The organism is Azospirillum sp. 11R-A (genome assembly GCF_049472615.1).
In the GTDB taxonomy this organism is placed as follows: Bacteria; Pseudomonadota; Alphaproteobacteria; order Azospirillales; family Azospirillaceae; genus Azospirillum; species Azospirillum palustre.
In genome coordinates this window covers 1-115,343 of sequence record NZ_JBCEBL010000009.1, presented here as the reverse complement: position 1 = coordinate 115,343, position 115,343 = coordinate 1, and the positions used below count along the sequence as shown (strand labels likewise).

General features: G+C 68.1%; 92 protein-coding genes and 1 pseudogene (1 of these 93 running past the window's edge). 39 read left to right on the top strand and 54 right to left on the bottom strand.

The features are described from left to right. Nucleotides 1–488, bottom strand: partial view of an ABC transporter substrate-binding protein gene (locus VH569_RS14885; RefSeq protein WP_423316045.1) — the beginning only. 2,845 nt of this gene lie to the left of the window's left edge; 488 of the gene's 3,333 nt are visible here — the first part of the coding sequence; it begins with the start codon at nt 486–488; its stop codon lies off the left edge, out of view. A 606-nt stretch (nt 489–1,094) separates the two neighbouring features. Here VH569_RS14885 and VH569_RS14880 point away from each other — a divergent pair. Both VH569_RS14880 and VH569_RS14875 read left to right on the top strand, forming a co-directional pair. Then, nucleotides 1,095–1,526, top strand: a complete 432-nt coding sequence (locus VH569_RS14880) for a hypothetical protein (RefSeq protein WP_109050753.1) — start codon at nt 1,095–1,097, stop codon at nt 1,524–1,526. Nucleotides 1,527–1,589: 63 nt separating this feature from the next. After that, the gene (locus tag VH569_RS14875) at nt 1,590–2,327 is read left to right on the top strand and encodes a hypothetical protein (protein WP_423316044.1); all 738 of its coding nucleotides are present in this window, start codon (nt 1,590–1,592) and stop codon (nt 2,325–2,327) included. On the opposite strand, the gene VH569_RS14870 is transcribed toward VH569_RS14875, so the two are convergent. Both VH569_RS14870 and VH569_RS14865 read right to left on the bottom strand, forming a co-directional pair. Then, nucleotides 2,278–2,682, bottom strand: a complete 405-nt coding sequence (locus tag VH569_RS14870; RefSeq protein WP_423316043.1) for a DUF6524 family protein — start codon at nt 2,680–2,682, stop codon at nt 2,278–2,280. The two genes, VH569_RS14875 and VH569_RS14870, sit on opposite strands and share 50 nt — an antisense overlap. 16 nt (nt 2,683–2,698) lie before the next feature. Beyond that, nucleotides 2,699–3,103: a DUF6524 family protein gene (locus VH569_RS14865; RefSeq protein ID WP_423316042.1), complete on the bottom strand. Its 405-nt coding sequence runs from the start codon at nt 3,101–3,103 to the stop codon at nt 2,699–2,701. A 155-nt stretch (nt 3,104–3,258) separates the two neighbouring features. Here VH569_RS14865 and VH569_RS14860 point away from each other — a divergent pair, with 155 nt between their 5' ends. The 4 genes from VH569_RS14860 to VH569_RS14845 all read left to right on the top strand — a co-directional run bounded on the left by VH569_RS14860 (nt 3,259) and on the right by VH569_RS14845 (nt 8,044). Continuing rightward, nucleotides 3,259–4,413, top strand: coding sequence for a hypothetical protein (locus VH569_RS14860; RefSeq protein ID WP_423316041.1), 1,155 nt, complete (start codon nt 3,259–3,261; stop codon nt 4,411–4,413). Beyond that, on the top strand, nt 4,410–5,960 hold the full coding sequence (locus VH569_RS14855) for an ATP-binding cassette domain-containing protein (RefSeq protein ID WP_423316040.1): 1,551 nt from the start codon (nt 4,410–4,412) through the stop codon (nt 5,958–5,960). Before VH569_RS14860 ends, VH569_RS14855 begins: the two co-directional genes overlap by 4 nt. Before the next feature lie 92 nt (nt 5,961–6,052). Next, on the top strand, nt 6,053–6,979 hold the full coding sequence (locus tag VH569_RS14850; protein ID WP_423316039.1) for a COG4223 family protein: 927 nt from the start codon (nt 6,053–6,055) through the stop codon (nt 6,977–6,979). Between the two features lie 102 nt (nt 6,980–7,081). Beyond that, nucleotides 7,082–8,044: an MlaA family lipoprotein gene (locus VH569_RS14845; protein ID WP_423316038.1), complete on the top strand. Its 963-nt coding sequence runs from the start codon at nt 7,082–7,084 to the stop codon at nt 8,042–8,044. Nucleotides 8,045–8,461: 417 nt separating this feature from the next. Here VH569_RS14845 and VH569_RS14840 read toward each other — a convergent pair whose 3' ends face one another. Next, nucleotides 8,462–8,821 carry a hypothetical protein gene (locus VH569_RS14840; RefSeq protein WP_423316037.1) on the bottom strand — a complete coding sequence of 120 codons (360 nt, stop codon included), beginning with the start codon at nt 8,819–8,821 and terminating at the stop codon, nt 8,462–8,464. Between VH569_RS14840 and VH569_RS14835 the strand changes: the two genes are divergently transcribed. The 15 genes from VH569_RS14835 to VH569_RS14765 all read left to right on the top strand — a co-directional run bounded on the left by VH569_RS14835 (nt 8,820) and on the right by VH569_RS14765 (nt 27,341). Next, a complete protein-coding gene (locus VH569_RS14835; protein ID WP_423316036.1) occupies nt 8,820–9,674 on the top strand; it encodes a hypothetical protein in 855 nt (284 codons plus the stop codon). The two genes, VH569_RS14840 and VH569_RS14835, sit on opposite strands and share 2 nt — an antisense overlap. 19 nt (nt 9,675–9,693) lie before the next feature. Continuing rightward, complete coding sequence (locus VH569_RS14830) at nt 9,694–11,070, top strand: chemotaxis protein CheW (RefSeq protein WP_423316035.1); 1,377 nt, start codon at nt 9,694–9,696, stop codon at nt 11,068–11,070. A gap of 28 nt (nt 11,071–11,098) precedes the next feature. Then, nucleotides 11,099–13,048 carry a HAMP domain-containing methyl-accepting chemotaxis protein gene (locus VH569_RS14825; RefSeq protein ID WP_423316034.1) on the top strand — a complete coding sequence of 650 codons (1,950 nt, stop codon included), beginning with the start codon at nt 11,099–11,101 and terminating at the stop codon, nt 13,046–13,048. A gap of 36 nt (nt 13,049–13,084) precedes the next feature. Further along, complete coding sequence (locus VH569_RS14820) at nt 13,085–14,572, top strand: mechanosensitive ion channel family protein (protein WP_423316033.1); 1,488 nt, start codon at nt 13,085–13,087, stop codon at nt 14,570–14,572. Nucleotides 14,573–14,634: 62 nt separating this feature from the next. Continuing rightward, nucleotides 14,635–15,816 carry a tetratricopeptide repeat protein gene (locus tag VH569_RS14815; RefSeq protein ID WP_423316032.1) on the top strand — a complete coding sequence of 394 codons (1,182 nt, stop codon included), beginning with the start codon at nt 14,635–14,637 and terminating at the stop codon, nt 15,814–15,816. Nucleotides 15,817–16,121: 305 nt separating this feature from the next. After that, a complete protein-coding gene (locus tag VH569_RS14810; protein WP_423316031.1) occupies nt 16,122–17,351 on the top strand; it encodes a glycosyltransferase 87 family protein in 1,230 nt (409 codons plus the stop codon). A gap of 39 nt (nt 17,352–17,390) precedes the next feature. Beyond that, nucleotides 17,391–18,206: an IclR family transcriptional regulator gene (locus VH569_RS14805; protein WP_423316030.1), complete on the top strand. Its 816-nt coding sequence runs from the start codon at nt 17,391–17,393 to the stop codon at nt 18,204–18,206. Nucleotides 18,207–18,353: 147 nt separating this feature from the next. Next, nucleotides 18,354–19,097: an SDR family oxidoreductase gene (locus VH569_RS14800; RefSeq protein WP_423316029.1), complete on the top strand. Its 744-nt coding sequence runs from the start codon at nt 18,354–18,356 to the stop codon at nt 19,095–19,097. A gap of 92 nt (nt 19,098–19,189) precedes the next feature. Continuing rightward, on the top strand, nt 19,190–20,035 hold the full coding sequence (locus tag VH569_RS14795) for a fumarylacetoacetate hydrolase family protein (protein ID WP_423316028.1): 846 nt from the start codon (nt 19,190–19,192) through the stop codon (nt 20,033–20,035). A 115-nt stretch (nt 20,036–20,150) separates the two neighbouring features. Further along, nucleotides 20,151–21,725, top strand: a complete 1,575-nt coding sequence (locus VH569_RS14790) for a sugar ABC transporter ATP-binding protein (protein WP_423316027.1) — start codon at nt 20,151–20,153, stop codon at nt 21,723–21,725. Next, nucleotides 21,722–22,813: an ABC transporter permease gene (locus VH569_RS14785; protein WP_423316026.1), complete on the top strand. Its 1,092-nt coding sequence runs from the start codon at nt 21,722–21,724 to the stop codon at nt 22,811–22,813. The genes VH569_RS14790 and VH569_RS14785 overlap by 4 nt, the downstream gene beginning before the upstream one ends. A gap of 47 nt (nt 22,814–22,860) precedes the next feature. Further along, nucleotides 22,861–23,805, top strand: coding sequence for an ABC transporter substrate-binding protein (locus tag VH569_RS14780; protein ID WP_423316025.1), 945 nt, complete (start codon nt 22,861–22,863; stop codon nt 23,803–23,805). A 121-nt stretch (nt 23,806–23,926) separates the two neighbouring features. Next, nucleotides 23,927–24,952 (top strand): aldo/keto reductase, encoded by a 1,026-nt coding sequence (locus VH569_RS14775; RefSeq protein ID WP_423316024.1) that lies wholly within the window; start codon nt 23,927–23,929, stop codon nt 24,950–24,952. 4 nt (nt 24,953–24,956) lie between these two features. Beyond that, on the top strand, nt 24,957–25,772 hold the full coding sequence (locus tag VH569_RS14770) for an amidohydrolase family protein (RefSeq protein WP_423316023.1): 816 nt from the start codon (nt 24,957–24,959) through the stop codon (nt 25,770–25,772). 42 nt (nt 25,773–25,814) lie between these two features. Then, complete coding sequence (locus VH569_RS14765) at nt 25,815–27,341, top strand: UxaA family hydrolase (protein ID WP_423316022.1); 1,527 nt, start codon at nt 25,815–25,817, stop codon at nt 27,339–27,341. Between the two features lie 24 nt (nt 27,342–27,365). On the opposite strand, the gene VH569_RS14760 is transcribed toward VH569_RS14765, so the two are convergent. Genes VH569_RS14760 through VH569_RS14730 form a run of 7 tightly spaced genes read right to left on the bottom strand, consistent with a single transcriptional unit; the run spans nt 27,366 to nt 34,298 of the window. Next, nucleotides 27,366–28,547 (bottom strand): fumarylacetoacetate hydrolase family protein, encoded by a 1,182-nt coding sequence (locus VH569_RS14760; protein ID WP_423316021.1) that lies wholly within the window; start codon nt 28,545–28,547, stop codon nt 27,366–27,368. Between the two features lie 31 nt (nt 28,548–28,578). Next, nucleotides 28,579–29,034: an RbsD/FucU family protein gene (locus VH569_RS14755; RefSeq protein WP_423316020.1), complete on the bottom strand. Its 456-nt coding sequence runs from the start codon at nt 29,032–29,034 to the stop codon at nt 28,579–28,581. A gap of 19 nt (nt 29,035–29,053) precedes the next feature. Next, entirely contained in the window at nt 29,054–30,082 is a 1,029-nt protein-coding gene (locus tag VH569_RS14750) for an aldo/keto reductase (protein ID WP_423316019.1), read from the bottom strand. Further along, nucleotides 30,082–31,164, bottom strand: a complete 1,083-nt coding sequence (locus tag VH569_RS14745) for an ABC transporter ATP-binding protein (protein ID WP_395456308.1) — start codon at nt 31,162–31,164, stop codon at nt 30,082–30,084. Before VH569_RS14745 ends, VH569_RS14750 begins: the two co-directional genes overlap by 1 nt. Before the next feature lie 25 nt (nt 31,165–31,189). Continuing rightward, entirely contained in the window at nt 31,190–32,020 is an 831-nt protein-coding gene (locus VH569_RS14740; RefSeq protein WP_423316018.1) for a carbohydrate ABC transporter permease, read from the bottom strand. Then, nucleotides 32,017–32,949 carry a carbohydrate ABC transporter permease gene (locus VH569_RS14735; RefSeq protein ID WP_423316017.1) on the bottom strand — a complete coding sequence of 311 codons (933 nt, stop codon included), beginning with the start codon at nt 32,947–32,949 and terminating at the stop codon, nt 32,017–32,019. Before VH569_RS14735 ends, VH569_RS14740 begins: the two co-directional genes overlap by 4 nt. Further along, entirely contained in the window at nt 32,946–34,298 is a 1,353-nt protein-coding gene (locus VH569_RS14730; RefSeq protein ID WP_423316016.1) for an ABC transporter substrate-binding protein, read from the bottom strand. The genes VH569_RS14735 and VH569_RS14730 overlap by 4 nt, the downstream gene beginning before the upstream one ends. Before the next feature lie 227 nt (nt 34,299–34,525). Here VH569_RS14730 and VH569_RS14725 point away from each other — a divergent pair, with 227 nt between their 5' ends. Both VH569_RS14725 and VH569_RS14720 read left to right on the top strand, forming a co-directional pair. Further along, a complete protein-coding gene (locus VH569_RS14725; RefSeq protein ID WP_423316015.1) occupies nt 34,526–35,425 on the top strand; it encodes a dihydrodipicolinate synthase family protein in 900 nt (299 codons plus the stop codon). Between the two features lie 29 nt (nt 35,426–35,454). Then, nucleotides 35,455–36,186, top strand: a complete 732-nt coding sequence (locus VH569_RS14720) for a GntR family transcriptional regulator (protein ID WP_423316014.1) — start codon at nt 35,455–35,457, stop codon at nt 36,184–36,186. Nucleotides 36,187–36,197: 11 nt separating this feature from the next. Here VH569_RS14720 and VH569_RS14715 read toward each other — a convergent pair whose 3' ends face one another. Together VH569_RS14715 and VH569_RS14710 are read right to left on the bottom strand one after the other, a co-directional pair. After that, nucleotides 36,198–36,911 (bottom strand): aspartate/glutamate racemase family protein, encoded by a 714-nt coding sequence (locus VH569_RS14715; protein WP_423316013.1) that lies wholly within the window; start codon nt 36,909–36,911, stop codon nt 36,198–36,200. Further along, nucleotides 36,908–37,852, bottom strand: coding sequence for a 3-hydroxyacyl-CoA dehydrogenase NAD-binding domain-containing protein (locus tag VH569_RS14710; protein WP_423316012.1), 945 nt, complete (start codon nt 37,850–37,852; stop codon nt 36,908–36,910). Before VH569_RS14710 ends, VH569_RS14715 begins: the two co-directional genes overlap by 4 nt. A gap of 142 nt (nt 37,853–37,994) precedes the next feature. On the opposite strand from VH569_RS14710, the gene VH569_RS14705 reads away from it, so the two are divergent. The 3 genes from VH569_RS14705 (at nt 37,995) to VH569_RS14695 (ending at nt 41,149) form a co-directional block, all read left to right on the top strand. Then, nucleotides 37,995–38,702, top strand: a complete 708-nt coding sequence (locus VH569_RS14705) for a GntR family transcriptional regulator (protein WP_423316011.1) — start codon at nt 37,995–37,997, stop codon at nt 38,700–38,702. An 86-nt stretch (nt 38,703–38,788) separates the two neighbouring features. Beyond that, entirely contained in the window at nt 38,789–39,826 is a 1,038-nt protein-coding gene (locus VH569_RS14700) for a phosphotransferase (RefSeq protein ID WP_423316010.1), read from the top strand. Nucleotides 39,827–39,832: 6 nt separating this feature from the next. Next, the gene (locus tag VH569_RS14695) at nt 39,833–41,149 is read left to right on the top strand and encodes an aspartate aminotransferase family protein (RefSeq protein WP_423316009.1); all 1,317 of its coding nucleotides are present in this window, start codon (nt 39,833–39,835) and stop codon (nt 41,147–41,149) included. Nucleotides 41,150–41,192: 43 nt separating this feature from the next. Here the strand turns inward: VH569_RS14695 and VH569_RS14690 are convergent, their stop codons facing one another. The 3 genes from VH569_RS14690 to VH569_RS14680 form a co-directional block, all read right to left on the bottom strand. Next, nucleotides 41,193–41,738, bottom strand: coding sequence for a carboxymuconolactone decarboxylase family protein (locus VH569_RS14690; protein WP_423316008.1), 546 nt, complete (start codon nt 41,736–41,738; stop codon nt 41,193–41,195). 114 nt (nt 41,739–41,852) lie between these two features. After that, on the bottom strand, nt 41,853–42,581 hold the full coding sequence (locus VH569_RS14685) for a hypothetical protein (RefSeq protein WP_423316007.1): 729 nt from the start codon (nt 42,579–42,581) through the stop codon (nt 41,853–41,855). 41 nt (nt 42,582–42,622) lie between these two features. Then, nucleotides 42,623–43,267: a MarR family winged helix-turn-helix transcriptional regulator gene (locus tag VH569_RS14680; RefSeq protein WP_423316006.1), complete on the bottom strand. Its 645-nt coding sequence runs from the start codon at nt 43,265–43,267 to the stop codon at nt 42,623–42,625. Between the two features lie 580 nt (nt 43,268–43,847). Here VH569_RS14680 and VH569_RS14675 point away from each other — a divergent pair. Continuing rightward, a complete protein-coding gene (locus VH569_RS14675) occupies nt 43,848–44,699 on the top strand; it encodes an alpha/beta fold hydrolase (protein ID WP_098738749.1) in 852 nt (283 codons plus the stop codon). Nucleotides 44,700–44,831: 132 nt separating this feature from the next. Here VH569_RS14675 and VH569_RS14670 read toward each other — a convergent pair whose 3' ends face one another. Genes VH569_RS14670 through VH569_RS14660 form a run of 3 tightly spaced genes read right to left on the bottom strand, consistent with a single transcriptional unit; the run spans nt 44,832 to nt 48,776 of the window. After that, nucleotides 44,832–45,941, bottom strand: a complete 1,110-nt coding sequence (locus VH569_RS14670; protein ID WP_423316005.1) for an ABC transporter ATP-binding protein — start codon at nt 45,939–45,941, stop codon at nt 44,832–44,834. A gap of 17 nt (nt 45,942–45,958) precedes the next feature. Further along, nucleotides 45,959–47,386, bottom strand: coding sequence for an amidase (locus tag VH569_RS14665; protein WP_423316004.1), 1,428 nt, complete (start codon nt 47,384–47,386; stop codon nt 45,959–45,961). A 10-nt stretch (nt 47,387–47,396) separates the two neighbouring features. Next, the gene (locus VH569_RS14660; protein WP_423316003.1) at nt 47,397–48,776 is read right to left on the bottom strand and encodes an aminotransferase; all 1,380 of its coding nucleotides are present in this window, start codon (nt 48,774–48,776) and stop codon (nt 47,397–47,399) included. Nucleotides 48,777–48,988: 212 nt separating this feature from the next. On the opposite strand from VH569_RS14660, the gene VH569_RS14655 reads away from it, so the two are divergent. The 4 genes from VH569_RS14655 to VH569_RS14640 all read left to right on the top strand — a co-directional run bounded on the left by VH569_RS14655 (nt 48,989) and on the right by VH569_RS14640 (nt 53,143). Beyond that, on the top strand, nt 48,989–49,957 hold the full coding sequence (locus VH569_RS14655; protein ID WP_423316002.1) for a transketolase: 969 nt from the start codon (nt 48,989–48,991) through the stop codon (nt 49,955–49,957). Beyond that, nucleotides 49,954–50,985, top strand: coding sequence for a transketolase family protein (locus tag VH569_RS14650; RefSeq protein WP_423316001.1), 1,032 nt, complete (start codon nt 49,954–49,956; stop codon nt 50,983–50,985). Before VH569_RS14655 ends, VH569_RS14650 begins: the two co-directional genes overlap by 4 nt. Before the next feature lie 59 nt (nt 50,986–51,044). Next, entirely contained in the window at nt 51,045–52,358 is a 1,314-nt protein-coding gene (locus VH569_RS14645; protein WP_423316000.1) for an aspartate aminotransferase family protein, read from the top strand. Between the two features lie 107 nt (nt 52,359–52,465). Then, on the top strand, nt 52,466–53,143 hold the full coding sequence (locus tag VH569_RS14640; protein ID WP_423316114.1) for a GntR family transcriptional regulator: 678 nt from the start codon (nt 52,466–52,468) through the stop codon (nt 53,141–53,143). A gap of 39 nt (nt 53,144–53,182) precedes the next feature. Here the strand turns inward: VH569_RS14640 and VH569_RS14635 are convergent, their stop codons facing one another. The 7 genes from VH569_RS14635 to VH569_RS14605 form a co-directional block, all read right to left on the bottom strand. Beyond that, a complete protein-coding gene (locus VH569_RS14635; RefSeq protein WP_423315999.1) occupies nt 53,183–53,929 on the bottom strand; it encodes an SDR family NAD(P)-dependent oxidoreductase in 747 nt (248 codons plus the stop codon). Further along, nucleotides 53,926–54,729: an ABC transporter permease gene (locus VH569_RS14630; RefSeq protein WP_423315998.1), complete on the bottom strand. Its 804-nt coding sequence runs from the start codon at nt 54,727–54,729 to the stop codon at nt 53,926–53,928. The genes VH569_RS14635 and VH569_RS14630 overlap by 4 nt, the downstream gene beginning before the upstream one ends. Before the next feature lie 41 nt (nt 54,730–54,770). Beyond that, nucleotides 54,771–56,021 (bottom strand): ABC transporter permease, encoded by a 1,251-nt coding sequence (locus VH569_RS14625; RefSeq protein ID WP_423315997.1) that lies wholly within the window; start codon nt 56,019–56,021, stop codon nt 54,771–54,773. 25 nt (nt 56,022–56,046) lie between these two features. Beyond that, nucleotides 56,047–57,105 carry an ABC transporter substrate-binding protein gene (locus VH569_RS14620; protein WP_423315996.1) on the bottom strand — a complete coding sequence of 353 codons (1,059 nt, stop codon included), beginning with the start codon at nt 57,103–57,105 and terminating at the stop codon, nt 56,047–56,049. A gap of 79 nt (nt 57,106–57,184) precedes the next feature. Continuing rightward, nucleotides 57,185–58,228 (bottom strand): polyamine ABC transporter substrate-binding protein, encoded by a 1,044-nt coding sequence (locus VH569_RS14615; protein WP_423315995.1) that lies wholly within the window; start codon nt 58,226–58,228, stop codon nt 57,185–57,187. Between the two features lie 128 nt (nt 58,229–58,356). Next, entirely contained in the window at nt 58,357–58,797 is a 441-nt protein-coding gene (locus VH569_RS14610) for a hypothetical protein (RefSeq protein ID WP_423315994.1), read from the bottom strand. A 160-nt stretch (nt 58,798–58,957) separates the two neighbouring features. Beyond that, nucleotides 58,958–59,899 carry a LysR substrate-binding domain-containing protein gene (locus VH569_RS14605; RefSeq protein WP_423315993.1) on the bottom strand — a complete coding sequence of 314 codons (942 nt, stop codon included), beginning with the start codon at nt 59,897–59,899 and terminating at the stop codon, nt 58,958–58,960. A 159-nt stretch (nt 59,900–60,058) separates the two neighbouring features. Between VH569_RS14605 and VH569_RS14600 the strand changes: the two genes are divergently transcribed. Continuing rightward, nucleotides 60,059–61,054, top strand: coding sequence for an MBL fold metallo-hydrolase (locus VH569_RS14600; protein WP_423315992.1), 996 nt, complete (start codon nt 60,059–60,061; stop codon nt 61,052–61,054). A gap of 193 nt (nt 61,055–61,247) precedes the next feature. Here VH569_RS14600 and VH569_RS14595 read toward each other — a convergent pair whose 3' ends face one another. From VH569_RS14595 to VH569_RS14575, 5 genes are all read right to left on the bottom strand, one after another. Beyond that, on the bottom strand, nt 61,248–63,602 hold the full coding sequence (locus VH569_RS14595; RefSeq protein ID WP_423315991.1) for a TIM-barrel domain-containing protein: 2,355 nt from the start codon (nt 63,600–63,602) through the stop codon (nt 61,248–61,250). Further along, entirely contained in the window at nt 63,599–64,642 is a 1,044-nt protein-coding gene (locus VH569_RS14590) for an ABC transporter ATP-binding protein (protein WP_423315990.1), read from the bottom strand. Before VH569_RS14590 ends, VH569_RS14595 begins: the two co-directional genes overlap by 4 nt. 14 nt (nt 64,643–64,656) lie before the next feature. Further along, nucleotides 64,657–65,712, bottom strand: a complete 1,056-nt coding sequence (locus VH569_RS14585) for a carbohydrate ABC transporter permease (RefSeq protein WP_423315989.1) — start codon at nt 65,710–65,712, stop codon at nt 64,657–64,659. Further along, a complete protein-coding gene (locus tag VH569_RS14580) occupies nt 65,709–66,740 on the bottom strand; it encodes a carbohydrate ABC transporter permease (RefSeq protein ID WP_199235314.1) in 1,032 nt (343 codons plus the stop codon). The genes VH569_RS14585 and VH569_RS14580 overlap by 4 nt, the downstream gene beginning before the upstream one ends. Before the next feature lie 63 nt (nt 66,741–66,803). Further along, nucleotides 66,804–68,087, bottom strand: a complete 1,284-nt coding sequence (locus VH569_RS14575; protein ID WP_423315988.1) for an ABC transporter substrate-binding protein — start codon at nt 68,085–68,087, stop codon at nt 66,804–66,806. Nucleotides 68,088–68,269: 182 nt separating this feature from the next. Here VH569_RS14575 and VH569_RS14570 point away from each other — a divergent pair, with 182 nt between their 5' ends. After that, nucleotides 68,270–69,331 (top strand): LacI family DNA-binding transcriptional regulator, encoded by a 1,062-nt coding sequence (locus VH569_RS14570; RefSeq protein ID WP_423315987.1) that lies wholly within the window; start codon nt 68,270–68,272, stop codon nt 69,329–69,331. Between the two features lie 18 nt (nt 69,332–69,349). Here VH569_RS14570 and VH569_RS14565 read toward each other — a convergent pair whose 3' ends face one another. From VH569_RS14565 to VH569_RS14545, 5 genes are all read right to left on the bottom strand, one after another. Continuing rightward, nucleotides 69,350–70,702 (bottom strand): histidine-type phosphatase, encoded by a 1,353-nt coding sequence (locus VH569_RS14565; protein ID WP_423315986.1) that lies wholly within the window; start codon nt 70,700–70,702, stop codon nt 69,350–69,352. Between the two features lie 47 nt (nt 70,703–70,749). Further along, nucleotides 70,750–71,526, bottom strand: a complete 777-nt coding sequence (locus tag VH569_RS14560) for an inositol monophosphatase family protein (RefSeq protein ID WP_423315985.1) — start codon at nt 71,524–71,526, stop codon at nt 70,750–70,752. 75 nt (nt 71,527–71,601) lie between these two features. After that, nucleotides 71,602–72,774 carry an ABC transporter ATP-binding protein gene (locus VH569_RS14555; RefSeq protein WP_423315984.1) on the bottom strand — a complete coding sequence of 391 codons (1,173 nt, stop codon included), beginning with the start codon at nt 72,772–72,774 and terminating at the stop codon, nt 71,602–71,604. Further along, nucleotides 72,771–74,948, bottom strand: coding sequence for an ABC transporter permease (locus VH569_RS14550; protein WP_423315983.1), 2,178 nt, complete (start codon nt 74,946–74,948; stop codon nt 72,771–72,773). The genes VH569_RS14555 and VH569_RS14550 overlap by 4 nt, the downstream gene beginning before the upstream one ends. An 11-nt stretch (nt 74,949–74,959) precedes the next feature. Continuing rightward, nucleotides 74,960–76,036: an ABC transporter substrate-binding protein gene (locus VH569_RS14545; protein WP_423315982.1), complete on the bottom strand. Its 1,077-nt coding sequence runs from the start codon at nt 76,034–76,036 to the stop codon at nt 74,960–74,962. A 443-nt stretch (nt 76,037–76,479) separates the two neighbouring features. On the opposite strand from VH569_RS14545, the gene VH569_RS14540 reads away from it, so the two are divergent. Further along, on the top strand, nt 76,480–77,463 hold the full coding sequence (locus VH569_RS14540) for a substrate-binding domain-containing protein (protein ID WP_423316113.1): 984 nt from the start codon (nt 76,480–76,482) through the stop codon (nt 77,461–77,463). A 185-nt stretch (nt 77,464–77,648) separates the two neighbouring features. On the opposite strand, the gene VH569_RS14535 is transcribed toward VH569_RS14540, so the two are convergent. The 11 genes from VH569_RS14535 to folB form a co-directional block, all read right to left on the bottom strand. After that, complete coding sequence (locus tag VH569_RS14535) at nt 77,649–78,647, bottom strand: 4-hydroxyproline epimerase (protein WP_423315981.1); 999 nt, start codon at nt 78,645–78,647, stop codon at nt 77,649–77,651. Nucleotides 78,648–78,720: 73 nt separating this feature from the next. Then, nucleotides 78,721–79,773: a GlxA family transcriptional regulator gene (locus tag VH569_RS14530; RefSeq protein WP_423315980.1), complete on the bottom strand. Its 1,053-nt coding sequence runs from the start codon at nt 79,771–79,773 to the stop codon at nt 78,721–78,723. A 31-nt stretch (nt 79,774–79,804) separates the two neighbouring features. Further along, nucleotides 79,805–80,653 carry an ABC transporter permease gene (locus VH569_RS14525; protein ID WP_423315979.1) on the bottom strand — a complete coding sequence of 283 codons (849 nt, stop codon included), beginning with the start codon at nt 80,651–80,653 and terminating at the stop codon, nt 79,805–79,807. Next, nucleotides 80,650–81,522 carry an ABC transporter permease gene (locus VH569_RS14520; RefSeq protein ID WP_423315978.1) on the bottom strand — a complete coding sequence of 291 codons (873 nt, stop codon included), beginning with the start codon at nt 81,520–81,522 and terminating at the stop codon, nt 80,650–80,652. Before VH569_RS14520 ends, VH569_RS14525 begins: the two co-directional genes overlap by 4 nt. A 40-nt stretch (nt 81,523–81,562) precedes the next feature. Further along, entirely contained in the window at nt 81,563–82,648 is a 1,086-nt protein-coding gene (locus VH569_RS14515; protein WP_423315977.1) for a quaternary amine ABC transporter ATP-binding protein, read from the bottom strand. 108 nt (nt 82,649–82,756) lie between these two features. Continuing rightward, entirely contained in the window at nt 82,757–83,608 is an 852-nt protein-coding gene (locus VH569_RS14510) for a glycine betaine ABC transporter substrate-binding protein (protein ID WP_109105814.1), read from the bottom strand. Nucleotides 83,609–83,696: 88 nt separating this feature from the next. After that, nucleotides 83,697–85,058, bottom strand: a complete 1,362-nt coding sequence (locus tag VH569_RS14505; protein ID WP_423315976.1) for an NAD(P)/FAD-dependent oxidoreductase — start codon at nt 85,056–85,058, stop codon at nt 83,697–83,699. After that, complete coding sequence (locus VH569_RS14500) at nt 85,055–86,572, bottom strand: aldehyde dehydrogenase (protein WP_423315975.1); 1,518 nt, start codon at nt 86,570–86,572, stop codon at nt 85,055–85,057. Before VH569_RS14500 ends, VH569_RS14505 begins: the two co-directional genes overlap by 4 nt. Next, the gene (locus tag VH569_RS14495) at nt 86,565–87,476 is read right to left on the bottom strand and encodes a dihydrodipicolinate synthase family protein (RefSeq protein ID WP_423315974.1); all 912 of its coding nucleotides are present in this window, start codon (nt 87,474–87,476) and stop codon (nt 86,565–86,567) included. Before VH569_RS14495 ends, VH569_RS14500 begins: the two co-directional genes overlap by 8 nt. Nucleotides 87,477–87,478: 2 nt before the next feature. Beyond that, the gene (locus tag VH569_RS14490; protein ID WP_377806066.1) at nt 87,479–88,186 is read right to left on the bottom strand and encodes a GntR family transcriptional regulator; all 708 of its coding nucleotides are present in this window, start codon (nt 88,184–88,186) and stop codon (nt 87,479–87,481) included. Nucleotides 88,187–88,454: 268 nt separating this feature from the next. Beyond that, a complete protein-coding gene (gene folB, locus VH569_RS14485) occupies nt 88,455–88,922 on the bottom strand; it encodes a dihydroneopterin aldolase (RefSeq protein ID WP_423315973.1) in 468 nt (155 codons plus the stop codon). Between the two features lie 266 nt (nt 88,923–89,188). Between folB and VH569_RS14480 the strand changes: the two genes are divergently transcribed. The 3 genes from VH569_RS14480 to VH569_RS14470 all read left to right on the top strand — a co-directional run bounded on the left by VH569_RS14480 (nt 89,189) and on the right by VH569_RS14470 (nt 92,684). Continuing rightward, a complete protein-coding gene (locus VH569_RS14480) occupies nt 89,189–90,115 on the top strand; it encodes a LysR substrate-binding domain-containing protein (RefSeq protein WP_423315972.1) in 927 nt (308 codons plus the stop codon). A 241-nt stretch (nt 90,116–90,356) separates the two neighbouring features. Continuing rightward, nucleotides 90,357–91,592, top strand: a complete 1,236-nt coding sequence (locus tag VH569_RS14475) for an aromatic ring-hydroxylating oxygenase subunit alpha (protein WP_423315971.1) — start codon at nt 90,357–90,359, stop codon at nt 91,590–91,592. Nucleotides 91,593–91,598: 6 nt separating this feature from the next. Next, complete coding sequence (locus VH569_RS14470; RefSeq protein WP_423315970.1) at nt 91,599–92,684, top strand: 2Fe-2S iron-sulfur cluster-binding protein; 1,086 nt, start codon at nt 91,599–91,601, stop codon at nt 92,682–92,684. Between the two features lie 88 nt (nt 92,685–92,772). Here VH569_RS14470 and VH569_RS14465 read toward each other — a convergent pair whose 3' ends face one another. After that, nucleotides 92,773–93,306: an RNA polymerase factor sigma-70 gene (locus VH569_RS14465; RefSeq protein ID WP_423315969.1), complete on the bottom strand. Its 534-nt coding sequence runs from the start codon at nt 93,304–93,306 to the stop codon at nt 92,773–92,775. Nucleotides 93,307–93,460: 154 nt separating this feature from the next. Here VH569_RS14465 and VH569_RS14460 point away from each other — a divergent pair, with 154 nt between their 5' ends. Next, nucleotides 93,461–95,995, top strand: a complete 2,535-nt coding sequence (locus VH569_RS14460) for a TonB-dependent siderophore receptor (RefSeq protein WP_423315968.1) — start codon at nt 93,461–93,463, stop codon at nt 95,993–95,995. A gap of 6 nt (nt 95,996–96,001) precedes the next feature. On the opposite strand, the gene VH569_RS14455 is transcribed toward VH569_RS14460, so the two are convergent. From VH569_RS14455 to VH569_RS14445, 3 genes are all read right to left on the bottom strand, one after another. Beyond that, complete coding sequence (locus VH569_RS14455) at nt 96,002–96,976, bottom strand: alpha/beta hydrolase (RefSeq protein ID WP_423315967.1); 975 nt, start codon at nt 96,974–96,976, stop codon at nt 96,002–96,004. A gap of 31 nt (nt 96,977–97,007) precedes the next feature. Continuing rightward, the gene (locus tag VH569_RS14450; RefSeq protein WP_423315966.1) at nt 97,008–101,225 is read right to left on the bottom strand and encodes an amino acid adenylation domain-containing protein; all 4,218 of its coding nucleotides are present in this window, start codon (nt 101,223–101,225) and stop codon (nt 97,008–97,010) included. A 204-nt stretch (nt 101,226–101,429) separates the two neighbouring features. After that, nucleotides 101,430–102,410: a FecR family protein gene (locus VH569_RS14445; RefSeq protein ID WP_423315965.1), complete on the bottom strand. Its 981-nt coding sequence runs from the start codon at nt 102,408–102,410 to the stop codon at nt 101,430–101,432. Nucleotides 102,411–102,811: 401 nt separating this feature from the next. On the opposite strand from VH569_RS14445, the gene VH569_RS14440 reads away from it, so the two are divergent. Then, nucleotides 102,812–104,467 carry a cyclic peptide export ABC transporter gene (locus VH569_RS14440; RefSeq protein ID WP_423315964.1) on the top strand — a complete coding sequence of 552 codons (1,656 nt, stop codon included), beginning with the start codon at nt 102,812–102,814 and terminating at the stop codon, nt 104,465–104,467. 82 nt (nt 104,468–104,549) lie between these two features. On the opposite strand, the gene VH569_RS14435 is transcribed toward VH569_RS14440, so the two are convergent. The 3 genes and pseudogenes from VH569_RS14435 to VH569_RS14425 form a co-directional block, all read right to left on the bottom strand. After that, complete coding sequence (locus VH569_RS14435) at nt 104,550–108,863, bottom strand: amino acid adenylation domain-containing protein (RefSeq protein WP_423315963.1); 4,314 nt, start codon at nt 108,861–108,863, stop codon at nt 104,550–104,552. Between the two features lie 7 nt (nt 108,864–108,870). After that, nucleotides 108,871–112,596 (bottom strand): annotated as a pseudogene (locus tag VH569_RS14430) (amino acid adenylation domain-containing protein); the annotation flags it as partial. Beyond that, nucleotides 112,593–115,343: amino acid adenylation domain-containing protein (locus VH569_RS14425; RefSeq protein ID WP_423315962.1), on the bottom strand; the 2,751-nt coding region annotated here is incomplete at its 5' end. The pseudogene VH569_RS14430 and the gene VH569_RS14425, both read right to left, overlap by 4 nt.

The window sequence follows — 115,343 nt, the reverse complement described above, 5'->3', positions numbered from 1 at the left end:
CGCTCCGTGACCGTCTGCGGCGTGCGCAGCAGCGCCACCGAATCGGCAAGCAGTCCGAGCCGGACGTAATCGGCCATGAAGGCGGCTTCCCGCTCGTCCGAATGCCCGATGCGGAAATACCAGGCATTGTTCCGCGTCAGGCTGGTCTCGCTCGCCATCGGTGACAGGGCGGGAATGCCGGCGGCGGCATAGATCGGCGCGGCCGCAAGGGAGGTGGCGGAACTGTCGTGGCCGATCACCGCCAGGATGCTGTCGTCCTCCACGATCTCCGCCGCGGCCTTGCGGGCGCTGGGAGAAACGCCGTGATCGTCGAACGGTACGAACTGAAGCTGCAACCCGTCGATCCCGCCGGTGGCGTTGATGCCGTCCGCCAGAAGCCCCAGCGCCCTGACGATGTCCTGGCCGCCTTCCGACAGGTTTCCGGCATAGGCGATGCGAACCGTACCGGCACTGTCCCGAATCGCGGATCGCGATGTCAGCGATGGCACCGCCAATCCTCCGGCCAGCAATGCCGCCAAAAACAGGAGAATGGCGATCAAGCGCATCGGTAGGGCAACCCCAGGACTCCACTTCGGCGGGAAGGCGGCAGGAAGGCGGCGCTCAGGCGCCGGACAACGGCGAGTTACGCAGGTCCAGTAGGCCCGACGGCCCGGCGAGGATCAAGCCTTACGCGCGGTGCGCGCGGTCAAGTCCGGGAAATCTCCGATTATCCCGGCTTCCTCACCTTTAAGTGTTAGAGTCTTACTGAATGCCGCAACCTTTCTTTGAAACAAATCAAAAAGTCTGGAATCTAAACATTTCACCGATTCGGTAATTTGTTATTGGCAGGGATAACATAAACCAACCCTTTTCCAGACAAGGCGCGGCTGAAACCAGTAGGAGTGTTCCCGATGGATATAGCGTGTCTATTGTGGAAAGAATCAGACGGTGAGACTATGTTGCACGTGCTTTCCTGAAGAGGTACGCAAAAATTGCCGCCCGATGCGCTCTCTGCGCAGGGCGGGAAGGCTGGATGAGGCCGTGGGGACAGGCGGACGCTCTATTCGTTCGCAGGGTGCGATGTAGACTTGGCAACGCAATGGGTTGGATTTCAAATGACCGAAGCAGTCGAGGATTGCCGCCGTAAATTCGCCGATCTGGTCAAGCTGAATGGGATTTCAAGCAAGTATATCGAGCGCGACACCGAGCGGCGGATCCTGGAGGATGGGGTTGTCCGTTGCGGCCTGACGCTGGAGGAAGCACGCGGCGTCATGCGTTGTGTCGCCGACGATTACGATCTCGTTTTCGAAAGCGAAACCGATCGTCGGATCCGGCAGGTGCTGGACAAGCACGCCGGGAAGAAGGGAAAGATCGGCAAGAAGCAGTTCAACCAGACTGCTTCGATCCTGCGCGATTTCTCCAACGACAGCATCAGCGAGGAAGAGGCGCGGCGCCACATCAAGCGCATCATGACCGACAACGGATGGCAGCCGAAGCGGGCCGGGCTGATCCCGACCAAGCGCTGGTATCGCAAGATCGAAACCTGACACCTGCCCTGACACCTGCCCTGACACTTGAAAGGCTGAGGCCCGCGACGGGGAGCGACGCCCATGGATATCCTAGAGCTGTTCGCGTCGGGAACCGTCATCCTTATCGGGACACTTCTGATCGCGGCACCGCTGATCGTCTACCGGGCGCTGTTCGACACCGCACGGCACTGGCATGCGTACGGCGCCGGCCGCGCCGGCATCGTCGAACTGTGCGGGTTCCTGATCGGCATCTGCTTCATCCTGACCACGCCGCTTCCCGGCGGCGGCCTGAACGCCGATCTGCTGTTCGGCGTCGGCGGCCCCTGGGATCTCGATCCTCCGGCGTTCGAGGCCCTGGTCCTCGACACGCTGGCCGAGGCTCCGGACCGGCTGGCGGCGTGGCTGGCCGAGCGGGACGACCGCCTCAACCTGACCCTGGTCGTCGGTTTCGCCTTTGCCTTGCTGGCCGGACGGGGAGCCTGGGGCTTCTACCGGACCCACTGGCGCGTCGCCATGCTGACCCTGGCGATGGATCTGACGCTGGCGGCGCTTGCGTCGGTGGCGACGCTCTACGCCACGCTTCTCGGCCTCTGGCTGCTCAACCGCCTGAATTTCTGGGCTTTGGCGGTCGCGGTGCTGGTCATGCAGGAGTACCGCTACAACACGCTGGGCCTGTTCCAGAAGCAGCGCCATTTCCGCGCACCGAAATCGATGCTCCCGCTGGGCGCACCGGTCAGCAGCGGGAGCGACAGCAGCCGGCGGAAACGGGTCAGGGCGGAGGGGTCAGGACGTGCGACTGGCCGGAAATTCGGCGTTTGAAATGCGACCAGCACACACCGGACGCCAGCACCAGCCCCGCCAGCACCAGCGCCAGGTAGCTGCTCCACAACGGTGCGTCGGCATCGAGCGCGCCGAGGTGCCGCAGCGACAGATAGCCGCTGTAGAGGATCGTCACCGCGGTGAGAATCCCCGGCAGGCGCAGCGCGACCCAGGCGATCCGCAGATAGGCGGCATAAAGGGCGAGCAGCAGCAGGCCGACGGCGATCTTCACCGACAGGCGGCTGCCGTCGTCGGTTCCGAGCCAGGCGGCATAGGAATAGCCGGTCGGGTTCCAGGTGGCGAACAGCAGGAGGAAGCAGGTTACGGTGCGGATCAGATAGCCGAAGCTCTTCATGGCGTCATCCGGCCGGTCAGGCGATCAGGTTCTGCGAATCGACCTGACCGCTCAGGCGATAGCGCACGAGCGACCAGGATTGCCCGGCCCCCAGCACGATGGCGACGGTGCTCAGCAGGCCAAGCGAACGGGTGGTGGGATCGGTCAGATCGATCACGCCGAAATCCCACAGGACCCAGCCGAACGACGACACGACCGAAAGCACCAGCAGAATGCCGATCAGCTTCATCGAACGCCACGTGGCCTGCGCATGGATGAAAAGCAGGAAGGCCAGCACCGACGCGCCGAACAGCTTGACCGTCCAGTGCCCCTGATCGCCGACGAGCCAGTCGTAATAGGAATAGCCGGACGGGTTGTAGATGCCGAAGACCAGCAGGACCGCGAAGATGATCCGGACGATGAAACCCGCTGTCGTCATCATGGCGGCGGCTCTGCACAAATTTTCGGTTTTTCCCGTCCGGAAACCGTACGCCGCCCCAATTGCCCGGTCAATGTCGGGAAGATCCCGCAATTGCCGCACCGTTTTCCCATCCCGCTCCCTGTGCCGGAATGACGCATCGCGATGGATCGGCTGACATGACGCCCGTGAACGCCCTTTTCGGCAAGCCCGCCGCCATCGCCGCAAGCCTGGCTCTCGGCGCCCTCTTCCTGTCGGCGGGCTGGACGACGCTGCCGACCCGCCATGCCGCCGCAACCGTCAGCTATCAGCTTGCCGCCCCGATGGACGGCACGCCGGCAGCCTCCGCCGCTGCGCCAGCCGCGGCGCCCATTCCGGTGCCGGTCTTCCTGATGCAGCCCGACCACGCGACCATGCGCAGCGGCACCGGCCTGCTGCAGCCGGACGGGCGGGTGGACATCACGCTGTTCGATCCGTCCGACCCGCGGCTGATCCACGGCAGCGAGGCGCTGATGTTCAACACCGAGTTCCGCGTCCTCTGGCTGCTCGCCACCGACGAGGAGCGGGCCCGGCTGTGGCGCGGCATCGAGGAGGTGGGGCGCGGACTGCGCACCGCCATGGACGGCATTTTCGAATCGCCGGAATTCACCGGTGAATACCGCGACGCCTTGCAGGAGATCGGCCGGATGGCGATCGAGGAGGCCTGGCGGGCCCCGTCGACCCGCGCCACCTACGAGGAGTTCCTGCGCAGCGCCGAACCGATGCTGCACGACACCGTCGGCCGCGACCTGAAGGCCATCGCGACGAAGCAGGTCGAACCGCTGGTGTGGAACCTGATCGGCGCCAATGTCGGCATGGCGCTCGATCCGTTCCGCAGCCAGTCCTGGGATCTCGCCCCCGTCGATCAGGCCATCGACACCATCCTGCGCGAAGCGCGGGAGGCCGGGCTGGTCAACCGCGCGGCACGGCAGCTTGCCGACAGCTGGCAGGCGAAGGCCTTCCTGAAGACCTTCGCCGGAAATGTCGTCGATGCGCTGGCCCATCAGCAGCGCCTGCGCGACGTCGCCGGCCGGATGGTGAACGATCCCCGGCTGGGCGCCTATCTGAAGCCGGTTTCCGGCCCGGCCGGCGATCTGGCCCGGCTCGCCCCCGACCTGCTGTTCGGCGTCCAGGCCGGCGCCGATCTCAACGCGCTGGCCGCCCACACCTTCCAAGGCTTCCTGACCGGCCGCGGCGGTCCGCTGATCGTCATGATGAGCGCCCGCCAGCGCGAGGACATCCTCACGCTCGACCGCTATTCGCCCCGCATCCTCCTGCATGCCGTGCCGCAATGACCCAGACCTCCCATGCCCTCGTCATCGATGGCTTGACCATCGACCGGCCGAACGGCCAGCCTCTGCTGCGCCACACCAGCTTCGCCATCGACCCCGCGGAGGTGGTGCTGCTGGTCGGGCCGAGCGGGTCCGGCAAATCCACCATCGTCAAGCTGCTCGGCGGTCTTCTGGAGAACGGCCCCGGGGAATGGCGGGTGTCCGGACGCCTGCATTGCGGCGGACAGCCGATGGATCTGGCGACGGAGCGCAGCCCGGTCGGCGGCATCGTCTTCCAGGACCATGCGCTGTTCAACGATCTGAGCGCCGTCGAGAATCTGCGCATCGCCGCCGACCATGCGGCGCACCCGCCGGATTCCGTGCTGATCGCCGACGCCACCGCCCTGCTGGACGGCATCGAGCCGACGCAGACCGTCAGCTCCTGCAGCGGCGGGCAGCGCCAGCGTCTGGCCATCGCCCGCACCCTGCTGGCCGACCGGCCGGTCCTGCTGTTCGACGAACCGAACTCTGGTCTGGACGTCGCGATGGCGCGGCGGCTGGGTGAGCTGATCCGCGATCTGTGCCGGACGATGAACAAGCCGGCGCTGGTGGTCGCCCACCACGTCAAGGATCTGCTTCCGGTGGCCGACCGCGTGCTGCTGTTCGACACGCGCAACCACCGTCTGGTCGAGGTACCGCGCGATGCCGAAGCCATCGAGGCTGCCCTGCTGGCCTTGGACGAAAGCGCTCTTCCCCATGACAGACAGGCAGGGCTTACAGAAGCCGGCTTGGCCGAAAGCGGAATTCTGCGGGGCGCCGGCAAGGGTCGGGACTGGCGGAAGGAGGTCGGCCACCGCTCCCGCTTCCACTGGTTCCTGCGCTATCTCGCCGAATATTTCTGGGAGCTGTGCGTCTCGCCGCTGATGCTGATCTATATGGGAGCCGGCGCCCTGATCATGGGCTTCGTGTCGATGTGGTTCGGCTTCCACTACAACTCCTTCGGCGGCTACCTGAAATCCCTTCTGCACGACGAGACGCTGGTCGGGCTGGGGCTGGTCCAGGGCACCGTGGCGGTTCCGCTGATCAGCAGCATCCTGTTCGTGGCGCGCAACAACGCCATCATCGCCGCCGACATCGGAAACCGGGTCCTGTCGTCGCAGTTCAGCGCCATGCAGAACCTGCGCATCACCGCGCGCGGCTACATCTTTTCGGCCATCCTCATCAACATGGTGGTGGGATCGCTGATCCTGCTGGTCATCTCGCTGGGAATGGCGAGCTGGGCGTCGATGCAGACCTGGCACATCCAGTTTCCGATGCAGAGCTTCGAGCTGTGGCGCAGCCATTTCTTCCGCAAGCTGCTGCCCGACGGCCTGCATCCCTCCTTCAGCATGGTCTGGGTTCTTTTGAAGGTGGCGCTCAGTTCACTGCTTGCCGGCGGCGCCGCGATTGTTATCGGCTGCGGAAAGAAAGAATCGGTTCTCGAAATAAACGCAGCGATTGCGCGTTCGATCATTGTCGGGGTGACTCTGACCCTGCTGGTCCACGCCATCATTTCAATTCTGACACTCTGACACACCTCCCCTTCGGATATTTCCCGATAGCGCGGGAACTCTTTTGGGGTAACATTGCGGTGAATGGACGCCGTGAAACGGGGAAGCGGATCATGATCACGGATGCGGACATCGAACAGCGGGCCGCGGCGCAGGATGCCAAGGCCGCGGGAAGCCAACCGGAACCCTGGCAATCCGCCGGTCAGGCGATTCCGCCGTCGCCCCCGCCCGACCTGCCGCCTTTGAAGGCGCCGGCTTCGGATGCGCGAAATCCGTCGCTGCCGCTGATCCTGTCCATCGCGGCGCTGGTCGCCACGGTGTCCGCCCCCTACTGGTCGCCGCCGCTCTACCGGCTTCTCCGGCTTCAGCCGGCCGGACTGGAATGGCAGGCGCGGCAGGAGGTCGAAACCGGCCGTCTCGCCCGGTCCGTCGCCGAGCTGGACCGCAAGGTCAGCGATCTGTCGGCGACACTGGTCAGGACCACCGAACAGGGCCTGTCGGCCAATGCGGTGCTTGCCAATTCAGATGCCAGAATCCGGATGGTGGCGCTTCTGCAGCTGCGCGCGACCTTACGCCGGCCGGTTCCCTTCGATGCGGAGCTGAAGGCCGTCCGCGCCCTGGGCGGCAAGATGGAGGAGTTGGAGCCGCTGCTGGCCGCGGTGGAGGCCTATGCCGCAAACGGCATTCCGGTGGAAAGCCAGCTCCGGCAGGATTTCGCGGCGGTCACCGAGGCTGCGGGGCGCACCGATCCCCGGCCGACGCCGATCAGGTGGCTGTCCAACGTCACGGGCTGGACACCGGTCGCGGTCGAACCTGAGGCGATCCGGCCGGTGGCGATTGCCGAACAGGCGCAGGCGCTGCTGGCCGAAGGCAATCTGCCGGCCGCCATGGCGCAGCTGAGCGCCATCGACCTCGGCTCCACGTCTCCGGCCCGCGCCTGGATGGAGGATGCACGGGCACGGATCGCGGCGAACCAGGCAATCGACCGCATCGCCGAGATGGTGGTGACGGCGGCTGGCCGGATGTCTCCGAAATCCTGACAGGACTGGGTCGGGGTCCATGCGGGCCCCATGCACGGGCGGCGGTTTCACGCTCCGCCCGTTGGCGTCCAATTGGCAATATGGCTGGCAAGGTATGGCTGGATGAGTTGCGACCTTCTCGTGTCTCGCCTGCTCGGCTCGGTGATCGCCGCGTCGCTCTGGACCGCTTCGGCCGCCTGCGCCAGCCCTCCAACGGCAGCATCGCCCCAGGGCACCGCCGCGCCGGCCACGGCGGCTCCGGCCGCCACGGCAAAGGATGCTGCTGAACAAGGTGGCTGGCTCGACAGCTACAGCCGCGCCGTCTTCGATTTCAATCGGCATCTTTACGACGGCTTCGACGCGGTGGGCGGCTGGATGCGGGGCGGGGCACCGGCCGCACCGCCGGATCCGGCGGCCGGAAGCGTGCAGAACGTGGTCACCAATCTGGTGAACGAGCCGCTGACCGCCGTCACCAGCACGATGATCGGCGAGTTCGGCAACGCATGGCGGTCGGTGGAGCGCTTCGGCATCAACAGCACGGTGGGCGTTCTCGGCTATTACGACACCGCGAGCCAATGGGGATTCACCCCGACCCACACCGACCTCGGTCTCAGCCTCTGCCGCTCCGGCGTGGGTGAGATGGGGTATGTGGTCCTGCCGTTCATCGGTCCGCGCACCGGTCGCGACGCAATCGCCGACATCGTTCTGATGAACGCCGTGCTTTGGACCTTCGCCGGGGTGGCGGCGGGCACCGGCGCCAGCTTGCAGACCATCGTCATCGCCGAATCGGTCGAGGTGGTGGCGGACATCACGGCGACCCGGCAATTCGACATCGAAGCGAAGAACATCCGCCTGCCGGACTACGATGCCACGCGCACGGCCTACCTGAAGCAGCGGCGGGAACGCTGCGCCCACCCGATCGAGACACCGCCCGCCAAGGGGCCGGTTTCCGCTCCCCCGTCGCTCGACCGGACGCCACCGGGCCGGGGGCGCTCTTCGCCCGAGATGGCCTTCCCGGAAGACGACCGCCCAGGCCCACGCAAAGGACTTTCCGTGCAGCGGACGTACGCGGTCGCCGTCCGATAAGCGGCTGCGCGTGTCGAAGAGCAACCGCCCACCGCTCTTTCGCCTCCCTCCCGACAAGTTGCTCCGGTTTTCAAGGCTGCAAGGTCGATCAAATCCTGAAAGACCTTTCCACCAGCCCCGAAGATTTTACTCAAGACTTTACACACCTATATTCGACAGCCGTTGCCGTCATCGCCGAATAGCCACATCGCTATTTTGGAAGACGGCTTCTCTTCACCTTTTTAAAATGCTCAATTATGAAATTGAGTTTTATGAATAATTTAAAACTGAAGATTGGAAGCCTGATAGGGGTTGTCCGAATTGACTCAACCTCTCTTTTATAAATAAAATTTACCCAATAGTCGTTTAAGCACTTAAGCAATTTTTGCGTAGATAAATGAAGACCCTATAGGATTTTTATTTCTACTGAAGATTATCTCATTCATTTCGCAATTTGTTATTGACGATCTCATTCAAAAATTTCTCCGCACGCTGAAGAAAGATGCCCTGAGGGAGGGGACGCGCTGTGACAGAGCCAACAATGACGGAATCGGGTCGGAACGATCGATGCCGCGACCGCAGAAGCGGTGAGGCATGCGGCCGGCGGAACGGACTGGCCGGTGCGATTCTGACGGCGCTGCTGATCGTTGCCCTTGCCCAGTTCGCCTTGCCGTCCTGGGCGGCGACGGAAGCACCTCCGGCCGGAACCGGCGCCCCGCCACCAGCCACCGATGGCGCTTCGCCGCCTTCCGCCGCACCGGCACGACCGGACGGACCGACGGAGGTGAAGGTGGGCATGTACCTGACCCAGCTGCTCGATTTCGACATGTCGAAGCGGTCCTACTACGCGTCGTTCTGGCTTTGGTACCTGCACGACAATCCCGAATACGATCCGCATGCGACGGTCGAAGTCGCGAACGCGAAGTCGGACAGCGTGAAATTCGCCTCGCTCGACACCAGCAAGGGAGTCCGCTGGCATCAGGAAAAGCACGGCGCGGTGCTGGCGGAGGATTGGGAAATCACCCGTTTCCCGTTCGACCGGCAGAAGCTGGTCATCATGGTCGAGGACGGCCAATCCGACACCGGCCGCATCCGCTTCGTCGCCGACGGCAAGAACAGCCGCATCGATCCGGCCGCGACCGTGCCGGGCTGGACCATCGAGGGCTTCGACCTCTCGGCCCAGGACGTGACCTACAACACCTCCTACGGCGATCCCACCCTGTCGGAGGACAGCGTCTATTCGCGGGTGGTCGCGACCATCACGGTAAAGCGCCAGGGCGTCCGCCTGCTGTGCAGCCTGTTCGTCGGCTTCGGCGTCGCGTTCCTGCTGGCCCTGCTCACCTTCTTCCTCGATTTCGAGTCGATGGCGGGATCGCGGATCGGCCTGTGCGCCGCGGCGGTGTTCGCCGCGGTCGGCAACAAATACGCGCTGGACGGCTATCTGCCGCCCGCCTCCACCTTCACGCTCGCCGATGTGATCGTCAGCACGACCTTCGCCTCCATCCTGCTGGCGGCGCTCGCCGTCGTCCTGATGCAGCTGACGCACAAGCGTGCGCCACGCTTCGCCCGCGTCGCCAACCTATTGCTGTGTCTGGCGACCTTAGCCGGATACATCGGCATCAACGGCTATGCCGTCGCCTCGGCCGCCTGACGGAACGGTGGAGACGACGATGACCGCCCCGCTCCCGATCGACGGCCCGACGGCGCTGCGGCCAGCCGCCCGGACGGCGACGGTGACCGTTCTCGTCGCCGAGCGGCACTTCGCAATTCCGGCGAGCCAGGTGGCGGCCATCGATCTGGCGGTCCCCGCCGCACCGGTGCCGTTCGCTCCGCCCGGCTACGAAGGCGTGGTCTTCAGCCACGGCGTGGCCGCCGCGCAGATCGATCTGGGGACCCGGAACGTCGGGCGACCGGGTGCCGGGCGATGGAGCCTGCAACTGGACCACGCGGCAGGGCCGCTGTCGCTGCGGGTCGATGAGGTGAAAGCCGCCGACGGGAACATGGCGGAGCCGGCCTCCGGCCCTGCCCTTTCCATCGATCCGGACGATCTGCTCGGCGGTCTCGCCCCCTGCGGGCCGCAGCCGGCACAACCGGCACCCGACCATATGGACCGGGCGTCCGAAGAGCTGGACGTGCTGTTGGTCGCCGGTGGCGGACAGCGTGTCGCCATCCCCGCGACGCTGGTCGACAGTGTCGGCCGTCCGGACGGCCTTCTGACCGCGCATGGCATCGCCCCCCGTCAGGTGGTGATGCTGGACGGCGACCTGCTGCCGGCCCACTCCCTTGCCTCCTGGATCGGGGCCGGGTCGCCGGAGGACGACAGCTGGGCCTTGCGCCTGCGCACGCCCGACGGGACCATCGCCCTGACGGTCGCCGAACTGTTCGGCCTGCACAGCCTGCCACGCCGGGATCTGGTGGCCGTCGATGCCGACGGCGAAACCTCGCTGTGGTGGCGGGACGATGCGGGCAACCGCCCGATCCAGGTGGTTCATCCGGGGCCGGGCAGGTTCCTGCCGATAGACCGGCCGGCGGCGCACGAAGCGGTCTGCACGGCCGTCCGGTCCCTGCCCGCGCCTTCGTCGGGCCACAGCCATGTCGCGATGGCGGCCGGCCCCGTGATCCTGACCGCACCGGCCGCCATGGTGCGGGAGATGCGGGGGATACCCTGCCCCGGCGACTTCCACCGGTCGCGCCGCTCCGGATCGATCCCCGCCTTCGACATCGACGCGGCGTTCGGGGGCACGGCCGGGCCGGCCGGCTGCGTGGTGCTGAAGCGCGACGGCCGGCGTCCCATCGCCCTGCTGACGGGACGGATCGAAGCGGTGGATGGCGGCTTCGGCTGGCATGCGCCACCGCCGCTGCCCCATGCGATGGCCGTTCTGGCCGAGGCGGTCCGCCCGGCGCCCGGAAAGCCGTCGGACGGCAAGCCGGTCCTGGAATGTCTGGTGCGGCCCGACGCCTTCCGCCGCCCGTGGCGTGCGGACCCCGGAGATGTCGTGCGGATGGCCATGCGGGCGTCATTCGCCGGCTGGCTTTCGAATTGGTGAGCGGACCCTGCAGGAGTGCCCTGGCGCAATGTTCAAGAACCTGAAAATCGGCAAGAAGCTGGCGGTCCTGGTGGTCGTCCTCAATGCCTTCACCGCCATCATCGGCCTCATCGCCCTGCATGGCATGAAGATGGGAAACGACGCGCTCGACACGGTTTACAATGACCGGGTGGTGCCGCTGCGCGATCTGAAGGTGATCGCTGACCTCTATGCGGTCAACATCGTCGATATGGCGCACAAGGCCCGCAACGGGAATATGCCCACCGAGGCCGCGCTTGCCGCCATCGACGCCGCCCGCACCGGAATCCGCGAAAAATGGCGTGGCTATCTGGCAACCTATCTGGTCGACGAGGAAAAGGCGCTGGTGGCGAAAGCCGAACCGCTGATGGCCGACGCCGACCGCGCGGCCGACCGGTTGCGCGGGATCCTCGCTGCCGGCCGTTCCGAACGGCTCGACCGCTTCGTCATCGACGAGCTGTATCCGGCAATCGAACCGGTGTCCGATGCGATGTCGGCACTGATCGAGTTGCAGCTGACGGTCGCCAAATCGGTCTACCAGCAGAACGACGCCCTGTACGACCTCACGGTCCGCCGGACCATCGGGCTGCTGATCGGTGCCGTGCTGGTCGGGGTGGCGCTCGGGGTGGCGATCATCCGCTCGATCACCGTGCCGCTCGGCCAGGCCCGCGATGTGATCGACCGCATGGCGCGGGGCGACCTGAACGTCACCGTCGCCGACGACGGCCGCCGGGACGAGATCGGCCATATGCTGCGTGCCACCGCAGGCATCGCCGCGACGCTGAAGGCGGTGGCCGGCGACCTGCGCGACCTGATCGAGGCGGCCCGCGGCGGCGCCCTGTCCGTGCGGGTGGAGCCTGAACGCCATGCCGGTGAATTCGCCGTTCTGGTGCGCGGCGCCAACGAACTGGTGGAGGTGCTGACCACGCCGCTGTTCGAGGTAGCATCGGTGATGGCGCGGCTGTCCTCCGGCGACATCCGCGGCCGCATGACCGGTTCCTATGAAGGCGACCTGCGGGCGCTGAAGGGCAACGTCAACCGCAGCATCGACGCGCTGGCCCTGCTGCTCGACGAGATCTCGGGCTTCGCCGGGGCGCTGGCCCAGGGCGATGTGACCCGGACCGTCGACGGCGCGCACCAGGGCGACTTCGCGGCCATCAAGAACAACCTGAACCGCGCGGTCGAGCAGCTCGCCGCTGTGCTGCGCGCGGTGAACGGCTCCACCGAGCAGGTCGCCACGTCGGCGACGGAGACGGCGGCGGCGGCCATCGACGTGTCGCGCCAGGCGGCCGGCCAGATGATGACGCTGGCCGACGTGTCGGGCGCCATCGAGCAGACCGCCGGCGCCATCGGCGAGATCGCCCGCAACGCCGAACGCGGCAGCACCCTGGCGCGCGGCACGGCCGACCTTGCCGAGGATGGGCAGCGGACGCTGATCTCGCTCACCCGGGCGGTCGACGGCATCGCCGAACGGACCGCGGGGATCGAACGGATCAGCGCGCTCATCGCCGGGATCGCCGACAAGACCTATGTGCTGGCGCTCAACGCCGGGCTGGAAGCGGTCCGGGCGGGGGAGAGCGGCCGCGGCTTCGGCCTGATCGCCGCCAAGATCTCGTCGCTGGCCGAGGACGTCACCGCTGCCACCCGCGACATCGGCACGCTGGTGCGCGAAGCGTCGGCGGGCGTGGAAACCGGCGTGCAGGCCGCCGGCGAGGCGGCGGAAGCGATTGGACGCATCGTCGAGGCGTCGCGCGACAGCGGCTCCACCGCCCAGTCCATCGCCGCCGCCATCGACGAGCAGAACGCCATGGCCAGCCTGCTGAAGGACCGGGTCGAGCAGCTTTCCATGACCGGGCAGGCGACGGCCGGCGCTGCGGAGGAGATCTCCGCCACCATGGCCTCGCTGACCGACATGGCGCAGCGCCTGAAGGCGGAAACCGCCCGCATCCGCACCGCCTGACCACAGCCGCACCGGAGAGGAGGCAACGGGAACGCCATGAAGGAAGGGTTGCGCCGCGCGGCCGGCAAACTGACCGCGCCGTTCGTCATCACGCTGGTGGTGCTGTTCGGCTTCTATCTCGGGGGCGACAGCTTCCAGGGGTTCGGGCTGGCCGCGATGGACAGCACGCGCCGCGTGCTGAAATACGTGCTCGGCGTTGCCGCCTTCCTGTCGCTGGCCGTGCTGGTGCAGCGGATCGTCCAGTATGTGATCTTCGACGGCATCGTCGCGTCCGCCACCGGGTCGCCGGTGCCGAAGCTGCTGAGCCAGATGTCCGGTCTGGTGATCTTCGGCATCGCCGTGTCCGCCTGCGCCGGCATTGTGTTCGAACAGGATCTGACGGTGCTGTGGGCGGCGTCCGGCGTGGCCGGCCTCGTGCTCGGCATGGCCCTGCGCGAGCTGCTGCAGGACGTGTTCGCCGGCATCGCGCTCAACATCGACCGCGCGATCCGCATCGGCGAATACATCCAGATCCACCGGTCGGGCGACAGCAAGATCAGCGGTCAGGTGCTGGAGATCAGCTGGCGCACCACCCGCGTGCGCGACTTCATGGGCGATCTAGTGATCTTCCCCAACAGCAAGTTCAGCGCCTTCACCATCACCAACTTCAGCCAGCCGGAGGCCAACAGCTTCCGCTTCGTGACCCTGACGCTCGACGCCCGCGTGCCGCTCGCCCGCGCCACCCGCATCCTCCAGGCGGCGGCGCTGGAGGCGATGACCGGACTTGCCGGCCCCGACACGCCGGTCCCCTGGGTCGAGGTCAAGGCGATCCGCCTGGAGGGCGTCGAATACGCCATCTTCTACAAGGCGGAATGGCGCCATCTGGGCAACGCCTCGCCGACGATCCTTCAGACGGTGCTGACCCATCTCGCCTTCGCCGGGCTGGAGACCGCGACAGTCCTGACGGACGGCCCGTCCGCTGCGGATGGTGCGTTCCGGCAGGCCGGGGGCGCCGGCCCCGATACCGCCGCCTTGACCGCCCTGCTGCGCGCCACCGCCCTCTTCCGCGGGGTGGGGGATGCGCCGCTGCGCCTGCTGGCCTCCCACGCGGCGATGCGGGAGCTGCCGGCCGGTCAGGTGGCGATCCAGGCGGGAGAGGCCGGGACCTCGCTCTATCTCGTGCTGGAGGGGCTGTTGTCGGCGGATGCCGGGCGCAGGTCGGTCCGCGATCCGCTGCCGGCGACGCTGCGCCCCGGCGACCTGTTCGATCCCGCCATCCTGCGCGGCGAAGCCCATGGCAGCACCGTGCGCTGCCGCACAGCGGTCCTGCTGTGCGAATTCGGCCCCGACGCCCTGCAATCCCTGTTCGGCGCCGGTGCCGGCACGATGGAGCGCGTGGCCCGCAACCTCGTCGCCGGCTCTGCCAGCCGTTCCGACGAGGACGAGGAGCGGGTCGCCGACACCCTGCGGCAGATGAGGCACCTATTTCCCGCCCCTGTCGGGCGGCAAGGCCCAGGCATCGGCCCGGTCGCCAACACGGGCTGAAACCACCGGGCAACCGGCCCCGCCGGACACGTTCAACGATAACGCCAAAGAGAGGTGACACCATGGATCCCATTTCGCTCGCGGTCGCCTTCATGGCCGCCTTCGGCATCATCTCGACCGATGCCGTCCTGCATGCCGACAGCGTCGCCGTCAGCCTGTACATGTCCGACGATTTGTCCAAGGGAACCGCCCGGGGCGACGTGATGGAGGACATGTTCATCGCCAAGATGCAGGAGATCGGCGACACCAAGTCCTATTTCGGCAGCCCGAGCGTGCGCTCGACCAAGGCCAAGACCATGGGGGCGGTCCTGGCCAAGACGCTGAAGCTGGAGGATATGACCGCCGCCGTTCAGCACACCTTCGGCATGAAGACGGCGACGGTGAACGGCAGCTTCGCCAAGGACGAGAAGGAGGGCAAGCTCCAGCTCGTCGCCATGGTGCGCGATCCGGACGAGCCGCCCTTCCCGGTGATCGTCAAGCGCAAGGACGGCGAATCGCTGCCCGACATGATGGGGCGCGCGGCACAGGAGGTGATGGAGCATCTCGCCCCCTACGTGACGGTGGTCTATACGCTCCAGAACGCCGACCGCCAGCACGACTACACCGAGGTCGAAGAACTGATCGCGCGCGAGCTGAAGACCTACGCCTCGAAGACCTACTACAGGGAACGGGCCAGCATTCTGAACATGGCGGGCATCGTCGCCCTTCACAAGCAGAAGCCCGACGAGGCCGCCCGCCTGTTCGAGGAAGCCGACCAGACCGATCCGGCCCTGCTGTTCCCCCGCCTGAACCGCGCCTTCGTCATGCTGCTGAAGGACGACGAGAAGTCGGTCGAAACCTATCTGAAGCCGGCGATGGAGACCGCCCGCTATCAGCGCGCCTACACGATCCTGGCCGCCGGGGATCTGCTGCGGGCCGGCGCCTTCATGGCAACGGGCCGCTACGATCAGGCGATCACGGCGCTCGACGATGCCGAATATTGGGATCCGACCAGCGCCCTGGTGCCGTCGCTGCGTGCCGAAATGTGCACGGAGCGGGGGGACGTGGTGTGCGCCCAGCGCAACCAGACGAAGGCCCGCGCGAACCTCGACAATTTCGAAACCTACCCGGAGGTCGCGAGCCTTTACTACCGCATCTCCTGGCGCAAGGGTGAACCGCTGAAGCCCAGCGATCTGCGCCAGGATCTGGGGAAACCTTCGGCGGCGCAGCCGACACCGGTCAAGGTGTCCACCACCGTCAAGTGAGGGAACGGAGCGCCTCGATCAATCAGGCGGGAGTCCATCGAGGCTCCCGCCGCTCTCGTGGCGACCGGTATGCCGGTCTGCACAGCAAGAAAATGTGGAGTTCTGACAGCTTGGAGTGTGATCGGTTCAAGCGGAATTGCTTAAATCGTGAATCACACGAAAAATCAAAAATTTAGAGTCTGTCTGGTGCTTCAGTAAGCATCAGACGCACGCTAAACCCCACTATGAATTGGTTTTAATTTTCCAGGATCCTCAAATCCCGCTAGATAACCGTGCCGGGTGTTGGCTTGGGGTCCGGAAATTTTATGAATTCGAATGGAATTCTTCTGTCGCGCGTTCTGCGCGGCGGAGACGCGCGGCATCGGGATGCCAGCGCGGTCGCGGTGGTGGTCTGGTGTCTGTTCGTGGTGGCGATGGCAGTGCTTGCCGTCGTCCGGCCGGAGCGGCCGATCACCCACATCTACCGCGACGCGGTGATCGACTGGTGGTCGTCGGTCCCCGTCTATACCCAGGGCATCCACGGCTTCCTCTATTTTCCGTCCAGCGCGGTTCTGCTGGGTCCGCTGGCGGCCCTGCCGCTCGGTCTCGGCGATCAGATCTGGCGGCTGGCGATGGTCGCCGTGTTTTCCGGCGCGGTGTACCGGGTGGCGCTGCTGCTGCATCCCAACATGGGGCGGACGCTGGCCGCCTGGGTGCTGGTGGCGGCCATTCCAACCGCGTCGATCAACGTCCTGCGCGGCCAGTGCGAACTGATGATGATGTCGGTGGTCCTGCATGCCGCGGTCGATCTGGCACACAGGCGGGATCGCCGGGGCGCAACGATGCTGGCGCTGGCCGTAGCGCTGAAGCCGCTGGCGCTGGTCCCCGCCCTGCTGTTCGCGGTGGTGCGGCCGGGCGTGCGCCGGCCGCTGGCGCTTGGATTGCTGATTGCCGCGGCTGCCCCCTTCCTGCACCCGGACCCGGGCTATGTCGCCGGGCAATATGCGGCGATGATCGCCAAGCTCGCCACCGCCGCCGCACCCGACAGCGGCCGCTGGTTCGACCTGACCCGCATGCTGGCCGAAGCCGGGGTGCAGCCGGCCTATGCGACCATGACGGCGCTGCGGCTGGCCGGCGCGCTGCTGGTGGTCGGCATCGTGTGGATGGCGGGGCGCCGGCTCGACCATGCCACCGGGATGATCGTCACGGCGATGCTGGGGGCCTGGTATCTGGTGCTGTTCAACCCAAGGACCGAAGAGGGCTCCTATCTCAGCATCGCGGTGCTGACCACCCTGGCGGCGCTGGTGGAGCATCGCCGGCCGCGGGCCGGAGCGGTGCCGATGCTGCTCGGTCTGGCCGTGGCCGGGTTGGGTCTGCATTTCTACGGGGGCTGGTTCTACCGACCGACACAGATGTGGCTCAAGCAATCGCTGACGCTCGCCCTGCTCGTTTATCCCGTCTGGCTGGTGGTGTCCCGACGAAGCCTGCTTGCACACTCCGTCCCGGCCGACGGCCAAGTCCTCCATTGTTTTTCCGGTGAAGTGGGAGAATCATAGGTAAAACGAAGCCGCACCGGCAAAAGAGGGAACGCCACCATGACCGGAACCGACGCCGACCCACCCGAATTGTCCGCCGATCTGCCGGACACACCGGACCGCGAGCGGCGATACTCCGCCCCGGCGCTGGAAAAGGGGTTGGACATCCTGGAATTCCTGTCCGAGTGCCGCGATCCCCAGTCGTTGCAGCAGATCGGCGACGGCGTGGGACGGACCAAGGGCGAGATCTTCCGCATGGTCTCGGTGCTGGCGCAGCGCGGCTATATCGAGCGGCTGGAGGGCGACGACCGCTTCCGCGTCACCGACCGGCTGTTCCGCCTGGGAATGAACCGGCCGGTCAACCGCTCGCTGATCGAAATCGCCCTGCCCTTCATGAATGCCTTCGCCGAGAAGACCGGCTATTCCTGCCATCTCGCCGTGATGTCGGGCACGCAGATCGCGGTGGTGGCGCGGGTGGAAAGCACCAGCCACATCGGCTTCACCGTCCGCATCGGCTACCGCCAGCCCCTGGTGCTGACCGGGTCCGGCCATTGCCTGATGGCCTTCATCGGCGCCCGCCGCCGCCACGGCCTGTATGAGGAGCTGCGGCAGGAGGATCCGTGGATCGACCTCGATGCGCTGGACCGCACGCTGGATGCCGTCCGCGCCGCCGGCCATGTCGCCCGCCCCAGCGGCATCACCGAAGCGGTGGTCGATCTCTCCTGTCCCGTGATCGACCGGCGGGAGGGCGGCGCCGTCGCCGCCCTGACCTGCCCCTATCTGCGCACCCGGCAGGTTCCGAAGGAACCGGCGGAGATCCTGACCGCCCTGGACGAAGCCAGCCGGCGTATCTCGGAAATCTTTTCGTTGGACTGACGGATCGATTTACAGGCGCAATGGCGATGTGTATATAAAACATGCGATCCGCGCTGCGGATTGTGGCAACAGCGATGCAACCGGCGGCTCCGCAACCGCACCCGACATCGCGCCTTAGGGAAAAACGCCTGGGGAGAACACACCGCCATGACCGCCAGATTGCAGGGCAAGACCGCCATCGTCACTGCCGCAGGCCAGGGAATGGGCCGCGCCGCCGCACTCGCCTTCGCGGAGGAAGGCGCCAGCGTGATCGCGACGGACATCAATGACGGGCTGCTGGCGGAGCTGTCGGGCATTCCCGGCATCGTCACCCGCCGCCTGGACGTCTGCGATCCGGCGGCGATCCGCGCCTTCGCCGCAGAAGTCCCGGCTCCGTCGGTTCTGTTCAACTGCGCCGGCTATGTCCATGCCGGCACGGTGCTGGAGTGCGACGAAGACGCCTTCGACTTCGCCGTCACGCTGAACGTCCGGTCGATGTACCGGATGATCCGCGCCTTCCTGCCGGGAATGCTGGAGGCCGGCGGCGGATCGATCGTCAACATGTCGTCCGTCGCCTCGTCGATCATCGGGGCGCCCAACCGCTTCATCTACGGCACCACCAAGGCCGCGGTGATCGGCCTGACCAAATCGGTCGCCGCCGACTACGTCACCCGCGGCATCCGCGTCAACGCCATCTGCCCCGGCACGGTGGACAGCCCGTCGCTGCACGACCGCATGCGGGCGCTCGGCGATTACGACACCGCGCGCGCCGCCTTTATCGCGCGCCAGCCGATGGGCCGTCTGGGCACGGCGGAGGAGGTGGCGAAGCTCGCCGTCTACCTCGCCTCCGACGAATCCTCCTTCATGACCGGACAGGCCATCGCCATCGACGGCGGCTGGACGAATACCTGACCGCCAGGAATCTGACCGGCAGCCACCAGACCAGCGGCCGGCCAGCGAAAACGACAAGAAACTCCTGAACGAGAAATCTGGGGAAACGCTCTATGAAGCTTCTGCGCCATGGCCCGCGGGGGGCCGAGAAGCCGGGATTGCTGGATGCCCAGGGGCGTATCCGCGACCTGTCCGCCCATGTCGGCGACATCGCCGGCCGCTGGCTGCTGCCCGAGGGGCTGGCGGAGATCGCGGCATTGCCGGTGGACAGCCTGCCGCTGGTCGATGCCTCGACCCGACTGGGTCCTTGCGTGGCCGGCACCGGCAAGTTCGTCTGCATCGGCCTCAACTATTCCGACCATGCGGCGGAAACCGGGGCGACGGTCCCGTCGGAGCCGGTGATCTTCATGAAGGCGACCTCCACCATCCAGGGTCCGGACGACCCGGTGGAAATCCCGCGCGGTTCGACCAAGACCGACTGGGAGGTCGAACTCGGCGTCGTCATCGGCAAGACGGCCAAATATGTGTCGGAGGCCGAGGCGCTGGACCATGTCGCCGGCTATTGCGTCGTCAACGACCTGTCGGAACGCGAATTCCAGATCGAACGCCAGGGCCAGTGGACCAAGGGCAAGAGCTGCGACACCTTCGGCCCCATCGGCCCCTGGCTGGTGACCAGGGACGAGGTTCCCGACCCGCAGGCGCTGGACATGTGGCTGGAGGTCAACGGCCACCGTTACCAGAACGGCTCGACCCGGACGATGGTCTATGGCGTCGCCCACGTCGTCTCATACCTGTCGCAATTCATGAGCCTGCATCCGGGCGACGTCATCTCCACCGGCACGCCGCCGGGCGTCGGACTGGGGCTGAAGCCGCCGACCTATCTGAAGCCCGGCGACCGGATCGAGCTTGAGATCCAGGGTCTCGGCCGCCAGCGCCAGCAGGTGTACGCGGCGGAGTGACGCCAGCCCGGCGGTATCCGAACGGATGGCGCGGCCAGCGGCACAAGCGGTTTGCTCGACAAAGCAGCCAGACGGCGCGGTCCAAACGACCGGACGCGCCGGATGGGGAGGTGCCATGCAGCAAGCGTCGCTCGACACGGCCCCCGGCCGGTTCCCCGCAGCAATTGCGGGGACCGAGCTGCTGCGGCTGGACAGCATCACCAAGCGGTTCCCCGGCGTGCTGGCGCTGGACGGCGTCGGTTTCGACCTGCGGCGCGGCGAGGTCCATGCGCTGTGCGGCGAGAACGGGGCCGGCAAATCGACGCTGATGAAGATCATCAGCGGCCAGTACCAGCCCGACGAGGGCAGCATCGCCTACAAGGGCGAGCTGCGGCGCTTCGCCTCCTCGCTCGATGCCGAGCGGGCCGGCATCGCCATCATCCACCAGGAACTGAACCTCGTCCCGCATCTGAGCGTGGCCGAGAACATCTTCCTGGCGCGGGAGCCGAAACGCGGCTGGTTCATCGACCGTGCGGCGCTGCGCCGGCAGGCCCAGGCCTGCCTCGACCGGCTCGGCGTCGACATCCGCCCCGACGCCCCGGTGAAGTCGCTGTCGGTCGCCCAGTGCCAGATGGTGGAGATCGCCAAGGCACTGTCGCTGAACGCCGAGATCGTCATCATGGACGAGCCGACCTCGTCCCTCACCGAATCCGAAACCGCCCTGCTGTTCCAGGTGATCCGGGAGTTGAAGGAACAGGGAGTCGGGATCGTCTACATCTCCCACCGGCTGGACGAGATGGCGCTGATCGTCGACCGGGTGACGGTTCTGCGCGACGGCCGCTTCGTCGACACCCGCGCCTTCGCCGACACCTGCGTCGATGAGATTGTCGCACTGATGGTCGGCCGCTCGCTGGACGACAAATTCCCGGAGCGCACCTCCGTTCCCACAGAAGCGGTATTGATGGAGGTGCGCGGCCTGACTCGCCGCGGCGTCTTCCACGATGTCGGCTTCGACCTCAGGCGCGGCGAGATCCTGGGCTTCGCCGGACTGATGGGCGCCGGCCGCACCGAGGTGGCGCGGGCGATCTTCGGCGCCGACCCGCTGGATGCCGGAACCATCCGGCTCGGCGGCGGCGAGATCGCGGTGAAGACCCCACGCGACGCCATCGCCCACGGCATCGCTTATCTGTCGGAAGACCGCAAGAGCCACGGGCTGGCGGTCAAGATGTCGGTCACCCAGAATTTGACGCTCGCCAACATGGCGGCGGTGTCCAACGTGCTGGGATTCATCGACCGCAAGGCGGAGGAGCAGGCGGCGTGGCGCTACATCCAGATGCTGTCAATCCGCACGCCGTCGCCGCATCAGGTGGCGCGCCTGCTGTCGGGCGGCAACCAGCAGAAGATCGTCATCGCCAAGTGGCTGTTCCGCCAGTCGCGCATCCTGTTCTTCGACGAACCGACGCGTGGCATCGATGTCGGCGCCAAATTCGCCATCTACCAGCTTCTCGACCGGCTGGCCGCCGAGGGGATCGGTGTCGTGCTGATCAGCTCCGAACTGCCGGAAATCCTCGGCCTGACCGACCGCGTCGCCGTCTTTCATGAAGGCCGGATCACCGCCGTTCTGAACACGCGCGCGACCAGCCAGGAAGAGATCATGCATTTCGCCTCGGGCCATGGCCGCCCGGCGGCGCCGGGAGCCGAAACGCCATGAGCAATCCCACCACCAAGACCCTCGACGCCGCGCCGTCCGCCACACCGCGCCAGCCGGTGAGCGACGGTCCCCAAACCATGAGCGGCCCCATAAGCGGTCGGGTGATGAATGACCGGCGCAAGGACCTGATCCAGAAATTCGCGGCGCTGGCCGGGCTGCTGGTGCTGGTCGCCGTCTTCTCCGCGACCAGCGACGCCTTCCTCAGCGTCGGCAACGGCATGACCATCGCGTTGCAGGTGACCTCCATCGCCTATCTCGGCATCGCCGCGACCTGCGTCATCATCACCGGCGGCATCGACCTGTCGGTCGGCTCCGTCCTGGCGCTGTCCGGCGTGGCGGCGGCGCTGGCGGTCAAGGCCGGCGCGCCGGTGCCGCTCGGCATGGGGTTGGGTATCCTGGTCGGCGCCTTCTGCGGCCTGCTGAACGGGCTGTGCGTGACGCGGCTGAAGCTGCCGCCCTTCATCGCCACGCTGGGCATGATGATGGTGGCGCGCGGCGTCGCCCTGCAGATCACCGGTGCGCGCGCCGTGTCGGGCCTCGGCGACTCCTTCGGCGAACTTGGCAACGGCGCCATGTTCCGCATCGTCCGCATCGGCGAGGATGGCTTCCCCGACGTGGTCTTCCCTGGCATCCCCTATCCGGTGGTGCTGATGGTGGTCATCGCCATCGCGGTGGCGATCATGCTGAGCCGCACCACGCTGGGCCGCCACATCTATGCCGTGGGATCGAACGCGGAGGCCGCCCGGCTGTCCGGCGTCAACGTCGTCGGCGTCACCCTGTTCACCTATGTGCTGTCCGGCACGCTGGCCGGGCTGACCGGCTGCGTCCTGATGTCCCGCCTCGTCACCGCCCAGCCGAACGAGGGCGTGATGTACGAGCTGGACGCCATCGCCAGCGCCGTCATCGGCGGAACCTCGCTGATCGGCGGGGTGGGGACGATCTCCGGCACCGCCATCGGCGCCTTCGTGATCGGCATCCTGCGCAACGGGCTGAACATGAACGGCGTGTCGGCCTTCACCCAGCAGATCATCATCGGTCTGGTCATCCTGCTGACCGTCTGGATCGACCAGATCCGCAACCGGCGCTGACCGGCGTTTTCGGCAAGCAAACAAACTAACCAACAGGGAGTGAAACCATGAAGCGCTTCGTTTCGGCCTGTCTGGCGTCCGCCGTCGCTCTCGCCGCCGGCAGTGCCCTTGCCGCCGACAAAGAGATTGCCGTGGTGGTGAAGACGGTGAACTCCACCTTCTGGCAGAATGTGCAGAAGGGGGCATCCACCGCCCAGAAGGAGGCGGACGGCTACACCATGACCTTCCAGGGTCCGGCGGCGGAATCGGCCATCGCCGATCAGGTCAACATGGTGGAGAACGCGGTGAACCGGAAGGTCGCCGGCATCGTGCTGGCTCCCTCCGACCCCGACGCGCTGGTCCCGGTGCTGAAGAAGGCCTGGGAGGCGAAGATCCCGGTTGTGCTGATCGACTCGCCGGTGTCGGACGCCGGCAAGCAGTATTATCAGGCCATGCTGTCCACCGACAACGTCAAGGCGGGCGAGCTGTGCGCCAAGGCGCTGATCGACAAGGTCGGCACCAGCGGCAAGATCGCCGTCATGTCCTATGTGGCCGGTGCGGGATCGGAGATCGGCCGGGTCGGCGGCTTCACCAAATACATCAAGGACCATTCGAAGCTGGAGATCGTCGGCCCCTTCTATTCCCAGTCGCAGATGGCGACGGCGCTGAACCAGACCACCGACGTGCTGGCCGCCAATCCCGACCTGAAGGGCATCTTCGGCGCCAACGAGCCGACCGCCATCGGCATGGGCCGCGCACTGGCCCAGAGCGGCAAGGCCGGCCACATCGCCGCGGTCGGCTTCGACGGCAACCAGGATCTCCAGGGCTTCGTCAAGGACGGCACGCTGGAGGCCATCGCCGTCCAGGGCTCCTACCAGATGGGCTATCTGGGGGTGCAGACGGCGGTCAAGCTGACCAAGCGCGAGAAGGTCGAAAAGGCACTGGACACCGGCGTGGTGCTGGTGACCAAGGCCAATCTGGCGACGCCGGAGGCGCAGAACGTCCTGTACTGAGCGGTTGCACAGCGTCTTCTCCCGGGCCCCTTCTCCTGGCCTTGGGCGTGCGCGGCGCCCGGTCCCTCGCCGCGCACGCCATTTTCTTCGCCATCCAGTTTCCGCAGTTGAGGCGTCCCGCATGAACCTCACCGACCGCCGCACCCTGCCACGCTCCGGCCTGTTGCTCCCGGTGATCGGGCTGGGCTGCGCGCAGCTCGGCGGTCTCTACCGCCCGACCGATCCGGCCGAGGCCGACCGCCTCGTCGCCGCGGCCTGGGAGGCCGGCATCCGCTATTTCGACACCGCCCCCTATTACGGCTATGGCCGGTCGGAGCGGCGGCTGGGCGCAGCATTGTGCGACCGGCCGCGCGACGGGTTCGTGCTGTCGACCAAGGTCGGCCGGCTGATCCGTCCGAATGCCGGTGGGGCGCGGACATCGGGCGTCGATGCCAGCGGCTGGGCCGATCCTCCGCCCTTCCACCCGGTCTATGATTACTCGCGCGACGGCATCCTGCGCTCGGTGGAGGATTCGCTCCAGCGCCTCGGCCTTGCCCGCATCGACATCCTCTATGTCCACGACATCGGCCGGGTCACCCATGGCGACGCCCATGCCCATCACTGGGACGCGCTGACCCGCGGCGGCGGTTTCCGCACGCTGGAGGAGTTGCGGCGCGATGGCGCGGTGTCGGCCATCGGCCTCGGCGTCAACGAATGGGAGGTGGCGCTGGACGCGATGGACGAGGTCGATCTCGACTGTACCATGCTGGCCGGCCGCTACACCCTGCTGGAACAGACCAGCCTGTCGCCCTTCCTGGAACGCTGCCTCGCCACCGGCACGCGGATCGTCGCCGCCGGCGTGTTCAATTCCGGCATCCTCGCCGGCAACGGCAAGTTCAACTACGCCGACGCCCCGCCGGAAACCGTCGCGCGGGTGGAAGCGCTCGCCGCCGCCTGCCGCGAGTTCGCTGTCGAGCTTCCCGCCGCAGCCTTGCAATTCCCGCTCGCCCATCCGGCGGTGGCCTCCTGCGTCACCGGGGTGCGCAACGCCGGCCAGCTGGCGACCAACCTCGCCTGGGCGCAGGCGTCGATCCCCACCGCCTTCTGGCAGGCATTGAAGTCACGCGGCCTGCTGGACGAGGCGGCCCCAATCCCGGCGGAGGCCTGACCCCATGCGCATCGACGCCCACCAGCATTTCTGGCTCATGGCCGCCCGCCAGGGCGAATGGCCGACACCGGAGCTTGGCCCGATTTACCGCGATTTCCTGCCGCCAGACCTGCTGCCTCTGCTGCTGGAGAGCGGCATCGACGGCACCGTCCTGGTGCAGACCCTGTCCAGCGAGGCGGACACCGCCTTCATGCTCGACCTCGCAGCAAAGCACAGCTTCATCCGCGGCGTGGTCGGCTGGACCGACCTGAAGGCGCCGGACGCCCCGCAGCGGGTTCAGGCGCTGGCATCCCATCCCAAGCTGAAGGGGCTGCGGCCGATGGTGCAGGCCGAAGCCGCCGACTGGCTGGACGATCCGGCCATCGATCCGGCCGCCGCCGCTATGGCCGAATGGGGGCTGAGCTTCGACGCGCTGGTCCTGCCGCCTCACCTGCCGTCGCTGCTGCGCTTCGCCCGCCGGCATCCGGCCCTGCCCATCGTCATCGATCACGCCGCCAAGCCGAACATCGCCGGCGGCGGCACTCCCGGCTGGGTGGAGGACATGGCCGCCCTCGCCACCCTGCCCAATGTCCGGTGCAAGCTGTCCGGCCTGCTGACCGAAGCGGGCGAGCGCACCGGGATCGACGACATCCGTCCCTATGTCGAGCGCCTGATCGCCCTGTTCGGCACCGACCGGCTGCTCTGGGGCAGCGACTGGCCGGTCCTGCGGCTGGCCGGCGACTATCCCGGCTGGCTGGAGATGTGCCGCCGGCTGGTCCCCGCAGCGGCGCATGACGCGGTGTTCGGCGGCAATGCCGCAACCTTCTACCGGCTGGGCTGATCCCACGTCCGCCGTCCAATTCCATCCTCAAGGACCAGACCGATGCCGTCTTCCGTTCCCGAACTTCTCCTGCTGAACCCGTCGGACAGCGTCGCGGTCGCCACCCGTGAGATCCCGGCGGGCAGCGCCGTCTCCGTCGGCAGCTTCGCCGGCACCGCCGCCGCCACCATCCCCAGCGGTCACAAGATCGCCATCCGCGCCGTGGCGCCGGGCGAGCCGGTGGTCAAGTACGGGCAGGTGATCGGCACCGCGACCCAACCGATCGAACCCGGCCAGCATGTCCACGTCCACAATCTCGGCATGGGCGAAGCCCGGCTGGACCACGGCTCCACCCGCATCGTCGAGGCCGAGCGCGGCGCGGAGGAGGCGACCTTCCTCGGCATCCGCCGGCCGTCCGGGCAAATCGCCACCCGCAACTACATCGGCGTCATCGCCAGCGTGAACTGCTCCGCCACCGTCTGCAAACGCATCGCCGATGCCTTCAACGGCAACGCGCTGGCCGATTACCCGAACGTCGACGGGGTGGTCGCCATCGTCCATGGCAGCGGCTGCGGCATGAACGGCACCGGCGAGGGCATGGCGATCCTGCGCCGCACTTTGCGCGGCTATGCCGACCATGCCAATTTCGCCGGGCTTCTGCTGATCGGGCTGGGCTGCGAGATGAACCAGATCGCACCCTTGGCCCAGACGCTGGCGCCGCGCCCGGACGGGCTGATCGCCACCCTGACCATTCAGGAGGAAGGCGGCACCCGCGAGACCATCGAGCGCGGCGTCGCCCTGGTCCGCGCCATGCTGCCCATCGCCAACGATGTCCGGCGCGAGCCGGTGCCAGCGAGCCATCTGACGGTCGGTCTGCAATGCGGCGGTTCCGACGGCTATTCCGGCATCACCGCCAACCCGGTGCTGGGCGCCGCGGTCGATCTGCTGGTCGCCCATGGCGGCACCGCCATCCTGTCCGAAACGCCGGAGATCTACGGCGCCGAGCATCTGCTCACCGCCCGCGCCGCCTCCCCCGCCGTCGCCGATAGGCTGATGGACCGCATCCGCTGGTGGGAGGACTACACCCGCCTGCACAAGGGCGACATGAACAACAACCCGTCGCCCGGCAACAAGGCCGGCGGCATCACCACCATCCTGGAGAAATCGCTGGGTGCGGTCGCCAAGGGCGGCGGCACCCGCCTGAACGCGGTGGTCGATTATGCCGAGCCGGTGACCGACCACGGCCTCGTCTTCATGGACACGCCCGGCTACGACCCGGTGTCGGCCACCGGACAGGTGGCGGGCGGCGCCAACCTGATCGCCTTCACCACCGGCCGCGGCTCGACCTACGGCTGCAAGCCGACGCCGTCGCTGAAGATCGCCACCAACAGCGCGCTCTATGCCCGCATGGGCGATGACATGGACTTCAACGGCGGCGCGGTGCTGGACGGCGGCACCAGCGTGGCGGAGGCGGGTGCCGCCCTGTTCCGCCTGATGCTGGACACCGCCTCGGGCCACCGCACCCGCAGCGAGGAGAACGGCATCGGCGACAACGAGTTCGTGCCCTGGCAGATCGGCGCCGTCATGTGACGACGCCGAAGCGGGGGGCGCCGCTCAGCCTTTCAGCGCCCCCCGCCGGACCAGCGAGCGCATCAGTTCGGCGATGCCGACGCTCCAGGGTTCGCAGGCGTCGCTCGGCCGCATGCGGTTGACCAGCGCGCCCAGCTTGGGCGCGGCGATGGTGACGATGTCGCCCTCCTTGTGGGTGAAGCCGCCGCCGGGGTTGTCGCGGTCCTGGGTCGGCGCGAACATGGTGCCGAGGAACAGGGCGAAGCCGTCGGGATACTGGTGGACCGGCCCAACGGTCTGGGCGACGAGATCCTCCGGATCGCGGCTGATCCGCGAGATGGAGGACAGGCCGGCCAGTTGGAAGCCCTCCGGCCCCTCGACCGTCAGGGCGACATCGGTGCTCCGCACATCGTCCAGCGTGAAGGTTCCATCGAAGAAGCGGATGAAGGGACCGATGGCGCAGGACGCGTTGTTGTCCTTCGCCTTCGACAGCAGCAGGGCGGAGCGGCCTTCGAAATCGCGCAGATTGACGTCGTTGCCCAGCGTCGCCCCGGTGATGCGGCCATCGGGGGCGACGATCAGCACCACCTCCGGCTCCGGGTTGTTCCAGGTCGATTTCGGGTGCAGCCCGGCATCCATCAGCGTGCCGACCGACGACAGGACGGGCGCCTTGGTGAAGACCTCCGCATCCGGGCCGATGCCGACCTCCAGATACTGGCTCCAGGCGCCCTGGGCGATTAGCACATCCTTGAGGCTCATTGCCGCCTCGGAGCCGGGCTTCAGCGCCGCCAGATCGTCGCCGACCAGCCGCTGCACCTCGGCGCGGATCGCCTCGGCGGCGTCGGGGTTGCCGCGGGCGCGTTCCTCGATCACCCGCTCCAGCATCGACACGGCGAAGGTGACGCCGGCCGCCTTCAGCACCTGCAGGTCGGTCGGCGCCAGCAGCCAGGGGGCATTGGCGTCACGGCTTTCCGGCGGCGTGTTGGCGAGGATGTCGGCCAGTGCGCCGATGCGCTCCCCCGCCGCAGCGGCAAGGCCCGCCGCCAGATCGGGCCGGGCGGCCAGTTCGCTCATCGTCGGGAAGGTCGCGGTCACGTCGTACACGCCGTCGGCGCGCACGGCCACCACCGACGGGCCGATGCCCGGCCGCCAGGCCCGCCCGGCCAGGGTGCCGGCATAGCCGTCGTTGGGAAGGGTGCGGGTCACATCCACGGGGAACTGGGTCATGTCGGAGTCCGAATCTTGAAATTGGGTCGGGTTACGGCACGTCGCCGGCGATGACGCCCTTGCGCAGCAGGAAACAGCCATAGGGCCGCGGATCGCCGACCTGCACGACGGCGAAGGCGCGGCGGGCGGCATCGTAGAAGGCGAACCGCTCGATCCCCTGCAAGGGCAACGGACGGCCCTCGGCGCGGTCGATCTCCGCCTGCACCTCGCCCTGGACGGCAGGAAGCGCGGCGGGGTCACCCACCACCTCCATCCGGCGCACCGGGTCGGGCACGAAGCCGTCGAGCGGGAAGACGCCGAGGATGCCGCGGGCGGCGCGCGCCATCGTCACCCCCGGCAACACGATCAGCCGGCCCGAGGTTGTGGCGCGGGCGATGGTCTCCGCCGGATGGTTGGCATCGACCAGCGCCAGATCGTCGCCATGCCCCATGGCGGCCAGCACCCACAGCAGGTCGGGGGACAGAAGCGGGTCCAGTCCTTTCAGCATGGCTCTTATCCTTGTTGGTTCAGGCCGGCACCGGCACATCCGCCGCCAGCAGCCCTTCGCTCTTCAGATCGGACCACAGCGCAGCCGGCATAACCGCTGCCATGGCGGCGAGGTTGCGGCCCACCTCTCCGGCCGTCACCGCCCCCAGCACCACCGACGACACCGCCGGATGCCCCAGGGCAAAATGCAGCGCCGCGGTGGCGAGCGGCACGCCATGGGCCCGGCAGACCGCCTCGATCCGTTCCACCCGCTCCAGCACATGGGCCGGCGCCGGGCCGTAATTGTACTTGGCGCCGGGAACGGCACCGCTGGCGAGGATGCCGGAATTGAAGACGCCGCCCAGCATCACGCCAATGCCCTTGGCCTGGGCCAGCGGCAGGAATTCCTCCAGCGCCGGCTGTTCCAGCAGCGAATAGCGCCCGGCCAGCAGCATGGCGTCGAAGTCGCCGGCCTTGGCGAAGCGGACGCACATCTCCGCCTCGTTGACGCCGACACCGATGGCCTTGACCGTGCCGTCGGCCCGCAGCCGGTCGAGCGCGCGATAGGCGCCGTCCATCGCCTCGGCGAAGCGGGCCTCGATGCGGTCGGCTCCGTGGGTCCAGACATCGACGTCATGGATCAGCAGCACGTCGATGCGGTCGGTGCCCAGCCGCAGCAGCGACTGTTCCACCGACCGCAGCGTGCCGTCGTAAGAATAGTCGATGACCGCCCGGTGCGGCAGTCCGCCAGCATAGCCCGACCCGTCCCCCCGTCCCTGCGTCGGGTCCATCCAACGCCCGACCTTGGTGCACAGCACGACGCCGTCGCGCCCGGCCTGGCGCAGCGCGGCACCGCAGCGCGCCTCCGCCAACCCATGGCCGTAGAGCGGCGAGGTGTCGAGCAGCGTCACGCCGGCCGACAGCGCGGCGACCGCGGCACCGACCGCGGCGGCCTCGTCGAGATGGCCGTACAGGTCGCCCAGCGGCGCGGCGCCGAAGCCGATCTCCGAGACGGCGATGCCGGTGCGGCCCAACGATCTGGTCGGTAAGGATTCGGCTGTCGGCGTCATCACAGGCGCAGCCCGGTGTCGGGGTTGAACAGATGGGCCAGCGCCGGGTCGGGCGCGATCCGCACCACCTCGCCGGGCTTGGCCCCGGTGCGCTCGCGCAGCACCCAGGTCAGTTCGCGCTTGCGATCCTCGCGGCCTGCTTTGCTGCCGAGCGGGCGCAGCACCATCTGGGTTTCCGACCCGGTCGGCTCGACCACCACCACTTCGGCGGCCATCCCTTCGTCGGCGAGGCGGAAATGCTCGGGCCGCACGCCATACACCGCCGGGCGCCCGTCGGACGCTGCCGGCACGCGCCCGCCCAGCGGCAGGCGGTCGCCGCCGTCGGTGGTAAAGCCGTCGCCGCCGATGCTGCCGGGGATGAAATTCATCGCCGGCGAACCGATGAAGCCGGCGACGAACATGTTGGCCGGGTTGTCGTAAAGGTCGAGCGGTGCGCCAATCTGCTCGATGATGCCGTCATGCATCACCACGATCTTGTCGGCCATGGTCATGGCTTCGATCTGGTCGTGGGTGACATAGACGGTGGTGGTCTTCAGCCGCTGGTGCATCTCCTTGATCTCGGTGCGCATCTGCACGCGCAGCTTGGCGTCGAGATTGGACAGCGGTTCGTCGAACAGGAAGACCTTGGGATCGCGGACGATGGCGCGCCCCATCGCCACGCGCTGGCGCTGGCCGCCGGAGAGCTGGCGCGGGAAGCGGCCGAGCAGCGGCCCGAGCCCGAGAATGCCGGCCGCCCGCTCCACCTTGGCCGTGATCTCGCTCTTGGCGGTGTTCTTCAGCCGCAGCGCGAAGCTCATGTTGTCGGCGATGGTCATGTGCGGGTAGAGCGCGTAGTTCTGGAACACCATCGCGATGTCGCGGTCCTTCGGCGGCACGTCGTTGACGACACGGTCGTCGATGGCGACGGTGCCGCCGCTGATCTCCTCCAGCCCGGCGATCATGCGCAGCAGGGTGGATTTGCCGCAGCCCGACGGGCCGACCAGGATGACGAACTCGCCGTCCTGGATGTCGATGGATACGCCCTTGATGATCTCGACCGTGCCGTAGGATTTGCGGACGTTCCTGATGCTGACGGAGGCCATGGGGTCGTCTCTTTCTTGGGATGGATCAGCCGCCCTTGACGGCGCCGGCGGTCAGGCCCGCCACGATCTGGCGCTGGGCGGCCACGGTCAGGATCAGCACCGGCAGCGTCACCACCAGGGCTGCGGCGGCCAGCGGTCCCCAGCTCACCTGCTCGAAGGACAGCATGTTGTAGACGGCGACCGGCAGGGTCCGCGTCTCGCGGCTGGCCAGCACGATGCCGAAGACGAAGTTATTCCAGGAGAAGATCACCGACAGGATGAAGGCGACAACGATGCCGGGCTTGGCGATCGGCAGTGCCACCTTGGCGAAGATCTGCCAGCGCGTCGCGCCATCGACCATTGCCGCCTCCTCCAGCTCCATCGGCGTCGTCTCGAAATAGCCGATCATGATCCAGATCACGATGGGCACGGTAACGACCAGATGGATGATGATCTGCGGCCACAGCGTGCCGAGCAGCCCCAGCCACTGGAACAGCAGGAACAGCGGGATCAGGAAGGACAGGCCGGGCGTCATGCGGGCGATCATGATGACCACCGCCGACTTGTGCGCCCGCATCCGGGCGATGCCGTAGCCGGCCGGCACGCCGACCAGCAGCGCGAACAGGGTGGCGGCGCCGGTGACGATCATGCTGTTCCAGAAATAGAGCAGGAAGCTGTTGCCCTCGAAGATCGTCGTATAATTCTTCCAGGCGAAGCGGTCCGGGATCAGGATCGGCGGATAGGCGCCGTTGTCGATCTCGAACTTCAGCGACAGCGACAGCATCCAGATGAAGAACAGCAGCGCCGGCGACACCAGCAGCAGGACGCAGACGGCCATGCCGGCCTTGTCCAGAAGCTTTCTCAGCGGCCGGCTCATTGCCCGTCTCCCGTATTCCAGGCGCTGCGCTGGCGCAGGTACAGCAGGATCAGCGACAGCAGGATGATCAGCACGAAGAACACCACCGCGATGGCCGAGCCGTAGCCGATGTCGTAGTAGGTGAAGGCGACGCTGTAGAGATACAGGTTGATCGTCTCCGACGCCGTGCCCGGCCCGCCCTGGGTGATGGTGTAGAGGATGTCGAAGCTCTTCAGCGCGTCGATGCTGCGGATGATGACCGCCACCATTAGGAAGGGCTTGATCATCGGCAGGGTCAGGTAGCGGAAGCGCTGCCAGGCGGTGGCGCCGTCGATCTGCGCACTCTCGTACGGCTCGGTCGGCAGCGCCGCCAGCCCGCCCAGCACGATCAGCATCACCAGCGGCGTCCACTGCCAGGTCTCCACCAGCACCAGCGACAGGATCACCGTGCTGGGGTGATAGACCCATTGCAGCGGCCCGATGCCGACCAGCGACAGCAGGTAGTTCAGCACGCCCAGCTGCGGGTGGAACATCATCGTCCACACCAGCGCAATGGCGACCGGGGTCGCCATCATCGGCATGACGAAGATGCCGCGCAGCAGGCCTCTCGCCGGCAGCTTGGTGTTGAAGGCCAGCGCCGCCGCGGTGCCGAGCACCAGCGGGACCAGGACCGACAGCGCGGTGTAAACCAGCGTGTGGACCATCGCCTCGAGGAAGCGCACGTCGGTGAACAGCCGGGCATAGTTCTGCAAACCGACGAAACGCTGTTCCTCGCCGATGCGCCATTCCATGGCGCTCATCCACAGGGTGAAGACCCAGGGAAAGACGATGACCCCGATGACGACGATCAGCGCCGGCACCACGAAGGGCCAGTAGGAGGGCCGGAGCCGCTTCGTCCTGCCGACGGAAGCGGCGCCGACCACGCGGTCAGACGAGGTCAGGATGCTCACGTCTTCTCGCTGCGCTCAAGGATCGGCTTGAAGTCGGCGGTGGCGCGCTTCAGCTCGGCCGCCGGATCGCTGCCGGAAATCATGTTGGTCAGCGCCCCGCCCAGCACGTCGCGGAACTCGGTGACCGGGATGATCACCGGCAGGGCGAGGCGGCTGATCTTCGCCGACTCGACCACGGCATCGACCCAGGCCGCCGGCATCTTGACGCCCTTGCGCACCTCGGCGTCCGCCAGGACGGAGTTGCGGAACGGCACGCCGGCCCCGGCCTGCAACAGGCGGGCGCCCATCAGCTTGCCGGTCGCCCACTGGCAGTAGAGATAGGCGGCCTCCTTGTTCTTCGACGCCGCGGTGACGCCGACGCCGTCGCCGGTGGTGGCTGCGGCATGCGCCTTCGGCCCCTTCGGCATCAGGCCGTAGCCGACCTTGCCGACGACGCGCGACTTCTCCGGATCCTCAAGCGGCGGGGCGAAGCCGACGCCGTCGAACCACATGCCGACGCGGCCCTGGAGGAAGGCCGACTGGCATTCGGCCCAGTTGAAGCCGGTGACGCCCGGCGGCGCCGACTTGGTCATCAGCGTCTGGTAGAGCTTCGCCGCCTCGATGGCTTCCGGCGTGTCGGTCAGCAGGTTGCGGTTGGCATCGACGCTGTACTGGTCGTAGCCGAGCAGCAGGCTGGTCCACACCGGCGTGTTGGCGTTCTTCATGCCGCGGGCGACGAAGCCGTAGGTCTGGCTCGACGGGTCGGTCAGCGCGGCGGCGGCGGCCACCATCTCGTCGAAGGTCTTGGGGAAGGACAGGTTCTTCTTCGCAAACAGGTCCTTGTTCCAATAGACGATCCAGTAATCGACCGAGAAGGGCAAGGCGCCGATCCCGCCCTCCGGATTACGGGCGAAGGTCACGCCGGCTTCGGAGAAATCGTCGAGGAAGCCGGCGTCGGTCAGCGCCGGGTCCTTGATGAAGGGCGTCAGGTCGGCCAGCCACTTGCCCTTTTCGAACTGGCGCTTCTGGACGTGATAGCTGATGTGCACGACGTCGAAGCTCGGCCGGCCGGAGGTCAGCTCGATCACCGCCTTCTGGCGCTGCTGCTGCTCCGGCGTCTGTTCCGACACCACGGTGATGCCGGTCAGCTCCTCGAATTCCTTCTGGTGCCTGGTCAGGGTGTCGCCGCGCGGGCTCTTGATCAGGTTCACCTCGATCTTGGTGCCGGCATATTTGCGCCAGTTGACCCCACTGGTCTGGGCGAAGGCGGGAAGCCCCGGAAGACCGAGAGCACCGCTGAAGCCCAGCGCACCGGCCGCGGCGCCCGACGCCAGAAGCCGGCGGCGCGACAAAGACATTCCGTTCGACATCGACATGCACTCCTCCCCGTTATCGCCTGGGCCTTTGATGCCCGGCCTTGTCCTGACCGGCGAACACTGTGAGCGACACGGATCCGCGCCGCCACCGATTTGATTGCTTGGTCAACGTATAAATCCAGCGCAGCCCCCTTGCAAACGAAAAACATCCTAGTAACATGTTAGTCGTAACGCGGTGGCCGTTCGGCCGGCCGTCCAGCCGCCCCTGGGAGAAATGCAAAGTGAATCAATCCACTGGCCGCTTCGGCCTGTCCTGCGCGCTGACCACGCCCTACCATGAGGACGGCAGCGTGGATCTGGCCCGCCTGACCCGGCATGTCGCCTGGTGCCTCGCCAGCGGCTGCGACTCGGTCACCCTGTTCGGCACCACGGGAGAGGGTCCGCTGCTCGGCCATGTGGCGCGCGAGCAGATGATCGGCGCGCTGAAGGGCGCCGGCATCGACTTCCGCAGCCATGTGGTCGGCGGCGTCATCGCCGCGTCGCTGCACGACGCGCTGGCCCAGGCCAACCAGCTGCTCGATGCCGACGCGCGGGCGCTGCTGGTCGCCCCGCCCTTCTACTTCAAGGGCGTGTCGGACGACGGGCTGTTCGCGTGGTTCTCCAGCTTCATCGCCAAGCTGGGCGACCGGGCGCGCGACATCATCCTGTACCACATCCCGTCGGTCACCGCGGTTCCGCTGTCCATCGAGCTGATCGGCCGGCTGAAGGCCGCCTTCCCCGACGCGATCACCGGAGTCAAGGATTCGGCCGGCGACTGGAACTACAGCCAGCAGCTTCTCGCCGCCCACCGCGACGATCTCGCCGTGCTGATCGGCGACGAGCGGGTGCTGGCCCAGGCGGTGCGCGACGGCGGCCAGGGCGCCATTTCCGGCATGGCCAATCTGGTGCCGGGCCGGCTGCGGACGGTGGTCCACCAGGGCCGCGACGACGCCGCATTGGTCGAGCTGGTGGACGCCGTGCTGCGCTACCCGGTCACCCCGGCGGTGAAGGCGCTGGTGTCGCACGCCACCGGCGACAGCGCATGGTTGACGGTGAGGGCGCCTTTGCTGCCTATGTCGGTGGCGGACACCGCGACGCTCGGCCATCTCTTCGACCGGGTGTTCGCGGATAGGGCCGCCTGACGGGGCCCTCCTGACGGGACAGCACACGGATGACGACCTCCGCCAAACGCGACTTGGCCAAACGCGACCCGGCCAAGCGAGACCGGGACTCGGTCAACCTGCGCAGCCGGGCTTACGAAAGCTTCACGCAGCGGCTGCTGGCGGACGAGATCCGCCCCGGGCAGTTCATCTCGCAGCGCGAGCTGGTCGAGCTGACCGAACTGCCGCTGGGGGCGATCCGCGAACTGATCCCCCGGCTGGAGGCCGAAGGGCTGGTGAAGACCGTGCCGCAGCGGGGGATGCAGGTCGCCCATGTCGACCTCAACCTCATCCGCGACGCCTTCCAGTTCCGCCTGTTCCTGGAACGCGAAGCGGTGGCGGTCTTCGCCCGGGAGGCGCCGGAGGCGACGGTCCGCGCGCTGCTGGACGATCACGAGCGCATCGTCGCCGCCTGCGCCGAAGCGGAAGCCGACGCCGGCACGGGCGGCGGCATCCAGCCCGCCCTGTTGCAGGAGGCGCAGGACATCGACTGGGCGCTGCACCTGACGATCGTCGACGCGCTGGGCAACGCCATCATTTCCGACGCCTACCGGGTCAACCAGATCAAGATCCGGCTGATCAAGCAGTCGAAGACAAAACTGAACACCGCCGTGCTGGTGCCGACGATGCGCGAGCATCTCGCCATCATCCACGCCATCCAGGCCCGCGACCCGGAGCGGGCCAAGGATGCCATCGGCACGCACATCCTCAGCGCCCGCGACCGCGCCATCGGCCTGCGCTGAGACCGTACCGGTTACGCGATGCCGCCCGCCGGCTGCGTCAGGCGGCGCAACGCCTCCACCGCCGCCGTGGGCGTGGTCAGCACCGGGACCGACAGCAGCGGCTGAAGCCTCGGCTGCGCCCGCGCCATCGAGAACTGGCCGAGAATGACGACATCGCAGCCGCGCAGCTGCTCCGCCGTCCCTGCGACGCGCTCGTCATGCCCCTCGCCGTCGCCGCTCTTGAGCGCCGCCAGCGCGCCGTCGGCAACCGCGACGGTGACCTCGATCCGGCGGCCGGCGGCGGCGGCCATTGCCAGCAGCTCGGTGCGCAGAGACAGGGCGGACGGGCCGAAGCTGACGACGATGCCGATCCGGTCGCCAACCGCCATCGCCGCCTCGAAGGCGGATTCGTTCGGCCGCAGCACCGGGATCGGCAGGTGCCGCTTGACCGCGTCGATGGCCGGGGCGAAGGCCGAACAGGTGAACAGGATGCCCGCCGTGCGCCCGCCCGCGCCCACCGTGCCGGCGGCATAATCGGCCAGCGTCCGGAACCGCCCCATCATCGCCTCGTCGAGCCGGCCGGCCTCCGCCAGATCGACGGCCAGCGAGGTATCGAGCAGGTCGAAAATCCGCGCTCGCGGCCAATGCGCCAGGAAAGCGGCCCGCGCCGGCGCCACCGATTCCTCCAGCGCGTGGATCAGTGCGATGCGCGGCCCCGGCATGGCGGCACCCGTTTCGGCGGTCATGCATCTTCTCCCTGCTTTGCGGTCTGTCGGGCGGCCAAGGCCAGCATCAGCCCGCGATCGCGTTCGGCCTCCAGCGCGGCGATGGAGCGGCCGGCGGCTTCCTCTGCGATTCCATCGACCAGCAGTCGGCGAACCTCCGGCGTCAGGCTCGGGCTGCCGAGCGTTGCCCAGCGCCGTTCCTGGCTCGGTCCGAGATGGTCGAGGTAATGGGCGATGCCGCCGGGGCCGCCGCCCAGATGATAGGCCATGTGGGCGCCGATCACCGACCAGCGCAGTCCCGGACCGTGCACCAGCGCCGCATCGACGTCGGCGACATCGGCAATGCCCTCCGCCACGATGTTGACCGCCTCGCGCCACAAGGCGGACGCCAGCCGGTTGGCGATGTGGCCCACCGCATCCTTCTTCAGCGCCACCGTCTCGCGCCCGAGGCCGCGATAGAAGGCCTCGGCCCGCGCCAGAACCTGCGGGTCGGCGGCGTACAGCTCGACCAGCGGCATCAGGTGCGGCGGATTGAAGGGGTGGGCGGTGATGAGGCGCTCGCGCCGCACCATGCCCGCCGCCAGATCGCTCCAGGTCAGCGAGGAGGTGCTGCTGGCGATTACCGCGTCCGGCATCGCCGCCGCCTCCACCTCGGCATAGAGGCTGTGCTTGACCGCGGTCTTTTCCGGCGCGTTCTCCTGAATCCAGCCGGCATCGCCGACGGCCGCCGCGACCGACTGCACGACGGACAATCGGCCGCGCCCGGCGGTACCGGTCCCGAGCGCCTCCAACTGGCCGAGCAGCCGTTCCACACGCTGCGGCAAGGCGGCCAGCACGGCACCGTCAGGGTCCCAGGCAACCACGTCCAGCCCGTGGGCGAGGAACAGGGCCGACCAGCTTTCGCCGATCAACCCGCAGCCAAGCACGGCAACGGGCGCGGTGGACGGCGGAGGTGGCGGCATTGCGGGAGCACTCCTGCTCAGAAGGGTCGAAAAGAGGGCCGGGCACGGATGTGCGCGGCAGGGACAGCTTGACCTTCATCCGCGACCGGGTCAATATGATGCATCATACACCGAAGCAAGATGGTCGGGTGACGGGCAGACGATGAGCAGGTTCGACCTCAGCCTTCTTGAACACGACAATCTCGGCAGCACGATTTACCAGAAATTGTGCGGGGCGCTGATGCGGGGCGTGTTCAAGCCGAATGACCGGCTCAAGATCCGCGATCTGGCCGAACGGTTGGGGACCAGCGTCACCCCGGTGCGCGATGCCATCCTGCGTCTGGTGCAGGACCAGGCGCTGGTGCTGCGCTCGCCGCGCGACATCCGCGTCCCGATGCTGACCCGCGCCGCCTATCTGGAAATCCGGGACATCCGCGTCAATCTGGAAGGGCTGGCCGCCGCCCGCGCCGCCGAGCGGGCGACACCGGCCCAGATCGAACAACTGGAAGCCCTGCTGACGCACAACGAGGAGGCGATGGCCGCCGGCAACACCGCGCTGGCGACCGAACTTAACCAGATCTTCCACTTCAAGCTGGCCGAAATCGCGGACATGCCGGTGCTGGGCGACATTCTGCGGCGGCTCTGGCTCCAGATGGGGCCGTTGATCGCCGACGTCTATGGCGGAGCCGGCCGCACGATGATCGACCATCACTACCCGCTGATGGATGCCATCCGCCGTCATGACGGCCCGGCCGCCGCCCGCGCCATCCAGGACGACATCCAACTGGCCAGCGGCCCGATCCTGGAGCGGATCGACGCCGAGGGCATCGAAGCACGACTGCAAACCCAACCGGAAACCCTGGTTTCCTGACCCCCTTCACCGGTGCCCGAAGCCGGGTCCCGCATGACGATGATGCATCAAACATTAAAGTTTCGAATGACGAGGAGAGTGCGGCCATGACACAGCGTGATGTACTGACCACCGTCGCGCCGCCGATCTCCGGGGACGAGGCCGGCGCCATGATGCTGCGGCATTTCGGGCTGACCGGCGGCGTCCGTGAACTGAGCAGCGAGCGCGACCGCAACTTCCACATCACCACGCCCGACGGGCACCGCTATGTGCTGAAGTTCACCAACCCGGCCGAACCGCAGCCGGTCACCGCCTTCCAGACCGGCGCCATGCAGCATGTGGCATCCCGCGACCCGGCCCTGCCGGTGCCGCGCGTCGTGCCGACCCGGGAGGGCGAAGCGCAGACGACGGTCCTGATCGACGGCCATCCGATGATCCTGCGGCTGCTGACCTATCTCGACGGCACGCCGCTCCATGCGGCACCGGCCTCACCGGGACTGATGCGGGCGCTGGGAACGACGCTGGCCCGGCTCGACCTCGCGCTGGCCGACTACGAGCATCCGGGCTCGCAGCGCGACCTGCTGTGGGACATCACGCGCACCGCCAGCGTCGCCGACAAGCTGCATTATCTGGCCGAAAATCCGCGCCGCCGGATGGTGGAGCGCTTCATCGCCCGTTTCGCCGACCGGGTCGCCCCGCGCCTGCCCGCCCTGCGCCATCAGGTGATCCACAACGACCTCAACCCGCACAATGCGGTGGTCGATCCGGCCGGGCATCAGGCGGTCACCGGCATCATCGATTTCGGCGACGCGCTGAAGGCGCCGCTGATCAACGATCTGGCGACGGCGCTCGCCTACCACGTCACCAGCGGCGAGACGCCCTTCGGCTCCATCGTCGAGATGACCCGCGCCTACAACGCCGTGCTGCCGCTGACGGCGGATGAGACGGAGTTGCTGCCCGACCTGATCGCGGCCCGCCTTGCCCTGACCATCTCGATCACCGGCTGGCGGGCGGCCGAATATCCCGAGAACGCCGCCTACATCCTGCGGAATGCCGAACGTGCCTTCGCCGGGCTGGAAAAGCTGACCGGCGACGAGGCCGCCACCGCACGCACTCTGCTCCACCTCGCCTGTCAGGAAGTGTGACCCGCCATGACCATGATCAACGCCTACGCCCCCGACGCCGCCGGTTCCCTGCCGGAGCGCGAGCGCGCCCTGATCGCCCGCCGCGAAAAGCTGCTCGGCCCGGCCTACCGCCTGTTCTACGCCGATCCGATCCATGTCGTGCGCGGCGAGGGTTCCTCCCTCTATGACGCCGACGGCAACCGCTATCTCGACGCCTACAACAACGTCGCCTCGGTCGGCCATTCGCGGCCCGAGGTGGTGGAGGCGATGGCGAAGCAGGCGGCGGTGCTGAACACCCACACGCGCTACCTCACCGACGGCATCCTCGATTTCGCCGAAGCCTTCCTGGCGGAATTCCCGGCGGACCTGTCGCACCTGATGCTGACCTGCACCGGCAGCGAGGCGAACGATCTGGCCCTGCGCGTCGCCCGCGTCCACACCGGCGGCACCGGCGTCGTCATCGCCCACAACGCCTATCACGGCGTCACCTCGGCGCTGGCGGAGATGTCGCCCTCGCTGGGCGCCGCGGTGAAGCTGGGCGACCATGTCCGCGTCGTGCCGTCGCCCGACAGCTACCGCATCCCGGACGCAGAGGTCGGCGCCGCCTTTGCCCGGTCCGTCGAGGAGGCCATCGCCGACCTGCGCGAGAAGGGCATCGCCCCGGCGGCGCTGCTGGTCGACACCATCTTCTCCAGCAGCGGCGTCTTCACCGATCCGGCCGGCTTCCTGGCCCCGGCGGTCGAGGTCATGCGCAAGGCCGGCGGCATCTTCATCGCCGACGAGGTACAGCCCGGCTTCGGCCGGCTCGGCACCCACATGTGGGGCTTCGCGCGCCACGGGCTGGTGCCCGACATCGTGACGGTCGGCAAGCCGATGGGCAACGGCCATCCGGTGGCCGGCGCCATCTTCCGCCCGGAGGTGATCGAGGCGTTCGGCCGCAACCAGCGCTATTTCAACACCTTCGGCGGCAACCCGGTGTCCTGCGCCGTGGCGCACGCCGTGCTGCGCGTCATCAAGACGGAGCGCCTGCAGGAGAACGCCCTGACCGTCGGCGCGCAGATGATCGACGGCATCCGCGCGCTCGCCGCCAAGCATGACCTGATCGGCGACGTGCGCGGCAGCGGCCTGTTCATCGGCGTCGAGATGGTGCGCGACCGCAAGGCGAAGACCCCGGCGCCGGAGGAAACCGCCCGGGTGGTCAACGGCATGCGCCGGCGCCGGGTGCTGATCAGCGCCACCGGCCAGGAGGGACACATCCTGAAGATCCGCCCGCCGCTGGTCTTCTCGTCCGACGACGCCAGCCTGTTCCTGAGCACGCTCGACGAGGTGCTGGCGGCGCTGTGACGGACGCGGCCGGAACGCCACCGTTCCGGCCGCACCCCCTCCGTCAGTTGCGGCGGGAGAGCTTCACTCCGGGAAAGTCGACCGGCACATCGAGGGCGACGTTCACGTAATTCGTAAACAGGTTCAGGGCGACATGCGCCAGGATTTCGACGATGGCCTCATCGTCGAATCCGGCCTCGCGCAGGGCGGCGACATCGGCGGCATCGACCGCCGCCCGCGTCTCCACCAGCTTCACCGCGAAGGCCAGTGCCGCCGCCGTCCGGGGATCGGCCGAACGGCCGTGCTGCGCCTCGGCCATCTCCGCTCCGCTCGCCCCGGCCTTCTGGCCGAGCAGGGTGTGGGCGGCGAGGCAATAGCCGCAGTCGTTGCGGTCGGCGACCGCCACCGCGATCTGCTCGCCCAGCTTCGCCCCCAGCTTGCCCTGGCCGAGCGCACCGAACGACCCCCACATGCTGGCGAGCGCCGCCGGCGAATTCGCGACGGCCTTGAACATGTTGGGGACGACGCCGAAGGCGCCCTCGATCCGGTCGAGCGTCGGCTTGACCGTCGCGGCAGACGAGGCTGGATCGACAAGATTGACGTGTGCCATGATGTTTTATCCTTCTCTGATGCTTGGAGGGGGGTATTCGGGCGGTCCGGCGATGGCAGTCGCCGGGCCGCTTTCACTTTTGCGCGTTGCTTGGCCGGAGATAATTTTCCGGCGTTACTTGGCCGGAACGACCTTGCCCGGCAGCGACAGGGTGCCGGAGGCGACCTTGTGGATGTTGGTGACGCACAGCAGCGGCGCGTGCAGGTTGGCATTGACGCGCAGCCCGGCGGTCACGCCGTCGAAGGACGCGGTGGCGAGCGCCCCGATCTTTTCGAGCGGGATGTGGACCTCGACCAGATCGGCCTTGAGATCGGTTCGGTAGTCCGGGCTATCGATCAGGATCGGCGCGCCGGGCCAGGTTTCCGGCAGCCTGGGCTTCGTGCCCTCCGGAATGTCCTTGACCTTCAGTCCGCCGGGACAGGCCTTGTCCTCGTTGAGGACGACCCAGTGGGAATGCCAGCGGTCGCGGTTCTTTCCGCCATAGGCGGCATCGTCGAAATCGGGGTGGAAGGTCACCGCGAGCGCGACGATGCCCTGGTCCTTCTCGAAGCCGACATCGGCGGAGTTGAGGGAGGTCGGCCAGACATAGGCGTAGACCTCCGAGCCTTCGAATTTGCCGGTGGCGGACGGCGTCGCCTTGCCGGCATCGGCGCGGACGCGGGTGCTGAAGACGGCATGGCCGTGATCGGTGACGATGCGCGTCTCGACGATGTCGAACGAGGCCATCACCGCCCGATCGGGCGCGGTCTCGATCCCATGCGCGGCGACTGTAGACAGGCCGGACGCGAGGCAGCCGAGCACCGTTGCCACGAGGCCGATGCCCCGTGGAGTTCTGAAGGTCATGATGATGTTTTTCCTTTCTGAAGGCTTGCTTGGAGGGATGGCTATCCTTCGGCAAAGGCCGTCCAGGTGGCAGCCTGGACGGCAGGATCAGCCTCTTCATGCTCGCCGCAATCGAGCCGGAGATCCCGGTCGCCGATGGCGGCGTTCACAAAAGCGCAGTGATGGGGGGCGGTCTCGCCCGGATGGGCGTTCGGCCGGAAATGACGGCAACTGACGCACAGGCGCTGGACCGGGATGGCCCCTGCCTGTTGCAGCGACCGGATGATCTTGATCTGCACCCGCAGCAGCCCGGCCTGCTCGGCGGCGGTCAGTTGCGCAAGCGCCGCCGCGATCTGGGAGGTGGAAGAGGCAAGGCTGCGGCCCAGCTCCAGTCCCTCGTCCGTCAGGCGGGCGATCTGCGCCCGCGCATCGCTGGGATCGGGCGTGCGCCGCAGCAGCGACTTGCGCTCCAGCGCCGCCAGCGTGTCGGCCATGCTGGCGGCGGAAACCGCCAGATGCGCGGCAATCTCCTTGGGGCGAAGGCCGGCGGGCCGGGCCGCCAGCAGGGCCAGCACCTGCGCCTGGGTGGGATTGAGCCCCGCCGTGCCGGCAGCCGACCAGAGATCGGCGCGCAGCACCAGCGCGATGCGCTCGAAGCCCTCCCGAAGGCGGTGCGGAACAGGGTCGGGGTGCGATGCGTGGTCCATGAATTTAACTTAGGACTCCTATTTAAATCTGTCAAGCGACCGATTTCCGACCGCGCCATGGGCGTTCTCCTTCGTCCCAAGGAGCCCGGATGCCTTCATGAGAATTCAGTCAATTAGACTTCACGAGCGAAGAGAGTCCGCACATTCGGACTATCGAACAGAGGGGGGAGACGTCCCAATTTGCAGCATTCCTGCAAATGAAGGCATGAACGACCCAGATAAACCCCTGTTCATTTGCGTATTTGTCCCGGGATGGTTTTTTAATACCTAGGGATAGCTTTGAAAGACGCACAGTTCCGGTACTCAATGCAGGCATCGGCGTACCGCGGCGGCAGGCGGCCGGATCCGGGCCGGCCGACCGCCAACGCAACCGACAGCCAACGCACTGACAGGGGACATCACGATGCCATCCGAAAAAGCCCTGGCGCCGGGCGCCACCCGCCGCAGCCTGCTCGTCGGCGCGGCCGCTGCCGGTGCTGCGGTCGCCGGCTCAACCGTGATCGGGGCCGCCGATGCCACCGCGGCCGAACGTCGCCATGCCGGAGACGCTACGGCCCACAAGAGCGAAGGGAAACGGACGATGACCAACGGCAAGACCGAAGACGGGTTCGTCACCGCCAAGGACGGCGCCTCGATCTATTACAAGGATTGGGGACCGCGCGATGCCCAGACCGTCATGTTCCACCATGGCTGGCCGCTCAGCGCCGACGACTGGGACGCCCAGATGCTGTTCTTCCTGAACCACGGCTACCGCGTCGTCGCCCATGACCGGCGCGGCCATGGCCGCTCGACCCAGACGGCGACCGGCAACGAGATGAACACTTACGCCGACGACGTGCTGGCCGTGGTTGCCGGGCTGGGGCTGAAGACCGTCTTCCATGTCGGCCATTCGACCGGCGGCGGCGAGGTCGCACGCTATCTGGGCCGTCACGGCACCTCGCGCGCCGGCAAGGCGGCGCTGCTGGGCGCCGTTCCCCCGATCATGGTCAAGACGGAGGCCAATCCCGGCGGCCTGCCGCTGGAGGTGTTCGACGGCTTCCGCGCGGCGCTCGCCGCCAACCGCGCCCAGTTCTTCCGCGACATCCCCTCCGGCCCCTTCTACGGCTTCAACCGAGACGGCGCCAAGGTCTCGCAGGGCGTCATCGATAACTGGTGGCGGCAGGGCATGATGGGCGGGACCAAGGCCCATTACGACTGCATCAAGGCCTTCTCCGAGACCGACTTCACCGAGGATCTGAAGAAGATCGACATTCCGGTCCTGGTGATGCACGGCGACGACGACCAGATCGTGCCGATCGCCGATTCCGCGCTGCTGTCGTCCAAGCTGCTGCCGAAGGGCACCCTGAAGGTCTACAAGGGCTTCCCGCACGGCATGGCGACCACCCATGCGGAAACGATCAACGCCGACCTGCTGGCCTTCTTCAAAGCCTGATTCCGCGCCTGCCCCCGCAGGGCCGGGACGGCGCTGCGGGGACAGCCTCGTGCGCAGCTATGAAGGCGCATCCTGCTCCGATGCCCATACTCCGATGCCTGTGCTTCGATGCCGGCCGAACCGTCGTTCCGGTCAGTGACCGACCGGCAGGGCGATGGCGTCGGCCGGTCCCCACTCCACCCCATAGCGGCCACCCGGACGGACATGCCGGTGGTCGGCGTTGTTGGGAATCTTCACGACCAGCCCGGCGGCCGGACCGTCCGCCAGATGCACGCGGATGTGATCGCCCAGATAGATCAGCTCGGAGACATGGCCGAACAGGCCCCGCCCCTCCCCATCCCCAGCCCCGCCGGCCGCCTCCGCCGGCACCAGCCGGACCCGCTCGGGCCGCAGGGACACGGTGACCGCCGCGCCCGCCTCCAGCCCGGCGGCGACACGGGTCCGCACCACCGGGCCGCCCTCCAGCCGGACGGTGCCGCTGTCGCCCTGCCGGTCGGCCAGCACGCCGGACAGCCGGTTGTTCTCGCCGATGAATCCGGCGACGAAGACGGTCGCCGGCTGCTCGTACAGCTCCGCCGGCGTCGCCAGCTGTTCCACCCGGCCGCGGTTGAAGACGGCGATGCGGTCGGACATGGTCAGCGCCTCCGCCTGGTCGTGGGTGACATAGACCATGGTCACGCCGAGACGTTCGTGCAGATGCTTGATCTCGAACTGCATGTGTTCCCGCAGATTCTTGTCCAGCGCCCCCAGCGGTTCGTCCATCAGCACAAGATCCGGTTCGAACACCAGCGCCCGCGCCAGCGCCGCCCGCTGCTGCTGTCCGCCCGAAAGCTGGGAGGGGCGGCGCTGCGCCAGCGCCCCCATCTGCACCATGTCGAGCGCACGGGCCACCCGCCCTTCCGTCTCCGCCCGCCCCATCCGGCGCACCTTCAGCGGATAGGCCAGATTCTCGGCAATGGTCATGTGGGGGAACAGCGCATAGTTCTGGAACACCATCCCGATGTTGCGGCGGTGCGGCGGCACATTCTGGATCGGCTTGCCGGCCACGCGGATTTCGCCGCGCGACGGCGCCTCGAACCCGGCCAGCATCATCAGGCTGGTGGTCTTGCCGGAACCGGACGGCCCCAGCATCGTCAGGAACTCCCCCTTCGGGATCGACAGGTCCAGCCCCTCGATCACCAGAGTGCGCCCGTCATAGCTTTTCTGGACGCCGGAAAACTCCACAAAGCCCTGTTGTTCCATGATCGTACCCTCCGGGATCAGGCGGCATGGACGAGCGGGCGGCGATGCCGCCACGGACGGGCAGCCTCCAGCTGGCCGGCGAGACGGAACAGCGTCGCCTCGTCCCCCACGCGCCCGGTGAACTGCGAGCCGACCGGCAGCCCTTCGGCGGTCCAGGACAGCGGAACGCTCATCGCCGGCAGGCCGGCCATGTTGGCGAAGGTGGTGAAGGCCAAGAACTGCATGAAGCGGTCCATCACAGCCTCCCCGCCCTGCAGCCCGGCATCGAAATGGCCGAGCTTCGGCGGCGGCGAGCCCAGCGTCGGCGTCAGCCAGACGTCGTAGCGCTCCAGGAAGCGCCCGAGGATGCGGGAGAAACCGTGGAACCAGCCGAGATCCGCCACGTAATCCGCCGCCAGGATGCGGCTGCCGCGTTCGAACAGATGGCGGTTGAAGGGCTCGACCTCGCCGGCCAGCTCCGCGGGGGAACGGTCGGTGGCGCGGCCGATGCTCCACAGGCTGCGCGTCGCCGTCATCGACCAGAAACGGCGATAGGCCGACTGGTACTGTTCCGCATCGAACACCGGCGCCGTGACTTCGACCTCATGCCCCAGCTCGGCGCAGAGACGCGCGGTGTCGCGCACCGCCGCCACGCACTCCGGATCGACATCGGTGCCCAGCAGCGACCGGTCGGTGACCGCGATGCGCAGCCGGCCCGGCTCACGGCCGACCTGCGACAGGAAACTCTCCCCAGGCGGTGCCGCGCTGTAGGGATCGCCGGCCATCGGCCCATGGGTGGCGTCGAGCAGGGCCGCGCTGTCGCGCACGGTCATCGTCACCACATGCTCGTTGACGATGCCGCCCAGGCTGTCGCCCAGGTCCGGGCCCATGGTGATGCGCCCCCGCGTCGGCTTCAGCCCGAACAGGCCGCAGCAGGAGGCCGGGATGCGGATGGAGCCGGCACCGTCGCCGCCATGGGCCGCCGGCACCATGCCGCCCGCCACCGCCGCCGCAGCGCCACCGCTCGACCCGCCGCTGGAGCGGGTGATGTCCCACGGGTTGCGGGTCGGGCCGAACAACGCCGGCTCCGTCGTGCCGAGCGTGCCGAATTCGCACAGGTTGGTCTTGCCGACCGGCAGCAGTCCGGCCCGGCGGTAGCGCGCCATCAGCTCGCTGTCATGGTCGACGATGGCCCCGGCCATCAGGCGGGAGGCGCCGGTGGTCGGCGTACCGCTGACATGGCAGTAGAGATCCTTGATCAGGAAGGGCACGCCGGCGAAGGGTCCGGACGACGCCTCCCCCGTCTCCAGCGCGGCGCGCGCCTGATCGTAGAGCGGCAGGATCACCGCGTTCAGCACCGGGTTCACCGCCTCGATGCGGGCGATGGTGGCGTCGAGCAGTTCGGCGGCGGAGATTTCGCCGTCGCGGATCAGGCGGGCCTGATCGAGAAGATCAAGATAGGTCATGACGGTCCCCTCAGGCGGCGAGGCTGTCGCGGGACAGCGCGTCGGCGACATCGTCCAGCGCGGCGCGCAGCCGCTCCACCAGCGCGTCGATCTGGTCGGGTTCGATGACGTAGGGCGGGCAGAGCGCGATGTTGTCGCCCATGTTGCGGACGATCGCGCCATGGGCAAGGCAGCGCCGCTCCACCTGCGCGCCGACCCGCAGGGCGGGATCGAAGTCGCGGCCGGTCGCCGGGTCGGCGGTCAGGCCGATGCCGGCGAGCAGGCCGACGCTGCGGATTTCACCGACCAGCGGATGCCCGGCCAGCGCCTCGTCCAGCGCGGCGCGCAGGTGGGCGCCCAGCCGGCGGGCGCGGCCGACCACGTCGATCTCGTGATAGATGCGGATCGCCTCCGCCGCGACCGCCGCCGACACCGGGTGGCCGGAATAGGTGAAGCCATGGCCGAAGACGCCGACCTCCGCGCTCTGGTCGGCGACCGCCCGATAGATGCGGTCGCTCAGCGCCACCGCGGCGATGGGGATGGCGCCCGACGACAGCCCCTTCGCCATCGACATCATGTCCGGCAGGAAGCCGAAGGTCTGGCTGCCGAACCAGTTGCCAGTGCGGCCGAAACCGCAGATCACCTCGTCAGCCAGCAGCAGGATGTCGTGGCGGGCCAGCACCGCCTGGATTTTGGGGAAATAGGTCTCCGGCGGCAGGATCACCCCGCCCGCCCCCATCACCGGTTCGGCGATCATCGCCGCGATGTTGCCGGCGCCCTCCGCCTGGATCAGGGCCTCCAGCTCGGCGGCGAGCCGTGTCGCGTAGTCCTCCTGGCTTTCGCCCGGCCCGGCATGGCGGGCATGGTTGGGGCAGGCGGTGAAGACCACGCCCTGGTCCGGCAGGTTGAAGGCACGGTGCATGTGCGGCAGGCCGCTGAGTGCCGCCCCCATCACCGTGCTGCCATGGAAGGCGCCGGTGCGGCTGATGATCTTGCGCTTCTCCGGCCGGCCGCGCGCGGCGTTGTAGTACCAGGCCAGCTTCACCATGGTGTCGTTGGCCTCCGACCCCGAATTGGCGAAGAAGATCCTGCCGCCCCTGATCGGCGAGATGGCCGAGATCGCCTCCGCCAGCGCCACGCAGGCGTCGTTCGTGCGGTGGTTGAAGGTGTGGTAGGTCGCCAGCGTCCGCATCTGGCGGGCGGCGGCATCGGCCAGCCGCGCCTCGTCGAAGCCGAGCGACGCGCACCACAGCCCGGCCATCCCCTCGATATAGCGGCGGCCGGAGTCGTCCACGACATGGACGCCGTCGCCCCGCACCAGGGCGAGCGGCCCGCGCTCCTCATGGGCGCGCGCGTTGGTTTGCGAATGCAGATGCAGGTCGATGTCCAAGGCACGAAGGGCGTTGGTCATGGGATCGGCTCTTCCTGATTGCGGGAATTGGGTGGGGGCGCCGACGGCGCTGCGGCCGCGGATCCGGCTGGAGACCGGGTCGGAAGGAGCGGCAACGTCGCGCTTGCCATTCCCGTCTTGTATCTTATAAGTTATAAGTTGTCGAGGGCAATTCGGCGCGCCTTCGCACCCTGCCGCTCACGTTCCAGCGCCGATCCGCTGACAGGAAAACCATGCCAACGACCGCCACCGCCGCACCGGCGCCCGATCCCATGGGCGCCGACCGGACCCTCACGCCTGAAATCTTGGGGCCTGCCCCTCTGACCCCCGAAACCATCGCCCATCTGGAGGAGCGTGCCCGCCATGTCCGGCTGGAGACGATCCGGCTGATCGCCATCGCCAAGATCGGCCACTATTCCTCGACCTTCTCCTGCGCGGAGCTGTTCGCGACGCTCTATTACGACGTCATGCGCCTGCGGCACGGCGAGCCGCGCTGGCCCGACCGCGACCGTTTCCTGATGGGCAAGGGCCATGCCGCGGTCGGGCTCTATCCGCTGCTGGCCGACTGGGGCTTCTTCCCGAAGGAGCTGCTGGACGGCTACACCCGGCTCGGCAATCCGCTGGGCGACCATCCGGACATGACCAAGGTGCCGGGGGTGGATTTCAGTTCCGGCTCCATCGGACACGCGCTGTCCGCCGGGCTCGGCATGGTGATGGGCGGCCGGATGACGGGCCGCCGCTTCGACGTCTATGTCATGCTCGGCGACGGCGAGATGCAGGAGGGGCAGGTGTGGGAAGCGGCGATGGCCGCCGCCCACCAGAAGGCCGGCAACCTGATCGCCATCGTCGACCGCAACGGCTACCAGCTCGACGGCGAGGTGGACGAGGTGCTGGGCATCGAGCCGCTGGCCGGCAAATGGCGCGCCTTCGGCTGGGAGGTGCATGAGGTGGACGGCCACGACGTCGCCGCCCTCGCCACCCTGTTCCGCCGCCTGAAGCAGGACAGCGCGCGCGAAAAACCCGCCTGCATCATCGCCAGGACATTGAAGGGCAAGGGCGTCGGCTACATGGAGCGGGAGGCCGGCTGGCACCTCGGATATCTGGCGCCGGAGGACGAGGCCGCCGCCATCGCCGAGATCATGGGCCGGCCCGCCAGACCCGCCTTCCCCCGCGAAGCCGCCGCCCAGGGAGACGCCCGATGACCGCCCCGATGACCGACGCCATGACCGACGCCATGACCACAGCCGACGCCCCCACCGGACCGGCCGATCCCGGCAGCTGGCAGTACCGGCAGCTCAACTCCCGCGCCCTCGGACTGTCCTACCTGTCGGACGCGCTGTCGGCGCTGGTGGCGGACGGCCATCCGGTGATGGCCGGGACCGCCGACCTGCAATATTCCAACGGCCTCGCCTGCTTCGCCGCCCGCCACCCCGACCGCTTCGTCCAGTTCGGCATTTCTGAACAGAACATGGTGTCAGCCGCGGCCGGCATCGCCACCACCGGGGTGATGCCCTTCGTGGCGACCTTCGCCTCCTTCCTCGGGCTGCTGTGCTGCGAGCAGATCCGCATGGATGTCGCCTACTCCGCCCTGCCGGTGCGGCTGATCGGCCATCATGCCGGCATCGCGCTCGGCTTCTACGGCACCTCGCACCATGCGACCGAGGATCTGGCGATCATGCGCTCCATCGCCGGGCTGACCGTGGTCAATCCGGCCGACGGACCGCAGCTGGCCGCCGCGATCCGGGCATCGGCCGACCACCCGGAGCCGATCTATTTCCGCATCGGCCGCGGGCAGGAACCGAACGTTTATGACGACCTCCCGGACTTCCGCTTCGGAAAGGCCATCGAGCACGAAACGGGCAGCGACCTGACCGTCATCGCCTGCGGCACCATGGTCCATCCCTGTCTTCAGGCGGTCCGGGCCCTGCGGGCCTCCGGCCTGTCGGTCGGGCTGATCGACATGCACACGATCAAGCCGCTGGACCGCGACGCGGTGCTGGCGGCGGCCGAACGCTCCCGCATCGTCCTGACGGTGGAGGAGCACAACATCCTCGGCGGCCTCGGCGGCGCCGTGGCGGAGGTGATGGCGGAGGCCGGCACGAAGGCGCTGCTGATCCGTCACGGCATCCGCGACGAATACAGCCTGATCGCCCCGCCGACCCATCTCTACCGCCACTACCAGCTCGACGCCGCCGGCATCGAGACGGTCGTCCGCGACATCCTGGCCTGACACCGCCGGCCGGGACGGGCGATTCCGGCTCTGTCCCGGCGGCACCACAAGGACCGACCATGCCCAACAAGACCGACAACGCCGCGCTGACCGCGCGGGCGCGGGCCGTCATGCCCGGCGGGCTGCTCAGCCCCAGCCGCCAGCTGGCCCACCCCTATGTCTTCGTGCGCGCCGCCGGGCCGTACCTGTACGATGCCGACGGCAACGAACATATCGACTATCACTGCGGCTTCGGCGCCAACATGCTGGGCCACTGCGCCGCCGCCGTGCGCGACCGCGTGACCGCGGTGTCCGGGCGCATCGACCTGATCGGCGCCGCGGCGCTGGACCTGGAGATCGAGGCGGCGGAAACGCTGGTCCGCCTGATCCCCTGCGCCGACCGGGTGGCCTTCTGCAGCAGCGGGTCGGAGGCGACCTACCATGCCCTGCGGCTGGCCCGCGCCGCCACCGGGCGGCGCACCGTCATCAAGTTCCAGGGCGGCTATCACGGCTGGCACGATTACGTCGCCATGAACGTGCAGTCGCCCGCCGACCGCATCGGGCGGTACGACCCGGTGTGCGACGGCATCCTGCTCGACGCCGCGCGGCATACCATGGTCCTGCCCTACAACGACGCCCAGGCGTTCGAGGATTACCTGACCGCCCATCCGGGCGAGGTCGCCGCGGTGATCGTCGAGCCGATCGCCCACAACATGGGATCGGTGATCGCCCACGACGCCTTCCTGCGCGACCTGCGCCGGCTGACCGCCGACCATGGCACCGTGCTGATCTTCGACGAGGTCATCACCGGCTTCCGCCACGCGCTGGGCGGCTACCAGTCCATCGCCGGGGTGACGCCCGACCTCGCCACCTTCGGCAAGGCGGTGGCCTCCGGCCATCCGGTCGGCATCCTGGCCGGCCGCGCCGATTTGATGGAGCGGCTGGCACGGACCGGCGAGGGGGCTGTCTTCATGGGCGGCACCTTCAACGGCACGCCGCCGTCGCTGGCGGCCCTGCTGGCGACCATCGGCGAACTGGAGCGGCCGGGCACCTACGAGCGGCTGTTCGCGCTCGGCGACCGCATGCGGAACGGCCTGTCCGCCATCGTGGAGCGGCTGGGGATCCCGGTGCAGCCGGCCGGCTACGGTTCGGTCTGGCTGCTCTATTTCTTCCAGGGCGCCTTCCAGCGCTACGAGGATCTGCTGCGCAACGACAACGCCGCCGACCTCGCCTTCCGCCGGCGTCTGGTGGAGCAGCGCTTCATCTTCCAGCCACTGCCGCTGAAGCGCCTCTACCTGTCGACCGCCCATGACGAGGCGCTGATCGACCGCACGCTGGACGCCATCGCCGAAACGCTGCAAGCGCTGCATCCGGCGATGCGGGTCGGCGCCTGACTTTCTGTGTTATAGCTTATAGGATGGCAGGGGGCATTGCCTGAGGCACCGCCCAGGAGCATCGCCTCCTGCCGTCCGTTCGTGTGTGAGGAGATGACGTCGTGCGAATGCAGCCGATCGAACCGGGAAACCTGTCGGCGCGGTCCTATGTGGCGGTGCGCGAAGCGCTGATCGCCGGGAGCTTCAAGCCGGGCCAGCGGCTGGTCATGCAGGATCTGGCGGACGAGCTGGGCACCAGCATCACGCCGGTGCGCGAAGCCTGCCTGCGGCTGGTCAGCGAACAGGGTCTGGAACTGCGGTCGGGCCGCTTCGTCTGCGTGCCGGGGCTCAGCCTGTCGCGCTATCTGGAAATCCGCACCATCCGCATCGCGCTGGAAGGTCTGGCGGCGGAGATCGGCGCCGCCCACGCGACGGCGGCGGACATCGCCCGGCTGACCGAGGCGCATGCCCGGTTCGACGCGGCGGAGCGCGCCCGCGATGTCGCGGCGGCACTACAGCACAACCGCGACTTCCATTTCACCGTCTATCGGCTGTCGGGGATGGAGATGCTGGTCGGCCAGATCGAGAGCCTGTGGGTGTCGATGGGACCGATCCTGAACGTGTTCTACAACGAGGTCGAACACGACGATTACGCCGGTGCCGACGAGCATCTGGCCCTGATCGCCGCACTCCGCGCCCAAGACGGCCCCGCCGCGCGGGCCGCCATCGAACGCGACATCGTCCGCGGCGGCGAGAGCCTGATCCCGTATCTGGAAAAGGTCGGCCAGCCCCTGCTGCCGGCCTGACCCTGACGCCGGCCCGACCGGCGCCAGGGAGCCGTTTCTTCAGTCTTCGTCCAGACCGCGCGGCGTACGCATGCCGGCGGTCTCGCCGCCGTCGATGGTGAGCACGGTGCCGTTGACGTAGCTCGACCGCTCCGACAGCAGCCAGGCGACCGCGTCGGCGACCTCCTCCGGCGCGCCGAAGCGGCCGGCGGGGATGCGCTGCTCCAGGCGGCGGCGCTTGATCGCCTGCGTCTTGATGCCCTGCATCATGCGGGTGTCGATCTGGCCGGGGCAGACGGCGTTGAAGCGGACCTCGTCGCCGAACTCCAGCGCCAGCGCCTGGGTCATGCCGATCACCGCCGCCTTCGACGCGCAGTAGATCGCCAGCCCCTCCTCCCCGATCTTGCCGGCGACCGAGGCGACATTGACCACCGCCCCGCGCGCCGCGCGCAGCCCCGGCAGGGCAAGGCGGGTGAACAGGAAGGCGCTGCGGGCGTTCACCGCCATCACCCGGTCCCAATCCTCCACCTGCGCTTCGGCAAAGGCGACGCGGCGCGACATGCCGGCATTGTTGACCAGCCCGTCGATGCGGCCGCCGCCAAGCTCCATGGCGCGCCCGACCGCCAGCGCGCAGTCGTCGGGCGAGGCGACGTCGCCCGGCTGGAAGACCGCCCCCGGACAGCGGCCGGCGAGGTCGGCGCCGGCCGCCTCGTCCCGGCCGGTGAAGAGGACGGTCCGCCCCTCGCCGGTCAGACGCTCCACACAGGCACGGCCGATGCCGTGCGTGCCGCCGGTCACGATGATCATGCGTTGCTCCCAGGCTTTGAACCAGTCCCCCGCCCCAGCCGGGCGAGGAGACCCATGAAGACGATGGTGACGCCGACCAGCAGGGTCGACATCGCCAGGATGGACGGGTCGATGGTGTCGCGGATGCCGTCGAACATCTGGCGCGGCAGGGTCCGCTGTTCCGGCCCGCCGATGAACAGCGCCACCACCACCTCGTCAAAGGAAAAGATGAAGGCAAACAGGCCGCCGGACAGCACGCCCGGCAGGATCAGCGGCAGCGTCACGGTCAGGAAGGCGCGCACCGGCGAGGCGCCCAGGCTGTAGGCCGCCCGCACCAGGGTGGTGTCGAAGTTGCGCAGCGTCGCCGTCACCGTGATGACGACAAAGGGCGCGCCCAGCACCGCATGCGCCAGGATCAGCCCGGCATAGGAAGCGGTCAGGCCGATCCGCGCGAACAGGAAATACATGGCGACACCGCTGATCACCACCGGCACCACCATCGGCGCGATCAGCAGGCCGAGCAGGAAGGAGCGTACCGGCAGGTCGTTGCGCGCCAGCCCCAGCGCCGCCAGCGTGCCCAGAACCGTGGCGAGCGCCATGGCGCCGGTGCCGACGATCAGGCTGTTGCGCAGCGCCGGCAGCCAGGGGCCGGAAGCCGCCAGCACCTTGTCGTACCATTGCAGCGACAGGCCGGGGATCGGGTAGGACAGGAAGCCGGCGGAGCTGAAGGAAATCGGGATGACCGCCAGGATCGGCCCCACCAGGAAGACCATCATCGCGCAGCAGAAGGCATAGTGGAGAACACGGGTAGGACTGGGCATGGGTCTGGACATGGGGGTTCGGCCTCTCGGAAGCGGGGACCTCATTGGATGCCGGCGATGCGGCCGACGCCGATCAGGCGTCCGACCGTCGCGTAGAGCAGCATGATGCAGAGGAGCAGGATCGCCCCCAGCGCCGACGACAGGCCCCAGTTGATGGTGGTGTTCGCGTAGTAGGCGATGAAATAGCTGGTCATCTGGTCGCGGGCGCCGCCGACCAGGCTGGGCGTGATGTAATAGCCGACGCCGATGATGAAGGTCATCAGGCAGCCCGCCCCGACGCCCGGCAGCGTCATCGGCAGATAGACCTTGAGAAAGCCGACCGCCGGATGGGCGCCCAGCGAGGCCGAGGCCCGCATGTAGGAGGGCGAAATGCCCTTCATCACGCTGAGGATCGGCAGGATCATGAAGGGCAGCAGGATGTGCACCATCGCGACATAAAGGCCGAATCGGTTGAACACCAGCTCCAGCGGCGCATCGACGATGCCGAGCCGGGTGAGCAGCCCGTTCAGCACGCCCTCCTTCTGCAACACCACGATCCAGGCGCTGGTCCGCACCAGCAGCGAGGTCCAGAAGGGCAGCAGAACGCAGACCATCAGGACCGACGCGAAGCCGCGCGGCAGGCTGACCAGCGCATGGGCGAGCGGGAAGCCCAGTACAAGGCACAGAAGCGTGGTGACGAAGCCGATCCACAGGGTGCGGCCCAGCGTGTCGATGTAGATGCGCTCCTCCGACGGAGCCCGCACGACGGACCCGCTATCGTCCATCCGCAGGTCGAGCGCCGTCAGCAGGTAATAGGGCGTCAGCGGCGGGCTGGCCCGGCGCAGCGCCGCCCAGGTGGCGGGCTCCCCCCAGCGCACATCGATGCCGGTCAGTTCCGCGGTCCAGCCCGCCTGCGGCCGGTCGATGGCCCGGACGGCGCGCGCGGTCTTGGCCAGCAGCGCGCGGTAGCCGGCGCGCTCGTAATTCAGGCGCCGGCTCGCCTCGCCCAGGCGGGGCTCGCCATAGGCGGCCTTCAGGTCGCGGGCCAGCGCGGCATAGGCGCTCTCCGGCGGCAGGCCCTCACCGGTCCAGCCACGCATTTCCGCGGCGACACCGGGCAGCGCCCCGCCCACCTCGCCATTCTCCACCGCATGGAACAGCATGCCGCCCAGCGGCAGCACGAAGACCAGGGTGAGGAACAGGACCAGCGGTGCGATCAGCAGCGCCGAGACCATCCGGGCCTTCGCGCGCGACGACAGGGACGGCGGCGCCAGCGCCGAAGTCCCATCCAGAGTTTCCGTGGTGCTTGCCATGCGCGTCATCGCTCCGTCCCGCCGGTCATCGGGATCGCCAGTTGGCGAAACGCGCTTCCAGCGCCTCGCCATGGTCGGCCCAGAAGGCGGTGTCGAGCGGGACCGCCAGCTGGAAATTCGCAGGATTCGTCGGCAGGTCGGCGGCCAGCGCCGGGTCGATGCCGAGGTTGGCCTTGCGGTTGGTCACACCATAGGCGATGTGGCTGGGAAAGCGGGCCTGCACCTCCGGCCGGCTGGCGAAGGCGATGAAGCGCTCCGCCGTGTCACGGTTCTTCGCCCCCTTCGGGATCGCCCAGTAATCGACGCCCAGCACCTGCCCGTTCCAGGCGAGCGCGAAGGTCCGTCCGCTCCGGTTGGCGGCCGTCACCCGTCCGTTGAAGGCGGCGGCCATCGCCACGTCGCCCGAGGCCAGCCGCTCGATCGGTTCGGCGCCGGAGGTCCACCACAGGATGTCCGGCTTGAGCCTGTCGAGCGATGCGAAGGCGCGGTCGACCCCGGCCGGCGTCGCCAGCAGCCGGTAAACCTCGCCGCGCGGCACGCCATCGGCCAGCAGGGCGATCTCCAGCGTCATCTTGGCGGTCTGGCGCAGGCCGCGTTTGCCCGGCCAGCGCTGCACGTTCCAGAAATCGGCCCAGCTTTTCGGACCGTCGGCGATGCGGGAGCGGTCGTAGGTCATCACCATCGACCAGACGAAGGCGCCGACGCCGCACTCGCTGTAGGCCTCGTCGATGAAATCCCGGCGGTCGCCGACCGCGGTCCAGTCGATCTTCTCGAACAGACCCTCCTCGCACCCGCTCAGCAGGCTGTTCTGTTCGACCTGCAACACGTCCCAGCTGACGCTGCCGGTGTCGACCATGGCGCGGACCTTCGCCATCTGGCCGGAATAGGAATCCTCGGTCAGCTGCACCTTGCCGGCATCGGCGAAGGGGCGGAAGAACACCGCGCGCTGGGCGTCCTGCAACACGCCGCCGGCGCCGACGACGGTCAATTGTCCGGTTTGTGCGGGAGATTGCGCCAGGGCCGGCGCGGACCAAAGTCCGGCCGCCAGCGCGCATCCGACGATGCGCGTTGCGTAAAGCGTCATGACTCTCACCTGTTCAGGAAATTGTTTGCGGCGGGTTCCGCACCCGGTCCGCCCTGCGCCCGGTCCGGTGAACCCGGATCTATTGGGCGACCCAGCGCTCGAAGCGCTGCTGCAACTCGTCTTCGTTGTTCACCCAGAAGGGCGTGTCGATCATCAGCGCACCCGCCATGTTCTGCGGAGCGGTCGGCAGATCCGGCTGGATTTTCGGGTCGATCAGGGCGGAGGCGCGGCTGTTGGTGACGCCGTAGGGGATCGTTTCGGCGAAGCGCTTCTGCGCGTCCGGGCTGGTCATGTAGGCGACGAGGTCCCTGGCCGCCGCCAGCTTGTCGGTGCCCTTGGGGATCGTCCAGTAATCGGCCGAGTAGAGCTGCTGCGACCACAGCATGGTGAAGGCCCGGCCGTCCTTGTTGGCGGCGGCGACCCGCCCGTTATAGGCCGACGTCATGACGACATTGCCGGCAGCCAGCCATTCCACCGGCTGCGCGCCGCTGACCCACCAGCGGATGTGCGGCTTGATCCGGTCCAGCTTGGCGAAGGCACGGTCCACCCCGGCCTTGGTGCCCAGCGTCTCATAGAGTTTGCCGGGGGCGACGCCGTCGGCCAGCAGGGCGATCTCCAGCGTCATCCGTGCCTGCTTGCGCAAGCCGCGTTCGCCCGGCCAGCGCTTGAGGTCCCAGAAATCGGCCCAGGACGTCACGCCGGGGGTCTTGGCCGGATCGAAGGCCAGCACCTTCGACCAGACGAAGGCGCCGACGCCGCAGGGCGCCTTGACCTGGGGCAGGATGTCGGCAGCGCCGGGCTGGCTTTTCCAGTCGAAGGGTTCGAGAAGCCCCTCGTCGCAGGCCAGCGTCATCTCGTTCTCGTCCATTTGCAGGACATCCCAGGTGACCGTCCGCGACTGGTTCATCGCCTTCAGCTTGGCGATGCCGCCGGTATAGGATTCCTCGATCAGCGGCGCGCCCGATTGTTTGGCAAAAGGCTCGAAATAGGCGGTGCGCATCGCGTCCTGCAACGACCCGCCGAAGCCCACGACGGTCAGGTCGCGCGCTTGCGACGACCCGGACGCAATCAGCATGGCGAACAGAATGGGCGCGCAAAGGCGCCCTGCCCGTCTCGTCGTCATCCGACCCTCCTCACTTGGATCCCGGAAATTGTGTGGAACCCGGAAGGCCGGCGGCATCGCGCCGCACCGGACCATCCGATGCGGCAATCTTATAAGTTATAAATTACCTGTCAAGGCAGGCAATTCGGTCAGTGCGTCGTTTGGTGGAATGCGGCACCGACCGCCAGCAGGCCGGCGATCAGCAGGAACTCGACTCCCTTGACCGACCCGGCCATCTCGGCCGGCAGTTGCAGGATCAGGCCATAGGCGGCGACCGGCATGAGGACCGCCAGCGCCACGGCACTCCCAAACCTGCGCAACGCCACCAGCACCGCACAGGCGATGGCGGCCAGAAGGGAACCGGCGGCCATCGGATGTGCCGGGCTCAGGTCCGGCGCGCTGTTGCCGAGTTGCCCGGCAATCGACAGCAGATGGTTGCCCAGCCAGCCGAGAAGGCGCTGGTTGCCCGAAGGCATCATCAGCAGGTCCAGCACCCCGCGGACGACGGAGCAGCCGGCGCTGTGCAGTTTGCAGGACAGGGTCGACAGGGTGTCGCCGGCGGTGGTGCAGAGGGAAGTGGACTGGCTCATGACCCGCGTCCTTGGATCCATGTGAGAGATCGGGATCAGGCCGGACGCGAACGGAATGCCGTGCCGGTCAATGCAAGGACGCTAACCGTTCTTTGGTGTGCGATAAATAAACTGGATTGAAGAAGACTGTTGTGCACTACGGAACGACGACACAGGCCGTTCACCCTTCCGCCGCACTCCATTGGCCGGCACCGTTCCCGAGATCGATGCGTGTCGCCAGGAAATCCAAGAAGGACCGCACCTTCGGCGGCTGAATCCGCCCACCGGGGAAAACCGCGTGCAGATCGACATCCGCCCCCTTCCAGCCGTCGAGCACCCGCTGCACCTGACCGGCCGACCGGTAGGATCGCATGGCGAAGTCGGTGGCGAGCACCAGCCCGCCGCCGGCCAGCAGCGTCGGGACCAGCATCTCCGGATCGTCGGCCGACATCACCGGGTCGATGACCGCATCCACCCCATCGCCGGGCTGGCCTCCATCGGTGCGGAACAGCCGCCAGCCGAAGCCCGAAGGACGGCGGGCGGTCATGTTCGCCAGCGTCAGATGACGGATCAGCGCGTCGGGATGGACCGGCAGCCCATGGGCGGCACAATAGGACGGTGCGGCATAGACGTGGCGGTGCAGGACGCCCAGCTTGCGGGCGGCCATGCTGGAGTCCTGCAACGCCCCCATCCGGATCGCCAGATCGATGTCCCGCGCCACCAGATCGAGGTTCTCGTGGCTCAGCACCAGATCGATGCGGACATCGGGATAACGGCTGCGGAAGTCGGGCAGCAGCGGTGCGATGACCGTCATTCCGAAGGATGGCGGGGTGGTGATCCGCAGCCAGCCGCGCGGCGCGTCGCGAAGCTGGGCAACGGCGCTTTCCGCCTGCTCCAGCTCTTCGGCGATCCGGCGGCAGCGCTCGAAATACACCGTTCCCGCCTCCGTCAGCCCGATGCGGCGGGTGGTCCGGTGCAAAAGCTGGATGCCGAGCCGCTGTTCGAGATCGCGCACCTTGCGGCTCAGCGTCGTCTTGGGCAGCCGCAACCGCCGGGCGGCCTTGGTGAAGCTGCCCTCCTCCACGACCTTGACGAAGGCGATGGTGTCGTTCAGGTCCTGCATCGGCTACCCGGCGATTGGATCGGTTTCCGGCACAATGTTGCCCGAGCTTGACGGGTAATCAAGCCCGCCGCCCGGTGCTAACTGGTGGGCATGCGCAGCGGCGGAAAACCTCCACCGCCGCAGCACCCGATATCCGGACCGTTCCCAAGGACAGGCAGAATGAAACCGCACACGCTCCTGCTGGCCGCCGGCCTGCTGTTCGCAGCCATTCCGACGGGCCATGCCGCCGACACGGCCACCGGCAAGCCCGCCGGTCAGAATACCTCCCAAGCCATTCCCCAATCGGCGGCCCAACCGTCCGAAGCCGGACTCTACCGCTTCACCGTCGGCGACCTCCGCATCACGGCACTCAGCGACGGCACCCTGCCGCTCGGCATCAAGCCGCTGGTCAAGGGACTGCCGCCGGACCGGATCGACGCGCTGCTGGCCGAGCGGTTCGAGCGCGATCCTCTGGAAACCTCCATCAACGCCTTCCTGATCGACACCGGCTCACGCGTGCTGCTGGTCGATACCGGCGCCGGCCAACTGTTCGGACCCTATGGCGGCAAGCTTCCGTTCAGCCTCGCCGCCGCCGGCTATCGGCCCGATCAGGTGACCGACATCCTTCTCACCCACATCCACACCGATCATTCCGGCGGGCTGACGCTGGACGGGCGGATGGTGTTCGCGAACGCCACCGTCCATGTCGGCCAGCCCGATCTCGATTTCTTCCTCAACCGCGACAACATCGCCAAGGGATTGCAGCCCCGCCTCCATGACGAGGCGGTCGCCACGGTCGGCCCCTACCTCAAGGCCGGCAAGGTGAAGCCCTTCACCGAAAAGTCGGAAATCCTGCCGGGAGTCACGGCGATCCCCACCCCCGGCCACACCCCCGGACATGCCTTCTACCGGGTGACGAGCCGGGGCGAGACCATCGAGTTCTGGGGCGACATCATCCATGTCGGGCCGGTACAGTTCCGGCATCCGGACGCCACCGTCGCCTTCGACATCGACCAGGATGCCGCCCGCGCCCAGCGCCGGGACCGCTTCGCCGAGGAGGCCGACAGCGGTCAGCTGACCGCCGCCGCCCACCTCAGCTTCCCGGGCCTCGGCCGGCTGCGGCGCGACGGCGACGCTTACCGCTGGGTGCCGGTGGAATACCGCAACCGGCAGTAATACTAGGGTCAGAAAGTTTTGACTTTTGACCCTGGTATCGGCCGCGACGGCAGCCGCGCGGGCACATGCCCGCGAAGCCAAGGCCCGCGGACGCGGGCCGCCCGGCGTCTGAGGGGCTGGAAAGTGCCGACCGCAGGTCGGAACTTTCCGGCACTGGTATAAGGCATCACCCCGCCCCCGGCGAAGCGAAGGCTCAGGCCTCCAGCGTCAGCGCGGCCCCCTCGACCGTGCCGGGCCGCAGCTGCGGTCCGCCCACGCTGCGCAGGCGCAGGCTGCGCCATGCCGGCTGGTAGCCGCCGGTCGCCTTGGCGGAGACCACCACGGCATCCCCTTCGCGCAGCGCGGTGATGCGGGTCACCAGCCCGGCGCCGTCGCGCCAGCCGGTGGTGTCGCCGTTGTCGTCATAGAGCAGGGCCGTGGCGCCCTGCACGTCGCCATAAGCAACCAGTTCGCGCTCCGTGTCCGTCGCCGGATCGACACGCAGTCCAGCGGCCCCCAGCGGCAGCAGGGCGCCGGACCGGACGAACAGCGGCGCACGGCCGAGCGGGGCCGCCACCGTCGCAACGGCTCCGCCCGGATGGTGCGTGCCGTCGTGGAAAGCATACCAGCCGCCGGGATTCTCCGGCAGCCGGACCGACCGGCTGTCCGCCCCCGGTTCCAGCACCGGCGCCACCAGCAGGTCGGGGCCGAGCATGAAGGCGTCCTCGGTCGCCGCGGCGCCGGGATCTTCGGGGAAATCGTAGAACAGCGGGCGCACCACCGGCTCGTCCGCCTCCGCCGCCCGCCACATCCGCGTGTAGAGATAGGGCATCAGGCGATAGCGCAGGCGGATCGCCTCGCGGATCGGGTCGATGACCTCCGGATGCATCCAGGGCAGCGTGGTGATGCCGTCGCTGTTCCAGCTGTTCATCATGAAGCGCGGCCAGAAGGAACAGAACTCGACGAAGCGGCAGAGCAGCTCCGGCCCGGGGCTCGGCCCATGGAAGCCGCCGGTGTCATGCCCGATGTCGAACATGCCGGACAGGCTCATGTTGAGCCCCTGGGTCAGGTTGAAGCGCAGCGTCTTCCAGGCGGTGGCGTTGTCGCCCGACCAGGTCTGGCCGTAACGCCACAGGCCGGCCGGGCCGCCGCGGGTGATGGTGTAGGGCCGCTTGTCCGGCGCCCAGGCGGCCTGCGTGTCGTAGGCCAGCTTGGTCATCAGCAGCGCCTGCGCCGGCCGCGCCAGCGTCTGCGGGAAGGGACGGCCGTCGCCGGCCGCCACGGCATCCTCGTCCCAGATCTCGTACTCGTTGTTGTCGTTCCACACCGACACCATGCCGGGGGCCAGCAGCGCCGTCTCGATCCCGTTGCGCCACCAGTCGCGGGCTTGTCGGTTGGTGAAGTCGAGATGGTAGCCGAGCCCATCCCAGAACTGCGCCACCGCCGGCTTGCCGGTCTCGCCGTCGGTCACCAGCCCGCCGACCCCGGTCACCTCCGACAGGCGGGGATGGTCGTCGAGCAGGCAGGGCTTCAGGTTGGCGACCGGGTGCAGCCCGGCGGCGTTCAGCTTACCCAGCGTCGCCGCCGGATCGGGGAACTTGTCGTGGTTCCAGTGGAAGGCGTAGCGCCGGCCGCCGATCATGGTGTAGCCGGAGCCGAAATGGAAACTGTCGCAGGGAATCGCGTGCTCGGCGCAGCGGTCTACGAAATCGGCGATGCGGGCGTCGGCATCGGCGGCGTCGGCGATGGCCATCGAGGTGGTGGCGAAGCCCAGCGTCCATTTCGGCCCGAAGGCATGGCCGCCGGTCAGGCGCGAGAAGGCGCGCACCACATCCGGAACGCCGGGGCCGGCGAAGACATAGGCGTCGAGGTCGCCGTCGTCGGCGCGATAGGAACGGAACAGCCCGTGGTAATTGTCGATGGTGGCGCCGACGTCGATCTCGGCCGTGGCGAGATTGTCGTAATAGACCCCGTGCGCCCCCGTCGGCCCGGCGACCATCAGGAACGGAATCATCTTGTAGAGCGGGTCGCTCAGCTCGGCGTCGAAGCCGCAGGGATCGACCGCATCGACGCGGAAGCGGCGGCCGGTGCGGTCCAGCGGACCGGCCTTGTCGCCCAGCCCGTAATGCCGCTCGTCCCCGCCGCGCTCGACGTAATGCGAGAAGGCATGGGTCTTGCGCGACACGAAATAGGCCTGGGTGCGGCGGTCCTGCAGGAAGGGCACCTCCTCCCCCGCCCGGTACCAGGCGACGCCGAAGGGCTCCAGCGTCACGACGGCGCGCAGCTTCGCCCCCCGCAGCGTGACCGTCCCCTCGCCCTCCTCGACATCGGCGGCCGGGCAGGCAAAGCCGCTCAGATCGTCGCGGTCCCGGCCCTCATAGGACGGATCGGCACCGCCGGGCGCCACCGACCAGCCGCGGTCGAGGCGATAGGCCCCGTCGCGCCGCATCAGGATGCGGCCGACATCGTCCTCGACGAAACCGATGCGCAGATCGACGCCATGGTCGAGTTCGAACACGGCATAGATGCCGTCGCGCCCAATGAAACGGGCTCGGGTCAGGGCCTTCATGAATGGCTCCGGGCGAGAAGGGGTTCGGGACGGCAGGCGAGGCCCGCGGCGTCGAAACGGTGGAGATGGTCGCGGCGCAGCCGCACCGGCAGCAGGTCGCCGCGGGCAAGGCGGCTCTGGCCGTCGCAGCGGATGGTCAGCGGGATGTCGTTGGGACCGGTGGTGTACAGGAAGGTCTCGCCGCCGAGCTGTTCGACGAGGTCGATCCGCACGGTCAGGTCGGCCTCGGCCTCCTGGCAGGGTTCGACATGCTCGGGCCGGATGCCGAGCGTCGCCACCGGACCGGCCGCCTCGCCCCGCACCAGTTCCGTCGGCAGCAGGTTCATCCGCGGCGAGCCGATGAAGCCGGCGACGAAGAGGTTGGCCGGGCGGTTGTAAAGCTCCAGCGGCGTGCCGATCTGCTCGATCCGCCCGCCGTTCAGGACGACGATGCGGTCGGCCAGCGTCATCGCCTCGACCTGATCGTGCGTGACATAGATCATCGTCCCGCCGATCTCGGCATGGAGCGCGGCCAGTTCCTTGCGCGTCGCCACCCGCAGTTCGGCGTCGAGATTGGACAGCGGCTCGTCGAACAGGAAGATCTTGGGATCGCGCACGATGGCGCGGCCAATGGCGACGCGCTGGCGCTGGCCGCCCGACAGGGCGGCGGGCCTGCGTTGCAGATAGTCGGTCAGCCGCAGCATGCGGGCGGCGCGGTCGACCCGTGCCGCGATCTCCGCCTTGGCGATCCCCATGTTCTCCAGCGCGAAGCTCATGTTCTGGTGGACGGTCATGTGCGGATAGAGCGCGTAGGATTGGAACACCATCGCCAGCCCGCGGTCCGACGCCGCGGTCCGCGTCACCTCCACCCCGTCGATGCTGATGTCGCCCGCCGTGACCGTCTCCAGCCCGGCGATGACGCGCAGCAGCGTCGATTTCCCGCAGCCCGACGGGCCGACGAAGACCACGAACTCGCCGTCGGCGATGCTGAGGTCGATGCCCTTCAGGACGGCGGTGCTGCCATAGTCCTTGCGGATGCCGCGAAGCTCCAGTCCGGCCATTTATTTCATCCCCCTCATTTCATGCCGGTGTTCGCGATGCCGCTGGTGATGAAGCGCTGCAGGAAGGCGAAGACGAGCGCCACCGGCAGCAGGGTCACCACGGTCATGGCGAGCAGATAATGCCACTGCGTCTGCAACTCGCCCTGGAAGGCGTTCAGCGCGATGGGCAGCGTGTGGACCTCGGTCTTGGTCAGGACGGCCAGCGGCCACAGGAACTCGTTCCAGCGCCACATGACCGAGAAGATCGCCAGGACCGCCAGCGCCGGCATCGACAGCGGCATGACGATGCGGGCGTAGATGCGCCATTCCGACGCCTTGTCCATCCGCGCCGCCTCGATCAGGTCGCGCGGGATGGTCAGCATGTACTGGCGCAGCAGGAAGACGCCGGTCGGGGTGGCGGCGCCGGGCAGGATCACCGCCCACAGCGAGTCGACGAAACCCAGCTTGGTGACCACCAGATAGACCGGCGCCAGGATGATGGTGATGGGGATCATCAGCGTGCCGATCACCCCCAGCATCGCCACCGACTTGCCGCGGAACTCGTAGACGGAGAGCGCGTAGGCCGCCATCGAGTTGATGATCAGCGTGATGACGGTCGCCACCACCGTCACCACCAGCGAGTTGCGCAGGAAGCGCAGGAAATCGAACTGGGTCAGCGGGTCGGTGTAGTTCTCGACCGCCAGCGCCATGTGGCGCACCGGCGTCCGGCGGTCGGCCGGCACCCGGATGGTCTGGCCGGGCGCTGCCGGATCGACCATCTGGGCGACGATGCCGACGCGGCGGACCTGCGCCAGCTCGCGGACCGAACCGTCCTCCATCGTCACCTGGAACAGCGGCAGCGCCTGCGGATAGCCCGGAACCGACACCTCGCTCTGCGCCATCGGCAGCAGCGACGGCGGGAATTCCAGCAGGGCCGCCGGCGTCTTGAAGGACGACAGCGCCAGCCAGAGCACCGGGCCGAACATCAGCAGCACGCCCAGCGCCAGATAGGCATAGCTGGCGACGTCGGTCCAATGCCAGGAGGCGCCACCACGCCGCGCCAGGAGCAGGCGGCGAAGTTTTCCGGTCATGATGCCCTCCGCCGGGTCAGGAAAAGCTGGATCAGGGTCAGGACGAACAGCACGGCGCCCAGCAGCACCGACGCCGCGCCGGCCAGACCGAAGTTCTGCACCTGGTTCGCGAAGGCGGTGGTGTAGATGTACTGGACGACCATCATCGTCGCCGTGCCGGGACCGCCGCCGGTCAGCACGAACACCTCGTCGAACACCTGCACCGAGCGGATCAGCACCAGCACCAGCACGACCAGCAGGTTGGGCCAGAGCAGCGGCAGCGTGATGCGGTGGAACACGCGCCAGGGGCGGGTGCCGTCCATCTCGGCGGCCTCGTAGACGTCGCGCGGGATGGCCTGGAGACCGGCCAGCAGGATCAGCGTGTAGAAGCCCATATGGGCCCACACCGAAACGAAGACCGCCCAGAACATCGCCCAGCCGGGATCGACGAAGAACAGGATCTTCTCGCCGCCCGCCGTGGTCAGCACGGCGTTGAGCAGGCCGTCACGCTGCAGGATCCATTTCCAGATCAGGGCGACGACGACCGGCGACAGCAGGACGGGGAAGAAATAGACCGCCCGGAAGAAGCCGCGGCCGCGGATGGGGCGGTTCAGCACCAGGGCGGTGACGAGCGAGAACAGCACCATCGCCACCATCTGGAAGACGGTGAAGGTCAGCGTGTTCCCCACACCGCGCCAGAACAGATCCTCCCGGCAGCTCCCGGCTTCCAGATAGGAGCCGCAGTCGAGCAGGCGGGCGTAATGCTCCGCCCCGACATAGGGCCGCTCCGACGGGAACAGCCCCGTCCCGCCCGTCACCGAGAAGACGATGTTGATCCCGATGGGCAGGAAGACGAACAGCCCGAAGAAGAGAAGGTTCGGCAGCAGGAAGACATAGGGCATGCGCGCCGCGCCGATCAAGCGCTGCACCGCCCGCATCGGCGGGTCGGTCAGCCGCATCAGGGCGTTGGCGCTGCCCGTGGTGACGGCAGCCGCGGCGGCGGACGGACCGCGCGCGGGGGCGCCGTGCGATCTCATGGTATCGGTCATGTTCCACCGCCCAGGGTTGGGGTCCGGATCGGAAGCCAAGGGTTGGGAGAGGAAGGCCCGGCGTTACTGCTTCTTCTTGCGCTCGGCGATCTGCTGGGCGACGTCGGCGGAGATCCGCTGATAGGCGTCGTCCAGGCTCGTTTCGCCGACCACCACCTGTCCCAGGCGGCTGATGGCGGCGTTGAAGACGATGCGGCTGCTGGGGTCGCCCTGGATGCGGTAGGCGACCGGATCGAGCTTGCCGACCGCATCGCCGAACACCTTCAGCGCGGCTGCGGCCTGCGGCGAGGCCGACTTGTAGGCGATGCCCTTCTTGGCGAGGCCGATATGGCCGGGCACGAACAGCGTGCGCGCATAGAACTCGCCCGCGACCTCCTCGCTGGCGAGATAGTCGAGCAGGCGCCCGACCTCGGCCGGATGGCTGCTGGTCTTCAGCGCGACGAGTGCGGCACCGCCGGGCATGCCGGAGCAGTTGGCCGGGCCGCAGGGCGTCGGCACCGCGATCCAGTCGAAGGCGTCGCCGATGGTCTTGTCGAACTGCGCGGTCTGCCAGGATCCCGATTCATAGAAGACGACCTGGGCGTTCTTGAATTCCTCGTTGGCGCCGCGATAGGCGGTGCCGGACACCGCCCCCCACAGCTCCTTCGACATCACGCCGGACTTGTGCCAGTCGACGACCAGCTTGGCGGCGCGCTTGAACCCGTCATCGACCGGCTTCAGCTCGCCGCCGGTCTCGGCCATCTGCGCCCCTTGCGAGACGGCAAGGCCGAAGAAACGGTGGCCGGAGCGGTCGAAGGCGACCGGGAACGGCGCCTGCACCTTGTCGGCGACCGCCTTGGCCGCCTTGGCCCAATCCTCCCAGGTCGCGTTGGCGCCCGGCATGGCGACGCCCGCCTGTTCGAACAGCGTCTTGTTGACGAAGGGGCCGGTCACCGTCAGCTGCGTCATGTAGCCGGGGATCGCGGTGGTGTTGCCGGGCACCCGCATCCACTGCAGGAACGGCCCGTAATTCTGCTCCCAATAGGCGGCGTCCTTCACATGGGCGCGGACGTCCAGCAGGTAGGGGGCGAGGCCGCCCATGTCGGTGATGCGGGCCAGATCCGGTCCCTGGCCGGAGGCCAGCTGCACCGGCAGCGTCTCGTTGATCGCCTTGAAGGGCACCTGGTCGAGGACGACCTTGACGTCCTTGTTCTTCTCCTCGAACCGGCGGAGCAGGTCGTTCATGACCTCGCCCTCGTTGCCGTCCGAATACCACATGATGCGGAGCGTGGTTTCGGCCTGGGCGCCAGCGGCCCCGAGGATCGACAACGCCAGCGCACAGCCGGCCATCCATGCTGCCTTCTTCATTGCGTTTCCTCCTGTGGGGTCGCTTGCGGACCCTCGGTCGGTCCCTGTCCGGACCTGTTTCCTGCCAAAACCGGCAGCTCGGCGCAGGCCGGAATTTACCGGCTCCGCTCTTCTCCCTTGAACATGGCAAACGTTTGCCTAAACTGTCAACGGCAATGTTCGATGCACAAATGGAGGGGGCCATGAACGATCGGCGGCGAGAACCGGGACAGGCCTCCGGCCAGATGTCCGGACAGACCTCCCTGGCCGACATCGCGGCCGAGGCGGGGGTGTCCGTCTCCACCGTCTCGCGCATCGCCAACGGCGATCTGGGGCGGGCATCGGCGGCGACGGTGGCGAAGGTGCAGCGTCTGATCGCGGAGCGCGGCTATCGCCCGAACCCCGTCGGCCGCAGTCTGCGCGGGGGCGACAGCCGTCTGGTCGCCATGCTGGCGCCCAATCTCGACAACCCGGCCATGGCCGCCATCGCCGCGTCGACGGAGGCGGCCCTGCGCGCTGCCGGCTATGTGATGATCCTGTGCGACACCCACGACCGTCCCGACCTGCAGGACGAGTATCTGCGCGCGATGCGGTCACGCTTCGCCGAAGGGTTCATCGTGGTGAGCGCGGTCGCCAGCCCCGAACTGGAGGCATCGCTGGACCGGCGCGAACCGATCGTCTTCGTGAACCGGCGCAATCCCTATGGCGGCGGTCCCTTCATCGGGATCGACAACAGGCAGGCGGGCGCCGACGCCGCCGACCATCTGCTGGCCTGCGGCGTGCGCGCCCCGGCGGTCATCCACCCGGCGGATTTGTCCTCGACCATCCGGGAACGGGTGGAGGGATTTCTCGACCGGTTGGAGGAGCGGCGGCCCGGCTTGGCGGTCCGCCGCTGCGACGGGCCGGGCGGCAACCATCTCGATTGCGGCTATGCCGCCGCGAAGCGGTTGACCGCCGACGGCGGCTGGCCCGACGGCATCCTCTGCCCCAGCGACCTGATGGCCTACGGTCTGTTCCGCGCTGCCGGCGAGCAGGGCGTGCGCATCCCGGACGACTGCCGCCCGGTCGGTATCGACGACAACGACCTCAACGACTGGATCGCCCCCTGGCTCAGCTCGGTCAAGATCCCCTACCAGCGGTTCGGCGACGCCGTCGTTGCCAGCCTGCGCGATCTGCGGGGGGGAAACAGCGTCGGGGAGGTGCTGCTTCCCCACCGGCTGGTCCGCCGGCAGAGCGGACCGGCGATGGCCGGAGACCCGGCATAACCGGCCCGGCCATCGCCATCACTGGGTGTAGTCCGGCTTCCCCACCGCGGTCGGGTCCAGCCGTTGGCTGACCAGCGCGGTGAACTGCGACAGTTCGCAGGTGCCGGGTCCGAGCCTGTCGGTGCAGCCGGGAAGTTCCAGCGCCGCCACCCTCGGCCCGGCATCGCCGGTCAGCGGCGTCAGGCCGCGGACCTGATCGGCGGTGGGGGCGGCGAAGGACAGCCGGACATAGCGCTTGCCGCTGGCCCCGTCCTTCAGACGCTCGAACAGCATCGCTCCGGTCGGCGAGGAGTCGTTGGGCTGCGATCCCTCCAGCGCCCAGCCCACCTGCATGACCGCGCGCATATGGCCGATGTTGGTGTCATGCCCCACCAGCAGGGTCAGCTTGGCCGGTGGGGGGCCGGCACTCTCCGCTCCGGAGCTTTGCGGACCGGCGCCGTCGTTCATCGCCGCGACGATCTGCTGCAACAGGAAGGAGGCGCCACGGCGGGCGATGTAGGGCACATGTTCGATCACGTCGTACTTCGCCATGCGCAGGGCCATCAGGTCGCGGACCTCGTCCGCCCCCACCCTGCCCCAGCCGACCCGATCGGCGGCCATGCCCTCCATATATTCCAGCCGGAAGGTCTCGGCGATGGTGGAGGCGAGATCGAGCGGGCCGTCCAGCCCGATGTTGCGCCCCTTGTCCTTCCCCTGGTCGATGGCCCAGGGCAAGTCGATCAGGTGACAGCCTTCGGACAGCCCCGCCTTCCGGCATGTTTCCGGACGCGGCCCCGGCAGCACAGCGTCGAGCCGTGCGAACAGCGGCGCCAGCTTGACCTTGTAGGCGTCGATGCTACCGCCCATCGCCTCCAGCACGCCGGCCTTGGCGCTGGCGGGGTCGAGCGGCGACAGTCCCTGCGCAATCGGCGCGAACAGCACGTCGCGTCCGCCCTGCGGCGGCTTCGACGACGCCTTCAGGCCGCAGCCGGGAAACAGCCCCTCCAGAATGCCGTTGCCGGTCTCGCGGGTGCGCTGGTCGGTGTTGGCCCAGGCAAAGACGTCGCCGGCAGCCGGACAGCCACTGCCCGGCAATAGCCCGTTTCCAACGAAGCGCGACCGGTAGAACTGGCCCATCAGCACCGCTCCCTCGCGGCCATGCGGCGTCAGATGCCCGTCCGGCACCGGCCAGGACGGCCAGTCCCTGGTGGAAAGCGGAACGATCTTGTGGGTTTCGGTCGGAGGCCGAACGCCGTGACGGCTGAAGATCACCGCCTTCTCGACGGTCTCGCGGGTCTCCGCGGCCCTTGCCGGTGCCGATACCGACAGCAGTCCACCCACGACGAAAGCGGCACCCAGCAGGGCGGATGTCCGGACCCTGGCTCGCTTCATTGCTTCCTCCACCGGTTTTTTTTGGATGCTCGAAGTCCCGCAGCGCGTCAGGCGACGCCCCGCAGCGGTCCCAGCGCCTGCAATCGTCCGGTCAGCTCGGCCGTGCAGGCGACGACCACGTTGCCCAGCCGCAGCCCGTCGCCGGCAAGGAAGTCGTTGGTCCAGCCGCCCGCCTCGCGCACCAGCAGCAGGCCGGCCAGCGCGTCCCAGGCATTGATGTGCAGTTCGACATAGCCGTCGCTGATGCCGGCCGCGACATTGGCGAGGCCCATCGCCCCCGATCCGCAGCGGCGGAATTCGATGTCGTCGGCGATCATCTGGGTGATCAGGTCGAGGCTGAGCGCCAGCGGGCGCCGCGCCGACCAGCCGACCTCGACCACCGCCCCGCCGCCATGGCGCAGGCCGCTGGTGCGCAGCGGGCGGCCGTTCAGGGTCGCTCCCTGGCCGCGGCGGGCGACGAACAGCTGGTCGAGGTCGGGGGCATAGATCACGCCGATCTCGACGGTACCCCGATGGACCAGGGCCAGCGAGATGCACCAGTTGGCCGTGCCGTGGATGTAGTTGGTCGTGCCGTCGATGGGGTCGACCACCCAGACCAGTTCGGCCGGGTCGCCGCCGGCCTCCTCGCCGATCACCGGGTCGCCGAAAGCCTCGTCGAGGCGCCGGCGCACCAGCGCTTCCACCGCAAGATCGGCCGCGGTGCAGAAATCGATGCTGCTCTTGGTCTCAACCGCGCCCAGCCCTTGGCGCATGGACCGCGCCAGGGCTCCCGCCTCGGTGGCGAGGTCGATGGCGAAACGCAGGCGGTCGTCGAAATCGGTCATGACAGGAAAGCTCCGCCGGCAGCCGGCAGCGCCGGCCCGGGATGTCGTGGGGAAAAAGGGGTCGGTGCGGACGGATCAGGGCGGAACGATGGTGACGCCGCGCGGCGCGAAGCCGACGCTGACGGCATCGCCGACGGACAGCGGCGCATCGACATCCGGGGTGCGCGCGAACAGCATGACCTCGCGTCCGCCCAGCGCCACGGCCACCTCATATTCCATGTGGTCGCCGAGATAGGCCGCGAAATGCACCCGGCCCGGCAGGCCGCCGGATGCATCGGCGCCCGCCGCATCGGCGCCCGCATCCTGGCCCGGCGTGAGGCGGATCGCGTTGGGGCGCACCGCCAGTTCGACCGGCCCGTCGGCCAGATCGCGGTGCGGCAATGTCAGTGTCGCCATCCCCACTCTCACCCGGCCCAGCGCACCGTCCCGCCCCTCCAGAAGCGCCGGAACGATGTTGGCGTCGCCGATGAAATCGGCGATGAACCGGCTGGCCGGCCGCTGGTAGAGGTCGCGCGGCGTGCCGTCCTGGGCGATCCTGCCGCCGGCCATCACGATGATGCGGTCGGACACCGCCAGCGCCTCCTCCTGGTCGTGCGTGACATAGACCACGGTCAGCTTCAGCGTCTGCTGGAGTTGCCGGATGTCCTCCCGCACCTGCCGGCGCATCTTGGCGTCCAGGTTCGACAGCGGCTCGTCGAACAGCAGGACGCGCGGCTCCAGCACGATGGCGCGGGCCACGGCAACGCGCTGCTGCTGGCCGCCCGACAATTCGCTGGGCAGGCGGCCCTCCAGCCCGGCGAGACCGACCAGGGCTAGCTTGTCGCGTGCCGCCTCCAGCGCCGCGCGCTTGGCCATGCCGCCGACCGTCAGCCCATAGGCCACATTGTCGAGGATGGTCATGTGCGGAAACAGGGCGTAGCTCTGGAACACCATGCTGACGTCGCGTTCCGCCGCGGAGCGGGCGGTGACGTTCTCGCCGCCGATCAGGATGGTGCCGGACGACGCCTGCTCCAGCCCGGCGATCATGCGCAGGGTGGTGGTCTTGCCGCAGCCCGACGGTCCGAGCAGCGTGACCAGGGTCCCGGCCTCGATGGAGAAATTCAGCTCATGCACGGCGGTGAAGGCGCCATAGCGCTTGACGACGGAGCGGAATTCCACCGCCGGCCGGGCTCTGACAGCGGCCGGGGCAACGGCCGGCGCCGGCTCAAGGGTCGTCGTCCCGGAGGACGGGGTCCGGATAAGGGTCATGCGTTGACCTTCGAGGCTGAAGTGCTGACGGGCAAGGCGGCGGTGCGGCGGCCCAGGCGGCGTTCGCCGACCAGCAGCTGGATCGCCAGCAGCGCCACCACCATGATCGCGATGAGGACGGAGGAGTAGGCAATGGCGAGGCCGTATTCGCCGACCTCGGCCCGGCCGACGATGTAGGCGGTGGCGAGGTTGTATTTGGCCGTCACCAGGAAGATGACCGCGCTGACGCTGGTGATGGCGCGGACGAAGCTGTAGACCATGGCGGTGACGATGGCCGGGCGCAGCAGCGGCAGGATCACCCGGCGCAGCGTGGTGAAGGACCGCGCCCCCAGCGTCAGCGACGCCTCGTCCAGGCTCTTGTCGATCTGGCTCAGCGTGGCGATGCCGGCGCGGATGCCGACGGGCATGTTGCGGAAGACGAAGGCGATGATCAGGATCAGCCCGGTCCCCGTCAGTTCCAGCGGCGGCGTGTTGAAGGCGAGGATGTAGCTGACGCCGATCACCGTGCCGGGGATGGCGAAGCTCAGCATCGTCAGGAACTCGAACGCCCCGCGGCCGAGGAAGGACTGGCGCACCAGCAGATAGGCGGTCAGCAGCCCGAGCGCCGCCGTCAGCGGCATGGCGACCAGCGACACGCCCAGCGTCGTGAACAGCGAATCCCAGGCGGACCCGCTGAACCACCAGCCGTTCGGCCCGGTTTCGATGCCGAAGGCGGTCTGGTAATGGATCAGCGTCAGCGTGTTGTCGCGCCCCAGGCTCTTCAGGAAGCCGCCGACCAGGATGGTGCCGTAGACCAGCACGGTCAGCCCCGTCCACAGCGCCGCGACGGCCGATGCGGCGATCCGCACCCCCGACGGCAGCGGGCTGGGCAGGCCGGCATCGCCCTTGCCGGCCACCGTGGCGTAAGACCGGCGGCCGAGCCACCGTCGCTGCGCCAGGAAGGCCGACAGGGTGAAGGACAGCAGGATGATCGCCAGCACGGCGGCCCGGCCCTGGTCATGGGCGGCACCGACCACCGCATAGAAGATCTTGGTCGACAGCACGTCGAAATTGCCGCCGAGCACCAGCGGGTTGCCGAAGTCCGCCAGGCTTTCGATGAAGGAGATCAGGAAGGCGTTGGCGAGGCCGGGACGGATCAGCGGCAGCGTCACCGTGCGGAAGGTGATCCACGGGGTGGCGCGCAGGGTCTGCGACGCCTCCTCCAGCGTCGGGCTCACCCCTTGCAGCACGCCGACCAGCACCAGGAAGGAAATCGGCGTGAAGGCGAGGATCTGCGCCATCGCCACCCCCGGCATGCCGTAAATCCAGCGCGAGCGGGGAATGTCGAACAGGGTGGACAGCAGATCGGTCACCACGCCGGCACGGCCGAACAGCAGGATGATGGCGAGCCCGATGACGAAGGGCGGCGTGATCACCGGCAGGATCGAGGCCAGCCGCAAGGCCGCCTTGAAGCGGAAGCCGGTGCGCACCGCGATCAGCGCGAAGGCCAGCCCCGTGCCGGTGGTCAGCACCCCGACCACGCCCGCCAGGGCCAGCGTGTTCCACGCCACCCCGCATGTGCTGCCGGTGCCCAGCACGCAGCCGAGGCCCCAGATGCCGCTGTCGGTCAGCTTGTCGAACAGGCCCACGACCGTCAGCCGGCCATCGTTGTCCTGGACCGCCGACAGCAGGATGGTGACCACCGGGAAACCGACGAAGACCAGGATCGAGCCCAGCACCAGCCCGATGGAGGCGACGATGAAGACATCGCCTTTGCACCAGCCGCGCAGCGCCAGCCCATGGGCGCCCAGCACGAGGCAGACCACCGCATAGGCGGCGGCGCCAAGCCCCAGGCCCGGCTGGGTGACGGCGATGCTTTCCACCAGCAGCCAGCCGAGCCCGCCGGCCCCGGCGGCGGTCAGCCACGCCGACCGCGCCCGTCCGTCCGCCCCGCTGGTCGCCCGGTCCTTCGCCCGCAAGCCGGCCAGCGCCGCCAGCAGCGGCAGGACCGACGCCAGCAGCCACGGCCGTCCCAGCAGCAGACCCTGGATCAGCGCCGGCATGCCGTCGCCGGCGGCAGGGCCGCTCTGCGGACCGGCCGGCCAGAAGACCGGCCAGACGCCGCCGATATGCCAGGGCAGGACAAGCACCGCCGCCCAGCCGGCGGCCAGCCAGAAACCGAGATGTCGTTTCATGATCGCGGGACCTATCTGGACAGGGACTTGACCTCGTGATCCCACTTGGCGAGCAGGCGGGTGCGTTCCGCGCTCGAGCCGTAGCGCGCGAAGTCGTAGGAAATCAGCTTCATCCGGTCGACGCGCGGCGATTCCGGCGGGATCTGGGCACCACTGTTGCTGGGAATCTGGAAATTCCTGGCCTTGGCGCCCAGTGCCTGCACCTCGGGCGTCAGCGCCCAATCGTAGAAGATCTTGGCGGTGTCGGGGTTGCGCGCGCCCTTGACGAGGCTCATCGAGCCGATCTCGTAGCCTGTGCCCTCGCAGGGGGCGACGATGGCGACCGGGGCACCGGCAATCGCCTCCACCAGCAGGTCGTGCTGGAACGCGATGCCCAGCATGGTTTCGCCCTGCGCCGCCGACTTCGCCGGAGCGGCGCCGGATTTGGTGTACTGGTTGACGTTGCGATGCAGCTTCTTCAGGTAATCGAAGGCCGCATCCTCGCCCATCAACTGCACCATCGTCGCCAGCATGGTGTAGGCGGTGCCGGACGAATTGGGATCGGCGATCTGGATTTCGTCCCGGAAATCGGGCTTGACCAGATCGGACCAGCAGGCGGGGGCCGCGATCTTGCGCTTGGCCAGCAGGTCCTTGTTATAGCCGAAGCCGAGCGCGCCCATGTAGATGCCGACCGTGCGGTAACCGGAGATTTCCGCCTGGCGGATCGCCCAGCCATAGAGCCCGTCGAGTTCCGGTGACTTGTACGGCTCCGTCAGCCCCTCTTCCGCCGCCTGCAGGTGGGGATCGCCCGAGCCACCGAACCAGATGTCGGCCTTCGGATTGGATTTCTCGGCCCGAAGCTGTGCATAGACCTCGCCCGCGCTCTTGCGGGTCATCAGCGCCTTGATGCCGGTCTTGCGCTCGAAGGAGGTCACCACCTCGCGGCACCAGTCCTCGTTGACCGAGCAGTAGACGACCACCTCCGCCGCGGCGGCCGGCGACGGTCCGGCCAGGACGGCCAGCCCCGCCGCCGCGGTTACCGCCAGCAATATCGAGCGCAGGCGCTTCCGGCCGGCGGCCGTGGCCGGGCGTCGTGTTTTGCAATGCATGAAGTTCCTCCCTTCAAGGAAACGGACGGCTTCTTTCGGCGATGTCGGCATGGCCCGCCGCTTTGAATTGTTTATGCACGCGCGTTCATTCGTACGTCACGCTATTTGAGATGCGAACAACTGTCAATCCCCAGACAGGCATGCCCCTTCGGAATCATGCCGAAGGCTGGCGGTGGGCGCGTCAACCAGGAAAGGGCCAAAAATGGCGATATTGGCGCCGTCTCCCCAGCGGGACCGATCAAACGGCCCCCACATAAGGACCAAAACTCCGCTCCCACCGCCATCGTCTCAAATATTCCCAGCACTGCACGCGCGTGCATAACGAAGCGGCGTTCAGTGAAATTTCCGGGCGGCGCATAGCGCTTGCGATCGTCCGGGTTCGCCCTCAGTATCCCTTGGCAACGATCCGGATACGGGCAAGGGACGGAACCCCAGTGTCGTCAATGAAGTCGCGGGTGACCGCCCAGCAGGTGGCCGATATGGCGGGCGTTTCACGCTCGGCGGTTTCCCGCTGTTTCGGCGATGGGCTGGTGTCGGAAGAGACGCGCAAGCGCATCATGGCGGCCTCGGAAGCGCTGGGATACCGCCCCAACGTCATCGCCCGCTCGCTGACCGGCCAGAACACCGGCCTCGTCGCCCTGCTGCTGGCCGAACTGGAGAATCCGCACACCGATCTGGTGCTGAAGAAGCTGCTGGTGGCCATCGCGGAGGCCGACAGGCGCGCCCTGGTCATCCCGGAGACGCGGCAGCACGATCTGACCAGTTCGACCATGCATGCGCTCGATTATCAGGTGGATGCCATCGTGGTGATGGGCGGAACCGTGTCGGACCATGTCGTCGACCGGCTCCGTGCGCTCGACACCCCGGTGTTCCAGTTCGGCCGGCAGATCGAGGGGCTTGGCGGGGTGGCCTGCGACAACCGGCTCGGCGGGCTGATGGGCGGCCGCTTTCTGGTGCAGTCCGGCCGGCGCCGCATCGCCTACGTCACCAAGACGGCGCAGACCGACGCCAACCGGCGGCGGCGGGCCGGGCTTGCCGCCGCGCTGGAGGATGCCGGTCTGCCCTTCATGGAGGAGGAGTCCGAGGACAACAGTTTCGAAGGCGGCTACAACGCGGCAACGCGGCTGTTCGCCCGCTCGGACCGCCCCGACGCGCTGTTCTGCTTCAACGACATCATCGCGCTGGGCGCCCTCCAGGCTGCCGCCACCTTCCGTCTGCGGGTGCCGGAGGATGTGGCGATCCTCGGCTTCGACGACATCCCCATGGCCTCCTGGCCGGCCTTCGGCCTGAGCAGCCTGCGCCCGAACCTTGACAGCCAGGTCGGCCGGCTGATGGCGATGATCGAGCGCGTCGGCAAGGGGAGTCCGCCGAACCGCGAGGTCGATCTCGTCCTGCCCGAACTCGTGGTCCGCCGAACCGCGGTTTGACGGCGCTGGGCGCCGACCCGCTCGGCGGGTCTCCGATGCGCACAACCCAGACGCACGACGCCCCGGCTCTTTCGAACCGGGGCGTCAAGTGTCGGTGGTTGCAGGGCGGGATTTGGCCTCTCCCGAACCTGCGCTCCGCGCCGTAAAGTTGATAAGCGATCAACCGGCGACCGGTCTCACAGTCCTCACCGGATCTGAAACCCGTGAGCCAACGGATCCCGATCATCCACGAATATCGTGTTGTGCCCAATGATCCGCGCCCAGCCGCCGATGCTCGGCAGAATGCCGTCATAGGGGCCGACCTTGCAGGACGCCTCGATCCGCCCATCGAAGACCGTGCCGATCAGACTTCCGTTGCGGAAACGGTCGCCGACCTTCAGCCGTCCTTTCCCAAAAAGCTGGGCCAGTCTGGCCGAGGTTCCCGTCCCGCCGGGCGAACGGTCGATGGCCTTGTCGCCATAGAAGACGGCGCCGCAGCCGTCGGCATCCCCGCTCTCGGACCGGTCGCACCAGATCACATGATGCACGCCCGAGATCGCCGGCTCCAGCGGATGGACCGGATTGCTGACGGTGGAAAGCGCCGCGCGCAGCCGCTGGCTTAGAGCGACGATCTCCCCGGCGCCCATGTCGTGCAGCCCGGCCCAGTTCTCCTGCGGTTCGACGACGGCGTAGTAATTGCCGCCATAGGAGATATCGACGGTCAGCCGCCCGACGCCGGGAACATCGACCTCCACATCGGCACTGTGCAGATAGCTGGGGACGTTGAACAGGCGGACGCTGTCCACAAGGCCGTCCTTCCGCTCATAGTCGACGACGACCCTGCCGGCCGGCGTCTCCAGCGACAGCTTCCCCGGAACCTGGGGCGTGACCAGCCCCTCCTCCAGCAGGACCGTGCACAGGCCGATCGTTCCGGCACCGCACATGGGAAGACAGCCGCTGACCTCGATGAACAGCACCGCGGCGTCGCAATCCTGCCGGTATGGCGGATAGATGATCGCACCGGACATGATATCGTGCCCGCGCGGCTCGAACATCAGCGCCTTGCGGATCCAGTCATGGTCGCGCAGGAAGATCTCCCGGCGCTCGGAAATCGGCAGATGCGGAAGAATCGGCCCGCCACCGGCGACGACGCGGACCGGATTCCCGCATGCATGGGAATCGATGCAGAAGAACGTGCGTTTCATGCCTGTGCTCCAGGGAAAGAATTCGCCCGACCAGAACCGGCCGTCGGCACTGTCAGGGCCGTGCCCCGATCCCTCACCGAAGCGAGGATGGCGGGATGCCGAAAACGGTGCGGAACTGCCGGGACAGATGGGCGCAGTCGGAAAAGCCCGCCTCCAGCGCGATCTGGGTGATGGACTCGTCGCTGTGCGTCAGCATCCATCGCGCATAGTTCAGCCGCAGCTGGCGGTAATAGCTGAGCGGCGAGGCGCCGGTGTGCATGCGGAACAGGCGGATGAACTGACGCGTGCTCACCTGCACCCGTTGGGCAAGCTCATCGAGCGACAGCGGAACGCTGAGATTCTGCTCCATCAGCAGCGTCGCGCGCCGGATGCGCTCATCGGCGATCGCCGAAGGATCCGCCGCCGCGGGGCCGAGCGGCTGAGGTTGGGGCTGTGCCTGGTCGGGCGGTCGGGCCCTGTCGTTCTGGAGGATATGCAGCGCCTTGCGCGCAGCGGCGGCACCGATGTGCCGCTCGATCAGATAGGCGGCGACATCGGCAGCCGCCGTTCCGCCGGCACAGGTGATGCGGTCGCGCCCGACAACGAACAGTTCGTCGGCGGTGAAGGGATGATTGGGAAACTTCGCCGCGAAATCGCGGTGATGGTACCAGCTGACACAGCAGCGCCGTCCCTCCATCAGGCCGGCCTCGACCAGCGCGAACACGCCGGTGCAGACGCCGATCAGCCTGACGTCCTTCCGGACGGCTTCGCGCAGATAGGCCTGCGTCGTCGGGTCCAGCTGCGGACCGTCGTCGAGAAGCCCGCCGACGACGACCAGATAGTCGAACTCCTGCACGTCGCGCAGGTCGTCCCATGGCGCGATGTCCAGCCCGCAGCTCGACCGGACAGGCTCGCGGCCTAGCCCCATGACGGTCCAGCGGCAATGACGCTGCCGGCTGCTGTCGCCGTCGTCCGCGGCCAGCCGCAGCATGTCCATGAAGCTCGACAGCGCCGTCAGGGTGAAATTGCGGGTCAGCAGGAAGCCGACCGACAGGCGGGGACGCGGCGCCTTCCATGTGCGGTCGCACTGCCGGCGGACGACGAACTGGCCGCTGGACACCGGCCGATGCAGCGTTTCGGCAGTCATGGTTCGGCATCCTTGCGTGAGATGGACCCGCTCAGCCGGCCTTCGCCGTGCGATACCGCAGGATGGCGCCGCGCGACAGCCGGTCGAGCACGATGGCGACGGCGACGATGGCCAGACCGGCCCGCAAGCCGACCCCCATCTCCATCCGCGTCAACCCCCGCGTCACCTCCGCACCCAGGCCGCCGGCACCGACCAGCCCGGCGAGCACCACCATCGCCAGCGACAGCAGGATGCATTGGTTGAGCCCGACCAGAAGCGTCGGCATCGCGGCCGGCAACTCGATCTTGAACAGGATGGCCTGCCGCGTCGCACCGATGGCCTGCCCAAGCTCCAGCAGATCCTTCGGCACCTGCTTGAAGGCCAGGGTGGTCAGCCGCAGCATCGGCGGAACGCCGTAGATGACCGTCGCGATAATCGCCGGCACGCTGCCCAGGCTGAAGACGATGACGGCGGGGATCAGATAGACCCAGGGCGGCACCGTCTGCATCACGTCCAGCAGCGGGCGCAATCCCGCCTCCACCATCCTGACCCGCGAGGCGACGACGCCCAGGGGAAAGGCGATGGCGACCGAGATGACGACGGAGATGGTGACCAGCGTCACCGTCTGGACGGTCGCCTGCCACAGCCCGGCGATGTAGCAGAAGCCCATGGCGGCGGCGACCAGCACCGCTATCCTGCGGTTGGCGAGCAGCAGCGCGAAGACCACCGACAGGGCGACCAGCGCATAGGGCGGCATGGACAGCAGCAGCGCGTTGATGCCGCCCAGCGTGGATTCGATGACAAGGCCGATGAAGGCGAAGAGCGGCCGGAAATTCATGTTCAACCAGTCGACCGCCGGTGCCAGCCACGCGCCCGGTGAAATGATGACGTTGCCGTTCATTTTCCGCCTCCATATCCCGGCTGCGACCCCAGCCGGGCCGCACCTTGGGTCAGTCGATCCAGAACGATGGTCAGGATGACGATGGCGATGGCGCCATCGATCGACTTGGCGATGTCGAGCGTGCGGACCGCCTTGTAGATGGTCTCGCCCAGTCCGCCCGACCCGACGATGCCGGCGATCACCACCATGCCGAAGGCCATCATCAGGCTCTGGTTGATGCCGGCCATGATGCTGGGCACCGCGAAGGGCAGGCGGATCTTGGCGAACATCTGCCAGTTCGTCATGCCGGTCGACTGGCCGAGTTCGAGGAACTCGTTCGGCGTCAGGCGGATCCCCAGCGCCGTCAGCCGGAAGGCCGGCGGAACCGCGACGACGAAGGTCGCCGCCAGCGCTGTGGCCGGGCCGTAGCCGAGCAGTGCGATCCCCGGCAGCAGATAGATGTAGGGCGGCAGCGTCTGCACCAAATCGAGCACCGGCTCCAGCGAGCGGTCGACCTTCGGCGCGAAGCCGGTCAGCACCCCCGCCGGAATGGCGACGAGCAGGGCGAGGATGGTCGACGAGATGACCAGCGCCAGCGTGCTCATCGTCTCCGGCCACAGCCCCATCAGGGCGCAGCCGACCAGCGCCGCCCCCGCCAGCACGCCAAAGCGCAGGCCGACGACGCGCCAGCCGATCAGCGCGAAGGCGACCGCGATCACATAGAAAGGCGGGATGCTCAAAACCCAGAACACCGCGCCGTAGAACCCTTCGAGCACCGCCCGCACGAAATCGAACAGCGCACCCGCATTGTCGCCGAGCCAGCCGAGGCCGGAATCGACGATGTCGTCGAATGCCCCGGCGAACGCTCCGGCGAAACCAAGCCCCTCCATCGCAGGAACTCCCCTACCAGATGGTTGAGATCACGCCGCCTCAGGCCGGAGCCAGCTCGGCCGTGTGGCCGTCCGACACGCTGCGCAGCAGGCCGCGGGTCGTCACGATGCCGACGATGGCGTCGTCGTCGACCACGGCCACGGCATCGCGGTCCGACATCATGGTGAGCGTGATCAGCTCGTCGATGTCCGCTTCCGGACTGGTGCGCAGAAGCGAGAGGATGTCGATGTTCGGGCTGGTCCGCTGGAACTCCGCGACCGGGATCATCACCGAATGGGCCTTGACCAGATGCAGGCGCGAGATGCCGGCGACGAACTGCGCGACATAGGGATCGGCCGGCTTGAGGATGATCTCCTCCGCCGTGCCGACCTGGATGATCAGCCCGTCCTTCATGATGGCGATCCGGTCGCCGATGCGGATGGCCTCGTCGAGGTCATGGGTGATGAACACCGCCGACTTCCCCAGATCCTTGGTCAGCTGGCGGAACTCGTCCTGCAACTGCCGGCGGATCAGCGGATCGAGCGCGCTGAACGGCTCGTCCATCAGAATGATTTCGGGGTCGGAGGCGATGGCGCGGGCCAGACCGACGCGCTGCTGCATGCCGCCGGACAACTCGCCGGGATAGCGCTTCAGCCAGTCGGACAGGCCGACTTTGGCCAGCGCCTTCTCCGCCGTGCGGTTCCGCTCCGCCGCCGGGATGCCCTGCACCTCCAGCCCGAAGGCCGCATTCTCCAGCACCGTGCGGTGCGGCAGCAGGGCGACGCTCTGGAACACCATGCCGATGTGGCGGGCGCGCATCTGGCGGAGTTCCGCCGCATTCAGGGTCGCGATGTCGCGGCCCTTGACGATCACCTTGCCCAGGCTCGGCATGATCAGCCGGTTGAGAAGGCGGATCAGGGTCGACTTGCCGCTTCCCGAAAGGCCCATGATGCAGAAGATTTCGCCGCGCCTGACCTGGAGGCTGGCCTCGGAAACACCGACGACGCAATTGAACTCCTGAAGAACCGCCGTCTTGGTCAGGCCGCGTTCGGAAATCGCCTTGATGGCGGCGGGAGCATTGTCGCCGAAAACCTTCCAGACAGACTGACAGTCGATCAGGACCTCGCTGCTGCTGACGGTCGTCATCTCGCCCTACCCTCCTCAACAGATGCCGCGCTGACGCCCGCATCCGGCATAACGTTCAGGCCCGCGACACCCACCGGCCGAACCGGAGGGCGCCGCGGATTTCGAAGATCAGTACTTCTTGATGTTCCCCCAGCGCTTGATCAGGTCGCCATGGCTGTCGGTCCACTCCTTGACGGCCTGGTCCATCGTCTTGCCGTCCTTCACGGCGCCGTTGATGGCGGTGATGTCGGCGAGCGGGACATAGACGCTGGCCATCACTTCACGGGCCTGCGGGTTCTGTTCGGAGAAGCCCTTGCGACCGATCCAGTAATAGCCCTGCGGCGGCGGGAACACGGCCTTCGGGTCGGCGAGATACTTCATGTCGAACTTCTGGGCCATCCAGGACGGCTCCCAGATCGTCACGGCGATCGGCTCCTTGCGGTCGAACGCGGACTTCAGGGCGGCGGTCATCGCCGAGGTGCTGCCTTCGACCAGCTGCAGCTTGAGGCCATAGGCCTTCACCGCATTGGAGGCGTCGCGCATCAGGCCCGAACCGGGTTCGATGCCGATAATCTTATTGCCGAACTTGTCGGCGTTGGCGTTCAGCTGGTCCAGGCTGTCGACGGCGACATATTTGGGAACGGCGATGCCCTGATAGAGACCGTGCGAGACGGGCGAGATCTTCTCCAGGCGGTTCTTGTTCTTGTCCCAGTAATCCTGGGCGACATAGTCGGTCTGCGAAGCCAGCACCTCGATGTCGCCCTTGGTCAGCGCGGCATAGGCGATGCCCCATTCCGAGAATTCGGTCACCTTCACGCTGAAGCCGGCATCCTCCAGCACCTTCTTGGTGATGCCGGTGATCGGGGTCAGATCCTCCCAGCCGAGGGTCCCCATCTTGATCGCCTTGTCGGCCGCCTGGGCCGGCATGATCGACATGCCGACCATCGCCACAGCGCACAGGGTTTTCCAGATCGCTTTCATGATGACCTCCTGTTCGAGTTTTGATTTTGCTTCGGATTGCACTTTTGGGGCGCGGGGGAGCGGTCCCGTCGCCGTCACAAGCTTTTCTTTACGCTTCCCGCCCGGCGCGCATTTCCTGCCACCGGATGACGGAGTTGATCCCGATCCACGACAGGGGTTCGGGCGGTATCAGGCTCGGTTTCGGGTGGTTCCGATACGTCGCCAGGGTGTCGCTGCCGGTGCCGGTCGCCAGTTCGGCGACCATCATGCCCGCCAGCGTGCTCTTGACGGTGCCGAGACCGTTTTCGCAGCAGGCGGAATAGAGGCCGGGCTCGATCTCGCCGAAGGCCGGCGCGTGGTTGCGGCTGAGGCACAGCGCGCCGGCCCAGCTGTACTCCATCGGCACGCCGGAGAGTTCGGGGAAGCGGGCGTCGAACGACCGCCGCTGTTGCGCGGCGATGCCGGCGACCCGCGCCTCGGACACCGTCAGACCGGGGTCGTAGGTGAAGCGGGTGCGGATGACGACGCGCGACAGGCCATGGGCGCTGATCTTGCGCACCGTCGCCCCCATCGGATCGGCCGGAAGCAGCGCCCAGCGCTCCGCCCCGCTCATCTGGCGGCTGTATTCGTTCTGCGAGAAGGCCGCCGTCATCGACGCATAGGTGAAGATGTGCATCAGGCGGCCGCTGAAATGGCCGAAGCTCTGGATATGTCCGTTGACCGCCAGGATCGCCCGCGGCGCCGTCACCGTCCCGCGGTTGGAGGTGGCGACCCAGTCGCCGCCCCGCCGCTTCAGTTCGCGCACCGGCGAGTTCTCGTAGATCTCCGTGGTCGGCCGCAGCCCGGTGGCCAGCGCCCGGATATATTCCGCCGGCTGGATCAGCACGGCGCCGGGGGTATAGACGCCGCCCAGGTAATAACGGGACCCGGTGATGTCCCGCATCTGGTCCGCGTCCAGCTCCTCGTACCGCTCGCCGATGCGCCGGAGCGAATCCCGGAAGTTCCGGTTGGCCTTCAGCCCGCGCTCGCTGGCGGCGGCGTTGATCTTGCCGCAGGGGTCGAAGGTTGTCGGCTCCATGCCGTATTCGGCGGCGGCCTCGGCGGCGAAGGCGATGGCAAGGCGGTTCTGCCCGATCTCCAGGGTCGTGGAGGCCGCGTCGCCGACCGAATAGTCGCCGGAGGACAGGTTGTGCGGCACGTCGATCATGAAGCCGGAATTGCGCCCGGCCGCGCCCTTCGCCACCTCCTGCGCATCGAGGACGACCACCCGCTCTCCCGGCCGAAGCTGGGCCAGCCGGCGCGCCGCCGACAGTCCGGCGAAGCCGGCGCCGACGATCAGCCAGTCGGCGCGGAGATCGCCGTCGAGTTCCCGCATCGGAAAGCCGCGGCTGCTGATCGCCTCCCATCCCGAAACGCCGGTTTCGGCGGGCAGGCGCCGGACGATGTGTCCGGCCGTTGCAGGCCCGCTCATTGCAGGATCGTATCCGGGGACCGGTCGGTCAGATCGATCCAGATGGTCTTCAGTTCGGTATACTGGTCGTGCGCCCACATCGACTTGTCGCGCCCGCCGAAACCGGACTCCTTGTAGCCGCCGAACGGGGTGGAGGCGTCGCCCTCGCCGAAACAGTTCACCGTGACCACGCCCGCCCGGATTTCGCGTGCCAGCAGGAAGGCATGGCGCAGGTTGCCGGTGTAGACCGACGCCGCCAGCCCATAGGGCGTGTCGTTGGCCAGCGAGATCGCCTCGGACAGCGTGTTGAAGCCAGTCACCGACAGCACCGGCCCGAAGATCTCCTCCTGGAACAGGCGGCTTTCGGCGGAGACGTTGTCGACCACGGTCGGCTCGACGAAGACGCCATCCTGCGTCGTCCCGCCGACCAGGACGGCTTCGCGGCCGGCGCCGACCTGATCGATGTAGGATTTGACCTTCTTGAAATGCTCCGGGCTGACCAGCGCGCCGACGCGGTTGGCCGGGTCGAGCGGATCGCCCATCCGCCATTCGCCGATGCAGGAGGCGATCCGCTTCAGCAACTCGTCCTTGACCGACGCATGGACGATCAGCCGCGAGGTTGCCGAGCAGTTCTCGCCCATGTTCCAGAAGGCGCCGTTGACCACCTGTTCGGCCACCGCGTCGAGATTGTCGACGTCGCCCAGCACGACCGCCGGGTTCTTGCCGCCGCATTCCAGCACGATGCGCTTCAGGTTGGAGTCGGCGGCATAGCGCAGGAAGCGCCGGCCGGTGGCGGTCGAGCCGGTGAAGCTGACCATCGCCACGTCCATATGCATGCCGATGGGCTCGCCGACGTCCTTGCCGGTGCCGGTGACGACGTTCAGCACGCCGGCCGGGATCCCGGCCTCATGCGCCAGTTCGGCGACCCGCAGCGCCGTCAGCGAGGTCTGCTCGGCCGGCTTCACCACCAGCGAGCAGCCGGCGGCCAGCGCCGGGCCGATCTTCCACGCCAACATCAGCAGCGGGAAGTTCCAGGGCAGCACCAGACCGACGACACCGATCGGTTCGCGGACGACCAGCGCCACCGCGTTCGATGCGACCGGTGCGGTGTTGTCGTAGATCTTGTCGATCAGCTCGGCATGCCAGCGGATCGTGTGGATGGTGTCCGGGACATCGACGGTGTGGCATTCGCTGACCGGCTTGCCGCTGTCGAGGCTTTCCATCACCGCCAGCTCGGCGCTGTTGCGCTCCAGCAGCTTGGCGAATTTCAGCAGGATGGCCTTGCGTTCGCCGGGCGACAGCTGGCGCCAGCGCCCGTCGTCGAATGCCTCCTTGGCCTTGGCGACGGCATAATCCACGTCGGCGGCGTCGCAGGCGGCCACTTCGGTCAGTAGCTTGCCGGTGGCGGGATTGAAGGTCTTGAAGGTCTTGCCGGAGGACGCCGGACGGAACCGGCCGTCGACGAAGGCGTTCTGCGGAAAGGACAGGGTTTCGGCAATCGCCGCGTAATCGGCCGCAGACAGCAGATCAGACATACTCGGCCTCCAGGGCAACTTGCGCGATGCTGCGTTTCAGGGTGTTGACGACCGTGCGCAGCCCGCGCTTGTCGTCGGCGTTCAGCGGACGCAGCGGGGACCTGACCGAGCCGACCTCGAACCCGTTGAGTTCGCAGCCATATTTGATCGACTGGACGAACTTGCCGCCGTCGAGGAAATTCATCAGCGGCATCATCGCCGACATGATCCGGCGGCCCTTGTCGAAATTCTTCTCGACGACGCACGCCTCATAGAGCGCCACATGTTCGCGGGGGAGGAAGTTCGATCCGGCGCACACCCAGCTCCGCGCGCCCCAGGCGAAGAATTCGAGCGCCTGGTCGTCCCAGCCGCAGGACATCTGGATCTGGGGGAACTGCCGCGCCAGCAGATGGACGCGCCCCATCTCGCCGGAGCTTTCCTTGATCGCCACGACGTTCTTCAGCCGCGAGACACGGGCGAGATACTCCTCGCCCATCGAAACGCCCATGCGGCCGGGATAATTGTACAGCATGATCGGCAGCCCGGCGGCACGGTCGATGGCGATTGCGTGCAGCGCGTTTTCCTGCTCGGTCGGCAAGGCGTAAGGGGGCGTCGTCACCAGAATGGCGTCGGCGGCGATGGCCTTGGCGGCTTTGGCGTATTCGATGGCGTCTTCGGTCCGCGTCGCCCCGGTGCCGACGATCAGCGGCAACCGCCCGCCGATCACCTGCTTGGCATAAGCCGCCAGATCCAAACGCTCCTGCGGCGTGTGCGCGTAATACTCACCGGTCGATCCGCCGATGATGATGCCGTGAACGCCGGATTCGATCAGGTATTCCAGGATGGCGGCGAAGGCCTTCTTGTCGATCTGGCCGTCGGGGGCCAGAGGCGTCACGGCAGGTGTGTAAATACCTTCGAATCTCACGGCTATTTCTCCATTGCGAGCGCAGAAGTATTTTCAAAAGGCGTGTCCGCTTTCATTCCTTCCGGCGCAATAAACATTTCCATGGTCTCACGGGACAATTCCCAATGCTCGAAGACCAAATTGACAACACCAATCTCATTGCGAGCAGAAATTTCTTGAATGAATCTGTCGTGCTGATTTACGGCCAGATCGATCTTACTCTTCATATCGTCGTTCCGCGGATTGAAGAATGTCTGGCCAATCCGGGCATGATCTATCAGAAGTCTGTTCAGGCTGGGCTGGAGATAAACATTCCCCGACATCTCGCCCATGATCTCGTGGAACCTGTTGTTTTCGATCACCATCGACATTGTGTCGCCCTGCTGGCTGGCGGTCCGGAAACGCTCCTGCGTCGCTTCCAAATCCGACAGTTGCCTGGACTTGTGGTTCTGGACCGCCAGCCGGCCGATGGCGGCATAGATCATCGGCGCGGCCAGAAAGAAATTCCTCAAGGTCGAGTAATTCATCGGGGCGACCCGCGCCCCTCTGTTTTCCCGGATGTCGATGTATCCTTCGCCGGCAAGCCGGCGGAAAATCTCCCGGATCGGTGTCCGGGAAAGCCCATAGCTTTCACTCAGGACCACTTCATCCAAATCCTCGTCCGGCTCCAATTCCATCGTCAGGATTTGGCGCTTCAGATCGTCATAGAGGCTGGTTTTCGCGTTCTTCAACTGCCACTCCTGGTTTGCTTGGTAAGCCGGAGCCGGACTTTAAAAAGTTGATGAACGGAATGTTAGCCCTTTGACCGATCCACAGCAAGCGATTTTGTATTTTCTGTGTACACATTTTGAATTTTGCTGAGATACAAAACCGGGAAGGTCAGCGCACTCAACCGCCCCGCCCTGGGCGTCGAAAGAAATTTTCCGTTTCATGACAAAGACTTGCTCCCTCGCTTCCAGACCGTACCCCGATCCGGACCGGCTGGCCTGACGCCGGCCGTCATCCCGTCGCCGGTCTCCCACACCGCTTTTCCGGGCGTGTCATCGCCCGTGCTCCAGGGCGCGCCATCTCGACATGCACGCTGGGCACGGCCCGGCCGTCGAAGATGTCCGGCTTCCGGACGCCGACCGCCACCCGCTGCACGCGGAAATCGGCAAAGCACAATTCCGCGATTTCAAGCGCCAGTGTTTCGAGAAGACAGATGTGGCGCCCGCGGGTGGCCTCCTCGATGCGGTCCAAAAGGCCGTCGTAGGACACCACCTCGGTCAGGCGGTCTCCCGTCACCGTCAAATCCTGATGGACCGTCATCTCCAGATCGATCTGCACGCGCTGCTGCCGGTTCCTTTCATGCTCATAGGCACCGATGCTCAGGACGAGGGAAAACCCGTCCAGCCGGATGCGGTAACCGGGCATGGCCGGTTCGTCATGGTCATCGCCGGCCACCAGAAACTGCATACCGTGCGACATCGGCGATCACCCCTCGACGCTGACACGAAGTCCCGATGGGCGGGCTTTCCCATCGACCGGCAGGATCGTCGATCGATGCCCGGCGCAGTTTTTTAGTAGGCACCCCGGATCATCGTCTTGAACGGTCCGGCCACGCGATTTGCAGGAATCCGCCATGGTCTGGTTTTAGCGGTGCCCGGTTTGAACCGTGGCCGGCCCTGTGCGATAGTCGAGGCCGCCGGGCGTCCCGTGTCATCGTCACTCCGCAGGGTTGGGAACGGCTTCAGATGACGTCACGATTCTACCGGTTGCCCTCCCTGACGGCGCTTGCGACCTTCGAAGCGGCAGCCCGCCACCGCAGCATCAAGCGTGCGGCGGAGGAGCTGAACGTCACCCCCGGCGCGGTCAGCCGCCAGATCAAGGGGCTGGAGGAGGAACTCGGCATCCCGCTGTTCGGCCGCAACCAATCCGGCATGGCGCTCACCGGCGAAGGCGAGACGCTCTACGCTACCCTCGCGGACTCGTTCCGGCGGACGGCCGACACCCTCGACGCGATCCGTGCCGGGCGACCGCAGCGGCCGGTGACGCTCGCCTGCACCGATGCGTTCGCCAAATGCTGGCTGATGCCGCGGATGAGCGATTTCTGGCAGCGCTTTCCCGACATCTGCGTCAACCACCTCGTCACCGACGACGCCCACGGCTTCCGCCGGGCGGAGGTCGATCTGCGGATCCGGTACGGCCAGGGCGCCTGGCCGGACGAAATCTCGGTCCAGCTCTTCGAAGAGACCATCTATCCGGTGGCCTCCCCGGCTTTCGCCGAGCGTCATCGGGACATCGCCCCCGCCGACCTGCCGTCGCTGCCCCTCCTTCATGTCGACTGGGTCGATCCCGACTGGACCGGATGGGACGAGGTCCTGCGGCGCGGCAACATCCCCCATGCCCCGCTGCCGGGACGGCGCTTCAGCAGCTTCGCCGTCGCCCTCCAGGCCTGTCAGGCCGGACAGGGGATCGCCATCGGCTGGCACCGGCTGGTCCGCGACCATGTGGCGGCCGGCACGCTGGTCCCGCTGACCGGCCTGACGCTGCGCGCACCCGGCGCCTATCACCTCACCTGGAACCGCAACCTCGCCATGGGCGACGCCGTCTGCACGCTGCGGGACTGGATCGTCGGGCAGGCCGCCGCCGAAGCCACCGACACCACCCCGGCGGCTTGAGTTTTTCTCGAAGGGCCGGCGATTTTTTTTCAGTCAGCCCGGTCCGCGATCATCCGTTAAGCTGCACGCGAATGACGGAACGGCCGGTTCCGTCCCCGACCCCGCTCCCGCAAGGCCGCGAACCGCCCTTCGATGCCCGGCATCGACGCCGGCAACGGCCCTGCTCGGCCAAAATCGACCGGCCCGAAATCACCCGATCCAAAATCACCCGACAGGCCCCGTCCTTCCCGGAGCATCGACCATGTTGCATGATGCGGACATCCTCGCCCTCCTGACCGCCCGCCGCCCCGGCTATTCCCTCCCGCGGGACCTCTACACCGACCCCGCCGCCTTCCGGATGGATGTGGACCGCATCTGGTACAGGCGCTGGCTCTTCGCCATCCCGGCCTGCGAGATCCCGAAGGCCGGAAACCATGTCGTCCACACCGTCGTCGATCACACGGTCATCATCGTGCGCGGCGACGACGGCGCGATCCGCGCCTTCCACAACAGCTGCCGCCACCGCGGCTCGGTGCTGTGCAAGGGCGAGAAGGGCTCCCGGCCGAAGATCGTCTGCCCGTACCACCAGTGGACCTACGGCCTCGACGGCTCGCTCGTCTGGGCGCGCGACATGGGGCCGGAGTTCGACCGCAGGCAGCATGGGCTGAAGCCGGTCCACTGCCGCGAGGTCGCCGGGCTGGTCTACATCTGCCTCGCCGAAACCGCCCCGCCCTTCGAGGAGTTCGCGGTCGAGGCCGCCCGCTATCTGGCGCCGCACGACCTCGTGAACTCCAAGGTCGCCCATCAGAGCACCATCGTCGAGAAGGGCAACTGGAAGCTGGTCTGGGAGAACAACCGCGAGTGCTACCACTGCGCCGGCAACCACCCCGCCCTGTGCCGGACCTTCCCGGAGGACGCGCGCCTGATCGGCAACGGCGGCAACGGCCTCGCCAGCGAGCTCGACGCCCATCGCGAGCGCTGCGAGGCGGTCGGCGCCCCGTCCGAATTCCGCATGGCGGCGGACGGCTTCTGGCGCTTCGTCCGCATGCCGCTGCTCGGCAGCGCCGAGAGCTACACCATGGACGGCAAGGCCGCGGTCGCCAGGCCCAATTCCAGCTTCCCGTTCAGGAATGCCGGGGCTCTGCTGAAATTCCTCTACCCGTCCAGCTGGAACCATTTCCTCGGCGACCACGCGATTGTCTTCCGGGTCACGCCGCTCGGCCCGACCGAGACGGAGGTAACGACCAAATGGCTCGTCCACAAGGACGCGGTCGAAGGGCGGGACTACGATCTCAACCGCCTGACCGAGGTGTGGATCGCCACCAATGCCGAGGACAGGACGGTGGTCGAGGACAACCAGCGCGGCATCCTGTCCCCCAGCTACGAGCCCGGTCCGCTGTCGAACGACCATGAGGCCGGCATCGTCCAGTTCCAGGACTGGTATGCCGCCACCCTGACCGGCGTGCCCGCCCTGCACGACGCCGTGGCCGCGGAGTAAGCCCCCATGACCCTGCTTTCAGACATCGGCATGGCGGCAGATGCCGGGCTGTGGACGGACGACGAACCGCTCGAGTGCTGTTCGGTCGTGCCGGAGGCGCCGGACACCGCGACCGTCAGCTTCGTGGCGCCCAGCGGCGCCCGGTTCGGCTACCGGCCCGGCCAGTTCCTGACGCTGGAACTGCCGGTCCCCGGCGGGCCGGTGTGGCGGACCTACACCATCTCGTCCTCGCCGTCGCGTCCCATGGGGGTTTCGCTGACGGTGAAGGCGCAGGCCGGCAGCGCCGGCACCCGCTGGATGCTCGACACCCTGCGGCCCGGCATGCGGCTGCGCGCCAAGGGGCCGGCCGGCAGCTTCGCGCTGCTGCCCGATGCGCGCGACAAGTACCTGTTCCTCTCGGCAGGCTCCGGCGTCACCCCGTCGGTGTCGATGACCACCTATCTGTTCGACCGCGGCACCGGGATCGACGTCGTCCTCGTCACCTGCGCCAAACGCCCGGCCGAACTGGTCTGCCGCCGGACGCTGGAGCTGATGGCCTCCCGCGTGCCGTCGATCAAGCTGCACTTCATCGTCGAGCAGGACGACCCGTTCGATGTCTGGACCGGTTATCGCGGCCGGCTGAACCAGGTCATGCTCGGCGCCATCGCCCCGGACTATCTCGACCGGCACGTCTACTGCTGCGGGCCGGAGCCGTTCATGAAGGGCGTGCGCGACATGCTGATCGCGCTCGGCTTCGACATGTCCCGCTATTTCCAGGAAAGCTTCAGCGCGCCGGTCCTCGACACCGACGAAACGCTGGAGACCGGCGATTTCGTTCCCGACCCCTCGCATGCGGCGGAGGTGGTGTTCAGCGCCTCCGGCGTGACGGCCGGCTGCGACGAGACCGACACCATCCTGCATGTCGCCAAAAATGCCGGCCTGAACATCCCGTCCGGCTGCACCTTCGGCGTCTGCGGCACCTGCAAGGTGCGGAAGCTGTCCGGCGAGGTCCACATGGTCCACAGCGGCGGCATTTCCGACGACGACATCGCCGAAGGCTACATCCTCGCCTGCTGCTCCCGCCCGGTCGGAAGCATCAGTCTCGACATCTGACGGATTGCACTCCTATTGGTATTCTTGGCGATCGATGAAGGGACAGCGCCGACGAAGAGCGGCAGCGGACGCGGCACCGGGCCGTCGTTCAGGACAACGGGTCGATTCGCTTCATCGTCTTGCGGCAATGGATCAGCGCGTCGCGAATCATGAAGTTGACCAGCGTCGGCGACACACCGAGGGTGGCCGCGATGTCCTTCTGGCTGTGGCCGTGGATCCGGTGCATCTCGAAGGCATAGCGGGTCCGCTCCGGCAGATCGGCCAGGGCGGATTCGAGCGTCTGCAGAAGTTGACGGTTCACGTTTATGCTTTCCGGCGACGCCGCCTCCGGCGTGCTTACCGCCTGCCCTTCCTCCTCTGCCACGAGCAAGCGTGACTCCATGCCCTTCCGGCGGTAATGATCGATTGCCAAGTTACGGACGACCATCATCATGTAGCCCGCCTTGGCCCGGATGGAACTGGTCGATTCCGCACCCAGAAGCTTCAGAAAGGCATCCTGGACAACATCTTCGGCATGGTGGCGACAGCCGGTGATCCGCTCGGCTACTCCGATCAACGAGCGCCGGTGCGTGGTGAAGACGTCGCACAGGGTCTGGCTTTCGACGGATCCGACCTGTCGCATGGAGAGTTCCTTGTGCAGAGTGAAGCCACGGTGGGGTTGCAATCCCTCTGGCTTGACAAGCTGCCGCAGGCTAATGCAACTGACAATCATTTGCAAACAAGGAAACGGCAGAATTTCTCCGTGCGGTTTCCAGCGTGCGTTGTAGGGGCTTTGGATGACCGATCGTCTCGCGGGGCTCCGCCCAACCGCCCGAAGCCGGGGTACCGGCCACCGGCCTCCTGCGCTCGGATGGCTGGCGGCCTGCCGGGTCGCGGCCGGTTGGACGGCGGTCTGGACGGCGTCGCTGGGCTTGCCCACCCCTGCCCTTTCGACCTCCATCGACCTGGCTCCCGCTCCGTCCGACATCGGACAGCCGGCAGTACAGGAGCCGGCAGCACAGGAGATGCTGCTGGAGATCCCTGCCCTGCCCCTTCGGGAGGCGCTGACCAGATTGGGCCGCCAGACCGGCTTGCAGATTCTCTACAACCCCGACCTTTTGGCCGAACGCCGTTCGCGTGCGCTGTCGGGGCGGATGGCCCCGGCGGACGCCCTTTCCATCCTGCTGAGCGGAACCGACCTCGCCTTCGAGATGCGGGAGCGGATGGTGACGATCGGCCGGCTTCAGGAGAATCCCGGATTCCTTCCGGCCCTGACGGTGGAAGGCCGCCCGCCGTCCGCAGGCCAAGCAGCGCGGCTCCCCAGCCACGGCGGCAGTGCCGGCAAGACCGCAACGCCCATCGAGGAATCGCCGCAAGGGCTTTCCATCGTCACGCGGGAAGAACTGGACCGGCGCGACGTCCAGGACATCAATGCCGCCCTCTCCTACAGCGCCGGGGTCCGCCCCATCGACTACCCCGGCGGCCAGGGTGCCATCGACGTCTTCGTTCGCGGTTTCCGCCAGAGCTCGGAATCCGTGATGATCGACGGGCTGCGCAGCGGCTACAACCCTTACGGGCTGGAGTACGAGCCTTTCGGCGTGGAACGGGTGGAGGTGCTGAAAGGCCCGGCTTCCACACTCTATGGAGCCATGCCACCCGGCGGAGCCATCGCCCTGACCAGCAAGCGCCCGACCGACACCCCGCTCCATCGGCTCCAGTTGCAGGGCGGAAGCCATGACCGGAGGCAGGTCACGGCCGACCTCGGCGACCGGATCGACGCCGAGGGGACGCTTCGCTATCGCCTGACCATGCTGTCACGACGAAGCGGCACACAGATCGAACGCACCCCGGACGACCGCCTCTATGTCGCACCCGCCCTGTCCTGGTCCGCTGGCGAGAAGACCGACATCACGCTGCTCGCAAGCTATCTCGATTTCCGAAAGATGGGGGCGGAGCAGAGCTTCCCGGCAGCGGGAACGGTGCTGGACAATCCATACGGCCGCCTGGACTCGAGCCTGTTCCTCGGCTATCCCGGGCTGAGTTCCTACCGTTCGCGCAGCCTGTCGGCCGGCTACGACATCCGGCATGCCCTGACCGGGGACTGGATGCTGAATCAGACCCTGCGCTACAGCCGCAGCCGCGTCGGCTATCTGTCGAGCTGGGCGTCGTCGGGCCTGCTGGAAGCGGACCGCTACTACCGCTTCGGGTTGCAGGACCGGCCCAAGACCAGTTCGACGCTGCTGACGGATACCAACCTGCAAGGCAGCACCGCCACCGGCCCGCTGCGCCACAGCCTGCTGGCGGGAATCGACCATGGCCGCTACCGGGCACACGAGACGCGGCGGAACGGCACGGTGGCCGATGCGCTCGACGTCTTCGATCCGGTCTATGGCGGCTCCTATGGCTGGGACGCGACGCTTGCCCGCGACCTGACCGACCGCATCCGCCAGACCGGCCTCTATGCCCAGGACGAAATCGCCGCCGGCAACTGGCGGCTGACGCTCGGTGGCCGGTTGGACTGGAGCCGCACCGGGACTGTCGGCCGCCTGTCCGATGGTCCCCTGGTGGAGACGGCGCAGGTCGACCGGGCCTTCACCAAGCGTATCGGGCTGGCCTACCGGTTCGAAAGCGGCCTGACGCCCTATGCCGGCCACTCGACCTCCTTCCAGCCGAACAGCGACAGCGACGTGCAGGGCCGCCCCTTCTCGCCGAGCCGGGGAACACAGCTGGAAGCCGGGCTGCGCTACCGGCCGAAGGGCTTCGACGGTCTCTTCACCCTGTCCCTGTTCCGTGCCGTTCAGCGCAACCTCACTGCCGCCGACCCGGACAATCCCGGCTACTCCATCCAAACCGGGGAGGTGCGGTCGCGCGGCGTCGAGCTGGAGGCGAAGGCGGCGCTCGATGCCACGACCGACCTGACGGCGGCCTACAGCTACACAGACGCGCGGGTCACCCGCGACACGCCTTACCCTGGCGGAACCGACAGGACGGGAAAGCGGGTGGCCTCGGTACCGCGTCATGCCGCCGCGGTCTGGCTGCATCGGCATATCGACGATGGAGCGGCCGGCGGTCTGACCGCCGGCATCGGGATGCGTTATGTCGGTGCGACCTACAATGCCGCGAACAGCATGCGCGTCCCCTCCTACATGCTGGCCGATGTCAGCCTCGGCTACAATCTGGGACGGCTCCGCCCGGCACTCGACGGCGCCGGCCTCACCGTGACCGCGACCAACCTGTTCGACCGACACTATTTCTCGCCGGGATTCTACGAGAACTCCGTTTTCTACGGCAACCGCCGGGCACTTCTGGCCACCCTGTCCTACAGCTGGTGACGACCGTCAGCCAGCCTTGGCCAAATGCCGGCGCAGCGCATCGGCGATCAGATCCTGCGCCTCCTCCGCCTCGTCCACCAGGGCCCCCATCCGCAGGAAATCGTGGGTCATCCCGGCATAGATCCGTACATCGACGGGAGCACCGGCCGCCGCCAGCTTGTGCCCGTAGGCGATCCCTTCATCGACCAGCGGATCGCATTCGGCCAGCACGAGCAGAGCCGGCGCCAGCGAGGCCGCGACACCGGGTGAAAGCTCCGCCAACAACGGCGAGAAGCGGCCGTCCCGCCGGTCGGCCTCCTCACCGGCATAATGACGATAGAACCACTCCAGCGTCGCCCGCTCCAGCAGATGCCCTTCCCCGTACCGGCATAGGGAATCGGTTTCGGCCGTGGCATCGGTCACCGGATAGATCAGCACCTGCAGACGCGGGCGCGGCAGGCCGGGATCCGCGGCGGCCCGCAGGCTGATCGCCGCTGCGAGACTGCCGCCGACGCTGTCGCCCCCCACCGCCAGACGGCCGCCGTCGAGCCCCAGTGCCGCGCCTGCCCTGCCGAGCCAGTCCAGCGCGTCCAGCGCATCGTCGAAAGCCGTGGGAAAGCGATGCTCCGGAGCCAGCCGATAGCCCACCGACAGGACCGCAATCCCGCTCTTCGACGCAATCGCCCGGCACAACCCGTCATGGGACTCGAGGCTGCCGACGACATAGCCCCCGCCGTGGAAGAAAAGCAGCACCGGAGCCGGCATCGCCGTCCGGTCGGCGGAATAGAGACGGGCCGGCAGCACGGCACCGTCGCGGGCCGGGATGGACAACTCCTCCACCCGCTCCACCGGCTCGCCGCCGGGGTCCATCATGCGGGAGGTGTGCTCGAAGGCGAGCCGGGCCTCCGCCGGCGACAGGGCATGCATCGGCTTCATCCTGCCGTCCTCGCGTCCACCCGCTGCGAGCGCGAGGAAGGCGGCAATATCGGGATTCACAGGCATCGGTCATTACTCCCGGTCGGAATGGGCGCGCTCACTCCGCGGCATCCGCTAGGTCGGCGGCAGGGGCGTCGATAGGGGCGTCGGGCGGTTCCGCCGCCGGCCCGGCCAGATGTTCGGCGATGTCCGCCAGGAAGCCTTCGTCGCGCGGCGCCTCGAAATGTCCGCAGCCGAGTGTCCGCCAGGACTGCGGGCGCCCGCCGAGCTGCGTCTCCAGGCGCAGCCGGTCGGTGTCGCGGCCGGCGACCCACCAGCCCTGCACAGCGGCATCGACCGGCAGGCAGGCAGGCAGGGCTACGGACAGCCGCTTCAGATGACGGGCGGTCAGGAAGGCCTGGGTCAGCTCCTCCGCCCCCATCGCGGTCCCCAGCCCTTCGGCGCCGCCGGTCCGGGGAGCATCGAGCCCCTGGGAGATGACGCTTCTGATCGCGTCGGCGTCTTCGGACCCGGCCGCGGGAAGGCCGACAGCCACACCCGGCAACATCACCGCAAGGAAGCCGGCAAGATCGTCGCGCCAGTCATCCAGCCCAAGTTCGCCGCCAAACTCGCCAATGTCCGGCAATGGCACGAAGGGGTCGAGCAGGGCAAGGCGCCGCACACGCTGCCCCCGGCGCTCCAGCTCGGCCGCCATCAGCGCGGCAATCGTTCCTCCCAGCGACCAGCCGAGCAGGTCATAGGGTCCCTGCGGCTGCCGCGCCCGCAGCAGGTCGACATAGTCTCGCGCCATCTCCTCCAGCGAACGGTCCCGCCATGCCGGATCGAGCAGCATGCGCGACTGGATCGCCAGCACGCTCCGCCGCCCGTCGAGGCGACGGGCCAGCGGTTCATAATCGAAGACCGTGCCGAAGCCGGCATGGATGCAGACCAGCGGCGGCTGTCCGGCAAGCTGCCGGTTCAGGGCCATGATCGGCGACGGTCCGCCCTTCGCGGCCGTTGTCTCCGCGGCCGTACCGAGCAGTTCGGCGATGGTCGGCTTGCGGATCAGGTCACGGAGCTTGAAGGACACCCCAAGCGGCTTCAGCGCCCGTGCACGGGTCACCAGCTGGATGGAGAGGATGGAGTCTCCGCCCAGTTCGAAGAAGTTGTCGGTGACGCCGACGCTCTCCAGCCGCAGCAGCTCGCACCACAGCGCCGCCAAAGCGCGCTCGGCCGCGCTGCGCGGCGGAACCCGGGACGACGACGCCAGCTCCGGCTCGGGCAGCGCCTTGCGGTCCAGCTTGCCGTTGGGCGTCAGCGGCARCCGCTCCAGCACCACGAGGTGRGMCGGAACCATGTAGTCCGGCAACGCCGCCTTCAGCCCGGAGCGCAGCCGCTCGACGAAATCGTCCGCCTCCGCACCGACCGGCACGACGTAGCCGACCAGACGCTTGCCCGACGTGCCGTCGCGGGCGACCACCGCCGCCTCGCGCACGCCCTCCTGCGCCCGCAGCCGCGCCTCCACCTCGCCAAGCTCGATGCGGAAGCCGCGGATCTTCACCTGATGGTCGATCCGCCCGACATACTCGATCACCCCGTCCCCGCGCTGGCGCACGAGGTCGCCGGTGCGGTAAAGCCGCCCGCCGYCGCTGGAGAACGGGTCGGCGACGAAGCGCTCCGCCGTCAGGCCGGGACGGTTCAGGTAGCCCCGCGCCAACCCCGCGCCGCCAAGATAAAGCTCTCCGACCACGCCAAGCGCTACCGGGTTCAGGTCGCCGTCCAGGACATGGGTGGTGCGGTCGCCCACCCGCAGGCCGATCGGTGCATAGGCGGCACCGCAGCGGTCCTGCCGGCCCGCCTTCCAGATCAGCGGCGTCACCACCGTCTCGGTCGGGCCGTAGCCGTTGATGATGTGCTCCGGTTGCAGCGCCTCCCTGGCCAGCTCGAAGGCYGCCTCCCCCACCGCGTCGCCGCCGAAGCAGTAGACCCGCACCGGCGGCGGGGCGGTCCCCCGCTCCGCCCGCTCGCGCCCGGCATGCTCGGCCAGCTGCTGCAGGTAGACCGGCGGGAACGCCGCCACCGTCACGCCATGGCGCYGCATCGCCGCGTAGGTCTGCTCCGGCGTCCACAGGCTGTCGTCGCGGACCAGCAGGCGGCTGCCRTGGGTCAGCGCGGTCAGCCAGCGTTCATGCGCGCCGTCGAAGGCGAAGGACATGAAATGCAGCTCGCAGTCCTGCGGGGTCATGGCATAGAGCGCGCCGATGGCMCGGCAATGCATGGCGAGCGGGCCGTGCGCCACCGCGACCCCCTTGGGCAGGCCGGTGGAGCCGGAGGTGTAGATGACGTAGGCGAGGCTGCCGGGCAGCACCGCCACCGCCGGTGCGGCSTCGGCCTCCTCGGCCGGCAGGCCGTCGAGCAGCAGGCTCGGCAGGCCGTCCGGCAACGGCAGCCGGTCCGCCAGACTGCCATCGGTCAGCAGCAGGGCGATGCCGGCATCGCCGATCAGGTAGGCGAGGCGYTCGCGCGGATAGGCGGCATCCAGCGGGACATAGGCGCCGCCGGCCTTGAGCACCGCCAGCAGGGCGACGATCATGGCGGGTCCGCGCGGCAGGGCGACGCCGACGCGGACCTCCGGCCCGACGCCGGCCGACGCCAGCCGGCAGGCCAGGGCGTTGGCCCGGCGGTCGAGCGCGGCGAAGCCGAGAGTGCCGCTCCCCGGAACGCCTCCCGGAACGCCATCAAGACCGCCGTCCACCACCGCCGGCCGGTCGCCGAGAGCGGCGGCCATGGCAGCGATGCGGACATGCACCGGCTCGAAGGCCTCGGCGGCGACCGGTGCGTTCCAGGCGGCGAAGCGGGCCTGCTCCTGCCCGGTCAGCAGCGGCACCTCGCCGACACGACGCCCGGCATCCGACACAAGACCACACAGAAGCGTCTCGAAATGGCAGCGCAACCGGTCGATCCTGACATGGTCGTAGAGGTCGGTTGCGTAGGTGAAGGCAGCCTCGATCACGCCGCCTTCTTCTTCCACGGTGTCGAGGGTCAGGTCGTAGCTGGCCACGGCGCTGTCGAGCGCCATCGGCTCCACCCGCAGACCATCCATCGCGGAGGTGGCACGGCCATCGCGGCGCTGGTGGTTGAACATCACCTGGAACAGCGGGTTGTAGCTGAGGCTGCGCTCCAGCTTCAGCGCCTCCAGCAGATGTTCGAAGGGAAGATCCTGGTGCGCCTGCGCCCCCAGCGCCGTTTCCCTGACCCGATCGAGCAGGTCGGCGACGCGGTCGCGCCCGTCGATCCGCAGACGCAGAACCTGGGTGTTGACGAAGAAGCCGACCACACCCTCGCACTCCGCACGGTTGCGGTTGGCGACCGGCACGCCGATGGCGATATCTCCCTGCCCGCTGTGGCGGTGGAGCAGCATCGTGAAGGCCGTCAGCAGCAGCATGAACAGCGTGACGTCGGTCTCGCGGGCGAAGGCGCGCAACGTCCCGGCCAGTTCCGCACCGAGCGTGAAGCGCAGGATGCCGCCGCGGTGGCTTTGCCGCGCCGGCCGCGGCCGGTCGGCAGGCAATTCCAGCGGCGCCCGGTCTCCCCCCAGACGGTCGAGCCAATAGGCGAGTTGCCGCTCCGCCTCGCCCGCCTCCAGCATGTTCCTCTGCCACAGGGCGTAATCGGCATAGCGGATCGGAGATTGCGGCAGATCGATCCTTCCGTCCCGGCGGATGGCACGGTACAGCTCCGCGAACTCCCGGATCAGCACGGCCATCGACCAGCCATCCGACGCGATGTGGTGCATCGTCACCAGGAGACGATGGTCCTGCTGCCCCAGCCGGACGAGGCGCGCCCGCAGGAGCGGGCCGGCCTCCAGATCGAAGGGTGCCTGCGCCTCCTCCTCGATCAGGCGGCGTGCGGCAGGCTCGCGCCCGTCGGCCGGCAGATGGCTCAGGTCGTCGACCGCCAGCCGGAATTCGGTATCGTCGAGGACGGTCTGCACCGGTTCCCCGTCGCCCTGGCGGAACACAGTCCGCAGAGCGGCATGGCGGCCCAGCAGAAGTTCGAAGGCGCGGGACAGCGCGTCGCGGTCGAGATCCCCGGCGAGGCGCGTCGCGCTGAAAATATTGTTGGCCCCGCTGTCGGGGTCGAGCTTCCACAGCGCCCACATCCGGCGCTGCGCATGGGACAGCGGCGCCTCCGTGGCCGGGGCGAGGTCCGCCGGGATCGGCAGCAGCGAAAGGTCCACGGCCTCGTCGCGCATGGCGCGCCAGAACAGCTTGCGCTTTTCCACCGGCAGACCGATGAAGCGGCGGACCAGGTCCACGGAGTCTTGAGCAACCATCTGGAATTTCCCATCGCCGGCTGGCTTGACGCTGATCCGGCCGCCGGGGTTTCCGGTACGGTCGACCGGGGCGGCCAGACTGTGCGCAGCGCGCCATCAGGCACGACCGCGGTCTCCAGTAGTGACGAAGCAGGGACGGCCGGATTTACCCCGCCGGTTCGGAATCGGCGGCGGTGAACGGACTGTGCTCGCGGATGGCCGGGGTCAGCGGGCCGAAACGAGGAGTTCGCCGTCCTTGGACGCGAGCGTCACCGGCAGCACCCGCGGAAGGGACGCCGCCACGCGGTCCAGATCGCCGACGTCATACACGCCGCCGATGCGCATCGCCCCCACCTTGCGGTCGGCCAGCCTCAGCGGCTGCGACAGATAGGGGTTCAGCAGGGGCACCGCTTCGGCCAGCGTGATGTTGTCGAACACCAGCCTGCCCTCGCGCCAGGACAGGATCCGCAGCGGATCGACGTGCGCAACGCTGCCGAACCGGCTGTCGCGGGCGAAGCGGCCCTGCATGCCGGGCGTCAGCCGCAAAGGCTCTCCTCCTGACGCCGCGTCGGCGCTCACGGTGACCGACCCCTCTGCCAGCGTCACGGCGAGATCGCCGTCATTGGCCCAGACATTGAACTTCGTACCCGTCACCCGGACCCGATGACCGGCGGTGAAGACGGTGAAGGGCAGTCCGGCATCGTGCGCGACCGCGAAATAGGCCTCGCCATGGTCCATCAGGACGCTGCGCCGGTCGCGGAACTGGGCATAGAACAGGTTGGTGTGGACGTTCAGGTCCACGGTGGAACCGTCGGGCAACTCGACCATGCGGTGCCGGCCGCCGCCGAGGAAGACATCGACACGCCCGGGCAGCACGCCGAACGACCAGCCCACCGGCCAGCAGGCGGCCAGGGTCGCCGCGATGCAGGCCGCCATCGCCCAGCGCCGCCGCCGCGACGGAACCCCGACGGCGGCGGACCGCGCTGTCCGCCCGCGGCCCGGTGCAGGGTGTGCCGCCGCCGTCTCGGGAACCGCGGTCATCCGCGGGCGCAGACTGGCGGACAGGCCCCAGATCTCCCGCATCGCGTCGAATTCCACCAGATGGCGCGGGTCCATCAGGCACCAGCGTTCGAAAGCGTCGCGATCGGCGTCGCTGACCTCGGCCGATTGCAGGCGCAGGCACCAGTCCGCAGCCTCTTCGGTCACGCGGTCGTCGTCGGAAGGATGAGACGGAGGCATACGGGCGCGCTCGGCTCCGGAAGGCGTTCGGCAGCTATAGGACAAGCAGGGGATGGATCGCAAGGCGAGCCGGACAGGATGAACTCTACGCGAGGTAATCGAGCAGAGAAACCCCCATGTCCGCGGCGACGGCTGCGACCTTCCGTGGCAGGCAAGGGCACGGGGGTGGGGGAGCAGGCGCGGATCGGGGGGCCGGTTCCGGAAAGCCGGCAGTCGGGAAAGCCGGCAGTCGGGAAAAGCGGTTCCGGAGGATAACGGTTTCAGTTTCGCCCTGCTCGTTCGTCCTAAGTCAGGACGGCCGCGCGCATCCGCCTCCACGGCGGAGCCTTCGTGCCGGCCGCCTTCGCTCCCGTCCCGCAGGAACCCCGATGCCGACGCCACCCCGCACCAGCCTCGCCGCTCTGCTCCAGCTGCTTCGCCCCTTCTGGCCGATGCTGACCGCCGCCACCCTGCTGGGGGTGCTGGGCGGGCTCAGCGTGACCGGCCTGCTGGCCACCATCAACCGCATCCTGCATGCAGGCGATAGTCCGGGGCCTGGGATCCTGCTCGCCTTCGCCGGCCTGTGCGCAATGGCGCTCGCGGGCTCGGTCCTTTCCGACATCGGCACCAACCGGATCGGGCAGAAGGTCATCGCGCGGCTGCGCAGGGATCTGGGCGACCGCATCCTGACCGCGCCGATCGATCAGCTCGAACGCTACCGCGGCCACCGCCTGATCCCCGTGCTGACCCACGACGTCGACACCATCAGCGACTTCGCCTTCGCCTTCGCGCCGCTGGCGGTGTCGCTCAGCGTCACGCTGGGCAGCCTGTGCTACCTGGCGGTGCTGTCCTGGCCGATGTTCCTGGCGACGGCCGCCGCCATCCTGATCGGCAGCGCCGTGCAGTATGTGGCGCGCCTCCGCGGCATCGAAGGCTTCCACGAGGCGCGCGCCCACGAGGACGAGTTGCAGAAGCATTACCGCTCGCTGGCGGAAGGGGCGAAGGAACTGCGCATCAACCGTCCGCGTCGGCTGCGGCTGCAGAGCGAAGCGCTGCGCGGCACCATCGACCGCATCTGCGACATCCAGATCCGGTCGATCAACCTCTTCGTCATCGCCAAGGGATTCGGGTCGACGCTGTTCTTCATCGTCATCGGGGTGGCGCTCGGCGTCGAAGCGCTGTGGCCCAGCACCGACCGCGGGACGCTGAGCGGCTTCATCCTGGTCCTGCTCTACATGAAGGGGCCGCTGGAACATCTGATCGGCACCCTGCCCATCGTCAGCCGCGCCCAGGTCGCCTTCCGCCGCATCGCTGACCTGTCGGCGGAATTCGCCTCGCCGGAGCCGCATCTGCTGATGAAGGACGAGGGCGGCCCGCCCACGACCATCGACCGGCTGGAGCTGCGCGACGCCCGCTACGTCTACCCGCCGGCCGGCCCCGGCGTGGAGCCCTTCGTGCTCGGTCCCGTCTCGCTGCGGGTCGGCCGCGGCGAGATCCTGTTCATCGTCGGCGAGAACGGCTGCGGCAAGACCACGCTGATCAAGATGCTGCTCGGCCTCTACCCCCCTCACGAAGGCCAGATCCTGCTGGACGGCCGGCCGGTGACGCCGGAGACGCGCGACGATTACCGCCAGCTCTTCACCACCATCTTCGCCGACTATTTCCTGTTCGACGACCTGATCCAGGCGAACGACAGCGTGCCGGACGATGCCCAGGCCTATCTGGAACGGCTGGAGATCGCCCATAAGGTCAGCGTCGTCGACGGCGTGTTCAGCACCACCGACCTGTCCACCGGTCAACGCAAGCGCCTGGCCCTTCTCCAGGCCTGGACCGAGAAGCGGCCGGTGCTGGTGTTCGACGAATGGGCCGCCGATCAGGATCCGACCTTCCGGCGGATCTTCTACACCGAACTGCTGCCGAGCCTGAAGGCGCTGGGCAAGACCATCATCGTCATCTCCCATGACGACCGCTATTTCGACGTGGCCGACCATCTGCTCCGGCTGACCGCCGGCAAGGTCGTGGAGGATCGCCAGCCGGCGCTGTGACGGAACCTGTACGGGAAGCGGCAGTAAAAAGGGGGCGCACCCGGTCGGGTACGCCCCCCTTTTTCTTGCGGGAACAGGCCGGTCAACCGGATTCCAGCATGTCCATCAACGCGCTCATCCGCGACAGCTTGGCCGGATCCGGCGCCGCCGGACGCTCGGCGACATGGGCGGCCAGCGCCCGCAGGGTGGCGTTGCCGAAAACCTGTCCGGGCGACAGGCCGATTCCGAAATCGCGGCGCAGACGGGCGATCAGCTGCACCGCAAGCAGCGAATGGCCGCCCAGCTCGAAGAAGTCGTCGTCGAGACCGACGCGCTCCACCCGCAGCAGGTCTTCCCACAGGGCAGCCAGCCGACACTCCAGATCCGTGACGGGCGGCACATGGGTCCGCTGCCTCGGTTCGGGCTGAGGAAGAGCCCGGCGGTCGAGCTTGCCGCTGGGCGTCAGAGGCAGCCGGTCCAGCCGGACCCAGAGGGTGGGGACCATATGGTCGGGCAGCCGTTCGCCCAGCCGCCGGCGCAACGACGGCCAGAGAGCGTCGCCTTGCCGGCCGTCCTGCTCGACGGGAACGATGTAGGCGCAGAGCTGTCCGCCGCCCGGTCCTGCGACGGCGGCGACCGCCGCATTCCGGACCGCCGCATCCGCCTGCAATGCCGCCTCGATCTCGCCGAGTTCGATGCGCAGGCCGCGGATCTTCACCTGCTGGTCGATGCGGCCGAGATACTCGATCACACCGTCCTCGCGGTGACGGGCAAGGTCGCCGCTGCGGTAGAGGCGCCCGCCCGGCACACCGAAGGGATCGGGGATGAAGCGGTCGGCGGTCAGGCCCGGCTGGCGGTGATAGCCGCGCCCGACCCCGATGCCGCCGATGTGCAGCTCGCCCGCCACCCCCGGCGGCACCGGATTGCCGCAGCTGTCCAGTATGTAGAGGCGCAGGCCGGGGACCGGCCGGCCGGTCGGGATTTCGTCTGCGATGCCGTCCCAGCGGTGGAAAGCGACGACATCCGCGCATTCGGTCGGGCCGTAGCTGTTGTGGATGCGCGGCTTCGGCCCATGCCGCCTCTCCAGCCATGGACGCAGTGCATCGGTGCGGATCGGCTCTCCGCCCAGGATCACGTCGCGCAGAGACCTCAGCTCACCGTTCCGTTCCAGCGCCACCAGCGGCTGGAAGGTGCTGGGAGTGGCGTTCAGCGCGGTGATGCCGTGCCGGGCGATCCAGTCCAGCAACAGTTGCGGATCATAGCCTTCGCCTGCCATGTGCAGTTGTCCACCGACCAGGAGCGGTGCGAACAGGTTCTTCTGCGTCAGGTCGAAGGCGTGCGAACTCATCAGCAGCAGGCGGCTGCCGGCATCGAAGCCGACATGGTCGCAATACCATCGCATCAGGTTCACGAACCCGGCCTGCGTCACCCCGGCCCCCTTGGGCTGGCCGGTGGAGCCGGAGGTGTAGATCAGGTAGATCAGGTTGTCGGGGGCGCCGGCCGGCGGCAGATCGTCGTCGGCGAACGCCGCCAGACGGTCCCGGTCGGCGTCCAGGCGGACCGTCGGCAGACCGGCCGGCCCAGGCATGCCGCCCTGAAGCGGCTCCGAGGTCAGCAGCAGCGCGGCCCCGCCATCTTCCAGCATGTATGCCAGACGCTGCGGCGGGTAGCTGGGATCGAGCGGCAGATAGGTGGCGCCTGCCTTCAGAACCGCAAGAATGGCGACCAGCAGCTCGGGAGAGCGCTCAAGCGCGATGGCGACCCGGTCGTCCGGCCCGATTCCCTCGGCGCGCAGGAGGCGGGCCAGACGGTTGGCGCGGGCGTTCAGTTCGCGATAGCTCAGGGTACCGCCTGGATGAACCAGGGCTGTCGCCTCCGGCTTGCGGCGGACCTGGGTTTCGATCAGCTGATGGAGGCGCGGGGTTGAAGGAGGCGGCGGGCCCGGCTCATCCTGTCCGCTCCAGTCCGCCAGCACCTGGCGGCGGCGGTGGTCGCCCTCCAGCAGATCCAATGCCCCGACGAAAGCCTCGGCATTCGACGCCATGCGCTCCAGCAGGGCACCGAAGAGCCGGGACAGCTCCTCCACCCGGCCGGAGTCCAACTGCTCGCGCCGGTAACCGAAGGCCAGATCCAGTTCTTCCCCGGCCCGCACCGTCAGGGTCATGGCGTAATGGGTGTCGTCGACGGTCTCGGCGGCTCCGAATCCGATGGTGTGGTCGTTGTGGTTTTTGATGGCCTCGTCGACGGGATAGTTCTCGAAGACGAGGATGCTGTCGAACAGCGCCCGCGCGCCGCCGCTGGTGCCGAGGCTGGAGCCGGCCCAGCGCTGCACCTCGTGCAGCGGCGTATGCTCATGCTCGCGCATCTCCAGGTTCCGCCGCTGCAATCCGCGCAGCCACTCCCCCACCCGCTCCTCCGACGGCGGGCGCTCCACCACCGGCAGCGTGTTGATGAACAGCCCCAGCGTCTCCTCGACGCCGGCAAGCTCCGCCGGACGGCCCGACACCGTCGCGCCGAACGCCACCGTCTCCTGCCCGCTGTAGCGTTGCAGAAGAAGCGCCCACGCCCCCTGCACCAGCGTGTTCAGCGTCACCCGCTGCGCCTGCGCGAACGCCTGCAACCGCCGCGCCGCACCGCCGTCCAGCCGCAGCCGCACCACGCCGTGCCCCGCCTGCGGCGCCCGGCAGGGCAGGCTGGCCGCCAGCAGCGTCGGCGCCTCCAACCCAGACAGGCGCCCGCGCCAGAAGCGCTCCGACGCCGCCCCATCCTGCCGCCCCAACCACGCGATGTAGTCGCGGTAGCGGCCCGCCGCGCCACCGACCGCGCCGCCCACCTCCGCCCCCCGGTAGCGGCCCAGCACCTCCGCCACCAGACGCGCGCTGCTCCAGCCGTCCAGCAGCAGGTGATGGCTGGTCCAGATCAGGCGATGGCGCCCCCGGCCCTGTTGCCCCGGCAGCCGCACCAGAACCACCCGCTGCAACGGCGGACGGCCAAGCTCGAAGCCGCGGGCACGCTCCTCCCGCGCCAAGGCCCCCAACGCCTCCTCCAGTTCGGCGCCGGCAAGGCCGCGGTCGTGCCAGTCCAGCACCGACACCGCATCGGCCACCCGCCCCCACACCGCCTGCAACGGGGCGGCCAACGGGGAGGAAGGCGCGCCGCCCCACAGGAAGCCGGTGCGCAGCACGGCATGGCGCGCCGTCACCCAGGCCCAGGCGGCGGCGAAGCGCTCCTCCTCCAGACCCTCCACCTCGACGGCGAGCTGCGTCACATAAGGGCTTTCGCCCTCCGCGGCCCCTTCCAGCGCATGGAACAGCATGCCCTGCTGCATCGGGCTCAGCGGATAGAGGTCCTCCAGTTCGCGCGCCGGCAGCGACAGCGCGTCCAGCTGCCCCTGCGTCAGGCCGGCCAGCGGAACGTCTGACGGCGTCAGACCGCCGGCCGAGGACTCGCAGTGCGCAACCAGCGCCCGCAGCTCCTCCCCATAGGCCGAGGCCAACCCCTCCACAACCGGCGGCGCCAGCACCGAGCGGCTGTAGCTCCAGTCGAACACCAGCTCCCCGTCATAGACCCTGCCGTCGATGCTCAGCCAGTTGCCGAGCGGGGCGTCGGCATCGAGACGGGCACCCGCCGGCTCGTCGGCCGGCACGAAGCGGGCGGTGTCGTCGAAGCTGCCGTCGAACTGGCCCAGATAGTTGAAGGTCACCCGCGCCTCGGGCAGCGCCCGCAGCGTTGCCTGCGCCTCGGCATCGCCCAGATGGCGCAGCACACCGTAGCCCAGCCCGTTCGACGGAACCGCCCGCAGCTGCTCCTTCACCGCCTTGATCGATGCGCCAATCGAGGCGCCCGGTTCCGCGTCCGGCCCGCCGGGACGCAGATGCACCGGATAGGCGGTGGTGAACCAGCCGACGCTGCGGCTGAGGTCCAGGCCGCCCACCAGTTCCTCGCGGCCATGACCCTCCAGCTGCACCAGTGCCGAGGTTTCGCCGCTCCACCGGCACAGCACCCGCGACAGCGCCGTCAGCAGAAGGTCGTTCACCCGCGTCCGGTAGGCCGCGGGCGCCGACGACAGCAGGCGCTTCGTCCAGCCGGCATCCAGCCGCGTCCGCGCCACGGCGGATGTCGCCACCCTCAGCGCCYCGGSRGAGACCGGYTCCGCCACCCCCGGCAGCCCGGCCGGAGCSCCCGTCAGGCTGTCGCGCCACCAGGACAKCTCRTCCYKCAGCGYCCCGCTCGCGGCRTGGCGGCGCAGCGCCTCGCCCCAGGACTGGAAGGACGCGGTCTTGGCCGGCAGCACCACCGCCTCGCCCCGCTCCAGCTGCGTGCAGGCCAGTTGCAGATCCTCCAGCAGCACSCGCCAGGACACGCCGTCCACCACCAGATGGTGGATCGCCAGCAGCAGGCGCTGCTCNCCCGTCATCTCCCCGCTCCACCAGCAGAGCGCGCAGCAGCGGGCCATGYKCGAGGTCGAGGCTGCGCTGGGCCTCCTCGCACAGCCGCTCCTGCGCTTCGGCATCGGCGGCRACGCGGTGCCACAGCACCGGCGGCACCGCCTCGGGCGGCAGGTGCCGGGCKCTGCCATCCATCGCGAAGACCAGCCGCAGGGCGTCGTGATGGGCCAGCAGGGCCGAGAGCGCCCGTTCCAGCAGCGCCGGATCGACCGGCCGGCGCAGCCGCAGCAGCACCGACTGGTTCCAGTGGCTGCGGCCGGGGATCGGCTCCTCGAAGAACCAGCGCTGGATCGGCGTCAGCGACAGCGCCCCGCCGACAGCMCCCTGCYCGGCGGCCGAAGCGGCCGGAGCGSCGRCGTCGCTGCGGGCGGCGCGGGCGAGCGCCTCCAGGGTCTGGTGCTCGAAGACGTCGCGCGGGGTGAAGGAGAGGCCRTGGCGGCGGGCGCGGCTGACCAGCTGGATGGAGAGGATGGARTCTCCGCCCAGCTCGAAGAAGTTGTCGGTGACGCCGACGCTCTCCAGCCGCAGCAGCTCGCACCACAGCGCCGCCAGGGCCCGTTCGGCCGCGCTGCGCGGCGGCACCCGGGTCGACGACGACGCCACCTCCGGCTCGGGCAGCGCTTTGCGGTCCAGCTTGCCGTTGGGCGTCAGCGGCAACCGCTCCAGCACCACGAGATGGGACGGAACCATGTAGTCCGGCAGCGCCGCCTTCAGCCCGCCGCGCAGCCGCTCGATAAGGCCCTCGCCGGCACCCCCGTCGCCGGCAGGCACGACATAGCCGACCAGACGCTTGCCSRASSTGCCGTCGCGGGCGACCACCGCCGCCTCGCGCACGCCCTCCTGCGCAAGCAGCCGCGCCTCCACCTCGCCAAGCTCGATGCGGAAGCCGCGGATCTTCACCTGATGGTCGATCCGCCCGACATACTCGATCACCCCGTCCCCRCGCTGGCGCACGAGGTCGCCSGTGCGGTARAGCCGMCCGCCGCCGGCCGAGAACGGRTCGGCGACGAAGCGCTCCGCCGTCAGGCCGGGACGGTTCAGGTAGCCCCGCGCCAATCCCGCGCCGCCAAGATAAAGCTCCCCGACCGCCCCGGGCGGCAGCGGGTTCAGCGAAGCGTCGAGCACCATCGCCCGGCGCTCGCCGATCGCTTGGCCGATGGGAGCAGTTCCGGCTTGGCGTTCATCGCCAGCCTGCCAGACGAGAGGGGTGATCACCGCCTCGGTCGGCCCGTAAGCGTTGAAGATCCGGTCGGTCCAGCCGGCGAGGCGCCCGGTGAGCGACAGATCCCAGGCCTCGCCGCCCAGGATGCAGGCCCGCAGGCGGCGGCCGGGCATGGCGGCGGCCAGGGCCTCGGCATGGCGGGCAAGATAGGCCGGCGGCAGGTCGGCCACAGTGACACCGTCGCGCAGGATCAGTGCCGCCAGCCGTTCCGGCGTGGAATCCGCCATGGCGCCCAGGACGACACCGGCCCCCGCCAGCAGGGGCATAAGGATCTGTTCGCTCGCCGCATCGAAGCCGAAGGAGGCGAAATGCAGCAGCCGGTCCCCGGCGGTCATCCCATAAGCCTCGGCCGCCGCCAGACAGTGGCGGGCGAGCGCCCCGTGGGAAACCATCACGCCCTTGGGCGTCCCGGTCGATCCGGAGGTGTAGATCAGATAGGCCAGGGCTTCGTCCACCGGCGCCCGGAGAGCACCCTCCGCGTCCGGCTCATCCCCGCATATCCCGTCCCCACACACTCCGTCGGCGTCCAGCGTCAGGCGGTCCACCCCGGTCGGCATCGAGCCGAGCACGCTGTCCTGTGCCAGGATCAGAGCCATGCCGCTGTCGGCGATCATGCCCGCCAGCCGGTCATGGGGGAGGCGGGAATCGAGCGGTACATAGCCTCCGCCCGCCTTCAGCACGGCCAGAATTCCGACGACCATGGCAGGCGACGGCTCGACCGCCAGCCCGACCCGGACATCCGGTCCGACACCCAGCGCACGGAGCCGCCGGGCCAGCCGGTCCGAGCGGTCCTTCAAGGCACCGAAGGTCACCGGCCGCCCATCGGCCACCAGGGCGACGGCTTCGGGAGTTTCCGTCGCGCGGGCATCGAACAGCGTTGCGGGCGACGGGGCGGCACCGGAGGCCGCCCTCGGGGGCACGGCGCCTGCGACATCCATGCGGTCGTTGGCCATGCGGTCGTCGGCCGTCAGGCGGATGGCCGCGACCGGACCGCCCGTCTCCGCGGCGAAAGCGGCGAGGATGCGCCGGTAATCCTCCGCCATCGCGGAGGCCCGCTCCGCCGCAAGGCGGTTGGCGGCATAGCGCAGGTCGCAGCGGATACGCCCGCCGTCATCCTCCTCGACCTCGAGCGACAGGTCGAACAGGGCGACGCGGGGGCCGCCCGCCAGCGGTCCAATCGTCAGACCGGCGACCCGGTCCAGCGCCGACAGCCGGCGGTGCTGATGGTTGAACATCGCCTGGAACAGCGGATTGCGGTCGAGCCGGCGTTCCGGCCTCAGGGCGTCCACCAGATGCTCGAAGGGCAGATCCTGGTTGGCCTGGGCGTCGACCGACCGGCCGCGAACCTGCGCCAGCACCTCATGCAGACCGAGCCCGCCATGCAGATCCGCACGGATGACCTGACTGTTCACGAACAAACCGATCAGGCGCTCGGTTTCGGCGCGATGACGCCCGGCGACCGGCACCCCCACCCGCACATCCCCCTGCCCGGTGTGGCGGTGAAGCAGAAGCAGGAATGCGGCCAACAGAAGATTGGCGACGGTCGCCCCCGTCTTGCCGGCCACAGTGCGCAGCCGGGCGCCGAGGGCATCGTCGAGGGCGAACGGGACGCCCGCCTCGCGCCGGTCGAGCCCCTGCCGGTCGTCCGCAGCGCTCTCTCCGTCCCGCGGCAGCATCAGCTCCGGCTGCTCATCGCCCAGCAGGGCACGCCAATGGTCGAGCTGGCGCGCCCCTTCGCCGCTGCGCAGGAGCCGGTCCTGCCACAGCGCATGGTCGGCATACTGGATCGGCAGCGGGGGCAGCCCGGCGTCCCGCCCCTCCCGCCGGGCGACATAGAGGGCGGCGAATTCCTCAACCAACCGGTTCACCGACCAGCCATCGGCGGCGATGTGGTGGAGCGTCAGGAACAGCGCATGCTCGTCCTCCGCCAGCCGCACCAGCCGCAGGCGGACCGGCGGCGCCGCTTCCAGATCGAAGGGGGTTGCCGCCTCCGCTTCGGCCAGGGCCCGCAGCCGGGTTTCCCGTTCCACCGGGACCAGGGCCGACAGATCGGTCCAGGCGATGTCCGGGGGAGCGGCGGGATGGATGCGCTGTTCGGCTTCGCCGTCGCACGCCGGGTAGCTGGTCCGCAGAACCTCGTGCCGTGCCAGGATATCGGCGAAGGCACCGGCAAGCGCCTCCCGGTCAAGGGAACCGGTCAGGCTCAGACCCATTGGAATGTGGTAGGCCCGGCTATGGCGGTCGAGCTGCCAGAGCACCCACAGCCGCCGCTGGGCATGGGACAGCGGCAGCCGGTCCGGTCGGCGACCGGGCAGGATCGGCAGCCGGGCGAAGGAAATTCCTGTCCGGGCCAAGCGCCGGAGGAACTCCTCCTGCCGGTCGGCGGGCAACGCGTCGAGGCGCCGGGCGATCTGGGCGAGCGCGTCGGCCGGCCGCTCCGCCGGGTCATGCTGGGGGTCATGCTGGACAGGCGTGGTCATTGCGCGGCCTCCGACGGCAGGGCTTCGAAGCCGGCTTCGAGATCGGCCAGCAGGGCGTCCATGCGGCCGATCTCCTCCTCCGCGGCGCCGTCCGCCTTCTCCCGGTCGATCCGCGCCGCCAGTTCGGCCAGGGTCGGCGCTTCGAACAGGGTGCGCAGGGGCAGGTCCACCTCGAGCCGCTCGCGGAGCCGTGCCGCCACCCGCGCCGCCAGAAGCGAATGGCCGCCGAGTGCGAAGAAGTTGTCGGCGGCGCCGACCCGCTCCACTCCGAGAACCGAGCGCCAGATCTCCGCCACGTCATGTTCGGTCGCCGTGGATGGCGGAACATGCTCCACGACGGCATCCGGCGCAGGCTCGGGCAGCGCCTTGCGGTCCAGCTTGCCGTTCGGCGTCAGCGGCAACCGCTCCAGCACCACGAGGTGGGACGGAACCATGTAGTCCGGCAGARCRCGGCCAAGMTGMTCCCTCAGCCGCCGCGGCAGYTCCGCGTYCGCATCGGCGGCGACATAGCCGACCAGACGCTTGCCGCCCRCRCCGTCGCGGGCGAYCACCACCGCATCCCGCACCGCCGGATGGCCGCGCAGCACRGCCTCGATCTCGCCAAGCTCGATCCGCAGSCCRCGGATCTTCACCTGATGGTCGATCCGYCCGACATACTCGATCACCCCGTCCCCGCGCYGSCKCGCCAGATCGCCCGTCCGGTACATCCGGCCGCCGTCGGCGCAGAAYGGGTCGGCGACGAACCGCTCCGCCGTCAGCCCGGCCCGCCGGTGATAGCCGCGCGCCAGACCCGCACCGGCGATGTAAAGCTCGCCGAYCGCGCCGGCCGGAAGCGGGTTCARGCACTCGTCCAGCACATGCAGCCGCAGATTGTCGATGGCCACGCCGATCGGCACMCCGCCGCCCGCACCGCCCTCCCCGGCCCGGCAGGTCCAATGGCTGACGTCGATCGCCGCCTCCGTCGGGCCGTAGAGGTTGTACAGGCCGACCTGCGGCAGACGGGCGAACAGCCGGTCCTGCAACGCCGCCGGCAGGGCCTCGCCACTGCACACCACCCGGCGCAGGCTGGTGCAATGCTCCACMCCCGGCTCCTCCAGGAAGGCCTGCARCATGGARGGCACGAAGTGCAGCGTGTCGATGCCYTSYYCSCGGATCAGCGCCACCAGCCGGGCCGCGTCGCGGTGCTCGCCGGGCGCCGCCACCACCAGATGCGCYCCCACCATCAGCGGCCAGAAGAACTCCCAGACCGAGACGTCGAAGCCGAAGGGCGTCTTCTGCAACACCCGCTCGCCCGGMGACAGCCGGTAGGCCTTCTGCATCCAGGCCARSCGGTTCAGCAGGGCRCCATGGCTGTTRCCGGCCCCCTTGGGCGTGCCGGTGGAGCCGGAGGTGTAGATCAGGTAGGCGAGGTTCTCCGGCCGCAGCCCGGCCGCGGGCGGCGTGTCCGGCAGTCCCCCGGTGTCCTCGGCGTCGGTGTCCTCGGCGTCGAGCAGCAGCAGGCGGACCCCCTCGGGCAACGCCTCGCCGCCCAACCTGCCGGCAAGATGGGACTGGGTGAGCAGCAGGGCGATGCCGCCGTCCGCGGCCATGGCGGCAAGGCGGGCGGGCGGCAGCTCCGGGTCGAGGGGCAGATAGGCGCCGCCCGCCTTCATCACCGCCAGCAGGCCGACGACCAGCTCCAGCGAGCGTTCGGCGGCGACGCCGACCGTCACCTCCGGGCCGACGCCCAGCGCCCGCAACCGGTGGGCCAGCCGGTTCGCCTGCGCCTCCAGCTCGGCATAGCTCAGCGTCCGGCCGCCGAAGCTCACCGCAGGACACCCGCCATGCAAACCGGCCTGCTCCGAGATAAGCTCCGGCACCAGGGGACCGGCGGTCAGCGTCCCGTCGCGGGTCGCGTTCCAGCCGGCGAAGCTCCGCCATCCCTCCTCGTCGAGCAACCCGATCTCACCCAACCGGTGCTTGGCATCCTCGATCAGGGCCAGCAGAAGCCGTCGGGTCTGTGCGGCGAAATGGCGGACCTCCTCGTCGCCGATACGATCGCGCCAATGGCTGAAGGTCAGCGTCAGTTGCTTTCCGGCACCCATCAGCAGGGTCAGCGGGACGGAGGTAAGCTCATGATTCTGTGGAGCGCCGAAGCGCAGGCCGCCGGTTTCTCCGCGGCCAAGCGTGTCGGACAGCGGATAGTTCTCGAACACCAGCAGACTGTCGAACAGCATCTCGCCGCCATGGCCGGACCAGCGCTGGATGTCGGCCAGCGGCGTGTGTTCGTGCTCCCGCATTTCGAGATTGCTGGCCTGGAGATCGGTCAGCCACTCCGACACGGTCTGGGCCGGATGCGGCGTGCCGACCAGCGGCAGCGTGTTGATGAACAGGCCGATCTGCTTTTCGATGCCCGGCAGTTCGGCCGGCCGGCCGGAGACCGTCACGCCGGCCGCCACCGCCTTCTGTCCGGTCCGCCGGTGCAGAAGCAGCAGCCAGGCGGCCTGAACCAACGTGTTGAGCGTCACTTGGCTCTGACGGGCGAAGCGGACGAGAAGCGCGGTTTCCCGTTCGTCGAAGGCAAGTTCGAGGACTCCATGCCCTTGGCCGATATCCGGTTGCCCGCCGGTCGCCGCGATCCTGGTCGGCTGTTCGAGTTCGGCGGTGCGGTTGCGCCAGAAGGCCTCGGACGCCGCCCTGTCGCGCCCTTGCAGCCAGGCCACATGGTCGCGGAAGCGGCCGCCGTCCGCCGCCGGCACGACGCCGGC

What these genes read in the sequence shown, in the direction of transcription:
- VH569_RS14455 (WP_423315967.1), bottom strand. Translation starts at nt 96,976, where the DNA reads ATGCCTGTGAATCCCGATATTGCCGCCTTCCTCGCGCTCGCAGCGGGT.
- VH569_RS14750 (WP_423316019.1), bottom strand. Translation starts at nt 30,082, where the DNA reads ATGACGCCGACAGCCGAATCCTTACCGACCAGATCGTTGGGCCGCACC.
- VH569_RS14480 (WP_423315972.1), top strand. Translation starts at nt 89,189, where the DNA reads ATGACGTCACGATTCTACCGGTTGCCCTCCCTGACGGCGCTTGCGACC.
- VH569_RS14720 (WP_423316014.1), top strand. Translation starts at nt 35,455, where the DNA reads ATGACGACCTCCGCCAAACGCGACTTGGCCAAACGCGACCCGGCCAAG.
- VH569_RS14590 (WP_423315990.1), bottom strand. Translation starts at nt 64,642, where the DNA reads ATGGCCGGACTGGAGCTTCGCGGCATCCGCAAGGACTATGGCAGCACC.
- VH569_RS14875 (WP_423316044.1), top strand. Translation starts at nt 1,590, where the DNA reads ATGGATATCCTAGAGCTGTTCGCGTCGGGAACCGTCATCCTTATCGGG.
- VH569_RS14550 (WP_423315983.1), bottom strand. Translation starts at nt 74,948, where the DNA reads ATGAAACGACATCTCGGTTTCTGGCTGGCCGCCGGCTGGGCGGCGGTG.
- VH569_RS14575 (WP_423315988.1), bottom strand. Translation starts at nt 68,087, where the DNA reads ATGAAGAAGGCAGCATGGATGGCCGGCTGTGCGCTGGCGTTGTCGATC.
- VH569_RS14610 (WP_423315994.1), bottom strand. Translation starts at nt 58,797, where the DNA reads ATGAGCCAGTCCACTTCCCTCTGCACCACCGCCGGCGACACCCTGTCG.
- VH569_RS14615 (WP_423315995.1), bottom strand. Translation starts at nt 58,228, where the DNA reads ATGACGACGAGACGGGCAGGGCGCCTTTGCGCGCCCATTCTGTTCGCC.
- VH569_RS14830 (WP_423316035.1), top strand. Translation starts at nt 9,694, where the DNA reads ATGACCGCCCCGCTCCCGATCGACGGCCCGACGGCGCTGCGGCCAGCC.
- VH569_RS14860 (WP_423316041.1), top strand. Translation starts at nt 3,259, where the DNA reads ATGACGCCCGTGAACGCCCTTTTCGGCAAGCCCGCCGCCATCGCCGCA.
- VH569_RS14840 (WP_423316037.1), bottom strand. Translation starts at nt 8,821, where the DNA reads ATGCCCACCTTCACCTCCGTCGGTCCGTCCGGTCGTGCCGGTGCGGCG.
- VH569_RS14805 (WP_423316030.1), top strand. Translation starts at nt 17,391, where the DNA reads ATGACCGGAACCGACGCCGACCCACCCGAATTGTCCGCCGATCTGCCG.
- VH569_RS14530 (WP_423315980.1), bottom strand. Translation starts at nt 79,773, where the DNA reads ATGACTGCCGAAACGCTGCATCGGCCGGTGTCCAGCGGCCAGTTCGTC.
- VH569_RS14580 (WP_199235314.1), bottom strand. Translation starts at nt 66,740, where the DNA reads ATGACCGATACCATGAGATCGCACGGCGCCCCCGCGCGCGGTCCGTCC.
- VH569_RS14655 (WP_423316002.1), top strand. Translation starts at nt 48,989, where the DNA reads ATGCCAACGACCGCCACCGCCGCACCGGCGCCCGATCCCATGGGCGCC.
- VH569_RS14680 (WP_423316006.1), bottom strand. Translation starts at nt 43,267, where the DNA reads ATGGACCACGCATCGCACCCCGACCCTGTTCCGCACCGCCTTCGGGAG.
- VH569_RS14585 (WP_423315989.1), bottom strand. Translation starts at nt 65,712, where the DNA reads ATGACCGGAAAACTTCGCCGCCTGCTCCTGGCGCGGCGTGGTGGCGCC.
- VH569_RS14755 (WP_423316020.1), bottom strand. Translation starts at nt 29,034, where the DNA reads ATGCTGAAAGGACTGGACCCGCTTCTGTCCCCCGACCTGCTGTGGGTG.
- VH569_RS14645 (WP_423316000.1), top strand. Translation starts at nt 51,045, where the DNA reads ATGCCCAACAAGACCGACAACGCCGCGCTGACCGCGCGGGCGCGGGCC.
- VH569_RS14740 (WP_423316018.1), bottom strand. Translation starts at nt 32,020, where the DNA reads ATGAGCCGGCCGCTGAGAAAGCTTCTGGACAAGGCCGGCATGGCCGTC.
- VH569_RS14640 (WP_423316114.1), top strand. Translation starts at nt 52,466, where the DNA reads ATGCAGCCGATCGAACCGGGAAACCTGTCGGCGCGGTCCTATGTGGCG.
- VH569_RS14605 (WP_423315993.1), bottom strand. Translation starts at nt 59,899, where the DNA reads ATGCAGGACCTGAACGACACCATCGCCTTCGTCAAGGTCGTGGAGGAG.
- VH569_RS14785 (WP_423316026.1), top strand. Translation starts at nt 21,722, where the DNA reads ATGAGCAATCCCACCACCAAGACCCTCGACGCCGCGCCGTCCGCCACA.
- VH569_RS14440 (WP_423315964.1), top strand. Translation starts at nt 102,812, where the DNA reads ATGCCGACGCCACCCCGCACCAGCCTCGCCGCTCTGCTCCAGCTGCTT.
- VH569_RS14730 (WP_423316016.1), bottom strand. Translation starts at nt 34,298, where the DNA reads ATGTCGAACGGAATGTCTTTGTCGCGCCGCCGGCTTCTGGCGTCGGGC.
- VH569_RS14675 (WP_098738749.1), top strand. Translation starts at nt 43,848, where the DNA reads ATGACCAACGGCAAGACCGAAGACGGGTTCGTCACCGCCAAGGACGGC.
- folB (WP_423315973.1), bottom strand. Translation starts at nt 88,922, where the DNA reads ATGTCGCACGGTATGCAGTTTCTGGTGGCCGGCGATGACCATGACGAA.
- VH569_RS14595 (WP_423315991.1), bottom strand. Translation starts at nt 63,602, where the DNA reads ATGAAGGCCCTGACCCGAGCCCGTTTCATTGGGCGCGACGGCATCTAT.
- VH569_RS14520 (WP_423315978.1), bottom strand. Translation starts at nt 81,522, where the DNA reads ATGGAGGGGCTTGGTTTCGCCGGAGCGTTCGCCGGGGCATTCGACGAC.
- VH569_RS14825 (WP_423316034.1), top strand. Translation starts at nt 11,099, where the DNA reads ATGTTCAAGAACCTGAAAATCGGCAAGAAGCTGGCGGTCCTGGTGGTC.
- VH569_RS14660 (WP_423316003.1), bottom strand. Translation starts at nt 48,776, where the DNA reads ATGACCAACGCCCTTCGTGCCTTGGACATCGACCTGCATCTGCATTCG.
- VH569_RS14845 (WP_423316038.1), top strand. Translation starts at nt 7,082, where the DNA reads ATGAGTTGCGACCTTCTCGTGTCTCGCCTGCTCGGCTCGGTGATCGCC.
- VH569_RS14815 (WP_423316032.1), top strand. Translation starts at nt 14,635, where the DNA reads ATGGATCCCATTTCGCTCGCGGTCGCCTTCATGGCCGCCTTCGGCATC.
- VH569_RS14470 (WP_423315970.1), top strand. Translation starts at nt 91,599, where the DNA reads ATGACCCTGCTTTCAGACATCGGCATGGCGGCAGATGCCGGGCTGTGG.
- VH569_RS14760 (WP_423316021.1), bottom strand. Translation starts at nt 28,547, where the DNA reads ATGACCCAGTTCCCCGTGGATGTGACCCGCACCCTTCCCAACGACGGC.
- VH569_RS14650 (WP_423316001.1), top strand. Translation starts at nt 49,954, where the DNA reads ATGACCGCCCCGATGACCGACGCCATGACCGACGCCATGACCACAGCC.
- VH569_RS14685 (WP_423316007.1), bottom strand. Translation starts at nt 42,581, where the DNA reads ATGACCTTCAGAACTCCACGGGGCATCGGCCTCGTGGCAACGGTGCTC.
- VH569_RS14505 (WP_423315976.1), bottom strand. Translation starts at nt 85,058, where the DNA reads ATGAGCGGGCCTGCAACGGCCGGACACATCGTCCGGCGCCTGCCCGCC.
- VH569_RS14525 (WP_423315979.1), bottom strand. Translation starts at nt 80,653, where the DNA reads ATGAACGGCAACGTCATCATTTCACCGGGCGCGTGGCTGGCACCGGCG.
- VH569_RS14565 (WP_423315986.1), bottom strand. Translation starts at nt 70,702, where the DNA reads ATGAAGCGAGCCAGGGTCCGGACATCCGCCCTGCTGGGTGCCGCTTTC.
- VH569_RS14865 (WP_423316042.1), bottom strand. Translation starts at nt 3,103, where the DNA reads ATGATGACGACAGCGGGTTTCATCGTCCGGATCATCTTCGCGGTCCTG.
- VH569_RS14560 (WP_423315985.1), bottom strand. Translation starts at nt 71,526, where the DNA reads ATGACCGATTTCGACGACCGCCTGCGTTTCGCCATCGACCTCGCCACC.
- VH569_RS14570 (WP_423315987.1), top strand. Translation starts at nt 68,270, where the DNA reads ATGAACGATCGGCGGCGAGAACCGGGACAGGCCTCCGGCCAGATGTCC.
- VH569_RS14770 (WP_423316023.1), top strand. Translation starts at nt 24,957, where the DNA reads ATGCGCATCGACGCCCACCAGCATTTCTGGCTCATGGCCGCCCGCCAG.
- VH569_RS14745 (WP_395456308.1), bottom strand. Translation starts at nt 31,164, where the DNA reads ATGGCCTCCGTCAGCATCAGGAACGTCCGCAAATCCTACGGCACGGTC.
- VH569_RS14715 (WP_423316013.1), bottom strand. Translation starts at nt 36,911, where the DNA reads ATGACCGCCGAAACGGGTGCCGCCATGCCGGGGCCGCGCATCGCACTG.
- VH569_RS14870 (WP_423316043.1), bottom strand. Translation starts at nt 2,682, where the DNA reads ATGAAGAGCTTCGGCTATCTGATCCGCACCGTAACCTGCTTCCTCCTG.
- VH569_RS14665 (WP_423316004.1), bottom strand. Translation starts at nt 47,386, where the DNA reads ATGACCTATCTTGATCTTCTCGATCAGGCCCGCCTGATCCGCGACGGC.
- VH569_RS14620 (WP_423315996.1), bottom strand. Translation starts at nt 57,105, where the DNA reads ATGACGCTTTACGCAACGCGCATCGTCGGATGCGCGCTGGCGGCCGGA.
- VH569_RS14795 (WP_423316028.1), top strand. Translation starts at nt 19,190, where the DNA reads ATGAAGCTTCTGCGCCATGGCCCGCGGGGGGCCGAGAAGCCGGGATTG.
- VH569_RS14500 (WP_423315975.1), bottom strand. Translation starts at nt 86,572, where the DNA reads ATGTCTGATCTGCTGTCTGCGGCCGATTACGCGGCGATTGCCGAAACC.
- VH569_RS14700 (WP_423316010.1), top strand. Translation starts at nt 38,789, where the DNA reads ATGACACAGCGTGATGTACTGACCACCGTCGCGCCGCCGATCTCCGGG.
- VH569_RS14710 (WP_423316012.1), bottom strand. Translation starts at nt 37,852, where the DNA reads ATGCCGCCACCTCCGCCGTCCACCGCGCCCGTTGCCGTGCTTGGCTGC.
- VH569_RS14600 (WP_423315992.1), top strand. Translation starts at nt 60,059, where the DNA reads ATGAAACCGCACACGCTCCTGCTGGCCGCCGGCCTGCTGTTCGCAGCC.
- VH569_RS14855 (WP_423316040.1), top strand. Translation starts at nt 4,410, where the DNA reads ATGACCCAGACCTCCCATGCCCTCGTCATCGATGGCTTGACCATCGAC.
- VH569_RS14695 (WP_423316009.1), top strand. Translation starts at nt 39,833, where the DNA reads ATGACCATGATCAACGCCTACGCCCCCGACGCCGCCGGTTCCCTGCCG.
- VH569_RS14820 (WP_423316033.1), top strand. Translation starts at nt 13,085, where the DNA reads ATGAAGGAAGGGTTGCGCCGCGCGGCCGGCAAACTGACCGCGCCGTTC.
- VH569_RS14800 (WP_423316029.1), top strand. Translation starts at nt 18,354, where the DNA reads ATGACCGCCAGATTGCAGGGCAAGACCGCCATCGTCACTGCCGCAGGC.
- VH569_RS14625 (WP_423315997.1), bottom strand. Translation starts at nt 56,021, where the DNA reads ATGGCAAGCACCACGGAAACTCTGGATGGGACTTCGGCGCTGGCGCCG.
- VH569_RS14850 (WP_423316039.1), top strand. Translation starts at nt 6,053, where the DNA reads ATGATCACGGATGCGGACATCGAACAGCGGGCCGCGGCGCAGGATGCC.
- VH569_RS14635 (WP_423315999.1), bottom strand. Translation starts at nt 53,929, where the DNA reads ATGATCATCGTGACCGGCGGCACGCACGGCATCGGCCGTGCCTGTGTG.
- VH569_RS14705 (WP_423316011.1), top strand. Translation starts at nt 37,995, where the DNA reads ATGAGCAGGTTCGACCTCAGCCTTCTTGAACACGACAATCTCGGCAGC.
- VH569_RS14835 (WP_423316036.1), top strand. Translation starts at nt 8,820, where the DNA reads ATGTACCTGACCCAGCTGCTCGATTTCGACATGTCGAAGCGGTCCTAC.
- VH569_RS14475 (WP_423315971.1), top strand. Translation starts at nt 90,357, where the DNA reads ATGTTGCATGATGCGGACATCCTCGCCCTCCTGACCGCCCGCCGCCCC.
- VH569_RS14630 (WP_423315998.1), bottom strand. Translation starts at nt 54,729, where the DNA reads ATGCCCAGTCCTACCCGTGTTCTCCACTATGCCTTCTGCTGCGCGATG.
- VH569_RS14690 (WP_423316008.1), bottom strand. Translation starts at nt 41,738, where the DNA reads ATGGCACACGTCAATCTTGTCGATCCAGCCTCGTCTGCCGCGACGGTC.
- VH569_RS14465 (WP_423315969.1), bottom strand. Translation starts at nt 93,306, where the DNA reads ATGCGACAGGTCGGATCCGTCGAAAGCCAGACCCTGTGCGACGTCTTC.
- VH569_RS14545 (WP_423315982.1), bottom strand. Translation starts at nt 76,036, where the DNA reads ATGCATTGCAAAACACGACGCCCGGCCACGGCCGCCGGCCGGAAGCGC.
- VH569_RS14540 (WP_423316113.1), top strand. Translation starts at nt 76,480, where the DNA reads ATGAAGTCGCGGGTGACCGCCCAGCAGGTGGCCGATATGGCGGGCGTT.
- VH569_RS14775 (WP_423316024.1), top strand. Translation starts at nt 23,927, where the DNA reads ATGAACCTCACCGACCGCCGCACCCTGCCACGCTCCGGCCTGTTGCTC.
- VH569_RS14670 (WP_423316005.1), bottom strand. Translation starts at nt 45,941, where the DNA reads ATGGAACAACAGGGCTTTGTGGAGTTTTCCGGCGTCCAGAAAAGCTAT.
- VH569_RS14460 (WP_423315968.1), top strand. Translation starts at nt 93,461, where the DNA reads ATGACCGATCGTCTCGCGGGGCTCCGCCCAACCGCCCGAAGCCGGGGT.
- VH569_RS14515 (WP_423315977.1), bottom strand. Translation starts at nt 82,648, where the DNA reads ATGACGACCGTCAGCAGCAGCGAGGTCCTGATCGACTGTCAGTCTGTC.
- VH569_RS14510 (WP_109105814.1), bottom strand. Translation starts at nt 83,608, where the DNA reads ATGAAAGCGATCTGGAAAACCCTGTGCGCTGTGGCGATGGTCGGCATG.
- VH569_RS14790 (WP_423316027.1), top strand. Translation starts at nt 20,151, where the DNA reads ATGCAGCAAGCGTCGCTCGACACGGCCCCCGGCCGGTTCCCCGCAGCA.
- VH569_RS14880 (WP_109050753.1), top strand. Translation starts at nt 1,095, where the DNA reads ATGACCGAAGCAGTCGAGGATTGCCGCCGTAAATTCGCCGATCTGGTC.
- VH569_RS14810 (WP_423316031.1), top strand. Translation starts at nt 16,122, where the DNA reads ATGAATTCGAATGGAATTCTTCTGTCGCGCGTTCTGCGCGGCGGAGAC.
- VH569_RS14765 (WP_423316022.1), top strand. Translation starts at nt 25,815, where the DNA reads ATGCCGTCTTCCGTTCCCGAACTTCTCCTGCTGAACCCGTCGGACAGC.
- VH569_RS14535 (WP_423315981.1), bottom strand. Translation starts at nt 78,647, where the DNA reads ATGAAACGCACGTTCTTCTGCATCGATTCCCATGCATGCGGGAATCCG.
- VH569_RS14555 (WP_423315984.1), bottom strand. Translation starts at nt 72,774, where the DNA reads ATGACCCTTATCCGGACCCCGTCCTCCGGGACGACGACCCTTGAGCCG.
- VH569_RS14780 (WP_423316025.1), top strand. Translation starts at nt 22,861, where the DNA reads ATGAAGCGCTTCGTTTCGGCCTGTCTGGCGTCCGCCGTCGCTCTCGCC.